The sequence below is a fragment of the Pandoraea sp. CB10b_02 genome (assembly GCF_002216225.1).
Taxonomy (GTDB): domain Bacteria; phylum Pseudomonadota; class Gammaproteobacteria; order Burkholderiales; family Burkholderiaceae; genus Pandoraea; species Pandoraea nosoerga.
Map to the genome: position 1 here is coordinate 168,437 of NZ_NJGW02000002.1, position 115,343 is coordinate 283,779.

Genomic DNA, 115,343 nt, shown 5'->3' on the forward strand with positions numbered 1-115,343 from the left:
ATCTCCTTGCCGAGCTTGCGCAGCTCGGCCGTATCGATCCGGCTCGCGCCCAGCGCCTCCAGGTGCGCACCAAGCTGGTTGAGCGCGGCGACCATCACGTCGATCTTGTGCGCCTGATCGGTCGCGTTCTCGATCAAGCCGTGAATGGCGAGCGAGACGGGATCGTCCGCGTTCGGCGTGATGCCGTATGCCGAGAATTCCGCCTTGCGTCCATTGCCGCCCGGCGCGCCCGCGGCTGGTGCGGCCTGTGCGTCGGTCCGCGGCGCCTCGGCGCTGCGCGGACGAATGATGCGCGCGGGATTGCCCACGGCCGTCCCGCCGGCCGGCACTTCCTTGACCACCACGGCGTTCGAACCGATCTTCGCCCCTTCGCCCACGGTGAAGCCGCCGAGCACCTTCGCGCCGGCGCCGACGATCACGCCGGCCTCGAGCGTCGGGTGGCGCTTCGCGCCGCGCGTGAGCGACGTGCCCCCGAGCGTGACGCCCTGATAGATCGTGCAATCGTCACCGACCACGGCCGTCTCGCCGATGACCACGCCCATGCCGTGATCGATGAAAACGCGGCGGCCGAGCGTTGCCCCCGGGTGAATCTCGATGCCGGTGAGAAAGCGCGCGTACTGCGAGATGTAGCGGCCGAGCCACTTGAAGCCCGCGCGCCAGCAACCGTTGGCCACGCGATGGAGCATGACGGCGTGCAAACCCGGATAGCAGGTCAGCACCTCCCAGTTGCTGCGGGCGGCGGGGTCCTTTTGCCGGATGGCGGCGATATCTTCGCGAAGACGGGTAAACATGAGCCTGAAGTCGATCCTGTGGTGCGCGTCCTGCCGCCTCGGGGCAGGATCGTCGCGGCGTAACCGGAGAGCCGCCGGCCGGCACGGCGCGCGGGCGGTGCGGCGGGGCATGACCTGGGGCGGTGGCACCTGGCGCAAACGGCAGGACCACGCGTGTCGGCACAGGGCTAACAGTGCACGTGATAAGGCAGCGAGGCGGCGCAACGCTGGCGCAAACGATTCATATCCGCGAGAGACCGATAAGCTTGTGACTGAAGATTGTATGGGGTTTTGCCAATGTGTGCAGACGCCCCCCTTTCGACGAAAATGGCCGCAGCGCGGCCATCGTCGCTCGTCACGTCGGCCGCGTGCTCAACGCCGGATCTTGCGCTCGAGGATGTGCTTGGCGATGCCGCGCAGGATGTTGACCTCCTCGCGCTCCAGATGGCTCTTCGCGAAAAGCCGGCGCAGGCGCGTCATGAGCTTCCTGGGATTGTCCGGATCGAGAAAATCGAGCTCGACGAGCGCGCGCTCCAGATGCGCGAGCATGCCCTCGACGTCGTCGCGCGTCGCGAGCGAATCGTGCGCGCCCGCGCCGGGCGCCACCGGCGCTGCCGTCGATGCTGCCGCGCTCGCCTGCCCGCTCCCGCCCGACGAGTCGCGCCGCTCGTGCGCGAGGCATGCCAGGCGCGCTTCATACGCGATTAGTTGTACCGCCTGGGAAAGATTGAGCGAGCTGTAGCGCGGATTGGCGGGAATGTGAACGAGTGCGTTGCAGCGCTCGACATCGGCGTTCGACAGCCCCGTGCGCTCACTGCCGAACACGAAGGCCACCGCCTCGCCCTGCGCCGCATGTTGCACGGCCAGCGCGGCGCTCTCGCGCGGCTCGGCGTTCGGCGGTCCGTACTCGCGCGAGCGCGCCGAGAGCGCGACGGCCCAGCTCACGCCGTGCAGCGCCGTGTCCAGGTCCGGCACGACGAGCGCGCTCGCCAGCACGTCGTCCGCGCCACTCGCGAGCGCCACGGCCTGCGTTTCGCGCAGGACTTCGGCGCCACCCCGCGGCGCGGCCAGCACGAGACGGCCAAAGCCCATCGTCTTGATTGCGCGCGCGGCGGAGCCGACATTGCCGGGATGGCTCGTCTCGTTGAGCACGAAGCGCACGCGATCGAACAACGGCGGCGCGGCGGTGGGATCGACGGCGCCGGAGGAATCGAAGGGACTGGCAGAAGCAATGGACTGAGACATAGAACGACGGTGACGGCAATGACGCCGGGGCAGCATGACGTGGGCGGGCGCTTGCGGAGCAGCCCCGTGCGGCAGCGCCTTGAACACGTTGACCGGGCGCTGACTGGCGTTAATTGACACTAAGCGACACTAATCGGCACCAAGCGGCACTAATCGGTATCAAGCGGCACTAATCGGCACCGAGCGGCGCCCATCGGCACGAACCGACGGCGGCCGGCGGCTGATCGGCGTCCGAGCGGCGCGGGCGGGTCCGTGCAAACGCCGCTATTTTGCCTGAATCGCTTCGCGTGCGGGGCACGACGTGCCGGGTCGGGGGGCCAGGATCGGGCGCATCGACCACGCGCCCCCCGGGCCTGGGGGCACCGCCGCACCTTCTCGAGATGCCCCGCCGACGGGCGCGGTGGAGCGCACGGGACCGACGGCTGCCGCAGTAAAAGGGTCAGAGCGCAAAAACGGCAAAGCGGACCGCACGCCTTTTTGCTAAAATACGCGTTTTCGTCCTCGCAAACGAGTCGCCACGCGCGCGGCGCTTGCCGGGACATCGCTCTTGCCCAATTCGTTCGCTTTGTCCGCCATGCCTGCCGTCCGGCCCACAGGGGTCGCCTGTTGCGCGGCGATGGCCTTAACAGGAATCTGTCATGCAGCATCCCATGCTCAATATCGCGGTGAAGGCCGCGCGCCGTGCCGGTGGCATCATCAGCCGGGCTTCCCTCGACGTTGACGTCATCAAGGTCAGCAAGAAGCAGCACAACGACTTCGTGACGGAAGTGGACAAGGCGGCAGAGCAAGCGATCATCGACACCCTTCTCCAGGCCTATCCCGACCACGCCGTCCTTGCCGAAGAATCGGGCGAGGCGCACGGCAACTCGGATTCGGAATATCAGTGGATCATCGATCCGCTCGACGGCACCACGAATTTCATTCACGGCCTGCCCTACTACTGCACCTCGATCGCGCTGGCGCACAAGGGCGTGGTCCAGCAAGCGGTGGTCTACGATCCCACCCGCAACGAACTCTTCACGGCCTCGCGCGGCCGCGGCGCCTACCTCGACGGCAAGCGCATCCGCGTCTCGCGCCGCGACCGTCTGGCCGACGGCCTGATCGGCACGGGCTTCCCGTTCCGAGACCTGCAAGGCGTGGAAAACTACCTCAAGATGTTCGGCACGATGACCGAACACTGCGCCGGCATCCGCCGTCCGGGCGCCGCCGCGCTCGATCTGGCGAACGTCGCCGCCGGCCGCATGGACGGTTTCTTCGAGCAGGGCCTCAATCCGTGGGACATGGCCGCGGGCAGCCTGCTGATCACGGAAGCGGGCGGTCTGGTGGGCAACTACACCGGCGACTCGAACTTCCTGTTCGAAGGCGAGATTCTCGCGGGCAACCCGAAGATCTATGCGCAGATGGTCAAGCTGCTCGAGGGCTATTCGTGCGCCGGACGTCCGGCCGCCAAGTCGAAGACCGGCGCGAGCGCGACGGAAGACAACGCGCAGTCGTAAGCCCGCGCCCCCCCCCCCGACAAGCACGAAAGCACGAAAAAGGGCTGCCCCTGGCAGCCCTTTTTTTCTTTTCCACGGCGCGTCCGGCAGGCGCCGCCTGCCCTTGCGTTCCTGCGTCAGCGTTTCAGGCGCCCAGGCGCGCGAGCACCGTCTCGCGACCGAGCAGCTCGAGCACCGCGTCGATCGACGGCGTGTGCGTGGTGCCCACCACGAGCAGGCGCACCGGCATCGCGAGTTGCGGCATCTTCATACCGTGCTGCGCGAGCGTGGCCTTGAACGCCGCCGAGATCGCCTCCTTCTTCCACTCGGGCAAGGCGGCGAGCGCCGCGGCCAGATCCTTCACGGCCGCGCGCGCGGCGTCCGTCATGTGCTGCGCCAGGTCCGCGTCCGACGGCGCCGGCTTGCGATAGAACATCTGCGCGCTTTGCGCAATGTCCTTGACCGTGTTCGCGCGATCCTTGAACAACGCGACCACGCCGGCGAGCGCGGGCCCGCCCTCGATCGACACGCCCGCCTTCTGCAGGAATGGCTCGGCCAGGCCGGCCAGACGATCGTTGTCTGCCTGCTTCAGGTACTGGCTGTTGAGCCACAGCAGCTTTTCCGGGTTGTGCTGCGCGGGCGACTTGCCCAGATGCTCCAGATCGAACCACGCGACGAACTGCTCGCGCGAGAACACTTCGGCGTCGCCGTGCGCCCAGCCCAGACGCGCCAGATAGTTGAGCACGGCCTCCGGCAGGAAACCTTCCTCGCGATACTGCACAACGCTCATCGCGCCGTTGCGCTTGGACATCTTCTCGCCCTGATCGTTGAGCACCGTGGGCAGGTGCGCGTAGACCGGCGGCTCCTTGCCCAGCGCGCGGAAGATGTTGATTTGGCGCGGCGTGTTGTTCACGTGATCGTCGCCGCGAATCACATGCGTGATATCCATGTCGATGTCGTCGACCACGACGCAGAAGTTGTACGTCGGCGTGCCGTCCGGGCGTGCGATCACGAGATCGTCGAGCTCTTCGTTCGAGATTTCGATGCGGCCCTTCACGGCGTCGTCCCACACGACGCTGCCCGTGAGCGGGTTCCTGAAGCGCAGCACCGGTTGCACGCCGGGCGGCGGCTCGGGCAGCACCTTGCCCGGCTCCGGGCGCCAGCGGCCGTCGTAGCGCGGCTTCTCGCCGCGCGCGCGCTGCTGCTCGCGCAGTTCGTCGAGCGCTTCCATGCTCATGTAGCACGGATACACATGGCCGGCGTCCTTCAACTGCTGCAGCACTTCGCGATAGCGATCCATGCGCTGCATCTGATAGAACGGCCCTTCATCGTAGTCGAGCCCGAGCCATTGCATGCCTTCGAGAATGACTTGCACCGCTTCCGGCGTGGAGCGCTCGAGATCGGTGTCCTCGATGCGCAACACGAACGCGCCGGCGTTGTGACGCGCGAAGGCCCACGGATAAAGAGCGGAACGGATGTTGCCCAGGTGGATGAATCCGGTCGGGCTAGGCGCAAAGCGGGTGCGGACAGTGGTCATGATTTGGCTTCGGTGCATCGCGTTGGCAACAAACAAAAACGCCCGCGGCGGAGGGTCTCGCGCAGGCGGGTCGCCAACATTCGGAAGCCGTCATTATATCAGCCGAGTGCGTGCATTCGCGGCACAGTCCGAGCCGGGCTCGGAATTTCCTGGGGAGCCATCGGGCGCCTTACCCGCATGCGCACGATGAATCCCGCTGGCGGCTCGCGTGGCCGCTCAGAGCTTGGCCAGCGAGACCTCGGTGGCCTTGACGAGCGCCACGACTTCGGAGCCCACGTCCAGACGCAACTCGTCGATCGAGCGCGTGGTGATGACCGACGTGACGATGCCGCTCGGCGTCTCGACGTCGACTTCGGAGAGCACCGGGCCGCGCAGGATTTCGCGGATTCGGCCCTTGAACTGGTTGCGAACGTTGATGGCGGTGATACCCATGGTGAACTCCAATGTACGTAAAGTGTGAACGAAAAAATCGGCAAGCGGCGTAGCGCGAGCGTGTCAGACCGCCCAGCGCACGGTGGCGGCGGGCCAGGTCGGCGCCGGCGCGGCGGCCTGCGGCGCGTTGGGCGGCTCGGCTTGCAGCACGCGTGCGAGCACCTGCGCCTCGAGCCCGGCGAATTCGGCGCTGCCGCGAGCGCGCGGACGCGCGAGCGACACCGCCTGGTCCAGCCCCAACCGGCCGTGTTCGATCAGCACCACGCGATCGGCAAGCGCCACGGCTTCCTGCACGTCGTGCGTGACGAGCAGCGCCGTGAAGCCGTGCGCACGCCAGAGACGCTCGATGAGCGCGTGCATCTCGATGCGAGTGAGCGCATCGAGCGCGCCGAGCGGCTCGTCGAGCAGGAGCAGGTCGGGCTGATGAACGAGCGCGCGCGCGAGCGCCACGCGCTGGCGCTGACCGCCCGAGAGCTGGCTCGGCCAGTCATGCGCACGTTCGGCCAGACCGACTTCGCGCAGCACGTCGAGCGCCCTTGCGTGCGCGGACTTCGGCAGACCGAGCGCCACGTTCTGCAGCACCGTGCGCCACGGCAGCAGCCGAGCGTCCTGAAACATGATGCGCGTGGCGACATTGGCTGCACTGGCCACGCCGGCGGCGCCCGTTACACCACCTGGGCCCGTCACTCCCGTCACGCCCGTCACGCCCGTTACGCTCGTTACGCCCGCCGCCCCCCCATCGGTCTCGCCCGCGAGCGTGTGGCCGTCGAGCGCGATGTGGCCGGCGTCTGGCGTCTCCAGCCCGGCGATGAGCCGCAGCAGCGTGGATTTGCCGCAACCGCTGCGCCCCACGATGGCAGCAAACCCTCCGCGCGGAATGGACAGCGAGAAGTCCGAGAGCACCGGGCGTGCGCCATAGCGCTTGCTGATCGCCTCGATCCGCAGGCCCGAAGCCGCCGGGCCTGCCGTCGAATGCACGACCTTCAGGTTGGTCGCACTCGCGTGCGCGTGGCCCGCCGCAGTGCGCGACGCGGCATGCGCGGCTCGCGCGCTTGCATTGACACCGAGCGGCAACTGCGTGCCGAACGGATCGGCATGGGGGTCGAGCGACACGCCGGCGGCGGCACGTTGCTCGGCGGTCCACTCGGCTTCGATGTCGACGCCCGCGACCGGGGCGAGTTGTTGTGCGCTCATGCGACAGCTCCTCGTTGAAAGGCCGGATGCCAGCGCAACCAGCGAAACTCCAGTTCCTTGGCCAGCACGTCGGCCAGCTTGCCCAGCAGGGCGTACAGCAAAATGCCCACGAGCACGATGTCGGTCTGCAGGAATTCACGCGCGTTCATCGTGAGATAACCGATGCCCGACTGCGCCGAGATCGTCTCCGCCACGATCAGCGTGACCCACATCAACCCGAGCGAGAAGCGCACGCCGACGAGGATCGACGGCAGCGCGCCGGGCAGGATCACGTCGCGATACAGCGCCCAGCCGCGCAGACCATAGCTGCGCGCCATCTCGACCAACGCCGGGTCGACGGCGCGAATGCCCGCGTAAGTATTCAGATACATGGGGAAGAACACGCCGATGGACACGAGGAACAGCTTGGCCTTCTCGTCGATGCCGAACCAGAGAATGACCAGCGGAATGAGCGCCAGATGCGGGATGTTGCGCAGCATCTGGAACGAAGAATCGAGCGCCGTCTCGGCTACGCGCGACAAGCCGGTGAGCATGCCGAGCAGCAGGCCCAGGCCGCCGCCGATCAGAAAGCCGATCACCGCACGCCCCGTCGAGACGCCGATGTCGCGCCAGATCTGGCCACTCACGGCAAGCTGCCACGCCGCGTCGACCACGGCCGAAGGCGCGGGAAGCACGCGCGTGGAAAGCCAGCCCGCCTGTGCGGCAGCCTGCCACGCCGCGACGAGCGCAACGGGCACGATCCACGGTGCGAGCCGCCGTGCGCCGGCGCGCCAGAGGCGTTGCAGCAGCGGCCCGGCGGCAGCCGCGCCCGCCGTTACGGGTCGCGCCGGCGAGCCGTTGCGGTCCTGCCGAAGGCCGCCGTCGGCGGCGTTGGCGACGTTGGCGACGTTGGCGGTGTCAGTGGCGTCGGAGTGAAGCGTTTGCGTCATGCTCGTTTGCGTCATGCTCATTTTTCCCCGGGCTCTCGCAGCCCGTATCCATGCGGGCGAGCGTCACACGACGGTGCCGCCCGCTTCCAGTCGGCGTTCGGTTCTGTCTCGCGAATTCAGCTTTGCGAAGCGCGCGGCACGAGGTTGTTGGCCATCAGCTCGCCGACGGGGCCGGCGAGCGGCGCGCTGCCGAGCCGCTCACGCACCTCGCGCGGCAGATGCGGGAACACCAGTTCGGCGAAGCGATACGCTTCTTCGAGATGCGGATAGCCCGAGAGGATGAACGTGTCGATGCCCAACTCGGCGTATTCGCGCAGGCGCTGCGCGACGGTCGGCCCGTCGCCCACGAGCGCCGTGCCCGCGCCGCCGCGCACCAGCCCCACACCGGCCCACAGGTTCGGCGCGATCACGAGCTTGTCGCGGCGTCCGCCGTGCAGCGCCGCCATGCGACGCTGCCCTTCCGAATCCATCTTCGCGAACTGCGCCTGCACGCGCGCGATGGTGTCGTCGTCGAGCTTGCTGATGAGCGCGTCGGCCGCGCGCCACGCTTGGTCTTCCGTCTCGCGCACGATCACGTGCAGCCGCAGCCCGAAACGCAGCGTGCGGCCGCGCCGGGCCGCACGTGCGCGCACGTCGGCGATCTTCTCGGCCACGTCGGCCAGCGGCTCGCCCCACGTCAGATAGACGTCGAGCTGCTCGGCGGCGATCTCGCGCGCAACGTCGGACGAACCGCCGAAGTACAGCGGCGGATGCGGCGCCTGCACCGGCGGGAAGAACAGCTTCGCGCCCTTCGCACGCAGATGCCTGCCTTCGAAATCCACCGTCTCGCCGGTATGCGACTTCTCGAACAGCGCGCGCCAGATGCGCAGGAACTCGTCGGTGACGGCATAGCGCTGGGCGTGGTCGGCGAAAAAGCCGTCGCCTTCGAGCTCGCCCGCATCGCCGCCGGTCACGACGTTGATCAGCAGCCTGCCCCCCGACAGGCGATCGAACGTCGCGGCCATGCGCGCGCTCAGGGCGGGCGATGCAATGCCCGGGCGCACCGCCACGAGGAACTTGAGACGCCGCGTGGCGCCGATGAGGCTCGACGCCGTCACCCAGGCGTCTTCGCACGAGCGGCCCGTAGGCAGTAGCACGCCTTCGTAGCCGAGCGCGTCGACAGCGCTCGCGATCTGGCGTGCGTAATCGAAGTCGAAGACGCGCCCTCCCTCGGACGTGCCCAGGTAGCGCGTGTCGCCGTGTGTGGGAATGAACCAGAAGACTTGCATGCTGGCTCCGGCGATCAGGCAGCCAGCGTGGCGCGCGCGAGCCCGGGGCGCGCGGCGGCGGCCGGCCATTGGCGGATCACCTCGCGCTCGTGCAGCCACCGCGAGAGCTGGTCGACGGTCGCGCCCAGGCGCTCGGCAATGGTGCTGTCGAGCAGCGCGCCGTCTTCCTTGGGCACCTGCTGGTCGACGGCAAAGACCCCGCGCAGGATGTGCTGTGCGCCCAGCGCCGAGAGCACCGGCTTGAGCGCGTAGTCGAGCGCGAGCAAATGGGCCGGGCTGCCGCCGGTGGCAAACGGCGCGACGAGCTTGTCGGCAAGGCCGTCCTGCGGCAGCACGTCGAGAAAGGCCTTGAGCAAGCCGCTGTACGCGGCCTTGTAGACGGGCGTGGCCACGACCACCGCCTGTGCGCCGGCCACCTGTGCGAGCGCGTGACGCAGATCGTCGTGGGACGTGTCGGCCGAGAGCAGCGCGGCCGGCGCGAGTGCGCGGATGTCGATGCGCCGCACGGCAATGCCGGCCGCGGCGAGTTCGTGTTCGACGAAGCGCAGCAGCCGGGCGCTGCGCGAGGCGCCCGACGGGCTGCCCGAGATCGTGACGGCGTATGTCATACTTCCCTGCCAAAGACGGGCCGTGTCACGCACGCGTCGCGCGCCGGCCCTGTGGATTCGAAGCACACCGCATACGTGCACACGACGCGACGCGCGCCCGGCACCCGGTGCGGGCCGGGGTCCGCCGGCCACTGATGAACCAGTTTAGCGAGGCGGTCCGCGCGTTCGAACCAATGAATCCGGGATTGCTTTGCGCGTTTTTTCATAACCTGTAGTCATGCACCGTTCGCGCCTTATTCCCCGGCGTGGTGCTTCGTCCGATTTTTCCCTGGCCATGTCCGCCCCGATCCTCGAACTGCGCGAGTACTGTCCGACCGAGAACAGCGACACCCACGACTTTCACCAAGTCGTGATCGGGCTGTCCGGACGCATGGCGATCTCGCTCGATGGCGACGCCGCGCGATACGGCCGCGTGGGCGCGCGCAACGGCGTGGTGATCCCGGCCGGCATGCGCCACGACTACCGCGGCGACGGGCCCAACCGTCAGGTGGTGCTCGATGTACCAGTGCGGCTCGCCGCGCTCACCGGCGCCGCACGCGCGTTTGCATGCGAGGCGTTCTTTTCGCTCGATGCGTCGCTGCTGGCGCTCGCGCGCCGTATCGCGGCCGGCGTGGACGCGGGCCGGCCGCTCAGCGAGACCGACCCCGTCGTGCGCGAATGGCTCGACGCCCTCATGGCCCGGCTCGCGCCCGCCCGCCACGCGCAGCGCACCGTGCGGCTCGATCTCGCACGCGTCGACGCCCGGCTGCGTGCCGATCTGGCTGCGCCCGCCGACACCGCCACGCTCGCGCGCGAAGCAGGCATGAGCGTGCGGCACTTCCACGAGTGCTTCGTCGCGATGACCGGCGAGACGCCGCATCGCCACCTGATGCGCCTGCGCCTGGCGCGCGCCGCGCAGCGGCTCGCAAGCACCGACGCTGCGCTGGCCGACATCGCGCTCGACGTCGGCTTCAACGATCAGAGCGCCCTTACCCACGCGTTTCGGCGGCATTTCGGCCAGACGCCCGCCGCGTGGCGGCGCGAGCAGCGCAGCGGGCAGCCGGCTGCCGAATTTCACAAGCCGCAGGCGGCGCCGGGACGCTAGTCTGTGCGCTTCATCATCCACCGATATCCATCGATTCAGGAACGGAACGGGGAACGGAACGGGAACGGAACGAGGAAGGGAGCGAAGAAGGGAGCGAGCATGGCCGAGACCATCGAATGGCAGGACTTCGAGAAAGTCGAATTGCGCGTGGGGACCATCGTCGCCGCGCGAGTCAACGAGAAAGCGAAAAAACCGGCCTACGTGCTGGAAGTCGATCTGGGCGAGCTGGGCATGAAGACGTCGAGCGCGCAAATCACCGTGCACTACACGCCCGATTCGCTCGTCGGTCGCCAGGTGCTGTGCGTGTGCAACTTCGCGCCGAAGCGCATTGCCGGCATCGCCTCGGAAGTGCTCGTGACCGGCTTTGCGGACGCGCAGGGCGCCATCGTGCTCGCGGGCGTGGAACGCCCGGTGCCCAACGGCGCGCGGCTGCACTAGGTCTGCCAAGTCCGCCACGTTCGCCAGGTTCGCTGAATCCGCCAGGCCCCGGGCGGTGGCATCGCGCAAAAGCGACTGCCGTTCGTCTCATGAATTTCCCCCCGCGGACACCAATCGCACGATCCATGGTCGAATGCGGCGACGCTGCACGGCGCCCCGGCAACCGCGCCAATGCATCGGCCAACGCGCGTGAGCGCAGCAACACGGCACTTGGGGGGAAACGATTTTGAAATCACTGTCTTACCGATTGTCTCTCGGCCTCGCCGGCCTGGCCACGTTCTGGGCGCTCGGCATGCTGAGCATCAACGAGTTCGGCAAGAGCGCAGCACTCATGATGACGGCGCTGCCTGGGCTTGCAGGCCTGTGCCTGTGGCTGCGCGCGCCCCGCGCGTGGCTGAGCGCGACGGCGCTTGGCGTGCTCGCCATCTTCTTTCTCGATGCGGCGACGAAGGGCTTTCTGCGCGATTATTTCGGCATGCGGCCGAATCACCTGCTAGTGCTCCAGGCGGTGTTCAACACCAATCCGTCGGAGGCGGGCGAGTTCTTTATGCATCACTGGCGCGACGTCTTCGAAGCGAGCGCCGCCTTCGCCGCGATCATGGCGAGCGTCGCCGCGCTCGAGCGCCGTCTATCGCGCGCGGAAGCCGCCCGGCGGCCGACGCCGATGCGGCGCGGCGGCAAGATTGCCGTCGCCACGCTGCTCGCCGGCTTCCTCGCGCTGCACCTCAATCCGACGATGGCCAAGGAAAACCCCCTGCTCTACTGGCCGATCCGCTATCTCGACTACAAGGCGCAGCTCGCGCACGCCGACAAGCTCCAACGCGAGCTGGAAGCCAACATGACCCGACGAGACGCCTGGCAGGTGCGCTATCGCGGGCCGGCCAACCACACCGTCGTCTGGGTGATCGGCGAGAGCCTGAATCGCAACAACATGTCGCTCTACGGCTATGCGCGCAACACCACCCCAATGCTCGATTCACTGCGCGAGCATCTGATCGTGTTTCGCGACGTAGTGTCGTCGGAGCCGGCCACGATGGCCTCGCTCATGAAGATGCTCACGCCGGCGAGCCTCGACGATCCCGAAGCGTGGACCCGTCAACCCGATCTCGTGATGCTTGCCAGGGAAGCGGGTTATCGCACTTACTGGATCTCGAATCAGGTGCCCAACGACGGCTGGCTCGGGCTCGTGGCCGGTCGCGCCGACAAGCGCGTATTCATCAACAAGGGCTTCGGGCGCGGCGAGAACAATGTCGACGGCAACCTGCTGCCCGAATTCGACGCGGCGCTCGCCGACGACGCGCCCCGCAAGCTGATCGTCGTGCATCTGCTCGGTGCGCACCCGACCTACAACATGCGCTACCCCGAGGAATACGCGCGCTTCGACAGCGGCGACGATGCCGTGATGACCGGCCTCAAGGCGCAGGGACGCTCGCTGTGGGTGCGACGTCTGCGCAACGAGTACGACAACGCCGTGGCTTACAATGACTTCGTCGTGGCGAGCCTCATCCGCAAGACGATGGCCGCGTCGGCGAAGGCCGGCGGCGCCTCTGGCGCCAGCCTGCTCTTCAGTTCCGATCATGCACAGGAAGTCGGGCACACGCGCAATCACACGGGCCAGTCAGTCGCGGACGCCTCCGGCTATGAGATTCCGATGATCGTATGGACGCGCACCGGCGTGGACGCCCGCACGCGCGCCGCGCTCGAAGCCCGCCCGTATCAGACGGATCGGCTCGAGCACACCATGCTGGGCCTGCTCGACATCGACACGACCTATTACAGTCCGGCCCACGACGTTCTGAGCGACGCCTTCGTGCCGACGGTTCGGCGCATCAACGGCCGAGCCTACGCACCGTCGCCCTCGCCGTCTTCCCTCGCACCCCGCACGCTTTTCGCGACCTCGCCGGCACGGTCGGCGCCATCGATTCCATCGCAAGAAACGGAGCGTTTTCGCTAAGCGCGCCGCCTAGACTGCTCCGCAGGCAACCCTGCCGCACGGAGCAGACTCGATGGCAAACGGTACTTCACGCAATGCGTTGGACGAGCGTCCGGCCACCTCACACACCGGCGCTGCCTCGCCGCCCGCCGGGCGCGACGCGCCTCCCACGGCGACCCTGGTGGCCGATCTTTCGCGCGCAAACCTCGCCGCGCAGTTGAGCGAGCAGATGACGCTCGCCGTCATCCCGATCGTCGCGGTGGTTGCCCTGGGCGCATCGGCCGGACAGACCGCCTCGCTCCAGGGCGCGGCCGCGCTGCCCTTTCTTGTGCTGTCGCTGCCCGCGGGGGTGCTCGCCGATCGCTATCGCCGCAAACCGCTGATGATGGCAACCGAACTGCTTCGCGCGCTGGCATTGCTGCTGCTTTTTGCATTGTTGCGCAGCGGCACGCTGACCCTCACCGCGCTGGCGGTGCTCGGCTTCGCGATGGCGACGGGCACGGTCGTCTTTGGCGCGGCAGCGCCCTCGCTGGTCGGCTCGCTGGTCGTCCCCGGCGATCTGCTCGCGGCGAACCGGAAGCTGGAAATCGCACGCAGCGTCGCATTTACCGCCGGCCCGGCGCTCGGCGGCCTGCTCGCCGGCTGGGCCGCCGGCACGCCGGCCTTTGCGGGCGCGCTCGTGCTCTCGCTCGCCAGCGCGTATTGGCTGTCGCGCCTGCCCCTCGAAGCGCCCCGCCCGGCCTCGCGCCGCCATTTCGGCCGGGAACTGATCGAAGGCGTGCGCTTCGTCGCGGCAAACGACTATCTGCGCCCGATCGTCATGACGGCCCTCGTCTTCAATACTTCGTGGTATCTGCTGCTCGCCGTGTTCGCCTACTACGCGATTCACTCGCTCGCGTTCACCGCACCGACGGTGGGCGCCGCGCTCGGCGTGTACGGTCTCGGGATGGTGTGCGGCGCATTCGGATACGCGCGAATCGCGGCGCGCCTCACGTTCGGCAGGCAGATTCTGCTCGGTCCCTTGTGTGCATGCCTGGCCGCGTTCATGGTGGCGAGCACGTGGTGGCTCCGGGGCGGTGCGAGCGCCCATGTGATCGTCTTCGGCACGTTCTTTCTGTTCGGCTTCGGGCCGATCGTCTGGACGATCTCGACGACGTCGCTGCGTCAGGTCGTGACGCCCGGCAGGCTGATCGCACGCGTGTCGGCCGCGACGATGACAGCGACGTTCGGGGCGCGGCCGCTGGGGGCGTTGGTCGGCGCCTCGCTGGCCGCGTCGCTCGGCGCCCGCGCGTGTCTGTTCGGTATGGCCGTGGGGTTCGCGGCGCAGTTGGCGATCATCGCCTCGTCGCGGGCGGCACGGCTCGCGTCGCTCGACAGCGCCATGGTGCCGGCGGGCGAAGGCGTCCCACGGGCGTGAAAAAACCGGTGCGACGGCTCACACCGGTTTTCCCGAACGCCCGGCCGCAGCGCTCAGGCGCCCAAGATTTCGCCAAGCGCCTGCGTCAGGGCCTGGCACTCCGGCTCGGTCCCCACCGTGATGCGAAGGAACTGCGCCACGCGCGCATGCCTGAAGTGGCGCACGATGATCGAGCGCTCGCGCAACGCGGCGGCAAGCGTGGCCGCGTCGTGCGACGCATGGCGCGCGAACACGAAGTTCGCCTTCGACGGCAACACTTCGAAGCCCAATGCGCTCAGGCGCCCGGTCAACGCCTCGCGGCTCGCGATCACGGCCTGGCGCGTCTCGTCGAAATATGTTTCGTCCTCGATGGCCGCCACCCCGGCCGCTTGCGCGAGACGATCGAGCGGATACGAGTTGAAACTGTTCTTCACGCGTTCGAGCGCTTCGATCAGATCGGGATGCCCGATGGCGAAGCCCAGGCGCAAGCCCGCCAACGAGCGCGACTTCGACAGCGTCTGCACCACGAGCAGATTCGGGTATTTCGCGATCAGCGCCGCCGCGCTCTCGCCGCCGAAGTCGATGTAGGCCTCGTCGATCACCACGACAGCGTCAGGACTGCCGGCCAGCAGGCGCTCGATCTCGCCCGAGGCCAGCGCACGCCCCGTCGGCGCATTCGGGTTCGGAAAGATGATGCCGCCGTTCGGCCTCAGATAATCGTCGATATCGATTTCGAACGACGCCGTGAGCGGCACGGTCTCGAACGCCACGCCGTACAGCCCACAATACACGGGATAAAAGCTATAGGTGATGTCGGGAAACAGGATCGGCTTGTCGTGCCTGAGCAGGCCCTGAAAGACGTTGGCGAGCACTTCGTCGGAACCGTTGCCCACATGCACGTTGGCCACGTCCAGTCCGAAACGCTGCGCGATCGCCTGCTTGAAGCGGCGCGCATCCGGATCGGGATACAACTTGAGCGCGTCGGCGCGCTCGCCGAGCGCTTCGCGAATCGCCGCGAGCACGCGCGGCGACGGACCGTATGGATTTTCGTTGGTGTTCAGCTTGATGAGCCGCTGCATCTGCGGCTGCTCACCGGGCACATAGGGCGTGAGTTCCGCCACGCCCGCACTCCAGAATCGACTCATGGTCCGCGCCCCGGTCACTTCGCGAAACCGCGCGCCAGATCGGCCTGGATGTCGGCCGGCGACTCCAGGCCCACGGCGAGACGGATCAGCCCTTCGGTGATGCCGGCGGCCGCACGCGCCTGCGGCGTAATGCGGCCATGCGTGGTGCTCGCCGGATGCGTGATGGTCGTGCGTGTGTCGCCGAGGTTGCCGGTGATCGAGCACACGCGGGTATTGTCGATCACGCGCCATGCATTCTCGCGCTGCTCGGCGGGGGTGGCGCCCTTGAGCTCGAACGCCACGATCGCGCCGCCCGCCGTCTGCTGGCGTTGTGCGAGTTCGTATTGCGGGTGCGACGGCAGGCCCGGGTAGAACACGCGTGCCACTTGCGGCTGCCGCTCGAGCCATTGCGCCACGGCCAGCGCGTTGGCCGACTGCTTCTCGACACGCAGCGACAGCGTCTCCAGCCCCTTGAGCAGCACCCATGCGTTGAACGCGGACAGGGTCGGCCCCGCGCTGCGCACGAACGTGAAGATCTTGCCCATGATGAAGTCCTTCTTGCCGACGATGGCGCCGCCAAGCACGCGGCCCTGGCCATCGAGATACTTCGTCGCCGAGTGCACCACGACGTCGGCGCCGTATTCGATCGGGCGCTGCAGCACCGGCGTACAGAAACAGTTGTCGACGACGAACAGCGCGCCGGCTTGCTTGGCGATCTTGCCGATCGCCGCAATGTCGGCGATTTCGGTGAGCGGGTTGGACGGCGTCTCGAGGAAGAACATCTTCGTGTTCGGGCGAATCGCGGCGCGCCACGCATCGAGGTCGGTCGGATCGACGAAGGTCGTCTCGATGCCGAAACGGTTGAAGATGGTGGAGAAAACGTTGAGCGTGGAGCCAAAGATGCTCTGCGAGCTCACGAGGTGGTCGCCCGCCGAGAGCGCGGTCATCACGACCGAGACGATGGCACTCATGCCCGAGGCCGTGGCCATGCACGCTTCGCCGCCTTCGAGCGCCGCGAGACGATCCTGGAACATCGACACCGTCGGATTGGTGAAGCGCGAGTAGGTAAAGCCCTCCTCCGAATGCGCGAACCGCTCGGCGGCCTCTGCAGCGCTCTTGAACACAAAGCTCGAGGTCAGGTACAGCGCCTCGGAGTGCTCGCCAAACTCGGAGCGCTGCGTGCCCGCGCGCACCGCCAGGGTATCGAAGTCGAAGGAGTCCATCGTGTGTCTCGTCGTGGTGTCAAGGCCGCTGCCCGTACCGCCGTCTGCCTTCCGCTGGCGCATTCCGGCGGTCGAATCCCGACCCAAAAAAAGAAAAGCCCGTTTCGCTGGTCAGCAAAACGGGCTCGAAATCCATCTGTCTAGGCCTCGCTTTAGCTGTTTCGGGGATATTCCCCCACGTCCGCAAGCTGAAATCAAATCGACGTTCGGTGCAGTGTAGCACGTTGCAGGCGAAGAAGGAAAATCCTCGCCGCCTGCCCCGCCCTGCCGGCCACTCCGGGGTTTCCCCGGTTTCCGAGGCCGCCGGCGATGCGGGAAATAGCCTCTCCGGCCTCACAGGCCAAGCTGTGCTCCGCGCGGCTCGGCCTCATCGGCCTCGGGGCTTTCCACGACCGGCGCCTTCGGCGCCTTGCGTTGCTGCTCCAGGCGATCCAGGTATTCCGGCGTGACGTCGCCCGTGATGTAATTGCCGTCGAAGCATGATGCATCGAAGTCGGTCAGATCCGGGTTGATGTCGCGCACGGCGGCCTTCATGTCCTCGACGTCCTGATAGATCAGTTCGTCCGCGCCGATGATGCGGGCCACTTCCTCGTCGCTGCGGTCATGCGCCACCAGCTCGCTGCGCGTGGGCATGTCGATGCCGTACACGTTCGGGAACTTCACGGGCGGCGCCGCGGAGGCGAAGATCACCTTGCGGGCGCCGGCATCGCGCGCCATCTGCACGATTTCCTGGCTGGTGGTGCCGCGCACGATCGAGTCGTCCACGATCAGCACGTTCTTGTCCTTGAACTCGACGCGCATGGCGTTGAGCTTCTGACGCACCGACTTCTTGCGCATCGCCTGGCCCGGCATGATGAACGTGCGGCCGACGTAGCGGTTCTTGAAGAAGCCTTCGCGATAGTTCAACCCCAGGCGCTTGGCGACCTGCATGGCCGCCGGACGGCTCGAGTCCGGAATCGGCATGACGACGTCGATGTCCTTGTAGTCGATCTCGCGGCGGATCTTCTCGGCGAGATAGTCGCCCATGCGCAGGCGCGCGTCGTAGACCGGCACGCCGTCGAGCACGGAATCGGGACGCGCCAGATACACGAGTTCGAAAATGCACGGATGCATCGACGCCGACGGCGAACACTGCTGCGAAGTGAGCTCGCCGTCGTTGCTGATGAAGATCGCCTCGCCCGGTTTGACGTCGCGCTCGAACGCGAAGCCCATGCCTTCTAGCGCCACCGACTCCGAGGCCACCATCCATTCGGTGCCGTTCGGGCCGTCGAAGCGGCCGATGCACAGCGGACGGATGCCGTTGGGGTCGCGGAACGCGAGCAGGCCGAAGCCCGAGATGATGGAGACGATCGCGTAGGAGCCGCGCAGGCGGCCATGCACCTTGCTCACCGCCTGGAACAGCGACGCGACGGACAAGCCTTCGCGCGAGCTTTCCTGCAGTTCGTGCGCGAGCACGTTGAGCAGCACTTCGGAGTCGGACGTGGTGTTGATGTGACGGCGGTCGACGCGGAACATCTCGTCCTTGAGCTGTTCCCAGTTCGTCAGGTTGCCGTTGTGCGCGAGCACGATGCCGTATGGGGCATTCACGTAGAACGGCTGGGCCTGTGCGGCGCTCGACGAGCCGGCCGTGGGGTAGCGCACCTGGCCAATGCCGACCGTGCCCGGCAGGTCGCGCATGTTGCGCGTGCGAAACACGTCGCGCACCATGCCGTTGCCCTTGTGCATATAGAACGAGTGGCCGTCCGTCGTGGCGATGCCGGCGGCATCCTGGCCGCGGTGCTGCAGCAGCAGCAGGCTATCGTAGATGAACTGATTGACCGGGGATTTGGAGACTACACCGACGATGCCACACATGGCATGAATCCTTCAAAAAACATCGAAATCTGCGTCAAACGGACTGTATTATCCGTCATTCGGAAACCTTCTGCAGGCCGGTCGACGGCGCGGCCGATCCGCCGCTGCGCATGCCCCATCCTTGCGATTGCGCCCCGGCGGCGCCCGAGCCGCCCTGGCTCGTCATCCCCCGGCCGCCGTGGATCATGTCTGCGCCCATCAGGGCCGAAATCCCCGACACGCGCGCGCCATCGCCCTGCGCGCCCCGCGCGTCCGGTGTGCGCTGCCCCGCCGGCCGGGCTTCGATAGTCGTCTCGACCCGGCTTCCCTGTCCGCCCTGGCCTTGCGGCGCCGCGCGCGGCGCTTCCGACGTGCCGGGCGCAGGAGACGGCGCGCCGCGATAAGGTTCCAACTGTGGCAGCGGCACCGGCGCGTTCAGCGAATTCACCCCCGGCATGCTCGGCACGGCCGCCTCGGGCTTGCGCAGATAGTGCTGAACCGGCTCGGGGAGGTACGGCATGAGTCGCTCCAGCCCCGCCTCCACCCACGGACGCGTCAGCGAATGCTGCCATGCCGGTTGCTGCGGCAATGCCGTCAATCTGGCGGCAACCATCAACAACATCAAGAGCAAAACGCCGCGAACGATCCCGAACAGCATGCCCAGGCCGCGATCGGCCGGACGCAGGCCGATCAGATCGGTCATGCGTCCCACGAGCGCGCTCACGATTCCCGCGCCGAACACCACCGCAACGAGCACCAGCAGGAAGCCCAGCGCGCCCTGCGTCATCTCGCCGCCAGGCAGGTCGGCCGGCAGCCAGTGCGCGAGCGTCGGACCGAAAGCGCGCGCCACGAAGAACGCCACGACCCAGCCGACCAGATTGAACAGCTCGCGCACCAGCCCGCGCAGCATGCCCAGCAACATCGACCCGAGCAGGATCGCGATGGCCGCGTAGTCGACCACGGTCAGCAGACCGCCGTGTACGGTATCGCCCAACTCAACCTGCCTCGGCGACCTGCGCGGTCAGGCCGGCGTCGCGAATCTTCTTGCCTGCCGCTTCCGCGCTCGCACGGTCGGAGAACGGCCCCGCTCGCAGCAGATAGAGCTCACGCCCGTCGACCGTGCTCTTGACCATGTAGCTCGGCACGTTCACGAGCTTGAGCTTGACGAGCCACGCCTGCGCGCGATCCTGCGTCGAGAACGCGCCGATGCGCACCAGGTACTTGCCGCCCGCGGCTGCCGGCTTCTGTGCATTGTCGTGCGTGTCGGCGGCCTTCGCCGGCTTGGGGTTGTTCTGCGCGAACTGTGCGATCGGGTCGGCCACATTGTTCTGCGGCCGGGCTTGCGTCTTGGCCGTGTCATGCGGCTCGGCGGGTTTGGCGGCGGGTTTGGCGTCCGCGTGCTGCTCGGGCTTGCGGGTCTCGGGCTTCGCTTCGGGCTTGTGCTCCGGCTTGGCCTGCGCCACCTGTGGCTCGGGCACGCTGCCCGGCGCCGACGGCACGGCAGCGACCGGCGCGGCAGACGAAGACGAGGAAGACGGCAGGCCCGTCGGGGCCGGCGCCGGCACGGACGGCCGGGTCGCGCTGTTCGCCAGCGCGTTGCCGTCGACGGCCTCCTCGCCCTTGTCGAGCGATGCATCGGTCGATGGCCGCGCCGCCTGCGGCTTCACGCGCACGGGCGGAGAATTGGCGTCCTTGCCGGGGATCTGGATCGCGATGTCATCGGCCGCCGGCTTCGGTTCGGGCGCGAGCACCATGGGCAAAATGATGACCGCGGCGAGCACCAGCGCCAACGCGCCGACCAGACGGCGGCGCGCGCGTTGCTTCTCGGGCAGCAGCGGGTCGAGTTGCTCGTGCTCGCTGTATTCGCCCCCTCCCGCCGCACGGGTGCCGGTGCGGCCGCTCCTGCGGCTACCGCGCTTCGGGGAAACGGCTTCGGCGTCTTTCTTGCGGAAGGAAAACAATCCCATAGGCCCTTGGCTCAGGTCGAAACTCGCGTCGTTGGACTGATCATCGCGCATCCGGTGCGCCATGCGCATGACATTTCTGGTAAGCAAATGTCACGGCAACGCACCGTTCGCGGTCAATGGCGCTGCAATTTGCGGTGCGACATCACACCGGCCACCGTGTAGAACGATCCAAAAACCGCAATTCTATCATTCTCGCCGCACTGCTCGAGCGCGGCGGCGTAAGCTTTCTCGGGGGATTCGAAGGTTTGCACCGAATGGTCGGCATCTTCGTGAAACCCTACGGCGCGCAGCTTCTCTTCGAGCAGCGCCGGACTCGCCGCGCGCTCGGTGGGCAGCCCGCACAAGCGCCAGTGATCGACCTTGTCGACAAGGTGGCGCAGCACGCCCTCGATGTCCTTGTCGGCCATCGCGCCGAACACGGCATAGGTGTAAGGAAAGAAACCCATCCCGTCGAGATTGTGTCCGAGCGCGGCGGCCGCGTGCGGGTTGTGGGCGACATCGAGCACGACGGCCGGGCGTCCCGGCAGCACCTGGAAGCGCCCCGGCAGCTCAACGGATGCGAGGCCCAGCCGGATGTCCTGCGCGGACACCGGCAGCGCCGCGCGCATCGCCTCGAGCGCGGCCAGCGCCGCCGACGCGTTGAGCAGCTGGTTCGCGCCGCGCAGCGCCGGATAGGCCAGCGCCGGACGCCGCATGTGGCGCCCGCCGTAGCTCCACTGCTGCTTGTCGCCCTGATAGTTGAAATCGCGCCCGAACAGCCACAGGTCCGCGCCGATGCGCTCGGCTTCGGCCAGCAGCGTGGCCGGCGGCATGGGATCGCCGCAGATCGCCGGCTTGCCCGCACGGAAGATGCCCGCCTTCTCTTTGGCGATGGCCTCGCGCGTGTCGCCCAGATACTGCGCGTGGTCGATGTCGATGCTCGTGACGACGGCGCAGTCGGCGTCGACGATGTTGACCGCATCGAGCCGCCCGCCCAGGCCGACTTCGAGAATCACGGCGTCGAGCCCGGCGCTCGCGAACAGATGCATGATCGCGAGCGTGGTGAATTCGAAGTACGTGAGCGAGACCGGTTCGTCGAAGCTCGTGCGGGCGCGCTCGACCGCCTCGAAGTGCGGCAGCAGCGTGGCGTCATCGACCATCTCGCCGTTCACGCGCGCGCGCTCGTTGAACTTGATGAGGTGCGGCGATGTGTGACAGCCCACGCGATAGCCCGCCGAGAGCAGGATCGCCTCGAGGATGGCGCAGGTCGAGCCCTTGCCGTTGGTGCCGCCCACCGTGAACACGGGGCACGGGAATTTCAGTCCGAGCGCCTCTTTGACGCGCCCGATACGCGCGAGGCCCATGTCGATGCCCACGGGGTGGGCGGTTTCCAGATGGGCGAGCCAGGCGTCGAGAGTGGAGTATGTCGGCATGAATGTGCGGGCAGAAATGCAAAGCGCGGACGTAACGAGGTAACGTCCGCGCTTCGGGTTCTGCGAAGTAATGCGTTCACGTGCCGCTTGCGCGACACTGCGTGGCGTTGTGACATTCTACGCCGTTGCCCGGCCCTTTGGGGCACCGCAACCGCGCGTGCCACGCGACGGGCGCGACGGCTGTCGCGCCCTCCGGACTCAGGCGACCGCGTCGGCCGGCTGGCACTGCATGAGGGCGATCAGACGCGCGATCTCTTCGCGCATCTTGCGCCGGTCGACGATCATGTCGATCGCGCCTTTCTGCAGCAGGAATTCCGAGCGCTGGAACCCTTCGGGCAGCTTCTCGCGCACGGTCTGCTCGATCACGCGCGGGCCGGCAAAGCCGATCAGCGCCTTGGGCTCGGCCATCACCACGTCGCCGAGGAAGGCGAAGCTCGCCGACACGCCGCCCATGGTCGGATCGGTCAGCACGGAGATGAACGGCAGCTTGGCGTCGGACAGCTTGGTCAGCATGGCCGTGGTCTTGGCCATCTGCATGAGCGAGAGCAGGCTTTCCTGCATGCGCGCACCGCCCGACGCGGTAATGCAGATGAACGGCACGCCCTGCTCGAGCGCATTCTGCGCGCCGCGCACGAAGCGCTCGCCGACGACCGAACCCATCGAGCCGGCCATGAACGAGAACTCGAAGCACGCCACCACGACCGGCAGCGTGTGGATCGCACCGCCCATGACGACCATGGCATCGGTCTCGCCGCTGTCGTCCATCGCTTCCTTGATGCGATCGGGATACTTGCGGCTGTCCTTGAATTTCAGCGCGTCGACCGGCACGATCTCCTGGCCGAGCTCGTAGCGGCCTTCGGGATCGAGCAGCGCGTCCAGACGCGCCCGCGCACCGATGCGCATGTGGTGATCGCACTTCGGGCAAACGTGCAGATTCGCTTCCACGTCGTTGCGGTACAACACCGCTTCGCACGACGGGCACTTGATCCACAGCCCTTCCGGGATGCTCTTGTTGCGCTGCGTCGGATCGGTTTGCTTGATCTTCGGGGGCAGCAGCTTGTCGAGCCAGCTCATAGTTTCTCCTTGGCAAACGCCCGCTCGACGAGGGCGGGCGTTTCTGGCGACCGCGCCACGCGGCCGTTTCGATTCAGCGTTTCACCGGGCGGATCATCGCGTTCGGACGCGAACGTTTGGACGCGAACGTTTGGACGCGAATTTACGCGGATTTGACGCCCTCGTCGAGCGCCTGGCGGATGCCGCCGATGAATTCAGCCAGCGATTTTACCGCGTTCTGGCCTTCGAGATCACGCGGCGTGTTCTCGAGCCGCTGCACGATGGCGCTGCCGATGACCACGGCGTCGGCCACCGACGCGATGGCGCGCGCCGTCTCGGCGTCCCGAATGCCGAAGCCCACGCCGACGGGCAGCGCCGCCGCGGCCTTGATTTCGGGGATTCTCGCGGCCACGCTGGCCAGGTCCAGGCTCGCCGCCCCGGTCACGCCCTTGAGCGAGACGTAATACAGGTAGCCGCTCGCCTGGCGGGCGACGGCCGCAATGCGCGCCTCGGTCGACGTGGGTGCGAGCAGGAAGATCGGATCCATGCCCTGCGCGCGCATGGCGCGGGCGTAGCCCTCCGCCTCCTCGGGCGGATAGTCGACGACCAGCACGCCGTCCACGCCGGCCCTGGCGGCGCGCTCGGCGAAGGCCTCGAGCCCCATCGCCTCGATCGGGTTGGCGTAGCCCATGAGCACGACCGGCGTGCGGTCGTTGGTCTGGCGAAACGCCGCCACGTAGCCGAGCACCTCGGCCAGGCTCACGCCGCGGGCCAGGGCGCGCTCGGAGGCACGCTGGATGACCGGGCCGTCGGCCATCGGATCGGAGAACGGCACGCCGAGCTCGATGACGTCGGCGCCGTTGTCGGCGAGCGCATGCATGAGCCTGACCGTCCAGCCCGGCTCGGGATCGCCCGCGGTGATGAACGGAATGAGGCCCTTCTTACCCTGCGCTTGCAAGGCTTGGAACGTCGCTTGAATGCGGGACATGATCGGAAAGTCTCTGAAGTCGTTGGTTGGCGAGCGCGTGGTAGTGCGCGTTGAGCTCGAAGCCGACGAAACGCCGGCCGTGCAGCGCGCAGGCCACGGCCGTCGTGCCGCTGCCCATGAACGGGTCGAGCACGAGCCCGCCGGGCGGGCAACTGGCGAGCACCATGCGCTCGATGATATGCAGCGGTTTCTGCGTCGGATGATCGACGCGTTCGGGGTCTTGCCGGTGCAATCGCGAGATCGACCACAGATCCTTGGGGTTGTACCCCAGCTCCAGCCACTTGCTGCCTTCGAAGATACGGCGCGAGCGCGCCTTCTTCGTGGCGGCGTCATACGGCACGCGCACGGCGTCGAGATCGAAGTAGTAGTCCTTCGAGACCGCGAAAAAGCCGATGTTGTCGTGCACCGACGAGAACCGCCGCGTGCTCCCGCCCATGCTGGGCACGCGGCGGTCCCAGATGATCTCGTTGATCATCAGCAGGCGCTGCTTGAGGAACACGAACAGCTCGGGCGCGTATTGCCACGTGCAGAACAGGTACAGCGAGCCGCGCGGCGCGAGTTTCGGGATCGCCGCTTCGAGCCAGCCATACGTCCAGCCGAGGAAGTCCTCGCCGGAGCGCTTGTCGGAGTCGTTGCCGTAGTCCTTGCCGAGCCCATACGGCGGGTCGGCAAGGATCAGGTCGACGCTGCCGTCTTCCAGTTCGTGCACGTGCTGCAGGAAGTCCGCATGACGCAACGTGATGTCGCCCGGCGCCCACCGCGCGCGCAACTCGCCGGCCGCTTCCATGGCCTCGAGTCGTGCGGCGGCGGCTTCGGTGGCGTCCACGGGACGCTCGGTCCCGAGGACGTCATTTTGTGCCTTGCGATCGCTCAGATCGGTCATGCTGGTTCTGGTTACCTTTGTCGGATCGATGGAGTCTCGCCTCGCCGGTCATGCGCGGCGTTGCGCCCTCATGCGCCCTCGGGCGCGGGGTTGGCCAGCGCCATCACGGTGTGCATGTCCTTGTCGCCGCGCCCCGAGAGGTTGACCAGCACGATCCGGTCGCTCGGCAGCGTCGGCGCAAGCTTGCACGCATAGGCAAGCGCATGGCTCGACTCCAGTGCGGGAATGATGCCCTCGATCCGGCAGCAATCGTGGAACGCCCTGAGGGCCTCGGTGTCGGTGATGCCAACGTACTCGGCGCGTTTGATGTCGTGCAGCCACGCGTGCTCCGGCCCCACACCCGGATAATCCAGCCCCGCCGAGATGGAGTGCGTCTCGGTGATCTGGCCGTTGGCGTCCTGCAGCAGATACGTGCGGTTGCCGTGCAGCACCCCCGGCGTGCCGCCGATGATCGACGCCGCATGGCGGCCGGTCTCGATGCCGTCGCCCGCGGCTTCCACGCCGATCAGCTTGACGTCCGGCACGTCGATGTACGGGTAGAAGATGCCCATCGCGTTCGAGCCGCCGCCCACGCAGGCGAGCACGTAGTCAGGCTGGCGGCCGGCGAGCTCGGGCATCTGCACCTTGCACTCCTCGCCGATCACGCTCTGGAAGTCGCGCACGAGCATCGGATACGGATGCGGGCCGGCCACCGTGCCGATGATGTAGAACGTGCTCTCCACGTTGGTCACCCAGTCGCGCATGGCTTCGTTGAGCGCGTCCTTGAGCGTCTTCGAACCGGATTCCACGGGAACGACGGTCGCGCCCAGCAACTGCATGCGATAGACGTTGGCGGCCTGCCGCTTGACGTCTTCCGCGCCCATGTAGACCACGCACTCCATGCCGAAGCGCGCAGCAATGGTGGCGCTCGCCACGCCGTGCTGCCCCGCGCCCGTCTCGGCGATCACACGGCGCTTGCCCATGCGACGCGCGAGCAGCGCCTGGCCGATCACGTTGTTCACCTTGTGCGCGCCCGTGTGGTTCAGGTCCTCGCGCTTGAGGTACACCTGCGCGCCGCCCAGCTCGCGGCTCCAGCGCTTGGCGTGATAGATCGGCGACGGACGGCCGACGTAGTGCTTCAGTTCGTAATGAAATTCTTCGAGGAAGGCCGGATCGTGCTGGTATTTGGCATACGCGTCGCGCAATTCGTCGAGCGCGTGAATCAGCGTCTCGGCCACAAAGACACCGCCATACGGGCCGAAATGGCCGCGGGCGTCAGGCAATTCGTACATGGTCGTCACTCTTCGCGGTACCGGTGGCGGGCCCTGGCGGCCGCCGCACCGGCGGGTTGCTCATTCGGCGTCCGCGGCACGCACTGCGTGCACGAACGCCGTCATGCGGGCGGGATCCTTCACGCCCCGCGACGCCTCCACGCCGCTCGACACGTCGACGGCGTATGGCGTCACCTGCCGGATGGCATCAGCAACGTTGTGTGCGTTCAAGCCACCACTCAAAACGGCCCGACGCGCGATGTCTTTTGGAATAAGTGACCAATCGAAAACCTTTCCTCCACCGCCGTAACCCTCGACCAGGGCATCGAGCAAGAGGCCTTGCGCGGCGGTGTATGCGTTGGCGAATTGTAGCAAATCGCCGCTGTCTTTCGTCTCGGGGCCGATACGCATGGCGCGCAGGTACGGACGGTGTCCGGCCGCCGCCGCGAGCGCCGCGCACTGCCCCGGCGTCTCGTCGCCGTGGAACTGCAAGCTCGTGAGGGGCACGGCCTCGACCGTGCGGGCGATCTCGCCGGCCGTCGCGTTGACGAACAGTCCGACCACGCTCACGTATGGCGGGACGCGGCGGGCGAGTTCGGCCGCGCGTGCGAGATCGACGAAACGGGGACTGGGCGGATAGAACACGAGGCCGATGGCGTCCACGCCGAGCGCGACGGCGTGATCGACGTCGGCCGGCTGCGACAGGCCGCAAATCTTGATTCGGGTACGAGTGTTGAGGGATTTCATGCACTGCCCCACGGCATCGGAAACGGCCACGCGGCCCAGTTGGGCTCGGGCACCGCGAAACGATCAGGATACCCCACGCGCGCAAGATACAGGCCGTCGGGCATGAACGTCGGCGCGGCGTGGCGGCGGTCGCGGCTCGCGAGCACGTCCGCCATCCAGCTCGCGGGCTGGCGTCCCCGGCCGATCGCCACGAGGCACCCCATGATGTTGCGCACCATATGGTGGAGGAAGGCGCTCGCGCGAAAGCGGAACACGAAGAAATGCCCCTGCTGCCCGATGTCGATCGCGTACAGGTGCTTCACGGGCGTCTTGGCCTGGCATTCGGACGAGCGGAACGCCGAGAAGTCATGCTCGCCGACGAGCGTCTGGCTCGCGGTGCGCATCGCGTCGAGATCGAGCGGCGTGTGCAGCCAGCCGCAACGGCCGTCGAGCAGCGGCGAGCGTACGGGGTGGACGTACAGCACGTAGAAATAGGTGCGCTCGAAGGCGGCAAAGCGGGCATGGAAATCCTCCGGCATCGCCTGCGCCCATTGCACGGCGACGGTCTTGGGCAGAAATGCGTTGACGCCGCGCACCCACGAAAACATGGCGCGATCGAGCTCGGTGTCGAAATGCACGACCTGGCCGATGCCATGCACGCCGGTGTCGGTGCGCCCGGCGACGGTCGTCGCCAACGCCACGCCGCCGAACTCGCGCAGCGCGGCCTCGAGCGCCTGCTGCACGGTGTTGCCGTGCGGCTGCGATTGCCAGCCGGAGAACGCCGTGCCGTCGTAGTGAATGCCCAGTGCGATTCGCATATGCGCCAAAACGTGATGCGCGCCCCGCGGCGCGCCTGCGGTAAAAGAAAAACGGGCGCCCAACCTACGGGCGCCCCAAACTACGGTCAATCTGTGCGGTCTTCGCCGTTGCGTCGCGCGGCCGTCACTTGCCCAGCTCGGCGAGCCGCGCCCGCGCGACCGACTGCTGCGCGGCGTCGCCGCCGGCGATCACTTCTTCGAGCAGCTCGCGGGCGCCGTCGTCGTCGCCGATGCTCTGGTACGCCATCGCCAGCTCCAGCTTCGTATGGAACTCGTCGGGCACCTGCGGCTCTCCCGACGCCGTCGCGACGGCATGCGGCACGATCGGATCGGCGCCAGTGGGCGGGGCAGACGCGGCAGCCGGCGCGAGCTCGGGCGCTTGCGGCGCGGCCGGCGTTCCGGCATACGGCGTGTCCGGCGCCGGCGCCGCGAGCGTCTCGTGCTCGACCCGCGCTTGCTCGCCCATTGCGGACGGCAAGGTCGACAAGACCGGCGCGTCGTCGCCCTTCAGATCGAGACTGAAGTCCGACAGATCGAACGACATCGGCTTGAGCGACGGCGCTTCGTGCGCTTCGTGCGCTTCGTGCATTCCGTGAACTTCGTGCGCCTGGTCCACATAGCTGCCGCGCGAGCCCTGCGAGGCGGCGCGCGCCTGCGCCATCGCCGCGTCGAAATCGGCATCGCTCAGTTCACCGTCGAACTCGGCAGCGTCGGCCTCGGCGGCGGCTTCCTCATGCGCCGGCGAACCCAGCGGCGCCATCTTGAACTGCACGGAACCGAGACCCTGCGTCAACGAGGGCAAGGCGTCGCTCGAAATCGTGCCGACGTGCGCCGGTTGGCCCGGAATCGACAGATCCAGATCGCCCAGCATGCCGGCCACGCCGCCTTCGGGGACTGCGTCGGCTGCGATCGCCCCCGGCATCGAGGCGGAGCGGGCAGATGGCGTGGATGGGATGGATTCGGGCGCCTCGTCCACTTCGTCCACTTCGTTCGCTTCGTTCGCTTCGTTCGCTTCGCCCACTTGGTTCGCTTCGTTCGCGCCCTCGGGGTGTGGCGCCGCGGCCGCCGCAGTACCGGCGACTGTCGCCGCGCCGCCTGCCGCCCCTGCGACACTCAAGGCTTCCAATGACGACAATGTTGCGTCGACCGGATCGTCATGCGGCGTGGGCGCTTCGCCGGCCTGCTCCGCAAAGGCGGCATCCCAGTCGATCTCCGGCTCGCCAGCGGCCTGCACAGCGCTTTCCGGCCCAACGGCCAGTGGCTCGCCGGCGACCGGCTCTGCGGCCGTTTGCAAGGCTTCGTGCACGCTTTCGCCAAGGGGCTCCCCCGACGTCTCGGCGCGAGCGGTGTCGGCCGGTTCGTCGCGCGAATGCTCCTGTTCGGCGCCCCACTCGCCCGGCGCGCCGGCGCCTGCCGCCACCGGGCCGGGCGGGGTCTCGTCGAGCGCCGCCACGCCATGCGCGTCAGCCGGCTCGGCCCACGTGTCGTCGGCGGGCGGATGCAGATGTTCGTCCGCCTCAGCCTGGTTTGCGGCATACAGCGCGGCGGCACCCGCAGCACCTGCTGCAGCTACCGCACCGGCTGGCGCGGCACCGCGCGAGGACGTGGCTTCCTGGGCCGCGTCGTGCGGTGCGCCGACGCGCTCGCGTTCGTCGTGGCTGTCGGGGCCGCCGTGGCCGCCCCGGTCATCGCGGCCGTCGTCATACGGTCCAGGCTGGCCGGCTGGCGTCGCAGCGCGCCCCCGGCGCATCAACCACCACAGGCCGAGCAGCACCGCCAGCGCGCCGGCGCCCGGCAAGAGGTACGGATTCTCGCGGACCGCGCGCCAGCTCATGCCGGCGTTCGCGGCGGGCTGGGCGTCGGCCGCCGGGGCGCTGGCGGCGGCCTCGGCCTTCGCTGCGGAAGCCGCTGCGCCGGGTTGCGACGCCCCTGCTTCGGCCACCGGCGACGAAGCCGTCGCGTCCGAAGCGGCGGACGCCGTCGCGGCGCTCGCGCCGACATCGGCAGCATTGGCGGCATTGGCAGCATTGGCGGCAGCGGCGGTATCACGCGCGCCGGCGCCCTGCCCCGCGTTCTTCGCACCGGCGGCGGCAGCGGCTGCTGTCGCCTTCCCATCGGCCGATTTCGCGGTCTTGTCCTGCGTGCTCGCTCCGGAAGCGGTGGCGGCCTGCTCCTCCAGACTGGCGACGGCCTGGTTCTTCATCGCCAACAGCTTCTGGAGATCTGCTACGTTCTTTTGCAACTCGTTCACCCTGCCCTGGGCTTCGGCCTGTGCCTTGCCCTGGGCGATCTGTTCTTCTTCGCTGCCGCTTGCGCGTCCGGACGCACCGGCCGCGCCGCCCTTGCCGGGTCGCGACAGCTTCAATTCATCGCGCGTGGCGGGGGCGGCGGCTTCCGGCGCCTTGCCCGCTTCGATCGCGCCCTGTGCACTGCGGCCACCGGCCGGCGCCGCCTGCTGCGCCGCCGAATCGGCCAGCCGCGCGCGATACGCGTCAAACTGCTCGCGTGCCGCGGCCACGAATTTGCGGGCCTGCGCGGGAGGAATGCTCTGCACCTGATCGTCGGCGGGACGGTTGAGCGTCGCCCCCTTGCGCAAACGATTCGGATCGTTCCCGATGAACGCGGAGCGGTTTGCCTCGAACAAGGCCGTCATCATCTGCGCGAGCGTCGTGCCGCCCTCGCCGCCCGTGAATTCGCGGGCGATCGACGACAGCGACTCGCCTGCGCCAACCGTGCGCGCGCCGTCGGGCGACGCCGCAACAGCGGCGGAAGACCCCGCCGGGGCGTGCGCGGACGCGGCGGCGCCGGCAGAGGCGGGGGCTGGCCGGGAGGCAGACGGGGAAGCAGACGACGAAGACGCCGCCGCCGGCGTCGCGGCAGCGACAGCGGCAGGCACGACGGCCTGCGGCTGCGCGGCACTCGCTTCGGGAATCGCCGAGAGCGTGACCGCGCTGGACTGACGGCCGGTGCGCCATTCGAGCACGAGCAACAGGTCGAGGAACGACGTACTCACCGGCTCGGCCGAGTCGACATGCACGAGGTACGTACCGCTATATCCGGGCTCGCGCCCGCCCGTGGGCGAGACGGACACGGAGAGCTTCTCGAGCGTGGGGTCGTAGCGCAGGCCGGCGTGCCGGAACGCCTCGCGCGGGGCGAGTTTGACGGACAGACCGTCGGCTTCCGCCTGCGACACGTTGCCCAGCACGATCACCGCGCGCAGTGGCTGGCCCGGCCCCGAACGCACCTGTTGCGGCCCGAATTCGGCGGCCCCTGCATTCAGAAGCCCGAGACTCCACAGAACAGCCGCCGCCGCACTCAGGCGAAACGAATTGCGGGACGAATTTGCGCGCTTGCCGATCGAGTATTTCCGCACTGTGTCTTGTCTAGCCTGTCAGTCGTTTGTCGTTGGCGCCCTCACCGGAAAGACGGCGAAAAGGACTGCCTCCCAAAGCGCGGACGGCGGCCTCGCGGGCCGCCGTTCTTCACGCCTTACCGATGCGCTGCGACGCTCAAGCGTCGAGCAGGATCCGCAGCATGCGACGCAGCGGTTCCGCCGCGCCCCACAACAGTTGATCACCCACCGTGAATGCCGACAGGTACTCCGGACCCATCGACATCTTGCGCAGGCGACCCACCGGGATCGTCATCGTGCCGGTCACGGCCGCAGGCGTCAAATCGGTCATCGACGCCTCGCGCGTGTTCGGCACCACCTTCACCCAGTCGTTGGCCTGGCCGATGATGTCGGTCAGTTCGTCTAACGGCACGTCCTTCGTCAGCTTGATGGTCAGCGCCTGGCTATGGCAGCGCATGGCGCCGATACGCACGCACAGACCGTCCACCGGAATCGCGCGCGTGCCCGGGAAGCCGTCGCCCAGCCCCAGAATCTTGTTGGTCTCGGCGCCACCCTTCCATTCTTCCTTCGACTGGCCGTTGCCCAGGTCCTTGTCGATCCACGGAATCAGGTTGCCGCCGAGCGGCACGCCGAACTGCTTCGTTTCTTCGGCGGTAAGGGCGTGCTGCTTGGCCAGCACCTTGCGGTCGATTTCGAGAATGGCCGAATGCGGATCGTCCAGCAGCGCCTTCACTTCGGCGTTGATGCTGCCGAATTGCGTGAGCAGCTCGCGCATGTGTTGCGCGCCGCCGCCCGAGGCCGCCTGATACGTCATCGACGTAAGCCAGTCCACCAGGCCATGCTGGAACAGGCCGCCCAGGCCCATCAGCATGCAGCTTACCGTGCAGTTGCCGCCGATGAAGTTCTTCGTGCCCTTCACGAGCGAATTCTTGATCACGTCGAGGTTGACCGGATCGAGCACGATGATGGCATCGTCCTTCATGCGCAGCGTGGAAGCCGCATCGATCCAGTAGCCGTTCCAGCCCGCGGCGCGCAGCTTCGGGAAGATCTCGGTTGTGTAGTCACCGCCCTGGCAGGTAATGATGATGTCGCATTTTTTCAGCTCGTTGACATCATTGGCGTCTTTCAGCGAAGTTTCGTTCTTCGCCATCGACGGGGCTTTGCCGCCCGCGTTGCTGGTGCTGAAAAACACCGGCTCGATCAAGGCGAAGTCGTTCTCCTGCTGCATGCGCTGCATCAGGACCGAACCGACCATGCCCCGCCAACCTACCAGACCTACGGTTTTCATTTATCCACTCTCTTATCGTTGCAATTGCGCCGGGGGCGTCTCACGACGCCCCGTCGGCTCTATAGCGCGGCAACCACCGCCGCGCCCATTTCGCGCGTACCGACCTTGGTCGCGCCTTCCTGCCAGATGTCGGGCGTGCGCAAGCCCTGCGCCAGCACCTTCTTCACCGCGTTCTCCACGCGCTCGGCCTGTTCGGCACGGCCCAGCGTGTAGCGCAGCATCATGGCCGCCGACAGAATCGTGGCCAACGGATTGGCCACGCCCTTGCCGGCGATGTCGGGGGCCGAACCATGCGACGGCTCGTACAGCCCCTTGTTGTTGGCGTCCAGCGACGCCGACGGCAGCATGCCGATCGAGCCCGTGAGCATCGCGGCTTCGTCCGACAGGATATCGCCGAACATGTTGCCAGTCACCACCACGTCGAAGTTCTTCGGCGCCTTGACCAACTGCATCGCGGCGTTGTCGACGTACATGTGCGAGAGTTCGACGTCCGGATACTGCTTCGCGACCTCGATCATCGTGTCGCGCCACAGTTGCGACGTCTCGAGCACATTAGCCTTGTCCACCGAGCACAGACGCTTGCCGCGCTTGGCCGCCGCCTGGAACGCCACGTGGGCGATGCGCTCCACTTCCGGCACGCTATAGCGCATGGTATCAAAACCTTCGCGCGCGCCTTCGAAAGCGCCGTCCGGCGACTGACGAAAGCCCTTGGGCTGGCCGAAGTAGATGTCGCCGTTGAGCTCGCGAATGATCAGGATGTCGAGCCCTGCCACGATCTCCGGCTTCAGGCTCGAAGCATCGGCCAGTTCCTTGTACAGGATGGCCGGGCGGAAGTTGGCGAAGAGCTGCAGGTGCTTGCGCAGCCCCAGGATGGCCTGCTCGGGGCGCAGCGCGCGCTCGAGCGAATCGTACTTCCAGTCGCCCACGGCGCCGAACAGGATGGCGTCGGCCTCCTTGGCGAGCTTGAGCGTGGCGTCCGGCAGCGGATGGCCCGCGGCCTCGTAGCCCGCGCCGCCCACGGGCGCCTCTTCCAGTTCGAATTTCTCGTCGAGCGCGTTGAGCACATTGACGGCTTGCGCCACGATTTCCGGACCAATGCCGTCACCCGGCAACACTGCGATTTTCATGCGATCTCCTTGGATGCTCGGGTTCAGCCCGGCAAGCGCGTTGCGAGCCACGGCTGCTTGGCGAGCCGCTCGGCCTCGTAGGCGCGAATCTTGTCGGCGTGACGCAGGGTCAGGCCGATGTCGTCGAAGCCGTTGAGCAGGCAGTACTTGCGGAACGGCGCGATGTCGAATTCGTAGGCGCGGCCGTCGGCGGCGATGACCGCCTGCTTGTCGAGGTCGATGGTCAGCTGATAGCCGTTGAACGCGGCCGTCTCGTTGAACAGATGATCAACCTGCATTTCGGACAGCGCGATTGGCAGCAGCCCGTTCTTGTAGCAGTTATTGAAGAAGATGTCGGCAAAGCTCGGCGCAATGACGGCACGGAAACCGTATTGCTGGAGCGCCCACGGGGCGTGCTCGCGCGAGCTGCCGCACCCGAAGTTCTTGCGCGCGAGCAGGATCGTCGCGCCCTGGTAGCGCGGCTGGTTGAGCACGAAGTTCGGGTTGAGCGGGCGCGTGCTGCAATCCTGGCCCGGCTGGCCCACGTCCAGATAACGCCACTCGTCGAACAGGTTCGGGCCGAAACCCGTGCGCTTGATCGACTTCAGGAATTGCTTCGGGATAATCGCATCGGTATCGACGTTCTCGCGGTCGAGCGGCGCCACCAACCCCGTATGGACGGTAAATTTTTCCATCACAAACCACCTGATCAAAACAGTTCGGCGGCAGGCCCGCCCCTTTTGGGGCACGGCCTTCGACGCCGGAAATTTCGTGGGTGCGCGGCGCGACGCGAATCGCCTCGCGCCGCGCACCGTCGCATCACTTCTTCGCCGCGTTCTCGAGCGCGGAGCCTGCCGCCTGCGTGTCCTTGCCCAGACCCGCCATCGTGTTGCAGCCCGCCACGCCCAGCACCAGCACCGCACCGATCAGCATCCACAGTTTCTTCATGGTGTTCTCTCTTTTATAGAAAGCGTCAAACGACGGATAAATCGATGCGTCGGCGTCAGACGAGGCGCCGCACGTCGACGAAGTGGCCTTCGATCGCGGCCGCCGCAGCCATCGCGGGGCTCACCAGATGCGTGCGCCCACCCGCGCCCTGACGGCCTTCGAAGTTGCGGTTCGACGTCGAGGCACAGCGCTCGCCCGGCTCCAGACGGTCGGCGTTCATCGCCAGGCACATCGAGCAGCCAGGCTCGCGCCACTCGAAACCGGCAGCCTTGAACACCTTGTCGAGCCCTTCTTCCTCGGCCTGCTGCTTGACCAGACCCGAGCCCGGCACGACCATCGCCAGACGCACGTTCGACGCCACGCGGCGGCCCAGCTTCTTCACTACGTAGGCAGCGGCGCGAATGTCCTCGATGCGCGAGTTCGTGCATGAACCGATGAACACCTTGTCGACGTTGATGCTCGACATCGGCGTGTCCGGGGCGAGCGCCATGTACTCGAGCGCGCGTTCCATGGCGCTGCGCTTGACCGGGTCCTTCTCCTTCTCGGGATCGGGCACGCGGTCCTCGATGCTCACCACCATTTCCGGCGACGTGCCCCAGCTGACCTGCGGGCGCAGCGTGCTCGCGTCGATTTCCACGACGTGATCGAAGTGCGCGCCGGCGTCCGAGTGGAACGTGCGCCAGTAGGCCTCGGCCTGCTGGAATTCCGCGCCCGTCGGCGCGAACGGGCGGCCCTTCACGTAGTTGATCGTGGTGTCGTCCACGGCCACCAGCCCCGCACGTGCGCCGGCCTCGATCGCCATGTTGCACACCGTCATGCGGCCTTCCATCGTGAGCGAGCGGATCGCCGAGCCGGCGAATTCGATCGTGTACCCCGTGCCGCCGGCCGTGCCGATCTTGCCGATGACGGCCAGCACGATGTCCTTGGCCGAACAGCCGCGCGGCAACGTGCCCTCGACCTTCACGAGCATGTTCTTGCTCTTCTTCATGAGCAGCGTCTGGGTGGCGAGCGTGTGCTCGACTTCGGACGTGCCGATGCCGAACGCGAGCGCGCCGAACGCGCCATGCGTGGACGTGTGCGAGTCGCCGCACACCACCGTCATGCCAGGCAGCGTGGCGCCCTGCTCCGGGCCGATCACGTGCACGATGCCCTGACGCACGTCGTTCATCTTGAATTGGGTAATGCCGTAGCTGTCGCAGTTGCTGTCCAGGGTGTCGACCTGCAGACGCGAAACCGGATCGGCAATGCCTTGCGTGCGGTCCGTTGTCGGCACGTTGTGGTCCGACACGGCCAGGTTGGCCGACAGACGCCAGACCGGACGCTGCGCGAGTTTTAGCCCCTCAAACGCCTGCGGACTGGTCACCTCGTGCAACAGGTGACGGTCGATGTAGAGCAACGTGGTGCCATCGTCCTCGGTATGCACGACATGTGCATCCCACAATTTGTCATACAGCGTCTTGGCCATGATAAAAACGCGGGGCTAAATATCGTTCTGGGAACCGAAATCGTTCCGGAACTTTTGATTATGCCATAGCGCTTTCGCGCCGGCGGAATACGAAATCCCCGGAAAACCGGGCGGTAGGCGCACGATCAACCGGGGATTTGTGCGAATCACGGCAGCTCGTGCCGTGGCTTCGAATATAGCGCAACGAGGGCTCGTTGCGGGTCGCACCGCCTTGCCGTTTCGGCAAGGTTGCGGTGCCGGCACGGCAAGCGGGGGCCGTGCCGGACGCGTCGGGAAGCTTAGCGCTTCTCGATCGGCGTGACGTCGCGCGGCGTGTGGCCGATGAAGAGCTGGCGCGGACGACCGATCTTCTGGTCCGGCTCGCCGATCATCTCGTTCCACTGCGCGATCCAGCCCACGGTGCGGGCCAGCGCGAAGATGCAGGTAAACATCGAGGTCGGGATGCCCAGTGCGCGCTGGACGATGCCCGAGTAGAAGTCGACGTTCGGGTACAGCTTGCGCGACACGAAGTACTCGTCTTCCAGGGCGATCTTCTCGAGCTGCATGGCCAGCTTGAACAGCGGGTCGTCGTGCAGGCCCAGTTCGTTGAGCACTTCGTAGCACGTCTCGCGCATGAGCTTGGCGCGCGGGTCGTAGTTCTTGTACACGCGGTGGCCGAAGCCCATGAGCTTCACGCCCGAATTCTTGTCCTTCACCTGCTTGATGAACTCGGGGATCTTCTCCGGCGAGCCGATCTGCTCGAGCATGTTCAGCGCGGCTTCGTTCGCACCGCCGTGCGCCGGGCCCCACAGACAGGCGATACCGGCAGCGATACACGCGAACGGGTTCGCGCCCGAGGAGCCGGCCAGACGCACGGTCGAGGTCGACGCGTTCTGCTCGTGGTCGGCGTGCAGGATCAGGATACGGTCGAGCGCGCGCACCAGCACGTCGTTGACCTTGTACTCTTCGCACGGGTTGGCGAACATCATGCGCATGAAGTTCGCGGTGTACGACAGGTCGTTGCGCGGATACACGAACGGCTGACCGATGCTGTACTTGTACGCCATGGCGACGAGCGTCGGCAGCTTGGCGATCAGGCGAATCGCCGAGACTTCGCGGTGATTCGGGTTATTGATGTCCAGCGAGTCGTGGTAGAACGCCGACAGGGCACCGACCGAGCCGGTCAGCACGGCCATCGGGTGCGCGTCGCGGCGGAAACCGCGGAAGAAGAAGTTCATCTGCTCGTGAACCATCGTGTGACGGGTCACGGTTTGCACGAACTCGTCCTTTTGCTGCGCGTTCGGCAGCTCGCCCTTGAGCAGCAGGTACGAGGCTTCGAGGAAGTCGCAGTGAGTCGCCAGTTGCTCGATCGGGTAGCCGCGATACAGCAGCTCGCCCTTGTCGCCATCGATGTAGGTGATGGCCGAGTTGCACGACGCCGTCGACATGAAGCCCGGGTCATACGTGAATTTGCCGGTCTGGCCGTACAGCTTGCGGATGTCAATTACATCCGGGCCCATCGTTCCCTTGTAAATCGGCAGTTCGACGCTCGGCGAACCGTCAGAGAAAGATAGGGTGGCTTTATCATCAGACGGAGTCATATCGCTTCCTCAAAAAAATACTTAAACCCCTACACGGCACGCAAAAGCGCCAGCAGGCGCCGCACGTCCGGCCCGTCCAGATCCGCCTCGGGCTCTTTACGCGCTAGCAGCAGATCCATCAAATCGTTGTCGCTCAAGTCGAGCAGTTTCGTGAGGGCGCCCACGTCCTCGTCGGTCAGCGAAGCTTCGTACCGGGCAAAGAACCGCTCGAGGATGAGGTCGTTTTCCAGCAAACCGCGACGTGCCCGCCAGCGCAGGCGGGCACGTTTGACCGGATCGGACTGGTGAGTGTTATCCGGCATGATCGTTCCGTCAGACGGCGCGACGCACCATCAACTCCTTGATCTTGCCGATGGCCTTCGTCGGGTTCAGCCCCTTCGGGCACACGTCCACGCAGTTCATGATCGTGTGGCAGCGGAACAGGCGATACGGGTCTTCCAGATTGTCCAGACGCTCGTTGGTCGCCGTGTCTCGGCTGTCCGCGATGAAGCGATAGGCCTGCAGCAGACCGGCCGGGCCGACGAACTTGTCCGGGTTCCACCAGAAGCTCGGGCACGAGGTCGAGCACGATGCGCACAGAATACACTCGTACAGACCGTCGAGCTCGTCACGCTGCTCGGGCGACTGCAGACGCTCCTTCTCAGGCGCCGGCTCGGGGTTGATCAGGTACGGCTTGATCGAGTGGTACTGGTTGAAGAAGTGCGTCATGTCGACGATCAGATCGCGAATGACGGGCAGCCCCGGCAGCGGACGCAGCACGATCTTGTTCGGCAGATCGTTCATGTTGGTCAGGCAGGCCAGACCGTTCTTGCCGTTGATGTTCATCGCGTCCGAGCCGCACACGCCTTCGCGGCACGAGCGGCGAAAAGCGATGCCTTCGTCGATCTTCTTGAGCTTGACCAGGGCGTCGAGCAGCATGCGCTCGTGACCGTCGAGCTCGACCTCGTAGGTCTGCATGTACGGCGCGGCGTCCTTGTCCGGATCGTAGCGATAAATTTCGAAAATGCGTTTCATGATCTTGCGAATCCCTTAGAAGGTCCGCGCCTTGGGCGGGACCGAGTCGACGGTCAGCGGCTTCATCTGCACCGGCTTGTATTCCAGACGGTTGCCTTCGCTGAAGAACAGCGAGTGGCGCATCCAGTTCGCGTCGTCGCGCTCCGGATAATCGCGATGAGCGTGAGCACCGCGGCTTTCCTTGCGGGCTTCGGCTGCGATCATGGTGGCCTTCGCCACTTCGATCAGGTTGTCGACTTCCAGCGCTTCCATGCGCGCCGTATTGAATACCTTCGACTTGTCCTTGAGGTGGACGTGCGACACGCGCTCGGCCACTTGCTTGATCTGCTCCACGCCTTCCTTGAGCAGCTCCGAGGTACGGAACACGCCGGCGTGCGACTGCATCGTCTTGCGGATGTCGTTGGCGATATCCTGAGCGTACTCGCCCGAGGTCGACGCTTCCAGGCGAGCCAGGCGCGCCAGTGCGTTTTCACCGGCGTCGGCCGGCAGCGGCTTGTGCTCGCCGTGGTTCTTCACGAAGTCGACGATGTGGTTGCCGGCCGCGCGGCCGAACACCACCAGGTCGAGCAGCGAGTTCGTGCCCAGACGGTTCGCGCCGTGGACCGACACGCACGAGCATTCGCCCACGGCATAGAAACCGTTGACCGGCGTCGACGCACCGTTCTTCTCGACGACGACCTGGCCGTGGTAGTTCGTTGGAATACCGCCCATCTGGTAATGGATGGTCGGCACGACCGGAATCGGCTCCTTGATCGCGTCGACGTTGGCGAATTTCAGTGCGATTTCGCGAATCGACGGCAGGCGCTTCATGATCGTCTCGGCACCGATGTGCGAGAGGTCGAGCAGCACGTAGTCGCCGTTCGGGCCGCAGCCCCGGCCTTCCTTGATTTCCTGGTCCATCGAGCGCGACACGAAGTCACGCGGCGCCAGATCCTTGAGCGTCGGGGCGTAGCGCTCCATGAAACGCTCGCCGTTCGAGTTGCGCAGAATGCCGCCCTCGCCGCGCACACCTTCGGTGATCAGCACGCCCGCGCCGGCCACGCCGGTCGGGTGGAATTGCCAGAATTCCATGTCCTCGAGCGGAATGCCCGCACGCGCGGCCATGCCCAGACCGTCACCGGTGTTGATGAACGCGTTGGTCGATGCGGCGTACACGCGGCCGGCGCCGCCAGTGGCGAACAGCGTGCACTTGCCTTCGAGCAGATAGACTTCGCCGGTCTCCAGTTCCAGCGCCGACACGCCGAGGACATCGCCCTCTTCGTTGCGGATCAGATCGAGCGCCATCCACTCCACGAAGAAGTGGGTCTTGGCCGCCACGTTCTGCTGATACAGCGTGTGCAGCAGCGCGTGACCGGTACGATCGGCCGCCGCGCAGGCGCGCTGGACCGGCTTCTCGCCGTAGTTGGCCGTATGGCCGCCGAACGGGCGCTGATAGATCGTGCCGTCCGGGTTACGGTCGAACGGCATGCCGAAGTGCTCCAGCTCGTAGACGGCGTTGGGCGCCTGGCGGCACATGAACTCGATCGCGTCCTGGTCGCCGAGCCAGTCGGAGCCCTTGATCGTGTCGTAGAAGTGGTAATGCCAGTTGTCCTCGCTCATGTTGCCGAGCGAAGCGCCAATGCCGCCCTGCGCGGCCACGGTATGCGAACGGGTGGGGAACACCTTGGACAGCACGGCCACCGACAGACCGGCCTTGGCCAGTTGCAGCGACGCGCGCATGCCCGAACCGCCTGCGCCCACGATGACAACGTCAAAGCGGCGGCGCGGCAGCGAATTTTTAATTGCAGCCATTCTTTACACTCTCCACAGAATCTGCGCGGCGTAGCCAGCACAACCCAGCAGCCAGACGATCGTCAGCGCGTACAGCGCCAGTCGCAGGCCGACCGGCTTGACGTAGTCCATCCAGACGTCACGCACGCCAACCCACGCGTGATAGAACAGCGCGAGCAGCGTGACGAACGTGGCCAGCTTCATCCACTGATGCGAGAAAATGCCGGCCCAGCCTTCGTAGGAGAAATCCTTGGCGGTGAAGAACCACACGAGAAGGATCACGGTGTACACGGCCATGATGACCGCGGTCATGCGTTGCGCAATCCAGTCGCGCAGGCCATAGTGGGCGCCGACGACGAGGCGCTTCGAACCGATGTTGTTCTGTGCCATTTAGAACGCTCCGAACAGCTTGAGGGCGACGGCCAGCGTCAGCACCAGCGACACGACCAGCACGAGCACCGCGGAGTTCTTGCCCGCTTCCTTGTTCACGGCGTCGTGGTTGAAGTCCATGCGCAGATGGCGCAGACCGGCGCAGAAGTGCTGCAGGAAGCCCCATGCGAGCGCCAGGATGACGAGCTTGACAAACCAGTTGGAGGCGATGCTTCGCAGAACGTCGAAGCTGAGTTCCGACGTGAGGCTCTGTTCGAACAGGTAAAGTGCGAACGGCAACAGAAGGAACAAGATCACACCGCTAATACGGTGCAGGATGGAAACGATACCAGCCGGTGGGAGACGGTACGTGACAATCTGTCCGATACCGATATTCCTGTAGACTGGCCGCTCTTTTTTTACCACTTCAGCCATGCTAGACCCCATGTAGTTACATCAGCCCCGGATTTTAGCGCCGATTCTAGTGCGATGCACCATGCCGGTTCCAAACCTCCGGAAAATCCTGCTGACGGCGCACGTCACGCCGCCGCCCCAACTGCCTCCGACTCGCAGGCGCTCGCCGGCCACGACACCGGCTCACCCCTGGCAAGTCGCCCTGCCCTCTCAACTCAGTTCGTTCTGGTAATGATGTTCCGTGGTGACGTACCAGCCCCGGCGCACTTCCACCGGCTTGTCTCCATAAGTGAAGGAGACGCGCTCCACGCTCAGCAGCGGGAAACCCTTCGGCACCTTGAGCAAATCCGCGGTCATGTCGTCCGCGGCCACGGCGCGGACTTTTTCCACGGCGCGGATCATGCGCGTGCCGAACTCATCTTCGAACAGGCCGTACATCGGCCCCTTGTATTCATTCAGCTTCTCCGCCGTCAGGCCGCGAAACAGCGCCCCGGGCAGCCAGATTTCGTCGAGCACCGTCGGACGGTCCGAGAAATCCATCATGCGGCGAATCAGAATCACGCCGTCGCCCGCGCGCAGCTCGAGCTGACGCGCGATTTCGGCCGGCGCTCGCATGCGGCGGCACTCGATCAGGCGGCTGGGCGGGTGATGGGGTTCGCCCGAATCGGGCGCAAGGCGCAGGAACCGGAACTGCACCCGGTCCTCGTGATGGGTCGCGACGAAGGTGCCGCGCCCCTGACGGCGCACGAGCAGATTCTCTGCGGCCAGCTCGTCGATGGCTTTGCGCACCGTTCCCTGGCTTACCTTGTAGCGCGAGGCCAGATCGACTTCACTGGGGATGATCTCGCCAGGCTTCCATTCGCCGGCTTGCAGGCTCTGCGTGATGAGCCCCTTGATCTGCTGGTACAGCGGGCTGAAGGTCGGCGACGCTCCCGCGGCGCCCGCACCCTGCGCGGCCGCGGCGGCCGGTGCGGTGTCGCGCGCGCTGTCCGGTCGCTGCTGGGCATCGACAGGCGGCGTAGGGTTGGATGTGTCGCGAACGTTCGCATTCATGGCGAGGATTTGACCACAAATCAAGACCTTCGTCCATCGAATAACAGCAATAATCCTATGTCTTATATAAGACATAAGATAGAGTTGACATTCGTTGTGGCGACTCCTACACTGACGCGGGCTAACAGGGGCCTGCCGCCGCAGCACGGCTATCTTATAAGAGAGTCCGGTGCTTCGCACTCGTCGATGGCGGCCTACCCGCAGCCCGCAAGCTTCCGTAGGTCAAGGAATTTTAGAAGCTTCATGTGACGCGGCGCTGTCAGCCTGGCAAAAATGCCACCCGGACGGCGAGCTTATCCTGAGCTTCGCAGGAATTTGTACACGTCTGGAGAGATTCTCATGGCAAAACCCGCAATGCGTGTCGCCGTCACCGGCGCCGCTGGCCAAATCGGCTACTCCCTGCTGTTTCGCATCGCCAATGGCGACATGCTCGGCAAGGATCAGCCCGTCATCCTGCAACTGCTCGACCTCCCGCAAGCTCAGGCCGCCGTCAAGGGCGTGGTGATGGAGCTGGAAGACTGCGCGTTCCCGCTGCTCGCCGGCGTGGTCGTGACCGACGACCCGAAGGTCGCCTTCAAGGACGCCGACGTCGCTCTGCTGGTCGGCGCCCGTCCGCGCTCGAAGGGCATGGAGCGCAAGGACCTGCTCGAAGCCAACGGCGCGATCTTCACGGTGCAGGGCAAGGCTCTGGACGAAGTCGCCAAGCGCGACGTGAAGGTGCTCGTGGTCGGCAACCCGGCCAACACGAACGCCTACATCGCCATGAAGTCGGCACCGAACCTGCCGAAGGAGAACTTCACCGCGATGCTGCGCCTGGACCACAACCGCGCCCTGTCGCAGATCGCCGCCAAGACCGGCAAGCCGGTTTCGAGCATCGAAAAGCTGGCCGTGTGGGGCAACCACTCGCCCACGATGTACGCCGACTACCGCTTCGCGACGATCGACGGCCAGAGCGTGAAGGCCATGATCAACGACGACGCCTGGAACAACGATGTGTTCCTGCCGACCGTCGGCAAGCGCGGCGCCGCGATCATCGAAGCCCGCGGCCTTTCGTCGGCCGCTTCGGCCGCCAACGCCGCCATCGACCACATCCACGACTGGGTGCTCGGCTCGAACGGCAAGTGGGTCACGATGGGCGTCCCGTCGGACGGCTCGTATGGCATTCCGGAAGACGTGATCTTCGGCGTGCCGGTGATCTGCGAGAACGGCAAGTACAAGCGCGTGGAAGGCCTCGAGATCGATGCCTACTCGCGTGAGAAGATGAACATCACGCTCAACGAGCTCGAAGAAGAGCGCGCCGGCGTGGCCCACCTGCTGGGCTGATCCCCGGGGATTTCGGCCCTGCGCGACGCCAAAAGCGTTGCAACGGGCCGGAACCGCGCCGGCGGCTTACCCCCGGTGCCGGCGCACCCCTGCCCCGCTCAGGCGTTTTTCCTGCAGAGTCGGAGCCACAGTGACGAAGAGAGTGACGAAATATTGCGCGGAACTCCGCGCCGTCGATCGCGCTATGACACTCGCACTTGCGCTTGCCATGCCCTACGTCGCGCCTGACGCATTCCTGGCCAAGCGAATGCCGCGCTGCCCCGCCGCCCGCCGCGCACCGCAGCGATCCCTGTCTGCCGGGATCGCGCCACGTTCGTTTCGCCAGGGGTCCGGTCAACCGTTTCACCGGTGCGGTCCATCCCGCTCCTCGCATTTCGCCTCTGTTGCCGGTTTCGCCTCTTCTGCCGGTTTCGCCTCTTCTGCGGGTTTCGCCGGTTTTGCCTCCAGTTCACCCGGTATCTTCCGCTTCGCACCAGCCCTGCTCGCCGGCATCGCGAACGCCCGCGGTCCCCTGCGGCGAGCCGCCACGTTCCACACCGCAAACCGTGATGCAGCGACGCCGGTCCCTACCGCCGCCGCCCGCCGCGCATGCCCGGCACGAATTGAAAAAATTTGTACGGTAACGCCGAAGGACGCAGACTTCGTAAGATAATCTGCGCTTTTATTCGCCTACCGTTTGGAGACTCACTATGAAGAAGCTTTGCCTGACCGCGCTGGTTGCCCTGTGTTCCGCCGCCCTCGTGCCGGCCGCGTTCGCCGCTGACGCGACCAGCAAGACGACCACGAAGAAGGCCGCCCCGAAGAAGAAGGCGCCGGCAAAGAAGAAGGCGGCCGCGGCCGCCGCCCCGCTGCAGCCGGACGAAGGCTCGGAGCTGTGGAGCTGCAAGGAAAACAACAAGCTGTACATCAAGGGCGACATGAAGCGCGACCAGGTGCTCACGATGTTCTGGGAAGGCCGCAACTACAAGCTGCCGCGCCAGCAGACGACCACCGGCGCCGACCGCTTCTATGACGCCGCAAGCGGCATGGACCTCGTCGTGATCCCGGCCAAGGCGATGCTGTTCACGCACCGCGACGGCGGCAGCCGTCTGGCAGACGAGTGCATGACGCAAGCGATGTCGGAGCAAAACAAGCTGGCGCCGACCCAGTCGAACGAACTGATCAAGGTGACCAACTGAGTGCATGCCCGGTGGGTGCCGACCCAGTTCGCGTGATGCGCCAGCCGCTTTCCTGCCGCAGCTTCAGCATGACTTGCCGTACCCGATACGTCGATACGCCGATACGCCGGACCTCTGACGGACCGGCAGCGCAGCGAGCGCCCACACAAGCGCCCGTGCGATGCCGGTCCCGCTAACCGCATCACCACCGCTTCGTTTTTCTGTATCACTCAAGGAAAGATCATGGCCCACAACCTCCACAAAACGCTTAAAGAGTTCAAGCTCGGCGACAAGAAAGGCAAGTTCTACTCGCTGCCCCAACTGGGTAAAGCCCTGGGTGTGAACGTCGAACGCTTGCCGGTGTCGATTCGCATCGTGCTCGAGTCCGTGCTGCGCAACTGCGACGGCCAGAAGGTCACCGAAGAGCACGTCAGGCAGTTGGCCAACTGGAAACCGAACGCCGAGCGCGTCGACGAAATCCCGTTCGTCGTGGCGCGCGTGGTGCTGCAGGACTTCACCGGCGTGCCGCTGCTGGCCGACCTGGCCGCCATGCGCAACGTTGCCGAGCGTCAGGGCAAGAACCCGAAGCGCATCGAGCCGCTCGTGCCGGTGGACCTGGTTGTCGACCACTCGGTGCAGATCGATCATTTCCGCGAGAAAAAGGCGCTCGACCTGAACATGCAGCTGGAATTCCAGCGCAACAACGAGCGCTATCAGTTCATGAAGTGGGGCATGCAGGCGTTCGACACGTTCGGCGTGGTGCAGCCGGGCTTCGGCATCGTGCACCAGGTGAACCTGGAGTACCTCGCACGCGGCGTGCACAGGAAAGACGACGTGTACTACCCCGACACCCTCGTGGGCACGGACAGCCACACCACGATGATCAACGGCATCGGCGTGGTCGGCTGGGGCGTGGGCGGCATCGAAGCCGAAGCCGGCATGCTCGGCCAGCCGGTCTACTTCCTCACGCCCGACGTCGTCGGCGTGGAGCTGACGGGTCGCCTGCGCGAAGGCGTGACGGCCACCGACCTGGTCCTCACCATCACGGAGATGCTCCGCAAGGAGAAGGTGGTCGGCAAGTTCGTCGAATTCTTCGGCGAAGGCACGGCGAGCCTGGCGCTGCCGGACCGCGCGACCATCGCGAACATGGCCCCGGAATACGGCGCCACGATGGGCTTCTTCCCCGTCGACGAGAAGACGATCGACTACTTCAAGGGCACGGGCCGCACCAAGGAGGAAATCAACGCGTTCGAGTCGTATTTCAAGGCCCAGAAGATGTTCGGCATTCCGGGGACCGACGAAATCGACTACACGAAGACGCTCAAGCTCGACCTGGGCACGGTCGCGCCGTCGCTGGCCGGTCCGAAGCGTCCGCAGGATCGCATCGAAATCGGCAACGTGAAGTCGACGTTCAGGGACCTGTTCACCAAGCCGGTCGCCGAGAACGGCTTCAACAAGACCGAGGCGCAGCTCGAGACGACGTACAAGACCGCCAGCGGCATCGACGTGAAGAACGGCGACGTGCTGATCGCCGCCATCACGTCGTGCACCAATACGTCGAACCCGAGCGTGCTGCTCGGTGCCGGCCTGCTCGCCAAGAAGGCCGTGGAAGCCGGCCTGACGGTCGCGCCGCACATCAAGACGTCGCTTGCCCCGGGCAGCCGTGTGGTGACCGAGTATCTCGAAGCGGCCGGCCTGCTGCCGTACCTGGAGAAGCTCGGCTTTGGCGTGACGGCCTACGGCTGCACGACCTGTATCGGTAACGCCGGCGATCTGACGGCCGAACTCAACGAGACGATCGTGAAGAACGACATGGTCGCCGCTGCCGTGCTCTCGGGCAACCGCAACTTCGAAGCGCGCATTCACCCGAACATCCGCGCCAACTTCCTCGCCTCGCCCCCGCTGGTGGTTGCCTACGCCATCGCCGGCAACGTCACGCGCGACCTGATGACCGAGCCCGTCGGCAAGGGTCACGGCGGCAAGGACATCTATCTGGGCGACATCTGGCCGAGCAGCGACGAAATCCACAAGCTGATGAAGTTCGCGATGAACGCGAAGGTCTTCAAGTCCAACTACGACTCGGTGAAGGCGCCGAGCCCGCTGTGGGCCAAGATCAAGGGTTCGAAGGGCGAAGTCTACAACTGGCCGGCATCGACCTACATCGCCGAGCCGCCGTTCTTCGAGGGCTTCACGATGGAGCCGAGCGCCGACATCAAGCCGATCCACGGCGCACGCGCGCTGGGTGTGTTCGGCGACTCGGTCACGACCGATCACATCAGCCCGGCCGGCTCCATCAAGGAAACGTCGCCGGCGGGCAAGTGGCTGCTGGAGAACGGTGTGCTCAAGGCCGACTTCAACAGTTACGGTTCGCGTCGCGGCAACCACGAGGTGATGATGCGCGGCACGTTCGCCAACGTGCGCATCAAGAACCTGATGATCCCGCCGAAGGCGGACGGCTCGCGCGTGGAAGGCGGCCTGACGATCCACCAGCCGAGCGGCGAACAGCTCTCGATCTACGACGCGGCCATGAAGTATGTGGCCGAGAACACCCCGACGGTGGTGTTCGGCGGCGAAGAGTATGGCACCGGCTCGTCGCGCGACTGGGCGGCCAAGGGCACGCAGTTGCTCGGCGTGAAGGCCGTGATCGCACGCTCGTTCGAGCGCATCCACCGCTCGAACCTCGTCGGCATGGGCGTTCTGCCGCTGCAGTTCAAGGGCTCGGACAGCGTGCAGTCGCTGGGCATTACCGGCGACGAGACGTTCGACATCGAAGGGCTGACGGCCGACATCAAGCCGCAACAGGACGTCACGCTGGTGATCCATCGCAAGAACGGCGAAACGCAGAAGGTGCAGGTGCTGCTGCGTATCGATACGCCGATCGAAGTGGATTACTACAAGCACGGCGGCATTCTGCCGTTCGTGCTGCGCCAGTTGCTCGCGGCTGCCTGAGCGGCAATTTCGCGCAATCGCAACGGTTGCCGGGCGGCGCGAATCCGCCGCCCGGCAACTACCGACAAGACCCGGCCGCGCGCCGGGTCTTGTCGTCTCCGGCCTCTGGCGGGGTTCGTTATCTCCCGATTCAATGGCGCCACGCCTGTCATGTCCGAAAATGACTAGCGTCTCGCGAAACGCACGCGTAGAGTGAGGCCATGTTTTCTTCGCCCGCCCCCGCACTGCCGGGCCCCCTTCCATGACCCTCGACCCCGAAGTCTGCTACAAGGCGGTCTGCGCCCGCGACCGGCGCTTCGACGGCTGGTTTTTCGTCGGCGTCTCCTCCACCGGCATTTACTGCCGGCCGGTGTGCAACGTGCGCACGCCGCGCTTTGAGAACTGCTCGTTCTACGGCAGCGCCGCCGGCGCGGAAAAGGCCGGCTTCCGGCCATGTCTGAAATGCCGTCCCGAACTCGCGCCAGGCGCCGCGCGCTTCGACGCCACGCGCGAACTCGCCGACGCGGCGGCCGCCATGATCGACGAGGGTTTTCTCAATCGCGCCGGGCTGCCCGCGCTTGCCGCGCGCATCGGCATCACGGAGCGTCACCTGCGCCGGATCTTCGCGGACGAATTCGGTGTCTCGCCGATCGAATACGCCCAGACGCAGCGCCTGTTGCTCGCCAAGCGCCTGCTCACCGACACGGCCCTGCCCGTGACGGAGGTCGCGCTCGCGGCGGGCTTCGGCAGCGTTCGCCGCTTCAACAGTCTGTTCAAGGACCGCTACGGCTTCGCGCCCGGACGCCTGCGTCTGAATGCGCGCCACGCCGCGCTGCCCGACGGCGACCTCGTCTTCCAGCTCGCCTATCGCCCGCCGTTCGCGTGGCACGCGCTGCTCGATTTCCTGGGGGACCGCGCTATCGACGGCGTCGAACTGCGTGACGGCGACGTCTACACGCGCACGCTCAACATCGACCGTCCGGACGGGCAGACGATCTCCGGCTGGTGCCGCGTCGCGCCGCTGCCCGAGCGGCACGCGCTGCAGGTGACGCTACCCCCGGCGCTGGCCAGCAGCGTGCCGCAAGTCCTGGGCAAGCTTCGTCACCTGTTCGACCTGGGCGCACGCCCCGACATCATCGACGCGCATCTCGGCTCGCTCGCGCGAAACACGCCGGGGCTTCGCGTGCCCGGCGCGGTGGACGGCTTCGAGATTGCCGTGCGCGCCATCGTCGGCCAGCAGATCACGCTCAAGGGCGCCCGGCGTCTGCTCGGCCGCCTTGCCCGGCAGTTCGGCACGCCGCTCCCCACGCCCGTGCACGGACTCACGCACGCCTTCCCGAGCGCGGCGCAACTGCTCGCCGTTCCCGCCGAAGCACTGGGTGAAGCCGGTATCATCCGCAGTCGTGTCGCGGCCATTCACGGCGTGGCGCAGGCGATCGTCGACGCACGGCTGCGTCTGGATCCGCTCGCGCCGCTGGAAGCGAGCGTCGCCACGCTGCTGTCGATCAAGGGCGTCGGACCCTGGACGGCCCAGTACATCGCCATGCGCGCCCTCGGTTCGCCCGACGCGATGCCCGCCGACGATCTGGTGCTGCGTCAGGCGCTGGGAGCGCCCGACGGCCGCGCGGTGGCCGCACGCACCGCGCGCTGGGCGCCGTGGCGCGCCTACGCGGCGCTGCACATCTGGCGTGCGGCGGCTCAGGGACCGGCGGGTCAGCCGGTCGGGACTTTGCAGGAGGCGTGTGCATGACGCGTTACGAAACGTATTACGGCAGTCCGCTCGGCGAGATGCTGCTCGTCGCCGACGGCGACGCTCTCACCGGCGTGTATTTCTCGCATCAAAAGTACTTCCCGCGCGAGAACGACGTGCGCCGTGACGGCGATGAGCTCGAGGTGCTCAAACGCACCCGCCAGCAGCTCGACGAATACTTCCACGAGGGGCGACGCGTCTTCGACCTGCCGCTGTCCCCGCAAGGCACGCCGTTCCAGAAGCTGGTGTGGGCCGAGCTGCTGCGCATTCCGTTCGGCGAGACGCGCAGCTACGGCGATCTCGCGCACGCGCTGGGCGACGTCAACAAGTCGCGTGCCGTGGGCGCCGCCAACGGGCGCAATCCGATAACGATCATCGTGCCGTGCCACCGCGTGATCGGCGCCGACGGCACGCTTACGGGCTATGCAAGCGGTGTGGAGCGCAAGCTCGCGCTGCTCTCGCTCGAAGGCGCCGCCCTGCCCTCGGCACATGCCGCGACAACCACCGCGACGCGCCGCACGCGACTCTCGGCGCCCGCCAACCTTGCGTTCGACTTCTGAGGCCGCCCGCCGCGTTTGCCTTCGCCGCGCCGCGCCTCGCCCGATCGGGCCCGATTGCCTCCGATTGCGCCCTCCCTTTCGCCCTCGCGCTGGGCCGCGCGCGGCGGCGCCGCGCGGGGTCCGACGTACACATCCCGTCCTTCGGGTTCACGCATGCCGTACAATCGTGAGTTCATGTGTTTCTGCTTCGCAAGACTATGCGCTCACGCACCGCCAAACGACTGACTCCCGACGCCGAAAAGCTGGTCGGCCACGCACTCGCGCTGGCCGCCTCGGGTAGCCGCATCGAAGACCGCTTCTGGGAAGCGCAGCTCGACACGCTGCTCACGCGCGTGCTGCGCACGGGCAACCAGCCCGCCATCGACGCCGCCCTCGATCATCTCCAGGCCAACCACAGCGAGGCCTATGGCGCGCTCGCCGACCTCATCGAATCGCAGAGCGAGTCTGCCGAGCCCGAAGCCGAAGACCAGGTCTGGGACGGCCTGCTCGTCGCCATCCCGATTCTTGCGTGGACGCGCTACGCCATTCCCTCGGGTCCGGTCAAGGCCGACGCGCTCATGCCCATTCGCGCCCATCTGCACGCTCACGTGCTGGCCGAGTCAGCCCGCGTCGCGATTTCGCCCTACCTCTACAGCATCGACCAGCTGCCGCGCACGCACTGCGAATCGTGGAAAGTCACGCAGCAGCTCGTGCGCGCCGCAGTCGACAACGCCGAAGTGAAGCAGCCCGGCAACGATCTGCCCGAAACGGCGCCGATCCTCGCCGATCCGCGTTTCCTGCTCACGGCCGTTGCCGTGCCCAGGGGCGCGCCGATGTTCCGCTGGCAAGAGGAAGGCGCGCGCCATGCCGAGCGCGGCCAGTGCCAGGAAGCGTGGTCCGCGCAAGGGGGCCCGAATCTCAACGCGCTGCTGCCCGGCTGCGAGATCGAATGCCTGCTGCCCGACGCGTATTACGCGAGCTGCCGTGAAGCGGACGAGCGCATCCGTCCGCACACGATCCGCACGGCGCTGCGTTATCTGGAAGACGTGCTCACGCTCACGCCGCAGGAACTGCGCGCCGTGGTCGCCGGCTTCGGGGAGCAGAACATCGACGAGTACCGCATCGGCTTCACGCAACGGGGCAGCAACGACGTCATCTACGGCGTGGTGTGGCCGCTCTACGGCCGCGAGAACGGCGAAGTGGAGGGCGGTGCGCTCGACGAAGTGACGGACCTGCTCAAGGCGTGCGGCGTCACGGAGATTCGCAAGCATCCGGGGCGCTTCGATCCCGAGTATTGCGACGACTGCGGCGTGCCGCTGTATCCGGATCCCGTGGGCGAAGTCGTTCACGCCGAAATGCCGGAAGACGCCGAGCCGAGCCGCCCGCACTTTCACTGAGCATGCGCGGCGCGCGCCGCGTCCGTCACGTCGCCGGCAGCGTCACCATGCACCGATACAGGCCGTGTCCCGACGCGAGGTACTTGCGCTCGAACGGCGTCATGGCGTCGGCCTCGTTCGCCGGCGCATACGCCTCGACGTCGGGCCGCACGCCGCTCAGCAACTCGACGGCCTGCGCGAACTCGTCGACGTAGACGCCCCAGTTGCTGCGGCATTCGAGCACGCCGCCCAGCGCCACCACCGTCGGGAACACGGCGTGCGCATGCCAGCGGCGGGCGAGCTGGCCGATCTTCGGCCACGGATTCGGATAGAGAATGTAGTGCCGCGCGGGACGAATGCCCGCGTCGTGCAACTGCCGCCAGAAATCCACCAGGTCGGCGCGCACCCAGACGAAGTTCTCCGGCCACGCACCCTCCCACCAGTCCTTGCCGCGCACGATGCGGCTCTCCGATTGATCGACGCCGATGACGAAGTGCTCGGGATACCGCGTGGCAAGACGCAGCGTGCTCTCACCCACGCCGCAGCCGGCGTCGATGATGAGCGGCGCCGCGCCCGCGTGGCGCCATGCCGCGATGGCCGCATCGAAGGCGCCCGCGCTGTAGGCGGCGAATGGCTTGCGGAACAGCGCGTCGCGATGACGGCTCACGAGCTGCGCGAGTTTCTCGTGCGGACCGGTTTGGGCGCTGTCGACGGTGCGTGAATTGGCGAACATGCGGCAAGGTGAGAACGTCGCACGGCGTACGCGCCTGGTGCGCGGGCGCCGCAAAGGTGTGCATTGTAGCGCGCCGTAACTTTCTTCACGCGCCGAGCGACGTCTACGGGCTTGTGTGGCGGGCGTCAGCGGCTTTTTTTCGGTTAAGATGAGAGCCGTTTTGCCGCTGTGTTCCAAGATGCGGCGAAGCTTCTTCGCGAGCGGCGCGTGCCAGAGACTCACTGAATGAGTCGCCGCATGCCCGCATTGCTCTGCAATGCTTAGGGTCTGACCCTTGCGCCCCCGAGAATACGTCAAGCAATGTCGAATCGATTTCTTCAACGCGCCGCAGGTGTCGTGCTGCGAGCCGTGCGTCGGATCGCCGGTTTCGCCGGTTTCGCCGGTTTCGCCAGTTTCGCCGCCGTCGCGACGCCCGTCTGCCTGTCGGCCTTCACGGCCCCGGCGCAGGCCTTCACGCTCGAGCAGCACCGTGCGCTGGTCGAGCAATTCATCAACACCCGTCATGCCGATCCGCTCGTCGCCGATTGCGCGGCGCATGCGAGTTTTGTCGTCGCGACGCTACCCGGCTACGAGAGCGTCGAATACGCCGACAACGCGCTCGACCCCGAGCATGCGAAAGTCGCGCCGTGGTCGGGTCCGTTCGACGATCGCAAGCAGCGCGTCGACGTGACGCAGATGGTCGAGCTCGACGGCATCGGCAAACGCACCACCGGACAAACGGACAAGATCCACATCCGCTGCGGCTACGCCGACGGCCGCATGATGGGTTTCGACTATACGTCGCCGCTGCCGCAGGTCGAGCAGCCGGTCAAGCGCTCCGCACGCGGCACGCGCGGCAAGGCGTCGCACGCCGCGGCCAGGTCGGGCAAGCGCGGCGCCACCGCGAAGTCCTCGGGGGGCAAGTCGACGACAAAAGCCGCACCGTCGAAATCGGGCACCGCCAAGAAGAGCACCGCGAAGAAGAAAACGAACTGAGCCATCGCAGACCGCCTTGCGTGAGCGAAGCATGGCGCATGACGCATGACGCATGACGCATCGCGACGCGTCGTGCGAATCGCGCCACGCCCGGCTGCACGGCCGCAGGAGCGGCAGGGATGGCAACGGCGGCGACGGCGGCGACGGCCGCTGCCGGGACTTACCGCTCAGCCTGCGCCTTGTCGGCCTGCAACTGCGACCCGATGGCGGCAAGCATCGACGCTCCCAGTGCGGCGCTGCGCGCGCCGCTCCAGCCCACGAGCGCGTCGGGCCGGTTGGCGTTGTCCTTGAATGGCATCTCCAGCGTGAGCGAGAGACAGCCGAAGCGGTGCGCGACCCATTTCGACGCGAGCTTGAGCGACTCCGCGCCGTGCTTGCCGGGCGGATAGCCGAACCTGTCCTGGAAGTCCAGGCTCGCCGCCTTGAAGCGTTCGCCAAAGGCCTTCTCGCGCGCGAGAATCGCCTCGCTCGCCCATTCAACGCCTTCGTTGCCCGCCAGGAAGACGTATGGCAGTGCTTCGTCGCCATGGATGTCGAAGAACATGTCGCAGCCGATCGACTCGATGGCGGCCCGCACGTGGTACACCTCGGGGCTGCGCAGCGGATCGGGTTCGAGCCACTCCCGATTGAGGTTCGCGCCGGCGGCGTTCGTGCGCAGGTTGCCGCGCGCAGCGCCGTCAGGGTTCATGTTCGGCACGACATGGAACACGGCCTCGTCGAGCACCGCGGCAGCCAGCGGATCGCCCGCCCAGTCGCCGGCGCCGAGCAAACGGCGCAACAGGCCTTCCACGAACCACTCGGCCATCGTCTCGCCGGGGTGCTGTCGCGCAATCACCCAGATATTGCGCTTGCCTTCACCGGGCTCGCCCACGGTGAGCAGCGTCATGTCGCGCGCGTCGATCGTCTGGCCCAGCGAGCGCGAACGCACGCGAGGCGAGTTCTGCGCCGTGCCGAGCAGCGCCAGATGGCGCTCTTCGGGGTAAGGCTCGAAATAGGCGAGATATACGCTGTCGTGCGCCGGAGTAAATGCCACGGTCATGACCTGCCCGTCGTAGGTCGTTGGCACCCGGAACCAGTCCACGCGGTCGTACGACGCGACGGCGCGGTAGTTTTCCCAGCCGCGCGGGTACGATGTCTGTCCCGCATTGTCGAACACGATACGACATGGCTTGCCGCCCACGCCCTGCACCCGGAAGTGGAACCACTGGGCGAACTCCGCGGCGCCGTCTTGCGGCACGCGAACGTGAATGTCGTCGGCGCGCTCGGCGCTCACCACGTGAATGGCGCCGCTATCGAATCTGCTGCTGATCTGAACGGTCATGACTCGTCTCGCTGACAAAAAATGAAAAACCCCGGGACAGGCCCCGGGGCTGGTGGTTGGCTGGCCTCAGGCCACGCGACGGCGAAACACCCACAGCGAGTCGTTCGAGACGCTGTCGTCGAAGGCGTAGCCCTCGCTGTCGAACGCCTTGAGCTGCTGCACGTCGGTCACGCCGCGCTCGATCGCGTAGCGTGCCATCAGGCCGCGCGCCCGCTTGGCGTAGAAGCTGATGATCTTGTACTTGCCGCTCTTCCAGTCCTCGAACACCGGCGTGATCACGGGCGCCTCGACCAGACGACGCTTGATCACCTTGAAGTACTCCTCCGAGGCGAGGTTCACGAGCACGCGGCGCGTCTGCGGATGCTCGGCGAGCGCCGCATTGATTGTCTGCGTCACCCGATCGCCCCAGAACGCATACAGGTCGCGGCCCCGCTTGTTCGCGAAGCGCGTGCCCATCTCGAGCCGGTAGGGCTGGAGCAGATCGAGCGGGCGCAGCACGCCGTACAGGCCGGACAGGATGCGCAGGTGACGCTGCGCGAAGTCGAGTTGCGAGGCGCTCAGGCTGCGGGCCGACAGGCCCTCGTAGACGTCGCCGTTGAAGGCGAGCACGGCCTGCTTGGCGTTGGAGGTATCGAAGCGGGTCGTCCACTCGGCGTAGCGCGTGACGTTGAGTGCGGCGAGCTGGTCCGAGATGCTCATGAGCGAGCCGACCTGCGCCGGGCTCAGTTCACGCAGGCCTTCGATCAGTTCGGCCGCATCGTCCACGAATTGCGGCACGGTGTGCGTGCTCACGTGCGGCGGCGTTTCATAGTCGAGCGATTTGGCCGGCGAGAGAACAATTATCATATGGGGTGCAGCGTTCCTGCAAAAACGTGAAACCGCCATTCTATCCAATGCTTCAAAACGCTGTTGCCACGCCCGCGGACCGGGCCTTCGCCGAACACCTCGCGAGCCTCGCCACGCCCGCGCGCGTGGTGCTCGACACGAACGTCTGGATCGACCTCCTCGTCTTCGACGATCCCGTCGCACGACCGGTGCGCGAGGCGCTCGTCGCCCGCCGTCTCACCGCGCTCATGGCGCCGCGCTGCCGCGACGAGCTCGCCATCGTGCTGACCTATCCGCAATTCGCCTCGCACGAGATCGACAACGACGCGGCCCTCGGCTGGGTCGACATGCACACACTGCCGATTGGGCCGATGCCCGCGTCCGGGGACATCGCGCCCGCCGCGCCCCTGCCGCTGTGCCGCGACCGGGACGATCAGAAATTTCTCGAGGCGGCGCGCGATGGCCAGGCCCATTGGCTCGTCAGCAAGGACAAGGCAGTGCTCAAGCTGCGTAGCCGGGTGGCACGCCAGTTCGGCTTTCGGATCGTGACGGCAAGCGCCTTCGCGTCGCTGCTGACGGCCGCCGCCTGACCCGGCGCGCCCGCAGATCCGCCGCACCAGCGGTAGAATGGCGGTCTGTTGATCGCTGCCGATGGCTTGCACCGTCCAAATGAACGCGCCCCACCTTACTCCCGCCGCTTCCTCCCCTGCACTGAGCGCTCCGCCGCTCGCCTCGCGCCTGCCGAACGTGGGCACCACCATCTTCACCGTGATGTCCGCGCTCGCCGCCGAGAAACAGGCGGTGAATCTCGGCCAGGGCTTCCCGGACTTCGCGTGCGATCCGAAGATCGTCGACGCCGTCTCGCGCGCCATGCGCGAAGACCACAACCAGTACCCGCCCATGGCCGGTGTGCCCGCGCTGCGCCAGGCAATCGCCGACAAGATCGGCAGGCTCTACGGACAGCGCTACGACTGGAACACCGAGATCACGGTCACGGCCGGCGCCACGCAGGCGCTGCTCACCGCGATTCTCGCCACGGTGCACCCGGGCGACGAAGTGATCGTGTTCGAGCCGACTTACGACAGCTACGTGCCTTCCATCGAGCTCGCCGGCGGCAAACCGGTGTATATCACGCTGGAGGCGCCCGAGTTTCGCATCCCGTTCGACAAACTCGCGGCGGCCATCACGCCACGCACCCGTCTGATCCTGTTCAACACGCCGCACAACCCGAGCGGCACCGTGTGGCACGAGCGCGATCTGGCCCAACTCGCGCAGATCGTGGCCGGCACCGACATTCTGCTGATCTCGGACGAGGTCTACGAGCACATGGTGTATGACGGCAAGCGCCACGAGAGCGTGGCGCGGCATCCGGAGCTGGCACGTCGCAGTTTCATCGTGTCGAGCTTCGGCAAGACCTATCACGTAACGGGCTGGAAGGTCGGTTTCGTCGCCGCACCGGCCGCGCTCACGGCGGAATTCCGCAAGGTGCATCAGTTCAACGTGTTCACGGTGAACACGCCGATGCAGGTCGGTCTGGCCGACTACATGCGCGATCCGGCGCCCTATCTCGAGCTCTCGGGTTTTTATCAGAAAAAGCGCGACCTGTTCCGCGCCGGTCTGGCCAACACGCGCTTCAGGCTGCTGCCATGCGAAGGCACATATTTCCAATGCGTGGACTACAGCGCGATCAGCGACATGAGCGAAGGCGACTTCGCGCTGTGGCTCACGGGCGAAATCGGTGTGGCGGCCATTCCCGTGTCGGCCTTCTATCACGAGCCGCATGAGTCGGGCGTGGTGCGTTTCTGCTTCGCGAAGCAGGACGACACGTTGCGCGAGGCGCTCGCGCGTCTGGCCAAACTCTGAGCCATGCCTTCGCGCGTGGCGTGATACGCACGGGCACGGCGTGCGGCATGCCGGCGTCCCGCGGAAAAAAGGGAGGGCCGCCATCGACCGATGGCGGCCCTCCCTTTTTTCCGGCGTTGCGAGCCTCGCGAACGCCGGTGTTTCAGCCGGCCTTGGCCTTCTGCGCCTGCTGATAGGCCTTCTGCTCGGCGCGCATGCGCTGGAACGACTCGCGCTCGGCGAGTTGCTTGCCATACGCCTTCCAGTCGATGCCGGCCGATTGCAGAAAGTCTTCGCCATACACCGCCTGCGTGGCCATGCCCAGGATCGGCAGATGGATGCCGGCGGCGATGTCCGCCATGGTGAACGTCTCACCCGCCACGTAAGGCGAGAATTTCGCGAGACGCTTGAACGCCGCGATGTTTCGGCGCAGCAACTTCTCCGTGCGGTTGCGCGTGCCCTCGGAGACCGTGCCGCCGAAGAACGCCTGCGTGTACAGTTCGCGCACGACCAGTTCCAGATGCAGTTCCAGCATCGTGAGCAGTTCCCGCTCCTTGGCCTGACGCCACGGATCCCGCGAGAACAGCGCCGGCGCCGGATGCGTCGCCTCCAGGTAGTCGCAGATCACCTGCGACTCGGCCAGATAGCCGTGTTCGGTCTGCAGATACGGCACCTTGCCGAGCGGCGAGCACTGCAGCACCGGCTCGTCCTGGCACGGAATCGACTCGACTTCTTCGAAGGGCACGCCCTTCTCGTACAGCACAACCTTGACCTTGTTGTAGTAGTTGCTGATGGGAAATCCGTACAGCTTCAACATGATGTCTCCCTTGCGTCACGGCGAGCGACAGCGCGTGCGCAACGTTCGTAATGCGTCCCGGGCACTGCGTCGATGACGGCAGCGGCGTCGATGGCCCTCGCCGCGCGGCTGCGGAGCTCCGTAATGTCTGCGATGTCCGTAATGTCCGTAATGACGAACGGCAGTCCGCGCACGATGGCTACCCGGAGTGTACCGGCATCGCGCTCGCAAACGTCAATCGCCGAGCGGTCGCGGCGTCCCGAATTCCAAGATGGCCATCGCCCCGCTTGCCCGCGCGCCGACCGCGCAGCGGAACAACGGCTGGCAGGCGGCACGAGATCGGCGACAATAGCCGCAATGCGCCAGGGGCACCGGTTTGCATCACAGGCGGTCTCGCCAGGAAATTCATTTCCCGACCGACCGGTCGGACGATAGAATGACGCCATGGCCGCGGCGCCGGAAGCCGGGCGTTGCGCCGGGGCCGGACGTCGTCTGCGCGCGCGGCCCGGGCCACACTACCGACACCACAACTTCGAGACACTCCGAATGACTGCATCTTCCCCGACCGCCACCTCCGCCAGGGCCATCGATGTGCTGGGCATCGTCGGCGCCGGCGCCATGGGCCGTGGTATCGCTCAGATCGCGGCGCAGGCCGGCTTGCGCGTGAAGCTCTACGACACCAACGCGAAGGCCGTCCAGAGCGCGCTGGACGCGTTGCGCGAGACGCTCGACAAACTCGCCGCCAAGGGCAAGATCGAGGCGTCCGGCGTCGAGGCGACGATGAGCCGCCTGCAAGCCTGCGCCACGCTCGAGGAGCTCGCGGATTGCCATCTGGTGGTCGAAGCCATCATCGAGAAGCTCGACGTCAAGCGAGACCTGTTCCGCTCGCTCGAGGCCATCGTGGCGCCCGACGCGATTCTCGCGTCCAACACGTCGTCGCTCTCGATCACCGCCATCGCCGCCGCGTGCGAGCGGCCGGAGCGCGTGGCCGGCTACCACTTCTTCAATCCGGTGCCGCTCATGAAGGTGGTCGAAGTCATCGATGGCCTGCGCACGGCGCCCGAAGTCGGCGACGCCCTGCTCGCCCTTGGCCGCCGCATGGGCCACACGGCGGTGCGCTGCAAGGACATGCCGGGCTTCATCGTCAACCATGCCGGGCGTGGCATGAACACCGAAGGTCTGCGCGTGGCGAGCGAGGGCGTGGCCAGCTTCGCCGACATCGATCGCATCCTTCGCGAGCAGGCCGGCTTCCGTCTGGGCACGTTCGAGTTGCTCGACCTGACGGCACTCGACGTCTCGCATCCGGTGATGGAGTCGATCTACCACCAGTTCTACGAGGAAGCGCGCTTTCGCCCGTCACCGATCACGGCAGTGCGTTTGGCTGGCGGCCTGCTCGGGCGCAAGGTCGGCGAAGGCTTCTATCGCTATGTCGACGGCAAGCAGCAAGTGCCGCCCGAGGCGCCCGCGCCCGACGCGCTGCCCGCCAGCGTGTGGGTAAGCCGCGCCGATACGCGCGGCTTTGCCGCCGTGGTCGAACTGCTCGGCCAGACGGGCGTGACCCTCGAGAGCGGCGAGCGCCCGTCCGCCGAGGCATTGATCATCGTCACGCCGCTGGGCCAGGATGCCACGACCTGCGCCGTCGAGCAGGGCCTCGACGCCACGCGCACGGTCGCTGTCGACACGCTGCTGCCCCTGGCGGGCGCCAGGCGCCACACGCTCATGACCACGCCCGTCACGGCGCCCGAGGCGCGCGACGCCGCGCACGCCCTCTTCGCGCACGGCGGCACGCCGGTGACCGTGATCCGCGACTGCGCCGGCTTCGTGGCGCAGCGCGTGATCGCCACCATCGTGAACATCGGCGCGGACATCGCGCAACAACGCATTGCCACGCCGGACGACATCGACCGCGCCGTCACGCTGGGCCTGGGCTACGCCAAGGGGCCGCTCGCGCTCGGCGACGCCGTGGGCGCCCGCCTGCTGCTCACCGTCCTGCGCAATCTGCAATCGTTCTACGGCGACCCGCGCTATCGTCCGTCGCCGTGGCTCACGCGCCGCGCACAGCTGGGCGTGTCGCTGCTCACCGAAGAACAGTGACCCGGAGATTCGCCCCATGAGCGCCGAACTGCTTGCCGAACGCGTCGACCACACCCTGGTGCTGACGCTCTCCAACCCCGGAGCACGCAACGCGCTGCATCCGGACATGTACGCCGCCGGGGTGGAAGCCCTCGCGACGGCCGAACGCGACCCGTCGGTGCGCGCCGTGGTGCTCACCGGCGCCGACAACTTCTTCTGCGCGGGCGGCAACCTCAATCGCCTGCTCGAGAACCGCAAGCAGGATCCGTCGGTACAGGCCGCGAGCATCGACGCGCTGGCCGAATGGATCGAAGCGCTGCGCGCCTGTCCGAAGCCGGTCATCGCGGCGGTCGAAGGCGCGGCGGCCGGTGCAGGCTTCTCGCTCGCGCTTGCCTGCGACCTGCTGGTGGCCGCCGAGAACGCCAAGTTCGTGATGGCTTACATCAAGGTCGGCCTCACGCCCGACGGCGGCGGTTCGTGGTTTCTCTCGCAGGCGCTGCCGCGTGCGCTCGCGACCGAGATCCTGCTCGAAGGCAAGCCGGTCGCGGCAACACGTCTGGCCGCCGCCGGCGTCGTGAATCGCGTGGTGGCCCCCGGGCAGGCTCGGGCCGAAGCGCTGAACTGGGCCACCGACCTCGCCCAGCTCTCGCCGAACGCCGTGGGCCGCATCAAGTCGCTCATCGAAAGCGGTGCGAGCGCCACGCTCGCCGAGCAGTTGGGCGCCGAGCGCGACAACTTCGTGGCGTCGCTCCACCACGCCGACGGGCTGGAGGGGATCAGCGCATTCCTGGAAAAACGTCCGGCAAAATACATCTGACGAATCCGGCGGGGCGGCCCGTCCACGTCGGCACGACGGGCCCGCCCCACGCGAAGCGACCGCACTCTCAGGAGAATTGCCGCATGAGCTCTCTCGGCCATCTCGGCCCCGACGCAGGCCCTCTGGCCTTCACCCCGCCCCAGCGCCGGCGCATCTATCTCATGCGCCACGGCGACGTCACCTACTTCGACGACAGCGGCAAACCGATCGACGCCGACGCCGTCGCACTCAACGAGCTTGGACGCGCGCAGGCAAGCGCCGCCGGACGCGCCTTCGCCGCCGAGAACATCCGCTTCGACCGCGTGATCGTGAGCGGCCTGCCGCGCACGCGCGAGACGGCCGAGCGCGTGCTCGCGCAGACCGGGCAGCGGGTGGAGATCGAGACGTGGCCCTGCTGGCAGGAAATCCGCGCGGGCAACATCGCCGATTTGCCGCCGGCCGATCTTGCGCAGGCGTTCCTCGCCGCCTTCGATGGGCTCGTGCCGGAAGACACCCGCTTCCTGAACGGCGAATCCGTGCGCGAGCTGCTCGATCGCGTGGTGCCGCCGCTGGCCGAACTGCGCGCCGACCGCTCGTGGGATACGGTGCTGCTGGTGTTGCACGGCGGCGTGAACCGCGCGATTCTCTCGCATGCGATGCATCCGCTCGGGCGCCTGTTCCTCGGCCAGCTCGCACAGACGCCGGCCTGCATCAACGCGCTCGACGTCGGCGACAAGCCGGAAGACTGGGTCGTGCGGCTCGTGAATTTCGCGCCGCCGCAGCCGCTGCATCGCGACAACCGGCTTACGGTGATGGAGAAGATTTTCGCGTCGTTCGTGCGTTCACGGCAGCGCGGCTAAACGGGCATGGCCCGGTGGGCGCGGCGGCGACGCCCGTCGCTGCGCAGGCGCGCCGCGCGAGCGCGCACGGCAAGACCCGAATTACCCGCAGCAGTCGAGACACTTCCGATCAACGCAGCACCGGAAATGCAGGAGACAGCATGGCCGAGGCGCTTCCCCAGGACTTTTCCGCGTTTGCGGGCGAGCGGCCGATCGAGGGCCGGGCGCCCTTCGACGCCGCCGCGCTCGAGCGCTGGCTCGCCGCCCACGTCGATGGCTTCGCCGGGCCGCTCACGGTCTCGCAATTCAACGGCGGGCAATCGAATCCCACGTACCGCCTGAGCACGCCAGGCGCCAGCTACGTGCTTCGCACCAAGCCGGCCCCGGCGGCAAAGCTGCTGCCTTCCGCGCACGCGATCGAACGCGAATACCGCGTAATGGACGCGCTCGCGCGCACGGACGTGCCCGTCGCGCGCATGCGCGGCCTTTGCGAAGACGAAGGGGTCATCGGCCTGGCGTTCTACGTGATGGACTTCGTGCCGGGACGCGTACTGTGGGACCCGTCGCTGCCCGGCATGTCGCCGGCCGAGCGCGGCGCGATCTACGACGAGATGAACCGCGTCATCGCCGCCCTGCACCGTGTGGACTACCACGCCATCGGCCTCGAAACGTATGGCAAGCCCGGCGACTACATCGCGCGTCAGATCGCCCGCTGGAGCAAGCAGTACCGTGCGTCCGAGACGGCGCGGATCGAGGCCATGGACCGGCTCATCGAATGGCTGCCCGCACACCTGCCGTCCGACGCCCCCGAGCGCACGACCATCGTGCATGGCGACTTCCGGCTCGACAACCTGATCTTCCACCCGAGCGAGCCGCGCGTGCTTGCCATGCTTGACTGGGAACTCTCGACGCTGGGCGACCCGCTCGCGGACTTCAGCTACCACTGCATGGCGTGGCACGTCAGCCCCGGCGTGTTTCGCGGCATTGCCGGGCTCGACTGGGCCGCGCTCGGCATTCCCGACGAGCGCGAGTACGTGGCCCGCTACAGTGCGCGCACCGGCAGCCAGCCGCCCGCACAATGGGACTTCTACCTCGCCTACAACATGTTCCGCATCGCCGCGATCCTGCAAGGCATCATGAAGCGCGTGAGCGACGGCACGGCCGCGAGCCAGCAAGCGCTCGACGCCGGCAAACGCGCGCGGCCGATGGCGGAGCTGGCATGGGAGTATGCGCGGCGCGGCGGCGCATCGCGCTAACCGATATCGGCCACCAATACCGCGGGCCAATATCGTTGACCGATATTACCAACGGTTCTCGAACGGAGACGTCATGGATTTCAGCTACAGCCCGAAGGTCGAAGCGCTGCGCGCCCGTCTGAATGCGTTCTTCGACGAGCATATCTTCCCCAACGAGCGCCGATACCTGGAGGAGATCGAGATCGCGCGCCGGCAGGGCGACGCGTGGCAGCCGTCGCAGGTCATCGAACGGCTCAAGCCGCTCGCCCGGCAGGCCGGACTCTGGAACCTGTTCCTGCCCGACTCCGGTCGTGGCGCCGGTCTCACGAACGTCGAATACGCGCCGCTGTGCGAGATCATGGGACAGGTGCCGTGGGCCCCCGAGGTGTTCAACTGCAACGCGCCGGACACCGGCAACATGGAGACGCTCGAGCGCTACGCCACCGAGGCGCAGAAGGCGCAGTGGCTCGAGCCGCTGCTGCGCGGCGAGATTCGTTCGGCGTTCCTGATGACCGAGCCCGATGTGGCGTCGTCGGACGCGACCAACGTGCAATGCCGGATCCGGCGTGACGGCGACGAGTACGTCATCAACGGTCGAAAATGGTGGTCGACGGGCGCCGGCGACCCACGTTGCGCCCTGTTCATCGTGATGGGCAAGACCGATCCCGATGCGCCCAGGCACGCCCAGCAGTCGATGATTCTGGTGCCGGCCGATGCCACGGGCGTATCGCGCGTGCGTCCCCTCACGGTCTTCGGCTACGACGACGCGCCGCACGGCCATATGGAGATCGTGCTCGACGACGTGCGTGTGCCCGCCTCGAACATTCTGCTCGGCGAGGGACGCGGCTTCGAGATCGCGCAGGGGCGGCTCGGGCCGGGGCGCATCCACCACTGCATGCGCCTCATCGGGCTGGCCGAGCGGGCGCTGGCGTTGATGTGCCGGCGCACGCTCTCTCGCGTGGCGTTCGGCAAACCGATCGCGGCGCAGGGTGTCACGCGCGAGCGCATTGCCGAGGCGCGGTGCCTCATTGAACAGGCGCGTCTGCTCACGCTCAAGGCGGCGTACATGATGGACACGGTCGGCAACAAGGCGGCGCGTGCGCAGATCGCCATGATCAAGGTCGTCGCGCCGAACATGGCCTGTCAGGTGCTCGACTGGGCGATGCAGGCGCATGGCGCGGCCGGGCTGTCCGGCGACTTCCCGCTCGCCTACGCCTATGCCAGCGCCCGAACGCTGCGCTTTGCCGACGGCCCCGACGAAGTGCATCGCAACGCGATCGCCAAGCTCGAACTGGCGCGCTACGCCGATGCGGGGGACGCCGGCCGCTGACGCCGACCCCGCGCCCGGCAGGGGTAAGCGTTCTGTGGTGTAATTTCCGGGCAGTTTTCCCGGGCACGCGAGCGTCGCGTGCCCGGCCCATTCCGTTATCCGTGGTCGTCACCGTGCCGCTTGCCCGACGCGATTGCCGCGCGGCGCAGGATTGCCGAGCGGCGTCCGTCGACGTCCCCATACGAGGAGCCGCAATTGATTCAGGTCTATTCCTGGGCCACGCCCAACGGCCACAAAGTCCACATCATGCTCGAAGAGTGCGGGTTGCCCTACCACGCCCACGCCGTCGACATCGGTGCGGGCGACCAGTTCAAGGAAGCATTTCTCGCCATCTCGCCGAACAACAAGATTCCGGCCATCGTCGACGAGGACGGCCCGGACGGCAAACCGATCTCGCTGTTCGAGTCCGGCGCGATTCTGCTCTATCTCGCCGGCAAGACCGGGCGCTTTCTGCCCGAAGACGTGCGCGGCAAGTACGAGACGCTCGAATGGCTGATGTTCCAGATGGGCGGCGTGGGCCCGATGCTCGGTCAGGCGCACCACTTCCGCATCTACGCGCCCGAGAAGATCGATTACGCGATCAAGCGCTACACCAATGAGGCGCGGCGCCTGTACGGCGTGCTGGACAAACGGCTGGGCAGCCACCCATACGTGGCCGGCGAGATGTACACCATTGCGGACATCGCGATCTGGCCGTGGCTGCGCTCGTGGAAGAATCAGGGCGTGGAGCTGTCCGACTTCCCCAACGTACAAAAGTGGTTCGAAGCCATCGAGGCCCGCCCCGCCGTGCAGCGCGGCATCAAGGTGCTCGCCGATGCGCGCAAGCCACTGCAGGACGACAAGGCGCGCGAGATCCTGTTCGGCGCCACGCAGTACGCGCGACGCTGAGGGGCTCCTCGGCGCTTTCCTCTTGCGCGGGCCGGCGGCGGGCCGGCGAGGGGAATTACCCGGCCGGCCCGCGCACATGGCGCGGCCGACCGCCGACCGGTTTACACTTCGAAACAAACTGCGGTTCCGTCGAAACGCCGGCGGTGCTAATCTAGGCGCAGTCCGCTCGGCACGCAGCCCCATGACGGCGACCGGGCGCCCCCTTCGACGCGCCGCGTGTCACGCCGCCGTCACCTTGCAGTTCGCAGTTCCTCGCCGCTGGCTTTTGGAAGATCCGGGAGATCCACATATGTCAGGCAAGTTCGAACTCAAGCGCAGCCCCAACGGTGAATTCCACTTTCAGTTGCTGGCCGACGACGGGCACGTCATTCTCTCCTCCGAGCCCTACAAGGCGCGCGCCTCGGCGCAGAACGGCATTGAGTCCGTGCGCAAGAATTCGGTCGAGGATCACCGTTTCGAGCGCAAGACATCCACATCGGGCCGTCCGTATTTCGTGCTCAAGGCACGCAACGGGGAAATCATCGGCCAAAGCCAGATGTTCTCGACGGCAGAGCAAATGGAGAACGGCATCACGCAGGTCAAGCGCGACGCGCCCTCGGCCTCGGTAAGCGATCTCTCTCACTGATCCGGCATCGATTTCGCGCGGCCTCGCGAACCGGTTGGGCGGCACTGCCCGACATTGCCCGACATTGCCCGACGGTGTGCCCGCGGCGGCGTGCAAGGCAAGCTCGCCGGCCGGACCGGCCGTCTTCCGATATTCGACGGGGAGGGAGCCCCGTGGCGGGCCGGATGGCCCCCGGGGGTATGACGAGGCTCAGCCCGAGCGCTTCAGATACAGGCCCGTGCCGCGAAAGCGGCAGACTTCCTCGCCGTGTTGATTGGTCGCCGTCCATAGCTGGCGGACAATGCCGCGATCGGGACGGCTCTTCGATTCCCGCACTTCCAGCGTGCTGCTCGTGACCGTGATGGTGTCGCCAGGGCGTACCGGCTTGAGCCACTCGATCTGCTCGACGCCGGGCGATCCCATGCTCGCCGCGCGCGAGAGCAGCTTGTCGACATTGAGCCGCATCATGATGCTGCACGTATGCCAGCCGCTCGCCACGAGTCCGCCGAAATGCGACTGGCGCCCGGCGCCCTCGTCGAGGTGAAACGGCTGAGGGTCGAACTGCCTGGCGAAATGCACGATCTCGTCGGCGCTGAACGTGTACTCGCCGAGATCGAACGTGTCTCCGACAGCGAAGTCCTCGAAGTAGTACTCCAGCGTGGCCATCTCCGCCTCCCGTATATCAGTCGAGTGGGCGACCCGGCGCCGCGGCCGGGCCTGCGTTCGTCAATCATGACGCATGCGCGTGCGCACGCCCAAAAGGCAGCGCGACCCTATTGCAAAGTCTCCTTGGCGCTGTCCGGCAGCGGCAGCATCATGACTTCGATGCCTTCTTCAGCCAGCGCGCGGGCCTCTTCGCGCGATGCCGTGCCCCGGATGTTGCGCTCCGGCGCTTCGTGGTAATGGATCTTGCGCGCTTCCTCGGCGAAATTCGCGCCGACGTCCTCCGTGTTCGCCATCACGTGCCGCACCGCCTTCATCCAGAGCGATTGCAGCTCGCGGCGCGCCTCGGCAAGCTCCGGCGACACCGGCGCGTGGCTGACGCCGGCGCCCGACGTTCCCTCCGTGCCCCCTCCGGCCCTTGCGCGAGCTTCGCCGACCGGTGGCGTGGCGCCCGACAGGTTCAGGCGCGGCGCCGACGGCATACGCACGATCTCCGTCTCCCCGCACACGGGGCAGCTCACCAGGCCTCGGGCCTGCTGCGACAGGTAATCGTCCTCCGAGCCGAACCAGCCCTCGAAGGTGTGCTCTTTCGCACAGCGCAAATCAAAAACCTTCATGACGCGATGAATGTATCCCGGCCCCGCCGCGGCGAGGCTTGCGATAGAAAACAGGTCGAAAATCAGGGATCAGCGCAGCGGCGAACGCTCGTTCGGCTGCCAGACTCCCGATAATATCTTTTCCAGCCAAAACGCGCCGATAATCGTTTTCACGTCCGTGACACGCCCGTCGCGCACCCATTGCAGCATCTCGGCCGCGGGCATCTTGAATACGTCCAGAAACTCGCCTTCGTCGAGCCGCCGCTCGCCGCGCGTCAGATCGCGGGCCAGCCAGATATCGATGAACTCGGTCGAGTACGAAATCACCGGATGGATGCGCGTGAGGTAATCCCAGCGCTCGGCGCGGTACCCCGTCTCTTCGAGCAGTTCGCGCTGCCCGCAAGCGAGGCCGCCCTCGGCCTCGTCGAGCTTGCCCGCGGGCAACTCCGTCATCACCCGCTTGAGCGGATAGCGGTACTGCCGCTCCATGAGCACCTGTCCGTCCTCGAATAGCGGGATTACCATGACGGCGCCCGGGTGCGTGGTGTACTCGCGCGTCGTCGTCTTGCCGTCGGGCAGGCGCACGCTGTCGCGCTTGATGGTCAGGAAGACACCGTCGTAGACGGTCTCGCTCGCCAGGGGTGTCTCGATCAGATGCTGATCGTCGAGTTGACGTTCGGTCATAAGCCCTCCGGGGCTGAAGATTGGCCAAGCCAAAACAAAACGCCGCCCGATGGGGCGGCGTCTCGTGAGGCGCGCATTTCAGACGGCAGCCGCCGGTCGATGACGCCACAAATACCGGTAGACGAAGCCCGGAAACGCGAACACCACGAACAGGCTCGCGGTGACCGCGTAAAACTCCCAGCCCTGCGCGAATACGTTGCCGATGCCCGACTCGACCAGATAACCGAGCGCACCGACCACGAAATACGCCGCCAGCATCTCGATCAGACGCAGCCACAAAGGCTTCGTCGCCCGCTTGAGCGGCACCACGCCGAAAAGACGCTGGTTCACGAACGGCAGATTCGCACCCAGCACCGCCAGCAGAATCACCAGCGTACCGCCCGCGGACATGCTCATCGTAACGCTCTCCTGCCGTTGCCCGGCGGTTCGTCGGCGGTGCGTCGGCCGCCGGTTGCCCTGCGCTGCGGACCGGCCTGAAGACGCCCGGCCGCCCGCCCTTTTCGTTTCCCTCGTTGGCCTTGTCGCTCAGCTCGCCAGCGTCAGCTTGATGGTGCGCAGGCACCAGTCCATCAGCGAGCCGGGCATCAGGCCCAGATACAGCAGCGCCAGACCGTTGAGCGAGAGCACGAAGCGCATCGTGCCGGTGCCCTCGAGCACGCTCGTGTCTTCCGGCTTGTCGAAGTACATCAGCTTCACGACACGCAGGTAGTAGAACGCACCGATCAGCGAAGCGACCACCGCCACCACGGCCAGCCACACCATACCGGCGTTGACCACCGCCTGCAACACGGCCAGCTTGGCGTAGAAGCCCGCCAACGGCGGAATGCCAGCCAGCGAGAACATCAGCATCAGCATGACGAACGCGAACCACGGGCTACGCTGGTTCAACCCCTTCAGATCGGAGAGGTTCTCGGCTTCGAAGCCCTTGCGCGAGAGCAGCAGCACGATACCGAAGGTGCCGAGCGTGGTGAGCAGGTAGATCACGCTGTAGAACAGCGACGAACCGTAGGCGTCGGCGATACCGTCGATCTTGCCGCCCACCACGCCCGAGAGCATGCCCAGCAGCACGAAGCCCATGTGCGAGATCGTCGAGTAGGCCAGCAGGCGCTTGACGTTGGTCTGCACGATGGCCGTCAGGTTGCCGACCACCAGCGAGAGCACGGCCAGGATGACCAGCATCTGCTGCCAGTCGATCGCCAGCGGCAGCATGCCTTCGACGAGCAGGCGCAGCAGCAGCGCAAACGCACCCAGCTTCGGCGCGCCGCCGATGAGCAGCGTGACCGGGGTCGGTGCGCCCTGGTAGACGTCGGGCACCCACATGTGGAACGGTGCGGCGCCGAGCTTGAACGCCAGGCCGGCAACCAGGAACACCACGCCGAACACGAGCACGATCTTGTTCACCGCACCCGAGGCGATCACCTCGAAGACCTTGGCCAGCTCCAGCGAACCGGTCGCGCCGTACATCATCGACATGCCGTACAGCAGGAAGCCCGAAGCCAGCGCGCCCAGCACGTAGTACTTCATGGCCGACTCGGTCGCATTGGTCGAATCGCGCCACACGGCGGCGAGCGCATACAGCGACAGCGACATCAGTTCCAGACCCAGGTACAGCGTCAGGAAGCTGTTGCCCGAGATCATCACCGACAGGCCGAGCAACGAGAACAGCGTGAGGATGTAGAAGTCGCCACGGGCAAGGCCGCGCGCTTCCAGGTACTTCTGGCCATAGACGAACGTGACGAACGTCGCGAGGCCGCCGAAGGCCTTGAGCAGGTTCGACATCGGGTCGGCGACGAACACGTTGCCGAACAGGTAGTGCGACGCCGGATCGCCGGCGTTGCAGGCCCACAGCACCGAGACGACGGCGCTGGTGAGAAGGGCCAGCACGTAGTTCAGCTTGCGCGTCTGGCCGATGAACGCGTCGCACATCATGATCACGAGGATCATGAGCAGCAGGATGGCCTCCGGCAACGCGGGCAGCAGATTAATGTTTTGCATGATCTAGATTTCCTCCCCGATTACGGCAGCTTGGTCTGCGCCACGTGGGCGAGGAGGTTAACCACGGAGGTGTGCATCAGGTCCGTGAAAGGCTTCGGATAGATACCCATGAACAGCGTGAGGGCCGCCAGCACGGCCAGCATGAAGAACTCGCGCTTGTTGATGTCGATCAGCTCGCGCACGTGGTCGTTGGCAATCGCGCCGAAGATCACGCGCTTGTACATCCACAGCGAGTAGGCCGCACCGGTGATCAGCGACGTGGCCGCCAGCAGACCGACCCAGAAGTTCAGCTTCACGGCACCCAGAATCACGAGGAACTCGCCCACGAACCCCGAGGTAGCCGGCAGGCCGCTGTTGGCCATTGCGAAGAGCATCAGGAATGCCGCGAACTTCGGCATCGTGTTCACCACGCCGCCGTAGTCGGCGATGTTGCGCGAGTGCATGCGGTCATACAGCACGCCGATACACAGGAACATGGCGCCCGAGACGAAACCGTGCGAGATCATCTGCACCATCGCGCCCTGCATGCCGATTTCGCTGAACATGAAGAAGCCGAGGATCGCGAAGCCCATGTGCGCGATCGACGAGTACGCCACCAGCTTCTTCATGTCGGTCTGCACCAGCGCCACGAGGCCGATGTAGACAATGGCGATCAGCGCGAGCGCGATCATGAAGCCCGCCAGATAGTGGCTGGCGTCCGGCGCGATCGGCAGCGAGAAACGCAGGAAACCGTAGGCGCCGAGCTTGAGCATGATCGCGGCCAGCACCACGGAGCCGCCCGTCGGCGCTTCCACGTGAGCGTCCGGCAGCCAGGTATGCACCGGCCACATCGGCACCTTCACGGCAAACGCCATGAAGAATGCCACGAACAGCAGGATCTGCACGTTCATCGGCAGCTTCGCCGCGTACCAGTCGGTCAGCGTGAACGAGCCCGTCACGTTGTACAGGTAGATCAGCGCGATGAGCATGAGCAGCGAGCCGAGCAGCGTGTACAGGAAGAACTTGAATGCCGCGTACACGCGATTCGGACCGCCCCACACACCGATGATCAGATACATCGGGATCAGCGTGGCTTCGAAGAACACGTAGAACAGCATGCCGTCCTGCGCCGCGAACACGCCGATCATCAGACCCGAGAGAATCAGGAACGCCGCCATGTACTGCGCGACGCGCTCGGTGATCACTTCCCAGCCGGCGATCACCACGATCACCGTGATGAGCGCGGTGAGCACGACCAGCCACAGCGAAATGCCGTCGATGCCCAGGAAGTAGTTGATGTGAAAGCGCTCGATCCAACTCGATTTCTCGACGAACTGGAACGCGGCCGTATTGGCGTCGAAGTTCGAGATCAGCGGCAGCGTGACCAGGAAGCTCGCCAGCGAACCGATGAGCGACAGCACGCGTGCGCCGCCCGGATTGCGGTCGTTACCCACCGCGAGGACGACGATCCCCGTGAGGATGGGCAGCCAGATGGCCAGACTCAGAAGCGGTAGCGATTGCATTGTTATTGGCTCCCCCTATTACTTGCCGTTCAACGTCACAAACAGCGTCAGGAGCCCGAGCATGCCGATGATCATGGCGAACGCGTAGTGGTAGATGTAACCGGATTGCACGAAGCGGATGACACCGGCGAACCAGCCCACCAGACGGGCGCTGCCGTTCACGACGGCGCCGTCGATCAGACCCTGGTCACCAGCCTTCCACAGGCCGCGGCCGATCTTGAGCGCGCCCTTGGCGAAGACCACCTCGTTGATCTTGTCCATGTAGTACTTGTTGTCGAGCAGCTTGTAGATGCCCGAGAACTGCCTGGCCAGCGACGCCGGAATGTCCGGTCGCTTCAGGTAGAAGAACGCCGCGAGCACGATGCCGAGGGCCGACAGTGCGATCGGCAGCGTGCCGAACGAGTGCAGCGCCATCGCCACCCAGCCGTGGAACTCGTGGCCGAGCTCTTCCATCGCCGGATGGTTCTCGCCGATGAAGATCACGTTCTTGAACGCCACGCCCTGCTTGAAGAACTCACCGAAGAGCATCGGCGCGATCGCGATGGCACCGATGATCACCGACGGGATCGCCAGCAGGATCAGCGGAATCGTTACGACGGCCGGCGATTCGTGCGGCTTCTGGCCCGGGGCCAGACCGTGATGATGGTCGTGCGTCTCCTCTTCTTCCTCGTGATGCGTCTCATGGTCATGGTGCGCATGCGCCTGACCGAAACGCTCCTTGCCGTGGAAAACGAGGAAATACATGCGGAACGAGTAGAACGCGGTCACGAACACGCTGGCGACCACGGCGAAGTACGCGAAGCCCGAACCCGGCAGATGCGAGGCGGCCACGGCTTCGATGATCGAATCCTTCGAGTAGAAACCCGAGAAGAACGGCGTGCCGATCAGCGCGAGCGAGCCGAGGAGCGATGTGATCCACGTGATCGGCATGTACTTCCACAGGCCGCCCATGTTGCGCATGTCCTGATCATGGTGCATGCCGATGATGACCGAGCCCGCGCCGAGGAACAGCAGCGCCTTGAAGAACGCGTGCGTCATCAGGTGGAAGATGGCGACCGGGTAAGCCGACACGCCGAGCGCCACCGTCATGTAGCCGAGCTGCGAGAGCGTCGAGTAGGCCACGACACGCTTGATGTCGTTCTGGATCATGCCCAGGAAGCCCATGAACAGCGCCGTGATCGCACCGATGATCGTGATGAACGACAGCGCGGTGTCCGACAGTTCGAACAGCGGCGACATGCGGCTCACCATGAAGATACCGGCGGTCACCATGGTGGCCGCGTGGATCAGTGCCGAGATCGGCGTCGGGCCTTCCATCGAGTCCGGCAGCCAGACATGCAGCGGGAACTGCGCCGACTTGCCCATCGCACCGATGAACAGGCAGATGCAGGCCACGGTGATCAGGCGCCAGTCGGTGCCCGGGAAGGACAGTGCCGCGATGTCGTTGGCCTTGCCGAACACCTCGCCGTAGTTGAGCGTGCCGGTGAAGGCCAGGATCAAACCGATGCCGAGCAGGAAGCCGAAGTCACCCACGCGGTTGACCAGAAACGCCTTCATGTTGGCGTAGATCGCGCTCGGGCGGGTGTACCAGAAGCCGATCAGCAGGTACGAGACCAGGCCCACCGCTTCCCAGCCGAAGAACAGTTGCAGGAAGTTGTTGCTCATCACGAGCATCAACATCGAGAACGTGAACAGCGAAATGTACGAGAAGAAGCGTTGATAGCCGGGATCGTCCGCCATGTAGCCGATGGTGTAGATGTGCACCATCAGCGAGACGGACGTCACCACGCACATCATCGTGACGGTGAGCGTGTCGACGAGGAAGCCGATCTCGAGCTTGAGCTCGCCGATGCGGGCCCATTCGTAGACGGTGGCGTTGAAGCTCGCCCCGTTCATCACGTCCATGAAGGTCATGACCGACAGGACAAACGCGACCAGCACGCCAAGGATCGTGACCGTGTGGGCGCCCGCGCGTCCGACTTGCTTGCCGAACAGGCCGGCGATCACGGAGCCGACGAGCGGCGCGAGCGGGATCGCGAGCAGCAGGTTGGGATTCAGTGTGGATGCCATAACAGCGTTCGCTTTTGTTAACCCTTGAGGCGGTCGAGATCTTCGACGTTGACCGTTTCGAGCTTACGGAACAGGGTGACCAGAATGGCCAGGCCGATCGCGGCTTCCGCGGCGGCCACCGTAAGAATGAAGAACACGAATACCTGGCCGGCGATGTCGCCCAGGTAGTGCGAGAACGCGACGAAGTTCAGATTGACCGCGAGCAACATCAGCTCGATGGCCATGAGCAGCACAATCACATTTCTGCGGTTGAGGAAGATACCGGTAATGCTGATCGCGAACAGAATCGCGCCCAACACCAGGTAATGCGCTAGCGACAACGACATCATGCTGTCTCCTTATTCCGCCGCCGGCGTGTCGCCGGTGGGCTGCTGCCGGGCTTCGGCGGGCATCGACACGAGACGCACGCGGTCGCGCTTCTTCACGCGCACCTGCTTGTTCGGGTCGGTCTGTTTGTGATCCTTGCGGCTGCGCATCGTGAGCGCAATGGCGGCCACGACGGCGACCAGCAGGATCAGACCTGCCACTTCGAAGGCAAAGATATAGTCGGTGTACAGCGCGACGCCGAGCGCCTTGGTGTTCGACACGTCGGGGGCCGCCACGGCCTTGACCGGCGAGCGCGTGGCACCGTAGCCGCGCATGAGCACCAGCGCCGCTTCGACGATCATGATCGCGCCGACGGCGCTCGCCAGCGGAATGAACTTGCCGAAACCGCGCCGCAGTTCGTCGAGGTTGATGTCGATCATCATCACCACGAACAGGAACAGCACCATCACCGCGCCGACGTACACGAGCACCAGCATGATGGCGAGGAACTCGGCCTCGAGCAGCATCCAGATCGCCGCGGCGTTGAAGAAGGCCAGCACCAGGAACAGTGCCGACTGTACGGGGTTGCGCGAGGTCACGACCTTCAGGCCGGAGACCACGAGGATCAGCGCAAACACGTAGAAAAGAAAGGTTGTGAATTCCATAATCACCGGGTGTCGCGAGAATTAGCCAACGTCAATTGCCGTACCGGGCGCAGTTCATCCGTGCGCTGCGCCCTGCCCTGCTTAACGGTACGGCGCATCGGCCGCCTTGGCCGCCGCGATTTCGTTTTCGTAACGATCGCCCACCGCGAGCAACATCTCCTTGGTGAAGTACAGGTCGCCGCGCTTCTCGCCGTGATACTCGAGAATGTGCGTCTCGACGATCGAGTCCACCGGGCAGCTTTCTTCACAGAAGCCGCAGAAAATGCACTTGGTCAGATCGATGTCGTAACGCGTGGTGCGGCGCGTATTGTCGTCGCGCACGTCCGATTCGATCGTGATGGCCATTGCCGGGCACACGGCTTCGCACAGCTTGCATGCGATGCAGCGCTCTTCACCGTTCGGATAACGGCGCAGTGCGTGCAGCCCGCGAAAACGCGGCGACAGCGGCGTCTTCTCTTCCGGGAATTGCACCGTCACCTTGCGCGCGAACGTGTAGCGCCCCGTGAGCGCCATGCCCTTGAGCAGTTCCAACAACAGGAAACTGCCGAAAAAGTCTTTGATTGCCCTTACCATGGGATTCCTCTACTCCGTTCGCCTCAGCCCCAGATGTTCCAGGGGGACATGATCCAGACACCCACCACGATCACCCAGACGATCGTCAGCGGCAGGAACACCTTCCAGCCCAGACGCATGATCTGGTCGTAGCGGTAGCGCGGGAACGTCGCACGCACCCAGATGAACACCGACAGCAGCAGGAACACCTTGAACGCGAGCCAGAACACTCCCGGGATGAACGACAGGAAGCCGAACGGCGCGCTCCAGCCGCCCAGGAACAGAATCGATGCCAGCGCCGAGATGATGATCATGTTGATGTACTCGGCCAGGAAGAAGAGCGCGAAGCCCATCCCCGAGTACTCGATCATGTGACCGGCCACGATTTCCGATTCGCCTTCCACCACGTCGAACGGGTGCCGGTTCGTTTCCGCAATGCCCGACACGAAATAGACGACGAACATCGGCAGCAACGGCAGCCAGTTCCACGACAGCAGGTTCAGCCCCATGCCCGCGAACATGCCGGCTTCCTGCGAGCGCACGATGTCCGACAGGTTCAGCGAGCCGGCCGTCATCAGCACGGTCACGAGTGCGAAGCCCATGGCGATTTCATACGAAATCATCTGGGCCGATGCGCGCATGGCGCCGAGGAAAGCGTACTTCGAGTTCGACGCCCAGCCGGCCAGAATCACACCGTACACGCCGATGGACGAAATCGCGATGGCATACAGCAGGCCGGCGTTCACGTCGGCAAGCACCGCGCCCGGCTGGAACGGGATCACCGCCCAGATCGCGAAGGCCGGCAGCACCGCCATCACCGGGGCAATGGCGTAAATGCCCTTGCTGACCTGCGTCGGCGTAATGACTTCCTTGAGCAGAAGCTTCAGCACGTCGGCGATCGGCTGGAGCAGGCCAGCCGGACCCACGCGGTTCGGACCGAGACGCACGTGCATCCAGCCGATGAGCTTGCGCTCCCACAGAATCAGATACGCCACGCACAGCAGCAGAATCACGGCCACGACGAGAATGCGCACGAGCGCCCACACCGTCGGCCAGGCCACGCCCAGCAGTTGCGTGCCGTATTGATTGATGACTTCGTTCAGGCTCATTTACGCCTTCTCCACCGAAATTTCACCGAACATCGCGCCAAGCGCGGCGGACGCCGGCGTGGCTGCCGGCACGCGCACCACATTGGCGGGCAGCGTTTCCGAGCGCACGGCCGGCAGCGTGACCACGGCGTCGCCCTGGCGAACGCGCACGGCGTCGCCGGCGGCCAGGCCCAGGCTGTCGAACAGTGCGGCCGGCAGCGTGGCGCGCAGCGCGGCCTTGGCATCGTTGGTCAGTTGCAGCGACGGCGCGCGGCGCACCAGCGAGTCGGCGGCATAGATCGGCACGTCGGCCAGACGCTCGAGCCCCTGGCCCGCGGCCTTCGGTGCGGCAAGCGCAGCCTTGGCGCGGTTGTCGAGCGACGCGGCCGAGAACCCGGCGAGCGCTTCGTCACGCACCTGTTCGGCGGTGTCCTGCTCGAAGCCTTGCAGCTTGAGCAGGTTGCCCAGCACGCGCAGCACCTTCCAGCCCGGGCGGGTTTCGCCCAGCGCACGCACCACGCCGTTGAAAGGCTGCGCCAGACCTTCGGCGTTGATGAACGTGCCGGCCGTTTCGGTAAACGGCGCGATCGGCAGCAGCACATCGGCATACTCGAGGCCGTGCTTGAACGGCGAGAGCGAGACGACCATCTTCGCGGCGTTCAGCGCGGTGAGCGCCTGCTTCGCGTCGGCCGAATCGTATTCCGGCTCGGTGTTGAGCAGCAGGTAGGCCTCGCGAGGTTGCGCAAACAGCGCGGCCGCGCCCTTGGCGTTGGTGGCCTTCGCCACGTAGCCGCCGACCGTGTTGGCCCCTTCGGTGAGGAAGCCAAGCTTGGCGCCCGTGAGATCAGCGATCACCTGCGCGATCGCGTGCAGTTGCGCAAACTGCGGATGCTGCACCACGGCGTTGCCCAGCAGGATCGCACGACGCTCGCCGCTGGCGAGCGACGCCGCGATGGCCTTGGCGGTGTCGCTGGCGCTCACGCCGGCGAGCTCCGCCGGCACGGCAACTCCCTTCGCGGCTGCCGCTGCCACGGCAATGCCAGCCAGCTCGCTCGCCCAGGCGCTCGGCGCCGCGACGATCTTGTTGGCAAGCTTTACGAGCAGATCGTCGTCCGCGCCGTGCAGCACGTTGAGCTGAGCGCCGGCCTTCACGGCTGCGCGCAGACGTGCGGCGAACAGCGGGTGGTCCTTGCGCAGGAACGAACCGACGACGAGCGCGCTTTGCAGCGTGTCGAGTTCCGCGATCGGCATACCGAGCCACGGCGCACCTTGCGTGCCGCCCGAGGCGTCCGTCTGGCGCAGACGGAAGTCGACGTTATCGCTGCCCAGGGCGCGCACGAACTTCTGCAGCAGATACAGTTCCTCGACGGTCGCGTGCGGCGAGGCCAGCGCGGCGACGGCGTCGGCGCCATGATCGCGGATGATGTCCGTCAGGCCATGGCCCACGTACTCGAGGGCCGTCTGCCAGTCGACTTCGTGCCACTCCCCGCCCTGCTTGAGCATCGGCTTGGTGAGGCGCTCGTCGCTGTTCAGGCCTTCGTATGAGAAGCGGTCCTTGTCCGAAATCCAGCACTCGTTGATCGCCTCGTTCTCGAGCGGCACAACGCGCATGACCTTGTTGTTCTTCACCTGCACCACGAGGTTCGCGCCCACGCCATCGTGAGGGCTCACCGACTTGCGGCGCGACAGCTCCCAAGTACGGGCGCTGTAGCGGAACGGCTTCGAGGTGAGCGCGCCCACCGGGCACAGATCGATCATGTTGCCCGACAGTTCGGAGTCGACCGTCTTGCCGACGAACGAGGTAATTTCCGAATGCTCGCCGCGGCCCAGCATGCCGAATTCCATGACGCCGGCCACTTCCTGACCGAAACGCACGCAGCGGGTGCAGTGAATGCAGCGCGACATCTCTTCCATCGAGATGAGCGGCCCCACGTTCTTGTGGAACACCACGCGCTTCTCTTCCTGATAGCGCGAGGCCGACTTGCCGTAACCGACGGCCAGGTCCTGCAGCTGGCACTCACCGCCCTGATCGCAGATCGGGCAGTCGAGCGGGTGGTTGATCAGCAGGAACTCCATGACCGACTGCTGCGCCTTCACGGCCTTCTCGGAGTTCGTGCGCACGACCATGCCGTTGGCCACCGGCGTGGCGCATGCCGGCACGGCCTTCGGGGCCTTCTCGACCTCGACCAGGCACATGCGGCAGTTCGCAGCGATGGACAGCTTCTTGTGGTAGCAGAAGTGGGGAATATAGGTGCCGTTCTTCTTGGCAGCCTGGATCACCATGCTGCCTTCGGGCACCTCGACCTTTTGGCCGTCAATTTCGATTTCAACCATAGCGGTTCAATGCCAAGCGTCAAAAGGGATTAGTGAGCGCCGACCAAGCAATGCTTGTGCTCGACGTGGTAGGCGAACTCGTCCCAGAAGTGTTTGAGCATGCCGCGCACCGGCATCGCCGCGGCATCGCCCAGCGCGCAAATGGTACGGCCCATGATGTTCTCGGCCACCGAGTTGAGCAGGTCCAGGTCTTCCTGGCGGCCCTGGCCGTGTTCGATACGGTTGACCACGCGCCACAGCCAGCCCGTGCCTTCGCGGCACGGCGTGCACTGACCGCACGATTCTTCGTAATAGAAATACGACAGGCGCAGCAGCGAGCGCACCATGCAGCGCGTCTCGTCCATCACGATCACGGCGCCCGAACCCAGCATCGAGCCGGCCTTGGCGATGCTGTCGTAGTCCATGGTCGTCTCCATCATCAGCCCGGCCGGCACGACCGGCGCCGACGAGCCGCCCGGAATCACGGCCTTGAGCTTCTTGCCGCCGCGCATGCCGCCGGCGAGCTCGAGCAGTTCCGGGAACGGCGTGCCCAGCGGCACTTCATAGTTGCCCGGCAGCTCGACGTCGCCCGACACCGAGAAGATCTTGGTGCCGCCGTTGTTCGGCTTGCCCATCTCGAGGTACTGCTGCGGACCGGCCGCGAGCAGGAACGGGACAGCGGCGAACGTCTCGGTGTTGTTGATGGTGGTCGGCTTGCCGTACAGACCGAAGCTCGCCGGGAACGGCGGCTTGAAGCGCGGCTGACCCTTCTTGCCTTCGAGCGATTCGAGCAGCGCCGTTTCCTCGCCGCAGATGTACGCGCCGTAACCATGGTGCGCGTGCAACTGGAACGAGAAGTCCGTGCCGAGAATGTTGTCGCCCAGATAGCCGGCAGCGCGCGCTTCTTCCAGGGCCTCTTCGAAGCGTTCGTACACTTCGTAGATTTCGCCGTGGATGTAGTTGTAGCCGACGGTGATGCCCATGGCGTAACCGCCGATGGCCATGCCTTCGATCAGTGCGTGCGGGTTGTAGCGCAGGATGTCGCGATCCTTGAACGTGCCCGGTTCACCTTCGTCCGAATTGCACACGAGGTACTTCTGGCCCGGAAACGCGCGCGGCATGAAGCTCCACTTCAGACCGGTCGGGAAGCCTGCACCGCCGCGGCCGCGCAAGCCCGATGCCTTGACGTCGGCAATGACCTGCTCGGGCGTGATGCCTTCCTTCAGAATGCGGGCGAGTTGCTGATAGCCACCGCGCTTGACGTAGTCTTCGAGGTGCCAGTTCTCGCCATTGAGGTCGGCGAGGATCAGCGGCTTGATGTGACGATTATGCAGCGACGTCATGCTTTCTCTCCGGCAGCGCCCTTGGCCTTCAGTTCTTCGATCAGGGCGTCGACCTTCTCTTCGTTCATGAAGCTGCACATGCGGTGGTTGTTCACCAGCATGACCGGTGCGTCGCCGCAGGCGCCCATGCACTCGCCTTCCTTCACGGTGAAGAGACCGTCGGGCGTGATGTCGCCATATTCGACACCGAGCTTCTCCTTCAGGTACTTCGCCATCTCTTCGCCACGCGTGAGCTGGCAAGGCAGGTTCGTGCACACGGTCAACTTGAACTTGCCCACGGGGCTCGTGTTGAACATGGTGTAGAAGGTTGCCACCTCTTGCACCGCGACTGCGGGCATCTCGAGGTAGTCCGCCACGAATTGCATGACCTCGGGCGACAACCAGCCTTTCTCGACCTGCGCAACGGCAAGCGCGTGCATCACCGCCGACTGCTTTTGGTCGGCAGGGTATTTGGCAACGGCACGGTCGATTTTCTTCAGGGCTTCGGGAGAAAGCATTTCCGATCCGACTGTTTTCTAAAACGTTATCCCCGCTCGTGCCAGCGCGGGCGAGCCGAGATTCTCGGCCGCCCGCGACTCACAGGCACGGCAACTGGAACGGCAATGGTATCGATCTGCGAAACCCTGCCGAATTAAAACCTGCGGGCGCCCGAGGCGCCCGCTGCGCGTTTAGCGATCGATTTCGCCGAACACGATGTCCTGGGTACCGATGATCGCCACAGCATCTGCGATCATGTGACCCTTGGCCATCTCATCGAGCGCCGCCAGGTGGGCAAAGCCCGGCGCACGAATCTTCAGGCGGTACGGCTTGTTCGCGCCGTCCGACACCAGGTAGATGCCGAACTCGCCCTTCGGATGCTCGACGGCGGCATACGTCTCGCCGGCGGGCACGTGGAAGCCTTCGGTGAAGAGCTTGAAGTGGTGAATCAGCTCTTCCATGTTCGACTTCATTTCGACGCGCGACGGCGGGGCCACCTTGTGGTTGTCGGTGATCACCGGACCCGGATTGGCGCGCAGCCACTTCACGCACTGGCGGATCAGGCTGGCCGACTGGCGCATTTCTTCCACGCGCACCAGATAGCGGTCATAGCAGTCGCCTTCCTTGCCCACCGGAATCTCGAACTCGAGGCGGTCGTACACTTCGTAAGGCTGCTTCTTGCGCAGATCCCACGCAATGCCCGAACCCCGCAGCATGGCGCCGGAGAAGCCGAGCTGCATCGCACGCTCGGGCGACACCACGCCGATGCCCACGAGGCGCTGCTTCCAGATGCGGTTGTCGGTGAGCAGCGTTTCGTACTCGTCGACGCACTTCGGGAAGCGGTTGGCGAAATCCTCGATGAAGTCGAGCAGCGAGCCTTCGCGTGCTTCGTTCATCTTCTTGATGGCGCGCTCGTTGTGGAACTTCGATGCACGATATTTCGGCATCGAGTCCGGCAGATCGCGATACACGCCGCCCGGACGGTAGTACGCCGCATGCATGCGCGCCCCCGACACGGCTTCGTACACGTCGAAGAGGTCTTCACGCTCACGGAAGGCGTACAGGAACACGGCCATCGCGCCCACGTCCAGTGCGTGCGAACCGATCCACATCAAGTGGTTGAGCACACGCGTGATTTCGTCGAACATCACACGGATGTATTGTGCGCGAATTGGCACCTCGACGCCGAGCAGCTTCTCGATCGCCATGACGTAAGCGTGCTCGTTGCACATCATCGACACATAATCGAGACGATCCATGTACGGCACGGACTGCAGGTACGTCTTCGATTCGGCGAGTTTCTCGGTCGCACGGTGCAACAGACCGATGTGCGGATCGGCACGCTGGATCACTTCGCCGTCCAGCTCGAGCACCAGGCGCAGCACGCCGTGCGCTGCCGGGTGCTGCGGACCGAAGTTCAGGGTGTAGTTCTTGATGTCTGCCACAAGGCCACCTTAATGTTTCAGACCGGCGTAATGTTCTTCGCGAATGACGCGCGGCGTGATTTCGCGCGGCTCGATCGTCACCGGCTGATAGATCACCCGCTTTTGCTCCGGGTCGTAACGCATCTCGACATAACCCGAAGTCGGGAAGTCCTTGCGGAACGGGTGACCGATGAAACCGTAGTCCGTCAGAATGCGGCGTAGATCCGGGTGACCTTCGAACACGATGCCGACGAGGTCGAACGCTTCGCGCTCGAACCAGTTGGCCGAGTTCCACACGTCGATCAGCGACGCCACGACCGGCAGATCGTCATTCGGTGCGAACACGCGCACGCGCAGACGCCAGTTGTGGGAGAGCGAGAGCAGATGCGAGACGGCGGCATAACGCGGACCGTCGTAGGCGCCGTCGCCATAGGTCGAGTAATCGAGGCCGGCGAGGTCCATCAGTTGTTCGAACTTCAGCTCGGGATGGTCGCGCAGCGTGCGCGCCACTTCGAGATAGTCGCTTGCCTTGACCGTGAGCGTAAGCTCGCCAAGGGCTTCCACCAACTGCCCGGCGCGGGCGCCGAGTACGTTTTGCAGGGTGGTCTTGAGTTGTTCTAGTTTCGACATGGGCGGTAGCGGTTATTTACGCGCGATCGTCGCAGTCCGCTTGATCTTCGACTGCAACTGGATGATGCCGTAGACGAGCGCTTCGGCCGTCGGCGGACAGCCCGGCACGTAGACGTCGACCGGCACGATGCGATCGCAACCGCGCACCACCGAGTAGGAGTAGTGATAGTAGCCGCCGCCGTTCGCGCACGACCCCATCGAGATCACCCAGCGCGGCTCGGCCATCTGGTCGTAGACCTTGCGCAGCGCGGGCGCCATCTTGTTGCACAGCGTGCCGGCCACGATCATCACGTCCGACTGACGCGGGCTCGGGCGAAACACCACGCCGAACCGATCCAGATCGTAACGCGCCGCGCCTGCGTGCATCATTTCAACGGCACAGCAGGCCAGACCGAACGTCATCGGCCAAAGCGACCCCGTGCGCGTCCAGTTGATGAGTTTGTCAGCCGTGGTGGTGACGAACCCTTCGCGCAAAACCCCTTCGATGCTCATATGCTTACCCTGAATCCTTCTGCAATGCTGCCGAATACGTTGCCGGCCTTATTCCCAGTCGAGCGCACCGCGCTTCCACAGGAACACGAAACCGACCAGCAGCTCAAGCAGGAAACCCATCATGGAGATAAAGCCCACCCAGCCGATGTCGCGCAGGGCGACGCCCCACGGAAACAGGAATGCCGTCTCGAGATCGAACAGGATGAAAAGGATGGCGACGAGATAGTAGCGCACATCGAACTTCATGCGCGCGTCTTCGAATGCCTCGAAGCCGCACTCGTACGGAGAGAGTTTTTCGCTGTCGGGTTTGTTGGGGCCGAGGAACTTGCCGACCCCAATCAGTACCGCCCCAAGACCGCCACCTACCAGAAGAAACAGCAGGACGGGATAATAGGTTCCGAGGTTCAACTCTACCCTCTTTCGGTTAGTTCAAGAACCGCTCTCGTCGATGGTGTGGGGACCGGAAAGCGGATGAACGGTGAGCACAAAATAAAATGCCAGCCAAAGCATAAACGCAAGGCTGGCATCGGAGAACTGTGGTGCCGACGGCGAGACTCGAACTCGCACAGCTTTCGCCACTACCCCCTCAAGATAGCGTGTCTACCAATTTCACCACGTCGGCATTCATATTCTGCAATCCGCTGTCACTTACGAATCGCTTCAAGACCGCTATATTAGCGCTCTTCGGCATTTTGTTCAACGCACAAATCGATTTTTTTTCGATTTTATTTACAGCTTATTACTTGCCACGACAACGTTGGCGCAACGCTCTCGCGAGACTGCCGATTACTTCGGCACGTCCTGCGGATTTGCCGCCGAAGCCGGCGCCGGCACACTCGACGCCCCTGCGGCCGAAGCCGTCGCCGGGGCCGTGGCGGCGGGCAAATTACCAAGGACACCGATGTTTGCCTTCGGCTTGTACGAACCGAGGTACGTCAGGCCCAGCGTGGTGACGAAGAACACGGCAGCCAACACCGCCGTGGTGCGCGAAAGGAAGTTGGCCGAGCCCGACGCTCCGAAGAGACTGCCCGACGAACCGCTGCCGAACGCGGCTCCCATGTCGGCACCCTTGCCATGCTGCAGCAACACCAGACCGATGATGCCCAGCGCGGAAAGCACCTGCACCACGATCAACAACGTTTTCAACAACCCCATCTCATCACCCGTATAGAAGAACCCGATTCGCAGCGCATTTTTGTGCGCTGCGCCATGACTGTTTCGCACGGCCGCCGCGGCGGCCCGGCGTCGGCGTCAGCGCGGCAGACCCGCTTCGCAAATCGCCAGAAAATCGACTGCCTTCAACGCCGCGCCGCCGATCAGGCCGCCATCGACGTCGGGCATCGAGAACAATTCGGCAGCGTTGTCCGGCTTCACGCTGCCGCCGTACAGCACCGCCACGTCCGCAACCGCTTCACCCTTCGCGCGCAATAGCGAACGCAGGTGCGCATGCACTTCCTGCGCTTGGGCCGACGTCGCCGTCTTGCCCGTGCCGATCGCCCAGACCGGCTCGTAGGCCACCACGATCTGCGCGGCCTGCGCGTCGCTCAGCGCAGCGAGCACCGCCTCGAGCTGACGCGAAACCACCGCCGCCGTGCGGCCCGCCTCGCGCTCGGCGAGCGTCTCGCCCACACAGACGATCGGCGTCATGCCGGCATCGAGCACGCGCACCGTCTTGGCGGCCACGCCCGCGTCCGTCTCGCCGTGATAGGTACGGCGCTCCGAATGGCCCACGATCACGAACCGCGCGCCGAACTCGGCGATCATCGGCGCCGCGACTTCCCCCGTGAAGGCGCCACTCACTTGCGCCGAGACATCCTGCGCGCCATAACCGAGTGCTTGCCCCGAGAGGCGCGCCTGGCATTGCGCAAGATAGGGGAACGGCACGCACACTGCTGCCGTGACGCCCGGCGCGCTCAGCACCGGCGAGGCCAGCAGATCGCCCAGCAACGCTTCGTTGCCGGCCAGGCTGCCATGCAGTTTCCAATTGCCCACGACGAGCTTGCCAGCCTTGCGGCTGAGGGTGCGAGCCGAAGCTGCGGTACCGGTTGTCACGCCTTATCCCCCAATGCGTATGGACGAAAAACCTCTCATTCTAGTGCGTCCGGGGCGTGGGGGTCAATTTCGCCGGCCGCGGCGCGTGAAAGTCCGCGCGAAAACCCGGTTTCGCGCGGATTGTCGTCACGAACTGAGGAGTACGTGCTTACCAGGTCAGCACGATCTTGCCCACGTGCGTGCTCGTTTCCATGAGCGCGTGGGCCTTGTCCGCCTGCTCGGCCGGGAACGTCCGATAAACGACGGGGCGGATCTTGCCTGCGGCGAACAGCGGCCAGACCTTCTCCACGAGCTGACGGGCAATTGCCGCCTTGAAGGCGACCGAGCGCGGGCGCAGCGTCGAGCCCGTGACGGTGAGCCGGCGGCGCAGCAGCGCGCCCATGTCGAGCGTGGCCTTGCTGCCGCCGAGCAGCGCGATGATGGCAATGCGGCCGTCGAACGCGAGCGCCTGCACTTCGCGCGGCAGATAGTCGCCTCCGACCATGTCAAGCACCACGTCCACGCCGCGATCGTTGGTGAGCGCCTTCGTCACGGCAACGAAGTCCTCGGTCTTGTAGTTGATGCCGCGCTCGGCCCCCAGCGCCTCGCACGCGCGCGCCTTCTCGTCGGAGCCCGCGGTCGCGAACACGCGGTGGCCGAGGGCCGCGCCGAGCTGGATCGCGCTCACGCCAATGCCGCTCGTGCCGCCCTGCACCAGCAGCGTCTCTTTCTCGCCGGTCTCCGTTAGCCCGAGGCGAGCGCGATCGAACACATTGCTCCAGACGGTGAAGAACGTCTCGGGCAACGAAGCGGCCTCCACGTCCGACAGCCCTTGCGGCACGGGCAGACATTGCGCGAGCGGCGCGGCACAGTACTCGGCGTAGCCGCCGCCCTGCACGAGCGCGCACACGCGCGAGCCGATCTTCAGCCCCCAGGGATTGTCGGCGCCGTCCAGCGCCCCTTCCACGATCTCGCCCGCCACTTCGAGGCCCGGCAGGTCCGAAGCGCCCGGCGGCACGGGGTACTGGCCGATGCGCTGGAGCACATCGGGCCGGTTCACGCCGGCCGCGGTGACCTTGATGAGCACTTCGCCCGGCTTGAGCTCGGGGCGCGGGCGTTCGGTGAGCTTGAGCACTTCCGGTGCGCCGTACTGGGTGATCTCGATGGCCTTCATCGTGTCTGTCCTCGTGTGCTGTCGAGCAGCGCCGGCGTGGCCGGCCGCCCGTGATGTCGTGTCGGAGGGCAAGCCTCGGCGGCGCACGGGTGAAACCGCACGCACCGCGCCATTCTCTCCATGAAAATGATGTCGAGCCGGTACGTTATCACCGATGGCGCAATCGCGTCGGAGATCGCGCCGGAATCGACGCACGCCGCGCGCGCAATGCCGTTTATTCGAGACGTTCGACGCCGGCCAGGACTGCCCCCGCTTCGCCGGGCGTGCGCCCACGGCGACGGCGACGGCGACGCAAAGCGAAAGGCCGGGAGGCTCGGCGGGCGGATCTGCCGCCGGATGGGACAGGCGCGCCGGATAGGTCGGACCGGCCGCGTGGGACAGGCGCGTCGCGTGGGACACTCGGATCTCACACGACGCGCCAGGTTGGCCCCGACTGGCGCAGGCCGCATCGTGTGGGCCTGCGCCGCAGTGCGCTCGGGCGGGCGCGTCGCTCAGGCGACGCCTTCCGCCCCTTCGTCGACCAGCCCGTGCCGCACGGCGTAGCCGATGAGTTCTGCACTATCGCCGAGCGCGAGCTTGTGCAGGATGCTTGCAACGTGTGATGCAATCGTGCGTTCGCTCAGATGCAGCGCGTGAGCGACTTCATTGACGGCCAGGCCGTCGACCAGCATGTGAAACACTTCGTTCTCGCGAACCGAGAGCGCGTGATGCCTCGGCTCGTCCTCACGTGCCTCGGTCTCCCGCGCCTTGCGCGGCGCCCGATGCGATGCCCGCGGCGGCTCACGGCGCGTACCTGCCTCGCGCCACCCTGCGTCGGAAGCCGCCCGCGATACTGCCCGGCTTCGTCCGCCTTCGAGTTTCATGCCCACCTCCTTTGAGAAGACCTTCCCGCGCCCTTCCCGCGCGCGACGCTCGATCGCGAACGGGCGGCGTCGCCCATTGTGCGACAGACAACGTGCGTTCGTAACTATCGTGAAGCTGATCGCAACGCGCCCTTCGATTGGTTGCATCTAACGCGCAGACGTCCCCGCATCGCGCACGACGGCCGACGCACGGCGCCATCGCAGCCGCCCGGTGAGCACCCGCTTACAGCGCGCGCTCCGGTGCGCCGTCGCTCACCACGAAAAGTCCGCGGCCGCCGTGCTTGGCATCGTAGAGGGCCCGGTCGGCCGCGTCGAACACGCTGTCGGGCGACTTGTCTTCCCCGCACGCCACGATCGCCACGCCGACACAGGCGCCGACCGAGACCTCGCCGACAGAAAGCGCCATCGGACGCGACGCCGCGTCGAGAATCGCCATCGCCGTGCGCTCGGCGTCGTGCGCCCCGCCGATGTCGCGCATGACCACGGCGAACTCGTCGCCGCCAAAGCGCGCGATCGCGCACCCTTGCGGCACGCTCGTCACCAGCCGCTTGGCCAGCCGCCGCAGTAGTTCGTCGCCCACCGCATGGCCCCATGTATCGTTGACGGCCTTGAAGCGGTCGAGATCGACGAAGAGCAGCGCCTGGGCGCCGGCCCCTTCGCGGGCGCGGCGCACCGCCCCGGCCAGCGCCTGATCGAAACCCTTGCGATTGAGCAGTCCGGTCAGGTGGTCGGTATGCGACTCGCGCCGCCAGCGCCGTTCGTTCGAGCGCTCCACGGTCATGTCGCGCACGAACACGTGCACGCCCGCGAGCACGTTGTGCGCCGCCCACTCCGGCTGGTAACTCACTTCGAAGCATCGATAGGCGGCGTCCTCGCCGAAGTCCCAGACGAACGTGGCGGCCTCGCCCGCCAGTGCGCGCGCCAGATGCGGTGCGAACTCGCGATAGAGCGACGGGCCGAGCAGCTCGCGCACGGTGGCGCCAATGATGCGGTCCCTGGGACGCCGGAACCGCACTTCGCACGCCCGGTTCACGAAGGCAAAGCGCTCGTCGCCATCGAGAAACGCCACGAGGTACGGCACACGGTCCGCGATCTCCTGCATGCGGCGCACATTGGCGCGGGCCGCCTCGCGCGACATCTCGAGCGCTTCGGTGCGATCGCCCAGTTGCTCCATCATCGTGCGAAACGCATTGGCCAGCGCGCCGATCTCGTCGGCTCGCTGCACCGGCAGCGACTGCACCGCGCGCAAGTCGCCGGCACTGCGCTCGACGAGATGACGCAGTGCGTCGAGCGGGCGCAGCATGAAGCGCGCCACCCACCACATGACGAACGCCGCGACACCGATGGCGACGATCGCGAGGCCCACCACGCGCCGCCGCACGCGCGCGAGCGGGTCGAACGCTTCCGCGCCCGGCAGCACGGCCACCACCGACCAGCCCGTCGTCGACATCGTGGCGCGCGCGACGAGCGGATGCATGTGCACGAGGTCGTTCGAGCCGCTATCGCGCACGCCGCATAGCGTGTGCTCGCTATCCACGGGCGTCAGGATCCTGGAGACGTCGGCCTGGATGACGTAACGCGGGGGCTTCTCGTTGGTGATCAGGCAGTAGCGGCCGGTCTCGCCCACGGCGTTGCTCGCGAGATCGACGATGAAGTTCTGGCGCAGCAGATTGATCGCGCCGCCGATCACGGCGATCACGCGCCCGCTCGCGTCGGTGACGGGCACCGCGAGGATCACCCCCGGCGATCGCGTGATCTTGCCCGCGATCAGGCCGGACGCCGCCTGTGGCGCGCCGGCGAGCAACTGGCGAAAATAATCGCGATCGGCGACGTTGAGCGGCGTCGTCGGAAACGTCGAGTCGTAGAGCACGCGTCCGTCGGGCGCAGCCACGAAGAGCGTGTTGAAGGTCTCGGGCATCGACACCGAGGCGTTGGCGAACGCGTCGAACTGTGCGGTCGTGAGGATGTCGGGCTTGCCGATATGGCGCGCCATGCGATGCAACGCGACAAACTTCGCGCGCAGCTTGTCGTCGAGCTGCTCGGCCACCAGCTTGACCTGATTGTCGAGCTGGGCCTGCATCGAATTGCGCAGCTCCCCGTAGACGAAAAACTCGATGCCCACGGCCACACCGACGATCAATATCATCGAGACGAGCGCCGTGGTGGCCGCGACCCGTCCCTTCAACGACTTCACCATACCGACCCGTGCGAGAGGAGCTTGTGATGCTTTTTGGTTATTTTTGCGAGAGCTTAACACCCGAAACGGCACATTTGCGGGAAACTTGAGGAGAATTCGCCGCCTTCGCGTCACACGTTCGCGCCCCGCCCCGATGACGAGGCAGTACGCCGAATCACGGCGCGCGTCGAACCCGTCGTAAAATTGCCCATCCAACGCGCCACAGGCGCTCCGGGGCACTCGAACGCACCTGAACGCGCCCAACGCACTGCAACGCATCACAACGCGCCCGACCCGATTCCTTTCATGACGAGCACACCAGTCCAAGCTTCTCCTCCGGCTGCGACCACGCCGCCGCCCACGCCGCCGATGACACCGATGATGCAGCAGTACACGCGCATCAAGGCCGAGCACCCGAACATGCTCGTGTTCTATCGCATGGGAGACTTCTACGAGCTGTTCCACGACGACGCGGTCAAGGCCGCCCGTCTGCTCGACCTCACCCTCACCGCGCGCGGCCAGTCCGGCGGCCAGCCGATCCGCATGGCCGGTGTGCCGCACCATGCCGTCGAGCAGTATCTCGGCAAGCTCGTCAAGCTCGGCGAGTCGGTGGCCATCTGCGAGCAGATCGGCGACCCCGCCACCGCCAAGGGCCCGGTCGAGCGCAAGGTCGTGCGTATCGTCACGCCCGGCACGCTCACCGACGCCGCCCTGCTCAGCGACAAGCTCGACCAATACCTGCTGGCCGTGCAGATTCACCCGGCGCGCCGCGCCAGCGAACGACTCGCCGGCCTCGCGTGGCTCTCGCTCGCCAGCGGCGAGCTGCGTCTCATGGAGGTGCCCGCCGAGAAGCTCTCGCGCGAACTGGAGCGCATCCGCCCGGCCGAGACGCTCCTTCCCGACAGCGCCGCCGAGGCGTTCGCGGGCCTCCCGCTAGGCACCGCGACACGCGTGCCCGACTGGCATTTCGACACCACCGCGGGCACGCAGCGCCTGCGCGATCAGCTCGGCGTGGCGAGTCTCACGGCATTCGGCTGTGACGGCCTGAACCCCGCGCTCGGTGCGGCCGGCGCGCTGCTGCAATACGCAGCGGCAACGCAGGGTCAGTCGCTGCGCCATGTGCAAAGTCTGAACGTGGAGCGAGAAGCGGCCTATATCGGCCTTGACGCCGCCACACGTCGCAATCTCGAGCTGACCGAGACGCTGCGCGGCACCGATTCGCCGACCCTGCTCTCGCTGCTCGACACCTGCGGCACCACGATGGGCAGCCGTCTGCTGCGGCACTGGCTGCATCATCCCATGCGCGATCAGCAGGTGCCGCAATCGCGCCAGCTCGCGATCGCCACGCTGCTCGAGGGCGCCGGCACCTGGCGTGCGCTCAACAGCGAGCTGCGTCATGTGGCCGACGTCGAGCGCATTACGGCGCGCCTGGCGCTGCTCACGGCGCGCCCGCGCGACCTGTCGAGCCTGCGCGACGCACTGCGCCGGCTGCCCGAGCTGCATGCGACCTTGCGCGCCGTGGAAGCGCGCTCGCCGCTGCTCGCCATGCTGCACGAGGATCTCGCGATACCGGAACAGGCGCTTGCGCTGCTGAGCAGCGCCATCGCCGAGGAGCCGGCGGCCATGCTGCGCGACGGCGGCGTCATCGCGCGCGGCCATGATGCCGAGCTCGACGAGTTGCGCGACATTTCGGAGAACTGCGGCCAATTCCTCGTCGATCTCGAGACGCGCGAGCGCGAACGCACCGGCATCAACAATCTGCGCGTGGAGTTCAACAAGGTTCATGGCTTCTACATCGAAGTCACGCGCGGCCAGACCGACAAGGTGCCCGACGACTATCGCCGCCGCCAGACCCTCAAGAACGCCGAGCGATACATTACGCCGGAGCTAAAGACGTTCGAGGACAAGGCGCTCTCCGCGCAGGAGCGCTCGCTCGCGCGCGAGAAGATGCTCTACGATGCGCTGCTGCAAGCCCTGCTGCCGCACATCGGCGAATTCAAGCGCATCGCGCAGGCGCTGGCACAGCTCGACGTGCTTGCCGCCCTCGCCGAGCGCGCGCAGACGCTGGGCTGGGTCAAGCCCGAGCTGGTGAGCGAGCGCGTGGTGGACATTCGCCAGGGCCGCCATCCGGTCGTCGAGCAGCAGGTGGAGCGCTTCATCGCCAACGATTGCTCGCTCGGCGACGCGCGCCGCCTGCTGCTCATCACCGGCCCGAACATGGGGGGTAAATCGACGTTCATGCGTCAGACCGCGCTCATTGCGCTGCTCGCCTATGTGGGCTGCTACGTACCGGCCGAGTCTGTGCGGCTCGGGCCGCTCGACGCGATCTTCACGCGCATCGGCGCCTCGGACGACCTGGCCGGCGGACGTTCGACGTTCATGGTCGAGATGACCGAGTCCGCCGCGATTCTGCACACGGCCACCGACCAAAGCCTCGTGCTGATGGACGAGATCGGACGCGGCACGTCGACCTTCGACGGGCTCGCGCTGGCCTGGGCCATTGCGCGCCACCTGCTCGGCCACAATCGCTGCTACACGCTGTTCGCCACGCACTATTTCGAACTGACGCAACTGCCCGACGAATTCCCGCAGTGCGCGAACGTCCACCTCTCGGCGGTCGAGCACGGCGAGGGCATCGTTTTCCTGCACGCCGTTCAGGACGGCCCGGCCAGCCAGAGTTACGGGTTGCAGGTCGCGCAGTTGGCCGGCGTGCCGATGCCGGTCATTCGCGCCGCGCGCAAGCATCTCGCCTTGCTCGAACAGCAAGCGCTCGACCCGGCCGCGCCGCAGCTCGATCTGTTCGCACCGCGGGCGCCGGTGGCGCTCGATGATCTGGATGGTCCGGAGGGTCCGGAGGGTCCGGATGATGCGGACAGCCCCGAGGGAACCGATGGAATCGACGGATACGGCGGCGCGTCCGGCGGTGCGGCGAATCCGCGCTCCGCGTCCGCCATCGATCCGGCGGCGCAGGCGGCATTGGCGCGTCTCGCACAGGTCGACCCCGACGATCTTCGCCCGCGCGAAGCGCTCGATCTGCTGTACGAGTTGCGCGGCCTGATCGACGGCCGGACCGCCAACTGACGCGGCGCCATGGCGAGCCTGCGCCGCGCACACGCCCTCACGCTTGCGCGCGCATGCTCGCGCCGGACGGGACGCGGGATACGCCGCGTCGGGCTCGCCGATGCGCCGGCCCTGCTTCCGGCCCTGGCGCTTACCATCGCGCTCTCGCTCGGTTCCTCGTCCGCGCTGGGCGCGACGCAAGGCGGCGCGCAAGGTGCGTCGCAATATGCGTCAGCCAACGGGCCGTCGAAGACGCTGACGCGAGTGTCGGCGACGGTGTCCGCGAACATGCCCTCGAGAGTGCCGTCAAGGGTGCCATCGGAAGCGCCATCCAAAGTGCTATCGAAGGCGTCCGCCAGATCGGCCGGCGGCGCGACCGCCAAGCTGCCGCCGTTCGAATTCGCGGTGCTCGGCGACGCGCCATTCAGCAATACCGAAGTGCCGGTCCTGCGCAGTGTGCTCGCGACCATTGGCGACAGTGCCGCGGCGTTCGTCGTGCATGCCGGCAACCTCAAGAGTGCGACCGAATCGTGCCGTGACGAAGTGATCACGCAGCGGCTCGGCCTGCTGGCCAGTTCACCCAAGCCGCTCATCTACGTGCCCGGCGCGAACGACTGGGCCAACTGCCAACGCGCCACCGACGGCAGCTTCAACCCCGTGGAGCGCCTCGACTTCCTGCGCGATCACGCATTCGACGACGACGCGCTGCTCGGCCCCGGCCCGGTCGGCTACGCGCAGTTCGATCTCACGCGCCAGAGCGACATGGCGCGCTTTCGGCAGTACCACGAGAACGTGCGGTGGTTCTATCGCGGGGTGGTTTTCGTCGGCGTGAACCTGCCCGGCAACAACAACAATTACCGCTCCGCAGGCGGGCGCAACGGGGAATACGAGGATCGGATCATCGCAACGCGCGTGTGGCTGCAACACGCGCTCGTCTACGCGCAGCAGAAGGACGCGATCGGCATGGTCATCGTCGCGCAGGCCGATCCCGAGTTCGAACCGGCGCGCGGCGGCGGCCTCGGCAGCCTCTTCTCCGATCGGGGCGGGCGGCGCGGCGTGGACGGCTACAAGGATTTCCGGGCGCAATTGCAGCGGCTCGCGAGCCGCTTCAAAGGTCAGATCCTGCTCATCGACAGCGGCAAGTCGATGCGACACGCGCAGCCGCTGCGCGATGCCCATGGCACGAACGTGAAGTCGTTCACGCAGTTGAGCACGTTCGGCTCACCGAACGTCAGTCGATGGGTGCGCGTGCGCGTCGACCCGCGCACCTCGCAACTGTTTCACTTCGAAGCGGTGACGCTGCCGGCGAATGGCGCCGCAGCGCCGGTGAGCCAGCGCAGCCCGGCGCCGGCCGGCGGCGTCGGCGCCAATCCGGAGTCTGCGCGCGGCGCGAGCGGACCGACGACGTCGGCGCCCGGCGGCACTCCCTACGCCGCGCTCTACCCGTCGTCCGCGCCCGCAGTCGGCACAATGAGCGCTGACCCGAATCAGGGGGTGGCGCCCATCGGTCCGTCCCTGATGGCGACGCCCACGCCGACCGTCGGGGCCAAACGTCACGCACACGGCGACTGAGCGCCGTCGCCGCTGGCGAATGACGCATCGCGCCGGCGCACGGGCTAACGGCGTGCGTACGTCCGCGCAGAAAAAGAAGCCACGGAAGAAGCCACAAAACGCAAACGCCGGGCCGGACGCATCGCGATTACGCAATGCGCCGACCCGGCGTCTGTCCTGAGCCGCTTCGCGCGGCGAGCGTCAAACCATCGTCATTGCCGCGCAAGACGATAGCGAGATGCTGTCGCGTCAGTGCAGCGTGGGGGCGTCGTCTTCGTCTTCGTCGACGATCTCGAGACCCGAGGCGCCATGCGCGTGCTGGTGCTCGATCTCCTCTTCCGTCGCCGGACGGACGTCGGCCACCTTCAGCTCGAAGCGCAGCGCCATGCCCGCGAGCGGGTGGTTGCCGTCGAGCACGACCTTGTCTTCGGCAACGTCCGTCACCGTGTAGATCAGCGTATCGGACTCTTCGTCACCATCTTCGGGCGTGCCCTCGAACTGCATGCCGACTTCGAGCGGGTCCGGGAAACGGCTGCGCTCTTCCATCTTCACCAGTTCGGGGTCGTAGTCGCCGAAGGCGTCCGACGGTTCCAACTGCAGGTGCGTCTCAAAGCCCACGTCCTGGCCATCGAGCGCTTCCTCGATCTTGGGGAACGTGCCATCATAGCCGCCGTGCAGATAAACCATCGGCTCGGCGCCGCTTTCCTCGATCAGGTTGCCCTGAGCGTCCGACAACTTGTAAGTCACCGAGACGACGGTATTCTTTTCGATCTTCATCAAACTCTCCGAAAAACAGCCCGCATTATACGCGTAGCCGTATGACAGCGATCCGGTCGCGGCGTTACACGCGATCGGCCGGCTACACGGCCAGAGGTTGTCCTTGGACGGCGCATTGCACGGCCATCGCCCCCTTTCAATCCATTGGAACGCTTCGCGCAGCGATTTAGCATGACGACATCCCGCTCCCTTTCGACCCTGCTCGGCGGCCTCGCACCCGAGGCCTTCATGAAGCGTTATTGGCACAAGCGTCCGCTGCTGATCCGACAAGCGCTTCCCGGCTTCACCGCCCCGCTCTCGCGCGAGGCGCTGTTCGCGCTCGCCGCGCAGGACGATGTCGAGTCGCGCCTCATCAGCCGCACCCGCAAGCGCTGGCAACTCGAGCACGGCCCGTTCGATGCCGAAGACCTGCCGCCGACAAGCCGCAAGCAATGGACGCTGCTCGTGCAGGGCGTGAATCTCCATGCGCCCGCGGTCGATGCCCTCATGCAACAGTTTCGCTTCATTCCCGACGCCCGTCTCGATGACGTGATGATCAGCTATGCCACCGACGGCGGCGGCGTGGGACCGCATCTCGACTCCTACGACGTGTTTCTGCTTCAGGCTCACGGCAAGCGGCGCTGGCGGATCGGGCCGCAGCGCGACACGACCTGGCTCGAGGGTGTGCCGCTGCGCATTCTCAAGCACTTCGAAGCCGAGCAGGAATGGGTGCTGGAGCCCGGCGACATGTTGTACCTGCCGCCGGGCTATGCGCACGACGGCGTGGCCGAAGGCGAGTGCATGACGTATTCGATCGGCTTTCGCGCGCCGCTCGAACAGGAAATGCTGCAGAACTTCCTGTACTACCTCGCGGAAAACGCTGCCGAACTGCCGTTCGCGCGCCATTTCGCTGGCCGATACGCGGATCCGGGACAAACGGCGGTCAAACACCCGGCGTTGCTGCCCGACGCGATGGTCGACACGCTCGTCTCGCAGTTGGCAAAGGTGCGCTGGGGCCAAAAGGAAGTGGAAGATTTTCTGGGCCGCTGGCTGAGCGAGCCGAAGTCGCACGTCTTTTTCGATGCGCCGGACCGGCCCGTCAGCCCCTCCAAATTCGTGCACCTGGCAATGCGCAACGGTCTCGCACTATCGCCGAAGACCCAGTTGTTGTATCGGCGCAACCGGTACTACATCAACGGGGAGCCGCTCGAAGTCCCCGTCAATGCGCGCTCGACGATGCGCGGCCTCGCGGACCAACGTCGGCTAAAGGGCTCGGAATGTGCGAATTTCGAGCAAAAAGGCCAAGAAATCGTTGAAATTCTGTACGATTGGTATGCTTCGGGATGGCTGCTGTTCGGGCCCGACCCGGCGCCGGTGCGAAAGTTGCGCACCGTAAGGAAAAAAGCGGGGTAATTGCGCGAGTTTGACGTGACGCGTTGGGGAAAACCCAATATAATTTCTCGCCAAGCAGCTTGCATGACCAAGGGTAATCCTTAATTGCCAATGTCTCGCAATCGGCTTTGCGCTGGCAAGAGCGTATTACCGTAACTAATATTCATTCGCTTGTCTTCTACCATAAAAGGACGTGATCATGAAGAAGTCTCTCCTCGTCGCTTCGTTGTTGGCTATCGCCCTGACCGCCTGCGGCAAGAAGGAAGAAGCCGCCGCTCCGGCTGCTGACGCTGCCGCTTCGGCTGCTACGGCTGCTTCGGACGCCGCTTCGGCTGCTGGCGCTGCTGCTAACTCGGCTGCTTCGGCTGCCAGCGCTGCTGCTGACACGGCCGCTTCGGCCGCTGGTGCTGCTGCCGACGCAGTTGCTTCGGCCGCTGACGCTGCTGCCAGCAAGTAAGCTCTCGCTGCCGCAAGGCAGTTGAGCAAAAAAAGCCGGTCTCTCGACCGGCTTTTTTGTTGTCCGCACGTCTGCGCCCACGCTCATCAGCACGTCAGCCAGTCGAATCCCCCGGCCTGCGTCGCCACGAGAATCTCCGTCGCCTCCGAGCCGATCACGGCGGCCATCGCGGCCATCGCCAGTTCGGGCGTATTGTTCTGCTCGCTGAGGTGCGCGCAGATCACTCGCTGGAGTTTTGCACGGTCAATCGCACCGAGAATTTCCGCCGCAGCATCGTTGGCCAGATGTCCATAGGTGCCGCCGATACGTGCCTTGAGCGACGGCGGATACTTGCTGTTGGCTAGCATCTCGCGATCGTGATTGCATTCGAGCACCAGCGCATCGCAGCCGCCGAGCGTTGCAATCAGGTGCGCGGTCGGGCACCCGGCGTCCGTGAGCACGCCGAGACGGCGCGCGCCGTCGGAGAACACGAATTGCAGGGGCTCGCGCGCGTCGTGCGGCACGGTGTAGGGATGAAGCTCGATATCGCCCACGGCAAGCGGCTCGTCGGAGCGGCACCAGCGCACCAGCGCGACATCGTCATCGCCCTTGAGCGCGGCATGGACCTTTACGGCCTGCCCCGTCCCCCAGCTCATGATGAGCGGAATCCGATACTTGCGAGTGAGGGAGAGTGCACTGCCGATGTGGTCGGCGTGCTCGTGCGTAATGACGAGGGCATCAAGCGAGGCCACGTCGATCGAGCGCGCCGCGAGACGCCGCTCGATCTCCCGCATCGAGAAGCCGCAATCGAGGAGAATGCGCGTCGTGGAGACGCCTTCCGACGCCTCCACCAGCAGGGCATTACCTTCGCTGCCGCTGCCCAGACTTGCGAACCTCACGCTCCGCCTTAACGGAGCTGGTTGCTGATCACGCTGATGATGGTCTGCGCGATCTGCGAGTTGTCGACGTTGCCCTTGTCGTCGAGCACCTGCACGCGGGTCTGGCTCTCGCCGCGGCCCTGCACGTTCACGCTGTACTTCTTCGCCTTCTTGCTGTCCTGCACTTCCTTCGCATGGAACAGGCTGTAGAAAAAGCCGTTGTCCTTCGCGAGCGACGACGGGTCGACATAGCTCACGAAATACAGGCCCTTCGCGCGGTCCCGATCGTCCACGGTGAAGTTGCCGCGATCGAGCGCCACCCCGACTCGGCGCCACGCCCGGTCGAACGGCTCGTTGATGTCCAGGTAGGCGGCGTCTGCCGTCTTGACCACCTGCGCGGTCGGGCCGCCGGACTTGGCGTTCTCGACCTGCGCCTTGGCCTGTTCGGCCTGAGCACCGAAGCGCTGCATCAGCTTCGTGAGCATGATCGCTTCGAGACCGGGGTCGTTCGGCGCCGGCTCCCACTTGGTCGTGTCCTTCTGCGAGTTCGTGAACACTTCGACCATGCGGCGGTGCGTGATGTAGATGTCCGTGCCGCCGTTCGGGTCGCGCTCCACGCGCGTGCGGAAGCGGTCGCGCTCGCCCGTGGAGTACAGGCCGTCGAGCACCTTGCCCAGCAGATCGCGGATGATGTCCTGGTTGAGCTTGGCGCGGTTTTCGGCCCAGTCGGTTTCCATCACGCCCGTGTCGGCCGAATCGATCGTCAGCACGAAGCCGTTTTCCTGCCAGAATTCACGCAGCGTCTGCCACAGATCGCCCGGCGCCTTCTGAATCACCAGCCAGCGCTCGTTGCCGTCGCGCACGACCTTCATCCCCGGCACGGACGGCAGCACATTGTCCGTCGGATTGGCAGCCACGACCTTCTGCTGGTTCTCGTAGGTCGACAGCGTCGCGGTGCCGCCCGGCGTCACGTACTTGCGGTCGGCGGCCTGAACGTTCGTCAGATCCGGCGGAACGTCGAGCGAAGGGCCGGACTTCGCGCTCTTGTAGTCGACCTTGTCCGACGACAAGGCGCTCGAGAGCGAACTGCATCCGGCAACGAGGGCCAACGAGGCAATAGCGGCCCATGCCAGCACGGGACGAGCTACGGAATTACTGACGATTCGTTTCATGAGTCGCAAAAAAAGGGTGGGTCGATCCCGGGTGCCTGAACGACGGCTTAGACGACGGCGATGTTCGCCGACTTGAGCGCTGCCAGCACCGTTTCCTGATAGGGCTGTGCCAGCGGCGTGAGCGGCAGGCGAATGCCCGACGCGATCATGCCCATCTTGTACAGCGCCCATTTGACAGGAATCGGATTGGCTTCGACGAACATGGCACGGTGCAATTCGAACAACTGGAACTGCAGCTCGCGCGCCCGGGTCACGTTGCCGGCCAGGGCAGCGGCGCACAGTTCGTGCATGGCGCGCGGCGCCACGTTGGCGGTGACCGAGATATTACCCTGACCGCCCATGAGCATGAGCGCAACGGCCGTCAGGTCGTCGCCGCTGTACACGGCGAAGCTCTTCGGGGCACGACGGATCAGGTCGATGCCGCGATCCAGATTGCCCGTGGCGTCCTTCACGCCGACGATGCCGGGCACCTGGGCCAGACGCAGCAGCGTGTCGTTGCTCGCGTCGGCCACGGTACGGCCGGGCACATTATAGAGGATGACCGGAAGCTCGACGGCCTCGGCGATGGCACGGAAGTGCTGGTACTGACCTTCCTGCGTGGGCTTGTTGTAGTACGGCACGACCTGCAGCGACGCATCGGCGCCGACCTTCTTGGCGTGCTTCGTGAGTTCGATGGCTTCGGCCGTCGAGTTGCCGCCCGTGCCGGCAATCACGGGCACCTTGCGACCGCGCGACTTGCCGGCTTCCGCGGCCTGCTGCACGGCGATCTCGATGAGTTCGCAATGCTCTTCGACGTTGACCGTCGGCGATTCGCCCGACGTGCCGACGATCACGATACCGTCCGTGCCTTCGTCGACATGCCAGTTGATCAGATTTCGCAGGGCTTCGCGGTCAAGGCTGCCGTCCTCTGCCATCGGCGTGACAATCGCGACGATACTGCCTTGAATCGGGGTTTGGGTAGTCATGGTTGATCGAACAATTCAGCGATAAGGGTGGATTGTAGCGGATTACGCCGTCGGCTCGTACAGCGCGGCGGTGCCGGGGTTTTCCCCGGGAACCGCGCGTGTCGCGCATAAACGCTGCACGCAGGCCGCGCGCGGCGTATGCAGCGTGACGTCCTCGTAACCCGCGACGCGCAGCCCGGCGCCGCGGGCCACGTCGAGCAGTTCACCCGGCGCCAGCAAGAACTGCGGATTGGACGGTTTTCCGTACCTTTCGTTTCCCTGGGCGAACGTTTCATAGATCAGCACGCCGCCGGGCGCCACGCTCGCGGCAACGCGCGCGAGCAGCGGGCGGTGCAGATAGTTCGTGACGACGACCGCATCGAACGCCGCGTCCTCGGCAAGCGGCCATGGCGCGCCTTCCAGGTCGGCAACGACCGGCGCGACGCCTTCCAGCGTTGACATCGTGGCAAGCGCCGCCGCATCGCGGTCGATCGCCGTGACGTGGGCGCCACGCGCGGCGAGCCATCGCGCATGACGGCCCTGCCCGCACGCGAGATCGAGCACGTGAGCGCCGGGCGGGATCAGATGCGCCCAGCGCAGTAGCCACGGCGACGGCGCGCCCCCACCGTGCGCCTGCATGCTCGCGCCCGACACGGTGGTCGTCATGAATACTGCAGCCCCATGGCTTCGCGCACGTCGCGCATGATCTCCTGCGCGGACTTGCGCGCCTTCTCGCAGCCGTCGGCCACGATGGCGCGCAGCAGCGACGGGTCGTCCATGTATTTCTGCGCGCGTTCGAGCATCGGCTGCTGCTCGCGAAGAATGCCCTCGATGACAGGCTGCTTGCATTCGATGCAACCGATGCCCGCGCTGCGGCATCCCTTCTGCACCCACTCGCGCGTGTCATCGTCGCTGTAGACCTGGTGCAGTTGCCACACCGGGCACTTGTCCGGATCGCCCGGGTCCGTGCGTCGCACGCGCGCCGGATCCGTCGGCATCGTGCGCACTTTCTTGGTAATCGATTCCGCGTCTTCGCGCAGCCCGATGGTGTTGTTGTAAGACTTGGACATCTTCTGACCGTCGAGCCCCGGCATGCGCGAGGCCGGCGTGAGCAGTGCCTGGGGCTCGACCAGGATCAGCTTGCGCGAGCCTTCGAGATAGCCGAACAGACGCTCGCGGTCGCCCATCGACAGCGACTGCGACTCGGAGAGCATGGCGCGGGCCTGCTCCAGCGCTTCGTCGTCGCCCTGCTCCTGATACGCCGTGCGCAACTCCAGATAGCGCTTCGCGCGCTTGCCGCCGAGCTTGCGCGCCGCGGCGAGCGCCTTCTCCTCGAAGCCCGCTTCGCGGCCGTACAGATAGTTGAAGCGGCGCGCGATCTCCCGCGTCATTTCGACGTGCGGCACCTGGTCCTCGCCGACCGGCACGTGCAGCGCGCGGTACAGCAGGATGTCCGCCGCCATGAGTACCGGGTAGCCAAGGAAGCCATACGTCGACAGGTCCTTCTCCTTGAGCTTCTCGATCTGCTCCTTGTACGTCGGCACGCGCTCGAGCCAGCCGAGCGGCGTACTCATGCCGATGAGCAACGCCAGTTCCGCATGCTCGGGCACCTTGCTCTGAATGAACAGCGTGGCCTGATTCGGATCGATCCCTGCGGCCAGCCAGTCGATCAGCACATCCCATACGTTCTGCTCGATGACGTCCGGCGTTTCGTAGTGCGTGGTGAGCGCGTGCCAGTCGACCACGCAGAAGTAGCACGGGTACTCGGACTGGAGCTGAATCCAGTTCTTGAGCACACCGTGATAGTGGCCGAGGTGCAGGCGGCCGGTCGGTCGCATGCCGGAGAAAACGCGTTCGGGGTACATGGTCTCGTTATCGTGTGCAAAAACTTCAGGAAATCAGCGACAGCAGCGGTGTGAGCATCCAGAGGATGACGTCGCGCCCCCACTGGATGAGCGGCCAGAGCCACAGGCGGCCCAGCACGCCGCTCACCACCAGGGCCATCACGATGAAAAAACCATACGGCTCCAGGCGCGAGAGTGTGTAGGCCGCACGCGCGGGCAACAGCGACACGAGCACGCGGCCGCCATCGAGCGGCGGGACGGGAAACAGGTTGAACATGCACATCACGAGGTTCACCACGAGTCCGGCCTGCGCCATCATCATGAAGAACGGCTCGTGCACCCCGGCAAACTGCAGCCCGATCGCGAGCACCGCCCAAAGGACGGCCTGCACGAAATTGCACAGCGGTCCGGCCAGTGCCACCCAGATCGTATCGACGCGCGGATTGCGCAAGCTGCCGAACGCCACCGGCACCGGCTTGGCGTATCCGAACAGGAACGCCCCGCTCGTCATGAAGTAGAGCGCAAGCGGCACCAGAATCGTGCCGATCGGATCGATGTGCTTGAGCGGATTGAGTGTCACGCGCCCCATGAGGAACGCCGTGGGATCGCCGAAATGTTTGGCGACGTAACCGTGCGCCGCCTCGTGCAGCGTAATCGCAAAGAGGACGGGAAGCGCGTAGACCGCGATGGTCTGGATGAGGTCTGCATTCATAGCCGGCTATTGTAACAAGCCGACCCGCGCGCCAGTATTACGGCGCATTGCCAAGCGGCCGGCACGCCGCGTCAGGTCAAGCCGAACGGCGCCAGCGAGCCGCGCCCCCGACGCAGCACCTCCGGCGGCGTGACCGTCAGGTCCACCACCGTGGACGGCTCCTTGGGACAGGCCCCGCCGTCGACGACGAGATCCAGTTGCTTCTCGAGCCGCGCGCGGATCTCCTCCGGGTCATTCAGCGGCTCGGTCTCGCCGGGCAGGATCAGCGTCGTGGCCAGCAGCGGCTGACCGAGTTCCTCGAGCAACGCCAGCGTGATCGCGTGCTGAGGCACGCGCAGCCCGATCGTTTTTCGCGACGGGTGCGAGAGCCGGCGCGGCACCTCCTTCGTCGCCTCGAGAATGAACACGTAGGGGCCCGGCGTGGTCGTCTTGATCAGCCGGTACTGCCGGTTGTCGACGATGGCGAATTCGGCCAGTTCCGACAGGTCGCGCACGAGCAGTGACAGCAACTGCTTCTCGTCGAGGCCGCGGATCCGGCGCAGACGGTCGACGGCGCCCTTGTCGTCGATGTGGCACGCGATCGCGTAACTCGAGTCGGTCGGCAACGCCACGATGCCGCCCCGATCGATGATCTGGGCGGCCTGCTTGATCAGGCGGGGCTGCGGGTTTTCCGGATGAATCTGGAAGAATTGCGACATAGCGTCGGAAGGTTACTGCCAGCGGCTCCAGACCGGGGTGAGATCGTCGGGCAGCGGCGGCAGTTTGCCGAGCAGCGCGCGGCTCTCGGTCGGTCCATGGAAATCCGAGCCGCGCGAGGCCAGAAAGCCGTACTGGCGCGCCACGTCGGCGTACTCGCGATACTGCTCGGGCGTATGGCTGCCGGTGATCACTTCGATGGCTTCGCCGCCCAGTTCCCGGAACCGGTCGAACAGGGCGCCGAACTCGACCGGCGAAAACTTGTACCGGCCCGGGTGCGCCACGACGGCGACACCGCCCGCGCCGCGGATCCACCCGACCGACTCCTCGAGCGTGGCCCACCGGTGCGGCACGTAGCCCGGGCGCCCCTCGGAGAGGTATTTCGCGAACACGTCGGAGACCGACGCGCATTTGCCGATCTCCACGAGATACCGGGCGAAGTGCGTGCGCGAGATCAGATCGGGATTGCCGACAAAGCGCAACGCGCCTTCGTAGGCGCCCGGAATGCCGGCAGCGGCCAGTTGCTCGCTCATCTGCATGGCGCGTGCCGCCCGGCCGCCGCGCGTCGCGCTCAGTCCTTCGACGAGCGTGCGGTTCTCGGCGTCGATATTCAGGCCGACGATGTGCACCGTGCGGTTCGCCCAGGTGATCGAAATTTCGACGCCGCTCACGTAACGCATGCCCAGCGCCTCGGCCGCCGCACGGGCTTCGCGTTGTCCACCCACTTCGTCGTGGTCGGTAAGCGCCCACAGGTCGACACCGGCCTCGAACGCGACCTGCGCCACTTCGGAGGGCGTGAGCGTGCCGTCCGACACCTTGGAATGACAGTGAAGATCCGCGTTGAGCATGATGGGCCGCCGGGCAACGCCGCGTCGCGCGAGAACTCGGGCGGGCGCGTCGCCGGCAAATGACGCTGTGATGACGAGTTCATTCTACCGCTCAAGTGCACGCGACGCGAGTTGCCAGGCAGGCGCCCGCCCGCACGCGGCCGCATCAGTCCCGGCAGAACTCGTCGATCAGGCGCGCCACGGCCGCCGGCTGGTCGTGATGGAGCATGTGGCCGGCGTCGTCCACGAAAGCTTCGGTTAAATTCGGAAACGCCTTGAATCGCTCGCGGAACGCATCCGTGCCCTGCGCCCCGACGAAGTGCCGCAGCACTTCCGAGTCGCTCGCTTGCACGTGCAGCACCGGCGCGCTGACGTTGCGCCACACGGCCATGGCTTCGTCGAGCCGGTACGGATAGGGGTTCGCGATCTTGTGCGCGGCATCGGCAAGCAGATGCCATTGCCCGTCGCGCTCCTGCCGCGCCCAGCGTTGCGCGAGCCACGCGGCGCGCGCGGGGGCGAGACGCGGATTGGTCTTGCGCAGGCGGGCCGCCACGTCCTCGAGCGTGGCATACGGGCGCAGTGTGGGCGCGTCTCGCAGGTCGTCGAGCCAGCGCCCGAGTTGGCGAACCGCCGCGCTCGGCTGCGACGGCGGCAGGCCGAAGCCCTCCAGATTCACCAGGCGCCGCACCCGCGCCGGCCGCACGCCGGCATAGAGGCACGCCACGTTGCCGCCCATGCTGTGTCCGATCAGATGGATCGCTTCGCCGGGCTCGGTGTAGACGTCGAGCAGCGCCTCGAGGTCGGCGAGATAGTCGGGAAACCAGTAGCTGCCGCAGCGGCCGTCGGCCACGGGCCAGTCGCTCAGGCCGAAGCCGCGCCAGTCGGGCGCGAGCAGGTGCCAGCGCTGCGCGAGCGTTTCGGCCACGAACTGGAACGAGGCCGAAACGTCCATCCAGCCATGCAGCAGGAACAGCTTCGGCGCGCCCGGCGTGCCCCATTGCCGCACGTGATGGCGCAGGCCGCGCACCGTCAGGAATTCAGATCGCGAATCGGTCATGGCGCAAGCGGATAGTGAGGATCGAAACAACGAGGAACGACGAGTATATCGGCGTCAAAAAGGACGCACCGCGCGGTGCGCTCACTCACCTGCCGGCTCGCCCGCCTGGAGCGCGGCGAGTTCGTCCTCGTCGAAGCCGGCCGCGCGGCGCGCCGCCAGATTGAACGGGCCGCGCAGGCGCGGCGCATGATACTGCACGGCCAGCCGGTCGTAGGTCTCGAGCGGGTCGAGGCCCGCGCGCTCGCATCCCCAGCGATACCACCGGTTGCCGATGGCGACGTGGCCGATCTCGTCGCGCAGGATGATGTCGAGAATGGCCGCGCCCGCGGCGTCGCCCGCGCTCGCGAGCTTGGCGCGAATCGGCGGGCTCGCGTCCAGACCGCGTGCTTCCAGCGTGCGCGGCACCAACGCGAGGCGCGCGAGCCAGTCGCCCGAGGTGCGCCGGGCCATCTCCCACAGGCCGTCGTGAGCCGGGAAGCAGCCGTAGCGGTATTGATCGCCAAGCGTTTGCAGATGCGCGGCGAGCAACGAGAAGTGATGGGCCTCCTCGGCCGCGACCTGGAGCCAGTCGTCGTAATAGGCGGCGGGCAGGCCGTCGAAGCGCCACAGGGCATCGAGCGCCAGATTGATCGCATTGAATTCGATGTGCGCCAGCGCGTGCAGCAGCGCCGCGCGCCCGGGCACCGACGTGACCGCGCGATGCTTGAGTTCGCGCGGCGACACCAGACGCGGCTGCGCGGGCCGGCCGGGAATACCCGGTTCGTCGCCCTCCGGCGCGTTCCCCGCCCCCTTTGCGCACGCCTCGAAGCGCCGCGCCGGGTTCCATCGCGCCTCGCCCCGGCTCACCGCGTCGCGAAGCGCCGTCACGCCGTCGGCCTTGGCGCGCGGGTCGCACAGACGCAGCAGCGCGAGCGCGAGCGCTCTGGCGCACGCGGCGGGAACGGGAGGCGCCGCGGGCGACGCAGGTCCCGCGGGGCCCACGGTCGATGAAGGCGATGCAGGCGATGAAGTCAGTGGGGTCGGTGAAGCCGGGGAATGCGCGCCGGCTGCATCGGCTGCATCGGCTGCGGCGCACCCGACGGGCGCAGGAGTGAAATCGGCCATGACGTTACAATAGCAATTTCGTCGATTTTAACCGCGAACAGACGCCGCCATGCCGATCTATAAACTTGGAGACAAGACCCCGCAGATCCACGAGAGTGCTTTCGTGGCCGACACCGCAACCATCATCGGCGAGGTGGTCGTTGCGCAAGACAGCAGCGTGTGGCCGGGCGTGGCAATTCGTGGCGACAACGAGCCGATCACGATCGGCGCGGGCACGAACGTCCAGGAAGGCGCCGTGCTGCATGCCGACCCCGGCTACCCGCTCACGCTGGCCGCCGGGGTCAGCGTCGGCCATCAGGCCATGCTCCACGGCTGCACGGTGGGCGAAAATTCGCTCATCGGCATTCAGGCCGTGCTGCTCAATGGCGCCGTGATCGGGCGCGACAGTCTCGTCGGCGCCGGCGCGCTGGTCACCGAGCGCAAGACGTTCCCGGACCGTTCGCTGATCCTCGGCGTGCCCGCCAAGGTCGTGCGCGAGCTGACCGACGAGGAAGTCGCCAACCTCAAGCGCAACGCCGACACCTATGCCACGCGCCGTCAGGTGTTCAAGGAGCAACTGGTGCGCATCGGCTGAAGCCCGGCTGGCGGCGGCGCGTGCCGGGTGCCCGGTGCGCGGGGCCGGCCGCCACGGGTTGAAAACTGCGGCGCGCGCCCCCAGTTAACGCAACATTCGAGCGCCAGATATCGGCCATCGCGCAAGATCGGGGCCGCTTGGCGGCAGTTGTACCGCTGTTACGGTATTTGCCGCCCGACGCCCGACGCGCAACGACTGCCGTTGCCGCATTTTTCAGGAATTCGACCGTGTCCGATCAACTTCAGAAATTCATGTTCGACGCCGCCCCGGTGCGCGGCGAGTACGTCAGCCTGGACGCCACCTGGCGCGCCGTACTGGAGCGCCACGACTACCCGCCGGCCGTTCGCCATCTGCTTGGCGAAATGATGGCCGCTGCCGCCCTGCTCACCGCGAACGTGAAGTTCGACGGCGCCCTCATCCTGCAGCTGCATGGCGACGGGCCGGTCAGCATGATCGTCGTCGAATGCAACGCCGATCTCACGATGCGCGCCACCGCCAAGTACGCCGGCGATATTCCCGACGACGCCACGCTCAAGGCGCTCGTCAACGTGAACGGCCGTGCGCACTTCGCCATCACGCTCGATCCGCGCGAGAAGCAGCCTGGCCAGCAGCCATACCAGGGCGTGGTGCCGCTCTCGGACGAGCACGGTCCACTGCCGGACATCGCCTCGGTGCTCGAGCACTACATGCATCATTCGGAGCAGCTCGACACGCGCCTCTGGCTCGCCTCGGACGACACGCACGCCGTCGGCATGCTGCTGCAGAAGCTGCCCGGCCACGGCGGCACGGCCGGCGCCGGCGCCGAACGCGCGCCCGAGCATGACGAGGACACGTGGAATCGCGTGTGCCAGTTGGGCAACACGCTCAGGCGCGACGAAATGCTCGGCGTCGATCGCGAGACGTTGCTGCACCGCCTGTTCTGGGAAGAGACGGTGCGCGTCTTCGATCCGTCGGTCACGGCATTTCGCTGCACGTGCTCGCGCGAGCGCGTCGCCAACATGCTGCGCACGCTGGGTGAAGCGGAAGTGATGAGCATCTTCGACGAGCGTCCGAACGTGGAAGTCGCCTGCGAGTTCTGCCGCCAGGCCTATCATTTCGACAAAGTCGACGCCGCGCAGCTCTTCACGAACCAGTCGCACGCCGCGCCGGCCCGTCAGCATTGAATCGGCACAGGGACATCCGGCTTGCCTGCGGGTCGGATGTCGAGTCCGCCGCACTTGCCGTCAATGCTGCCGCGGGCACCGTCCACCGTCCATCCACGAGGGAAGTTCATGTTGTCATTCGCTGCTCTCGCTCGTTTGCCGCGCGTTCGGCGGCCTGCCACGGTGGCAGGCGCGCTCGCCTTGACACTGGCCGGCGGCTGCGCACAGTTGCAGTTGCCACCGCCCGGTGCGCCGGCGGCCCGGCTTGCGGATGGCGCCGAGACGCCGTCCGCCATGACCGACGCGCAAAAGCAGGACCTCACCCGCCTGAACAAGCGCATTTACGACGAGCAGGAAAGCACCATCGAGCGTGAACGCGCACAGCGCGCCATCGACGCCGCCCTGCGCAGTTACGCCGACAGCGCCTACTATGGCGGCTGGGGCCCTGGCTGGTACGGTCCGGGGTGGTATGGACCCGGCTGGTATGGACCCGGCTGGTATGGCCCGCGCTCGTCGGTCGGCGTGAGTGTCGGTTTCTGACGCTGCCGGCGCAGCTGTCGGCACGGCTGCCGGTGCGAAATCGGCCCTGGCAGGCCATCGCCCGGCCATCCCCATGAAAAAGGCGTTCCCTCGGGAACGCCTTTTCGTTTGACGACCTATGCTTCATGCCAGGCCCGCCGGGCTGCCCGGGCTGGTCCGACGGACCGGCCAACCGCGATCAGTGACGCTGTGCCCGCCCCTTCGTCTGGGACGGAGGATTCGTGGGCGGTGCAGCCGCCACCGACTTGTGGGCCGGCTCCGCCGGCGAGACGAGCGGCGCCCCTGCCCCGGACGCCGACGGCGGAGCACCACTGCCGTCCGGCGCGACAAACTGCACGAACACTTCGCCGTCCTTGACCATCCCCAGCTCGAAACGAGCGCGCTCTTCGATCGCCGCCGTGCCCTCCTGCAGATCCTGCACTTCACCGGCAAGGCGGTCGTTACGCTCCTTCAACTGCTCGTTCTTCTGCTGTTCGGCGCTCAGCTCGTCGCGCAGCTCGTGCACGTAGAGCCAGCCACCGTGGCCGAACCAGAGCGGATACTGGATTGCTGCCAGCAGCAACACCAGCACCAAGGTCACCATTCGCATGCTTTCGCCTGGCAAGAATTCCGGGAAGCGTCGACCGACGGATGCCGGCCCGGCCTCCCGGGGAAACGGAATTAGCGCAGATTGTAGAACGTTTCCTTGCCCGGGTAGGACGCGATGTCGCCGAGGTCTTCCTCGATGCGCAGCAGCTGGTTGTACTTGGCGATACGGTCACTGCGAGAGAGCGAACCGGTCTTGATCTGACCGGCGTTCGTGCCCACGGCAATGTCGGCGATCGTCGAGTCTTCCGTCTCGCCCGAGCGGTGCGACACCACGGCGGTGTAGCCGGCGCGCTTGGCCATCTCGATCGCGGCAAACGTCTCGGTGAGCGTGCCGATCTGGTTGATCTTGATGAGAATCGAATTGGCCACGCCTTGCTCGATGCCCTGCTTGAGGATCTTCGTGTTGGTCACGAACAGGTCGTCGCCGACGAGCTGCACCTTCTTGCCGAGCTTCTCGGTGAGGATTTTCCAACCTTCCCAGTCGTCTTCCGACATACCGTCCTCGATCGAGACGATCGGGAACTTGTCGCACAGATTGGCGAGGTAGTCGGCGAATTCGGCCGAGGTGAGCGACAGGCCTTCGCCGGCCAGCTCGTACTTGCCGTTCTTGTAGAACTCGGTCGAGGCGCAGTCCAGCGCCAGCAGCACGTCGTCGCCCAGACGGTAGCCGGCGTTCTCGACAGCCTGCTGGATCGTCGTGAGGCATTCTTCGTTCGACGCGAAGTTCGGTGCGAAACCGCCTTCGTCGCCCACGGCCGTGCTCATGCCCTTGTCCGCGATGAGTTTCTTGAGCGCATGGAAAATTTCCGCGCCGCAGCGCAGCGCTTCACGGAAGCTCGATTGGCCAACCGGCATCACCATGAATTCCTGGATGTCCAGGCTGTTGTTGGCGTGCGCACCGCCGTTGACGATGTTCATCATCGGCACCGGCATCTGCATGGCACCCGAGCCGCCGAAGTAGCGATACAGCGGCAGGCCGGCCTCTTCGGCCGCTGCCTTGGCCACGGCCATCGACACCGCGAGCATGGCGTTCGCACCGAGGCGCGACTTGTTGTCCGTGCCGTCGAGCTCGATCAGCGTCTTGTCCAGGAAGGCTTGCTCGGCGGCGTCCAGACCCATGATCGCTTCCGAAATCTCGGTGTTGATGTGCTCGACAGCCTTTTGCACACCCTTGCCAAGATAGCGGGCCTTGTCGCCGTCGCGCAGCTCGATCGCTTCGCGCGAGCCGGTCGACGCGCCCGACGGCACTGCCGCGCGGCCCATCACGCCCGACTCCAGCAGCACGTCGCACTCGACCGTCGGGTTGCCGCGCGAGTCCAGCACTTCGCGCCCGATGATATCTACGATTGCACTCATGTATTCCTCGGTATCTGAATGACAAAAACGCTTAAAGGGATCCTGCTTTGCGCCGCTGTTCACTACGCGCCGCACGCCTGACGAGATCGGGCGCAGCCGCGCGCACCGAACCCTGGCGTGAAATCCGTTGCGGCACATGGGCGCGCACCGGCGGGGCAATACGTAGACGGGGGAACAACGGCGCCTCGAAATGAGGCACGGCGGCCTGTCGGACGGCTTCGGTACGCGCCATCCTCTTGAAGGCTTGCCAGCGCGACGGCCATGTCAGGCCGCAGCGCTCCCAAGCTTAGCGACTCGACGTCAGGCTGCCAAGGCGTCGGGCCGCTATACCCGTCCTGTGGGCGTGCTGATAGTGGCCCCAGGACGGCGTGTCTCATTTCAGTTGAAATTGTTTTCCAGAAATTCGCCCTGCTTCACCGCCGCGTCGATGGTCTTGAGCGTGGTGAGCAACTCGCGCATGCGGCCGAGCGGCACGGCGTTGGGACCATCCGAGAGGGCGCACGCCGGGTCCGGATGCGTTTCCATGAACAATCCCGAGACGCCCACGGCGACAGCCGCGCGCGAGAGCACCGGCACGAATTCGCGCTGACCGCCCGAACTGGTACCCTGCCCGCCCGGCAACTGCACCGAGTGCGTGGCGTCGAACACCACCGGCGCGCCCGTCTCGCGCATGATCGCCAGCGAGCGCATGTCAGAGACCAGGTTGTTGTAGCCGAACGAGACGCCGCGCTCGCAGGCCATGAATACGTCGTCGGGCAGGCCGGCTTCGCGCGCGGCGTCGCGGGCCTTGTCGATGACGTTGATCATGTCGTGCGGCGCGAGAAACTGCCCCTTCTTGATGTTCACCGGCTTGCCCGACTGAGCGCAGGCGCGGATGAAATCGGTCTGGCGGCACAGGAACGCCGGCGTTTGCAGCACGTCGACGATCGGCGCGGCCACGGCCACGTCCTCTTCGGTGTGCACGTCGGTGAGCACCGGCACGCCGATCTGGCGACGCACCGCCTCGAGAATCTTCAGACCGGCTTCGCGCCCCGGGCCGCGATACGACTTGCCCGAGCTGCGATTCGCCTTGTCGAACGACGACTTGTAGATGAACGGAATGCCGAGCGAGCTCGTGATTTCCTTGAGCTGGCCAGCGACGTCGATCGTCATCTGCTCCGACTCGACGACGCAGGTACCTGCGATGAGGAAAAACGGCTTGTCCAGGCCAACCTCGAAACCGCACAGTTTCATGGGAACTCCTTGTTTCTCGCCCTGGCGCTTCGGTTTTAAGCGGCTTTCTTGCGCGCTTGCTGCCCCGCCAGCGCGGCTTCGACGTATGCCTTGAACAGCGGATGGCCGTCACGCGGCGTCGAAGTGAACTCGGGGTGGAACTGAACGCCCACGAACCACGGGTGAACCTGCTGCGGCAACTCCATCATTTCCGGCAGATTCTCGGTCGGCGTGCGCGCCGAAATCACCAGACCGGCGGCTTCGAGCTGCGGCACGTAGTGGTTGTTGACTTCGTAGCGATGACGGTGCCGCTCGTTGACCGTGTCGCCGTAGATGCGCGAAGCAAGCGTGTCGCTCTTGACCGGCACGCGTTGCGAGCCGAGGCGCATGGTGCCGCCCAGGTCCGAGTCCTCCGAGCGCTGCTCGATCTTGCCGTCGCGGTCCTGCCACTCGGTGATGAGCGCCACGACCGGGTGCGGCGTCGACGGCTCGAATTCCGTGCTGTTGGCGTCGGCCAGCTTGGCAACGTCGCGCGCGAATTCGATCACGGCGAGCTGCATGCCGAGGCAGATGCCGAGATACGGCACGCGGTTTTCACGAGCGTAGCGGATCGCCTTGATCTTGCCTTCGGTACCGCGGCGGCCGAAGCCGCCCGGCACGAGAATGGCGTCCAGATGCTTGAGCGCATCGGTGCCGTCCTTCTCGATCTGCTCGGAATCGATGTACTCGATGTTCACGCGCGTCTCGGTGTGGATCGCGGCGTGGCGCAGGGCTTCGATGAGCGACTTGTACGACTCGGTCAGATCGACGTACTTGCCGACCATGCCGATGGTCACGTCATGCTTGGGATTCTCGACGGCGTGCACCAGACGCGTCCACATGGACAGATCAGCCGGCTTGGCTTCGATCTTCAGCTCCTCGCAGATGATCTTGTCCATGCCCTGGTCGTGGAGCATTTGCGGAATCTTGTAGATCGTGTCGACGTCCCACACCGAAATCACGGCGTCTTGCGGGATGTTCGCGAACAGCGAGATCTTGGCGCACTCGTCTTCCGGGATCTGGCGATCGGCGCGGCACAGCAGCACGTTGGGCGAGATACCGATTTCGCGCAGCTTCTGCACGCTGTGTTGCGTCGGCTTGGTCTTGAGTTCGCCGGCCGTGGCGATGTACGGCACGAGCGTGAGGTGCACGAAGGCCACGCTGTTGCGGCCCAGGCGCAGGTTCATCTGACGCGCGGCTTCGAGGAACGGCAGCGACTCGATGTCGCCGACCGTACCGCCGATTTCGACGATGGCCACGTCGGGATGGCCGTCCCACGTCGAACGCGCACCGCGCTCGACGAAGGCCTGAATTTCATTGGTGATGTGCGGGATGACCTGGACGGTCTTGCCGAGATATTCGCCACGGCGCTCCTTGCGGATCACCGATTCGTAGATCTGGCCGGTCGTGAAGTTGTTCGCACGACGCATTTTCGCGCTGATGAAGCGCTCGTAATGGCCCAGATCCAGGTCGGTTTCCGCCCCGTCCTCGGTCACGAACACCTCGCCGTGCTGGAACGGGCTCATCGTGCCCGGGTCGACGTTGATGTAGGGATCAAGCTTGAGGAGGGTGACTTTGAGGCCACGCGATTCGAGAATCGCGGCCAGAGACGCGGCAGCAATTCCCTTACCAAGAGAGGAAACCACGCCGCCCGTGACAAAAACGAATTTGGTCATCGCAGTAATTGCTCGCGGGAAAGCCGGATTATACCCGAAAGCCGCCCTCCCCTCGACGTGCAGCGCGGCAAATTTTGGCCTTGACACCGGTCGTGCACGCCGCCGCGCGGCCGCTGGCGTGCCCCCGCGGGAAATCCCGTCTGAGGCCAGCCGCCCCCAGGTGTCGGTCGGGCGCCGGCCAGACGCTGTATCGCGGCGAAGCCCCGCGCGCAGCCAGACGAGGACCGGCCGCCGTATGGCCGCGGCGGCCAGCGGGGGCGGCCGATGACGGTGGACGGCGAGGAACGCGACGCCGCGCGCGACGTCGGGCGCTGTCGAACGATATCAGGCCGCGAGGGAATGACGATGCGAGCCGCGCAGTTCGGCGAGCATGTCGCGAACGGCTTGCGCTGTCTCCAGCGGACGCTCCATTGGGAAGAGGTGGGTGCCCTGCACGTAGCGCAAATGCGTGCCGACGATGCGCCGCGTGGCGCCCATCCCCGCCTGCCGCAGCTCACGCGAGCGCGTGCCGGCGAGAAAGCCCACCGGCACGGCCACGCCGCGCATGGCTCGCGCCGCGAGGTGCGGCGGCAGCGTCAGGTAGATGCGGTATTCGATCTCGCGCGCGAAAGCCAGACGACGCGCTTCCCCCTGCCCGGTCGGCAACGTGCCACAGTCGATGTAGTCGCGCAGCACGTCAGGATCCCAGCTCGCGAACGCGGGCTTGCTGGCAAAGTGCTGCCACGCGGCCTCCCAGCCCGGCCAGTGATCGCGCCGCTTTTTTGTCACCCCGGCGGGCGACATCCGCTCGTACAGTCCGGTCAACAGGCCCAGTCGGAGCATCTTCGTGCGCCAGCCGGGCGTCACGATGGGCGAGTCGATCATCACCACGCCGCGCACGTGCTGCGGCGCCTTGATCGCCGCCATGAGGCTGAGGAACCCGCCGAGCGAATGCCCGACGAGCCAGACCGGTTCGCCGCGATATTCGCGCTCGAGCGTGTCGATGAGCTCATTGCGAAGGTAGCGCCAGCCCGGCGTGACCGGATAGCGGGGGTCATGGCCGATGCGATCGATCGCGCGCACGTCGTATTCGTCGGCCAGCGCCCCCAGCATCTTGCGATAGACGCCCGCCGGGAAGCCGTTGCCGTGCGAGAAGTGAATGATGTCTCTTGTCATGGATTTCGCTGTCGTGGCGATCGTGGCGAGCAAGACGCTCGCCGGGCCCCACCGGCCTTGCCTGTCCGCCCGGACGCCGGCGAATCGCACTACGCGGGGCTCGCCGAACCCATTCTAGCGAACGGCTACGCGACTACCGGTAGAGGTTTCCATCGAATCGCCGTGACTGGAAGGCGCCGGCCTCACCTTGGTTTCACACATGCGCGCCGGCGCGCCGCCTCCTTTCACATCGTTGCTATCTCGGCGTGCCAGTATCGGCGTCGCACCTGGCGATAGGCCTCCACGTCGATCCCGTTGGCGTTCATCGAAAAGCGGACAGCCCCGTGCGTCACGCTTTGCCAGACGCGGCTGCCCGCTTCGCGGTAGCGCGCCACGACCTGTGGCCTGGGGTGCGCGAAGCGATTGCGGTAGCCCGTTTGAAACACAACGTGCTGCGGTGCGACCGCCGCCACGAAGGCCGGTGTGGACGACGTGAGGCTGCCGTGATGCGGCGCGAGCAGCACCTCCGAGCGCAACCGAGGACCGAAGCGCGCCAGCATGGCGCCCTCCTGCGGCGCCTCGGCGTCGGCCGCCAGCAACGCACTGCGTTGCCCGTTGGAGACTCGCAGCACGCAACTCACACTATTCGGTCCCGTGCTTCCGGTCCGCCCCTCGCGCAACGTCGCAGGATCGGGATGCAGAAACTCGAACGCTACGCCGTCCCACGTCCAACGCTGCCCGGCAAGGCAGGTCCGGTGCGCCGCGGCAGCCCCTCGTACACGGTGCCCCTGCGGCAGCGACGACATCATGTGCGCTGCCGGATAAGCGTGCAGCACGCTGCGCGCCCCACCGAAGTGATCGTCATGCGCGTGGCTGACGACGAGGCGATCGAGCCGCGCAATCCCGTGGGCCCGCAGATACGGGACGATGACGCGACGTCCCGCATCGCTGTGGCGCCCGAACGGGGGCCCGGTGTCGAAGAGCAACGTGCGCGTGGTGGTCTCCACGAGAACGGCGTTGCCCTGTCCGATGTCGAGCATCGTGAGGCGAAAGGCGCCTGGCGCCGGCCGCGGGTGCGACGCGAACAGCACCGGTCCCATCATCGCCAGTCCGGCAGCGCGAATGGCGACACGAATGGCGACGCGCGTGCCGAGGCGAGTGGCGAGGCGCTCCCCGCGCGGCCATCCCGTCGGCCACGGCAGCGGCGCAAGGCACGCGACGACACCCGCCACAGCGAGCCCTTGCGCCCATGACGGCGCCATCGCGGCGCGCCACACCGCCCACGGCATTGCGGCCAGTGCGCCAAGCCACTCCGCGAGCCATGCCACGACGGCGTGCGCCAACGTCAACGCCCAGTGTGCCGGCGTGGCAGGCAATAACAAGCTCGCGAGCGCGAGCGGCGTGACGATCAACGTCATGACCGGGATGGCCACGGCATTCGCGAGCGGTCCGAGCAACGGCACCGCGCCGAACCACGCCAGCGACAGCGGCACCATGCCGATCGTGACGATGTACTGCGCCCGTGCGGCCTGCCGGATTTTCGGGAACAGCGCTCGCGCGACGCGCACCGGCATCCGGGCAACGCGCCTGAGCCATCCGTGAAGCGCGTCACGGGTGGGGCGCGGACAAGTCTCGACGGCCCGTCCAGGCGCGCGCGTCGCGCCGGACTCCAGGACATCGCACTCGCTTGCCATTCGACGCGGGCGCAACACCTCGCTTCGCCGAGCACCGAGAAGCAGCGCCGCCACCGCACCGAACGACAGCCACAACCCGGGCGTAACGACGGCCCACGGCTCGAGCGCCACCACGGCCGCCAGCGCCCATGCGAGTACGTAGGACGGCGCGGCCATGCGGCCGTGGACGAGTGCAAATACGACGAGGGCCACCATCATGACTGCGCGGCGCACCGGGACGCCCCATCCCGCTACCGCGCCGTATGCAATCGCCGCGAGCAGCCCCGCAACGGCCGCCGCCTTCGGCGCAGGCCACCAAAGCGGCAGACTGAAGCGTGGGCCGCACACCCGTCGCCACAGCCCGCCAGCCAACGCGCCGAACGCGCCGGCGACGAGCGATACATGCAACCCCGAAATCGCCAGCAAGTGGCTCACGCCGGTGTCGGCGAAAACCTGCCAGTCGTCGGCGGCGATGTCGCCTCGTTCGCCCAGCGCCAGGGCCATCAGCACCCCGCCATAGCGCGCGGCGGGCCCCAGCGCGGCGCGAAAGTCGTCCCGCAATTGCGCTCGCCATGCCGCGAACCGATAGCCCGGCACGGGCCCCGCATCCAGACGACGCGAAGCACTTGCGTGCCGCGCGCGAGATGTGTGCGTCGCACGT

General features: G+C 66.1%; 105 protein-coding genes and 1 tRNA gene (1 of these 106 cut by a window edge). 28 read left to right on the plus strand and 78 right to left on the minus strand.

Translation table 11 applies throughout. The features are described 5' to 3' along the window. Positions 1-791 carry the 5' portion of a serine O-acetyltransferase gene (gene cysE, locus CDN36_RS02545; RefSeq protein WP_287495920.1) on the minus strand. The gene continues 13 nt to the left of window position 1, outside the view, so only the first 791 of its 804 coding nucleotides appear in the window; its start codon is at positions 789-791; the stop codon falls past the left edge of the window. 351 nt (positions 792-1,142) lie between these two features. Then, positions 1,143-2,015: an RNA methyltransferase gene (locus CDN36_RS02550; RefSeq protein ID WP_287495921.1), complete on the minus strand. Its 873-nt coding sequence runs from the start codon at positions 2,013-2,015 to the stop codon at positions 1,143-1,145. A 638-nt stretch (positions 2,016-2,653) separates the two neighbouring features. Between CDN36_RS02550 and CDN36_RS02555 the strand changes: the two genes are divergently transcribed. Continuing rightward, positions 2,654-3,511: an inositol monophosphatase family protein gene (locus CDN36_RS02555; RefSeq protein WP_150555107.1), complete on the plus strand. Its 858-nt coding sequence runs from the start codon at positions 2,654-2,656 to the stop codon at positions 3,509-3,511. A 124-nt stretch (positions 3,512-3,635) separates the two neighbouring features. On the opposite strand, the gene gltX is transcribed toward CDN36_RS02555, so the two are convergent. From gltX to ssuE, 6 genes are all read right to left on the minus strand, one after another. Further along, positions 3,636-5,030 (minus strand): glutamate--tRNA ligase, encoded by a 1,395-nt coding sequence (gene gltX, locus CDN36_RS02560; RefSeq protein WP_150555157.1) that lies wholly within the window; start codon positions 5,028-5,030, stop codon positions 3,636-3,638. A 213-nt stretch (positions 5,031-5,243) separates the two neighbouring features. After that, positions 5,244-5,459, minus strand: a complete 216-nt coding sequence (locus CDN36_RS02565; protein ID WP_010807342.1) for a TOBE domain-containing protein — start codon at positions 5,457-5,459, stop codon at positions 5,244-5,246. 63 nt (positions 5,460-5,522) lie between these two features. Continuing rightward, positions 5,523-6,653, minus strand: coding sequence for an ATP-binding cassette domain-containing protein (locus tag CDN36_RS02570; protein WP_287495922.1), 1,131 nt, complete (start codon positions 6,651-6,653; stop codon positions 5,523-5,525). Then, positions 6,650-7,597, minus strand: a complete 948-nt coding sequence (gene ssuC, locus CDN36_RS02575; protein WP_287495923.1) for an aliphatic sulfonate ABC transporter permease SsuC — start codon at positions 7,595-7,597, stop codon at positions 6,650-6,652. The genes CDN36_RS02570 and ssuC overlap by 4 nt, the downstream gene beginning before the upstream one ends. Positions 7,598-7,698: 101 nt before the next feature. Next, positions 7,699-8,850, minus strand: a complete 1,152-nt coding sequence (gene ssuD, locus CDN36_RS02580; RefSeq protein ID WP_150555105.1) for an FMNH2-dependent alkanesulfonate monooxygenase — start codon at positions 8,848-8,850, stop codon at positions 7,699-7,701. Positions 8,851-8,864: 14 nt separating this feature from the next. Next, entirely contained in the window at positions 8,865-9,458 is a 594-nt protein-coding gene (gene ssuE, locus CDN36_RS02585) for an NADPH-dependent FMN reductase (protein ID WP_150555104.1), read from the minus strand. A 274-nt stretch (positions 9,459-9,732) separates the two neighbouring features. On the opposite strand from ssuE, the gene CDN36_RS02590 reads away from it, so the two are divergent. The 4 genes from CDN36_RS02590 (at position 9,733) to CDN36_RS02605 (ending at position 14,330) form a co-directional block, all read left to right on the plus strand. Further along, a complete protein-coding gene (locus CDN36_RS02590; protein WP_174966327.1) occupies positions 9,733-10,542 on the plus strand; it encodes a helix-turn-helix domain-containing protein in 810 nt (269 codons plus the stop codon). A 99-nt stretch (positions 10,543-10,641) separates the two neighbouring features. Beyond that, positions 10,642-10,980 carry a tRNA-binding protein gene (locus CDN36_RS02595; protein ID WP_287495924.1) on the plus strand — a complete coding sequence of 113 codons (339 nt, stop codon included), beginning with the start codon at positions 10,642-10,644 and terminating at the stop codon, positions 10,978-10,980. Between the two features lie 226 nt (positions 10,981-11,206). Beyond that, on the plus strand, positions 11,207-12,934 hold the full coding sequence (locus CDN36_RS02600) for a phosphoethanolamine transferase (protein WP_287495925.1): 1,728 nt from the start codon (positions 11,207-11,209) through the stop codon (positions 12,932-12,934). Between the two features lie 52 nt (positions 12,935-12,986). Next, on the plus strand, positions 12,987-14,330 hold the full coding sequence (locus tag CDN36_RS02605; RefSeq protein WP_287495926.1) for an MFS transporter: 1,344 nt from the start codon (positions 12,987-12,989) through the stop codon (positions 14,328-14,330). A gap of 53 nt (positions 14,331-14,383) precedes the next feature. Here the strand turns inward: CDN36_RS02605 and hisC are convergent, their stop codons facing one another. From hisC to CDN36_RS02730, 25 genes are all read right to left on the minus strand, one after another. Beyond that, on the minus strand, positions 14,384-15,454 hold the full coding sequence (hisC, locus tag CDN36_RS02610) for a histidinol-phosphate transaminase (protein WP_150555100.1): 1,071 nt from the start codon (positions 15,452-15,454) through the stop codon (positions 14,384-14,386). Positions 15,455-15,468: 14 nt separating this feature from the next. Continuing rightward, on the minus strand, positions 15,469-16,656 hold the full coding sequence (locus CDN36_RS02615; RefSeq protein WP_150555099.1) for an O-succinylhomoserine sulfhydrylase: 1,188 nt from the start codon (positions 16,654-16,656) through the stop codon (positions 15,469-15,471). A 333-nt stretch (positions 16,657-16,989) separates the two neighbouring features. Continuing rightward, the gene (gene purF, locus CDN36_RS02620) at positions 16,990-18,510 is read right to left on the minus strand and encodes an amidophosphoribosyltransferase (protein WP_150555098.1); all 1,521 of its coding nucleotides are present in this window, start codon (positions 18,508-18,510) and stop codon (positions 16,990-16,992) included. 55 nt (positions 18,511-18,565) lie between these two features. Further along, entirely contained in the window at positions 18,566-19,483 is a 918-nt protein-coding gene (locus CDN36_RS02625) for a CvpA family protein (protein WP_150555097.1), read from the minus strand. A 1-nt stretch (position 19,484) separates the two neighbouring features. Continuing rightward, a complete protein-coding gene (locus CDN36_RS02630; protein ID WP_150555096.1) occupies positions 19,485-20,456 on the minus strand; it encodes an SPOR domain-containing protein in 972 nt (323 codons plus the stop codon). A gap of 113 nt (positions 20,457-20,569) precedes the next feature. Then, on the minus strand, positions 20,570-21,868 hold the full coding sequence (gene folC, locus CDN36_RS02635) for a bifunctional tetrahydrofolate synthase/dihydrofolate synthase (RefSeq protein ID WP_287495927.1): 1,299 nt from the start codon (positions 21,866-21,868) through the stop codon (positions 20,570-20,572). 198 nt (positions 21,869-22,066) lie between these two features. Beyond that, on the minus strand, positions 22,067-22,942 hold the full coding sequence (gene accD, locus CDN36_RS02640) for an acetyl-CoA carboxylase, carboxyltransferase subunit beta (protein ID WP_150555094.1): 876 nt from the start codon (positions 22,940-22,942) through the stop codon (positions 22,067-22,069). A gap of 142 nt (positions 22,943-23,084) precedes the next feature. Next, entirely contained in the window at positions 23,085-23,909 is an 825-nt protein-coding gene (trpA, locus tag CDN36_RS02645; RefSeq protein ID WP_150555093.1) for a tryptophan synthase subunit alpha, read from the minus strand. Beyond that, a complete protein-coding gene (locus tag CDN36_RS02650; protein WP_150555154.1) occupies positions 23,863-24,696 on the minus strand; it encodes a DNA-methyltransferase in 834 nt (277 codons plus the stop codon). The genes trpA and CDN36_RS02650 overlap by 47 nt, the downstream gene beginning before the upstream one ends. Before the next feature lie 164 nt (positions 24,697-24,860). Beyond that, positions 24,861-26,063: a tryptophan synthase subunit beta gene (trpB, locus tag CDN36_RS02655; protein ID WP_150555092.1), complete on the minus strand. Its 1,203-nt coding sequence runs from the start codon at positions 26,061-26,063 to the stop codon at positions 24,861-24,863. Positions 26,064-26,123: 60 nt separating this feature from the next. Continuing rightward, on the minus strand, positions 26,124-26,789 hold the full coding sequence (locus CDN36_RS02660) for a phosphoribosylanthranilate isomerase (protein WP_206117213.1): 666 nt from the start codon (positions 26,787-26,789) through the stop codon (positions 26,124-26,126). Continuing rightward, on the minus strand, positions 26,786-27,586 hold the full coding sequence (gene truA / locus CDN36_RS02665) for a tRNA pseudouridine(38-40) synthase TruA (protein ID WP_287495928.1): 801 nt from the start codon (positions 27,584-27,586) through the stop codon (positions 26,786-26,788). The genes CDN36_RS02660 and truA overlap by 4 nt, the downstream gene beginning before the upstream one ends. Positions 27,587-27,710: 124 nt before the next feature. Next, a complete protein-coding gene (locus tag CDN36_RS02670) occupies positions 27,711-30,959 on the minus strand; it encodes a motility hub landmark protein FimV (RefSeq protein WP_287495929.1) in 3,249 nt (1,082 codons plus the stop codon). A 136-nt stretch (positions 30,960-31,095) separates the two neighbouring features. Further along, positions 31,096-32,226, minus strand: a complete 1,131-nt coding sequence (gene asd / locus CDN36_RS02675) for an aspartate-semialdehyde dehydrogenase (protein ID WP_150555088.1) — start codon at positions 32,224-32,226, stop codon at positions 31,096-31,098. A 59-nt stretch (positions 32,227-32,285) separates the two neighbouring features. Continuing rightward, a complete protein-coding gene (gene leuB / locus CDN36_RS02680) occupies positions 32,286-33,353 on the minus strand; it encodes a 3-isopropylmalate dehydrogenase (protein ID WP_150555087.1) in 1,068 nt (355 codons plus the stop codon). 23 nt (positions 33,354-33,376) lie between these two features. After that, the gene (gene leuD / locus CDN36_RS02685) at positions 33,377-34,027 is read right to left on the minus strand and encodes a 3-isopropylmalate dehydratase small subunit (protein ID WP_150555086.1); all 651 of its coding nucleotides are present in this window, start codon (positions 34,025-34,027) and stop codon (positions 33,377-33,379) included. A gap of 124 nt (positions 34,028-34,151) precedes the next feature. Beyond that, the gene (locus CDN36_RS02690) at positions 34,152-34,280 is read right to left on the minus strand and encodes an entericidin A/B family lipoprotein (RefSeq protein WP_010807368.1); all 129 of its coding nucleotides are present in this window, start codon (positions 34,278-34,280) and stop codon (positions 34,152-34,154) included. A gap of 55 nt (positions 34,281-34,335) precedes the next feature. Beyond that, on the minus strand, positions 34,336-35,745 hold the full coding sequence (leuC, locus tag CDN36_RS02695; RefSeq protein ID WP_287495930.1) for a 3-isopropylmalate dehydratase large subunit: 1,410 nt from the start codon (positions 35,743-35,745) through the stop codon (positions 34,336-34,338). Positions 35,746-36,023: 278 nt separating this feature from the next. After that, positions 36,024-37,325: a citrate synthase gene (gltA, locus tag CDN36_RS02700; protein WP_150555084.1), complete on the minus strand. Its 1,302-nt coding sequence runs from the start codon at positions 37,323-37,325 to the stop codon at positions 36,024-36,026. Between the two features lie 29 nt (positions 37,326-37,354). Further along, positions 37,355-37,627 carry an FAD assembly factor SdhE gene (locus tag CDN36_RS02705; protein ID WP_150555083.1) on the minus strand — a complete coding sequence of 91 codons (273 nt, stop codon included), beginning with the start codon at positions 37,625-37,627 and terminating at the stop codon, positions 37,355-37,357. A gap of 10 nt (positions 37,628-37,637) precedes the next feature. Continuing rightward, the gene (locus CDN36_RS02710; protein ID WP_039410294.1) at positions 37,638-38,342 is read right to left on the minus strand and encodes a succinate dehydrogenase iron-sulfur subunit; all 705 of its coding nucleotides are present in this window, start codon (positions 38,340-38,342) and stop codon (positions 37,638-37,640) included. A 12-nt stretch (positions 38,343-38,354) separates the two neighbouring features. Continuing rightward, positions 38,355-40,130 carry a succinate dehydrogenase flavoprotein subunit gene (gene sdhA / locus CDN36_RS02715; RefSeq protein WP_150555082.1) on the minus strand — a complete coding sequence of 592 codons (1,776 nt, stop codon included), beginning with the start codon at positions 40,128-40,130 and terminating at the stop codon, positions 38,355-38,357. 3 nt (positions 40,131-40,133) lie between these two features. Then, a complete protein-coding gene (gene sdhD, locus CDN36_RS02720) occupies positions 40,134-40,499 on the minus strand; it encodes a succinate dehydrogenase, hydrophobic membrane anchor protein (protein ID WP_039410290.1) in 366 nt (121 codons plus the stop codon). Further along, positions 40,500-40,913 (minus strand): succinate dehydrogenase, cytochrome b556 subunit, encoded by a 414-nt coding sequence (sdhC, locus tag CDN36_RS02725; protein ID WP_150555081.1) that lies wholly within the window; start codon positions 40,911-40,913, stop codon positions 40,500-40,502. A 189-nt stretch (positions 40,914-41,102) separates the two neighbouring features. Next, positions 41,103-41,945, minus strand: coding sequence for a GntR family transcriptional regulator (locus CDN36_RS02730; protein ID WP_150555080.1), 843 nt, complete (start codon positions 41,943-41,945; stop codon positions 41,103-41,105). 339 nt (positions 41,946-42,284) lie between these two features. Here CDN36_RS02730 and CDN36_RS02735 point away from each other — a divergent pair, with 339 nt between their 5' ends. The 6 genes from CDN36_RS02735 (at position 42,285) to CDN36_RS02760 (ending at position 51,039) form a co-directional block, all read left to right on the plus strand. Beyond that, complete coding sequence (locus tag CDN36_RS02735) at positions 42,285-43,268, plus strand: malate dehydrogenase (RefSeq protein ID WP_150555079.1); 984 nt, start codon at positions 42,285-42,287, stop codon at positions 43,266-43,268. A 689-nt stretch (positions 43,269-43,957) separates the two neighbouring features. Then, positions 43,958-44,446: a hypothetical protein gene (locus tag CDN36_RS02740; protein ID WP_150555078.1), complete on the plus strand. Its 489-nt coding sequence runs from the start codon at positions 43,958-43,960 to the stop codon at positions 44,444-44,446. A 222-nt stretch (positions 44,447-44,668) separates the two neighbouring features. Next, positions 44,669-47,374, plus strand: a complete 2,706-nt coding sequence (gene acnA, locus CDN36_RS02745) for an aconitate hydratase AcnA (protein ID WP_150555077.1) — start codon at positions 44,669-44,671, stop codon at positions 47,372-47,374. A gap of 241 nt (positions 47,375-47,615) precedes the next feature. Further along, complete coding sequence (locus CDN36_RS02750; RefSeq protein WP_287495931.1) at positions 47,616-49,103, plus strand: DNA-3-methyladenine glycosylase 2; 1,488 nt, start codon at positions 47,616-47,618, stop codon at positions 49,101-49,103. Beyond that, entirely contained in the window at positions 49,100-49,663 is a 564-nt protein-coding gene (locus tag CDN36_RS02755) for a methylated-DNA--[protein]-cysteine S-methyltransferase (RefSeq protein WP_150555075.1), read from the plus strand. Before CDN36_RS02750 ends, CDN36_RS02755 begins: the two co-directional genes overlap by 4 nt. A 197-nt stretch (positions 49,664-49,860) precedes the next feature. Then, positions 49,861-51,039, plus strand: coding sequence for a DUF2863 family protein (locus CDN36_RS02760; RefSeq protein WP_287495932.1), 1,179 nt, complete (start codon positions 49,861-49,863; stop codon positions 51,037-51,039). A gap of 25 nt (positions 51,040-51,064) precedes the next feature. Here CDN36_RS02760 and trmB read toward each other — a convergent pair whose 3' ends face one another. After that, positions 51,065-51,751, minus strand: a complete 687-nt coding sequence (trmB, locus tag CDN36_RS02765; RefSeq protein ID WP_150555073.1) for a tRNA (guanine(46)-N(7))-methyltransferase TrmB — start codon at positions 51,749-51,751, stop codon at positions 51,065-51,067. A 300-nt stretch (positions 51,752-52,051) separates the two neighbouring features. On the opposite strand from trmB, the gene CDN36_RS02770 reads away from it, so the two are divergent. Continuing rightward, positions 52,052-52,726 carry a BspC domain-containing protein gene (locus CDN36_RS02770; RefSeq protein WP_287495933.1) on the plus strand — a complete coding sequence of 225 codons (675 nt, stop codon included), beginning with the start codon at positions 52,052-52,054 and terminating at the stop codon, positions 52,724-52,726. Positions 52,727-52,886: 160 nt separating this feature from the next. Here the strand turns inward: CDN36_RS02770 and CDN36_RS02775 are convergent, their stop codons facing one another. Both CDN36_RS02775 and yaaA read right to left on the minus strand, forming a co-directional pair. Then, positions 52,887-54,047, minus strand: coding sequence for a M14 family metallopeptidase (locus tag CDN36_RS02775; protein ID WP_287495934.1), 1,161 nt, complete (start codon positions 54,045-54,047; stop codon positions 52,887-52,889). A 66-nt stretch (positions 54,048-54,113) separates the two neighbouring features. Then, positions 54,114-54,893 carry a peroxide stress protein YaaA gene (gene yaaA, locus CDN36_RS02780; protein WP_150555070.1) on the minus strand — a complete coding sequence of 260 codons (780 nt, stop codon included), beginning with the start codon at positions 54,891-54,893 and terminating at the stop codon, positions 54,114-54,116. Positions 54,894-54,940: 47 nt separating this feature from the next. Here yaaA and CDN36_RS02785 point away from each other — a divergent pair, with 47 nt between their 5' ends. Further along, positions 54,941-55,462, plus strand: coding sequence for a putative toxin-antitoxin system toxin component, PIN family (locus tag CDN36_RS02785; RefSeq protein ID WP_150555069.1), 522 nt, complete (start codon positions 54,941-54,943; stop codon positions 55,460-55,462). A 79-nt stretch (positions 55,463-55,541) separates the two neighbouring features. Continuing rightward, positions 55,542-56,735, plus strand: a complete 1,194-nt coding sequence (locus CDN36_RS02790) for a pyridoxal phosphate-dependent aminotransferase (protein ID WP_287495935.1) — start codon at positions 55,542-55,544, stop codon at positions 56,733-56,735. Positions 56,736-56,877: 142 nt separating this feature from the next. Here the strand turns inward: CDN36_RS02790 and CDN36_RS02795 are convergent, their stop codons facing one another. Next, complete coding sequence (locus CDN36_RS02795; protein WP_287495936.1) at positions 56,878-57,531, minus strand: glutathione S-transferase family protein; 654 nt, start codon at positions 57,529-57,531, stop codon at positions 56,878-56,880. A gap of 525 nt (positions 57,532-58,056) precedes the next feature. On the opposite strand from CDN36_RS02795, the gene CDN36_RS02800 reads away from it, so the two are divergent. The 7 genes from CDN36_RS02800 (at position 58,057) to CDN36_RS02830 (ending at position 65,296) form a co-directional block, all read left to right on the plus strand. After that, complete coding sequence (locus CDN36_RS02800) at positions 58,057-59,604, plus strand: 3-hydroxyacyl-CoA dehydrogenase (protein WP_287495937.1); 1,548 nt, start codon at positions 58,057-58,059, stop codon at positions 59,602-59,604. 16 nt (positions 59,605-59,620) lie between these two features. After that, positions 59,621-60,400, plus strand: a complete 780-nt coding sequence (locus tag CDN36_RS02805; protein WP_287495938.1) for an oxepin-CoA hydrolase, alternative type — start codon at positions 59,621-59,623, stop codon at positions 60,398-60,400. Positions 60,401-60,522: 122 nt separating this feature from the next. Then, complete coding sequence (locus CDN36_RS02810) at positions 60,523-61,239, plus strand: histidine phosphatase family protein (RefSeq protein ID WP_287496000.1); 717 nt, start codon at positions 60,523-60,525, stop codon at positions 61,237-61,239. A 140-nt stretch (positions 61,240-61,379) separates the two neighbouring features. Continuing rightward, on the plus strand, positions 61,380-62,474 hold the full coding sequence (locus CDN36_RS02815) for a phosphotransferase (protein ID WP_287495939.1): 1,095 nt from the start codon (positions 61,380-61,382) through the stop codon (positions 62,472-62,474). Between the two features lie 73 nt (positions 62,475-62,547). Then, positions 62,548-63,783 carry an acyl-CoA dehydrogenase family protein gene (locus tag CDN36_RS02820; RefSeq protein WP_287495940.1) on the plus strand — a complete coding sequence of 412 codons (1,236 nt, stop codon included), beginning with the start codon at positions 62,548-62,550 and terminating at the stop codon, positions 63,781-63,783. 195 nt (positions 63,784-63,978) lie between these two features. Continuing rightward, entirely contained in the window at positions 63,979-64,671 is a 693-nt protein-coding gene (locus tag CDN36_RS02825; protein ID WP_287496001.1) for a glutathione binding-like protein, read from the plus strand. 289 nt (positions 64,672-64,960) lie between these two features. Continuing rightward, positions 64,961-65,296: a YegP family protein gene (locus CDN36_RS02830; RefSeq protein WP_150555061.1), complete on the plus strand. Its 336-nt coding sequence runs from the start codon at positions 64,961-64,963 to the stop codon at positions 65,294-65,296. Between the two features lie 189 nt (positions 65,297-65,485). Here the strand turns inward: CDN36_RS02830 and CDN36_RS02835 are convergent, their stop codons facing one another. From CDN36_RS02835 to CDN36_RS02950, 24 genes are all read right to left on the minus strand, one after another. Beyond that, entirely contained in the window at positions 65,486-65,941 is a 456-nt protein-coding gene (locus tag CDN36_RS02835) for a MaoC family dehydratase (protein ID WP_206111196.1), read from the minus strand. Positions 65,942-66,048: 107 nt separating this feature from the next. Further along, complete coding sequence (locus CDN36_RS02840) at positions 66,049-66,555, minus strand: DUF1178 family protein (protein ID WP_287495941.1); 507 nt, start codon at positions 66,553-66,555, stop codon at positions 66,049-66,051. Positions 66,556-66,624: 69 nt separating this feature from the next. Beyond that, positions 66,625-67,218, minus strand: a complete 594-nt coding sequence (locus CDN36_RS02845; RefSeq protein WP_287495942.1) for an NUDIX domain-containing protein — start codon at positions 67,216-67,218, stop codon at positions 66,625-66,627. A 78-nt stretch (positions 67,219-67,296) separates the two neighbouring features. Next, the gene (locus tag CDN36_RS02850; protein ID WP_150555152.1) at positions 67,297-67,608 is read right to left on the minus strand and encodes a DUF2818 family protein; all 312 of its coding nucleotides are present in this window, start codon (positions 67,606-67,608) and stop codon (positions 67,297-67,299) included. A 135-nt stretch (positions 67,609-67,743) separates the two neighbouring features. Next, a complete protein-coding gene (gene nuoN, locus CDN36_RS02855) occupies positions 67,744-69,213 on the minus strand; it encodes an NADH-quinone oxidoreductase subunit NuoN (protein ID WP_206111197.1) in 1,470 nt (489 codons plus the stop codon). Between the two features lie 20 nt (positions 69,214-69,233). Further along, positions 69,234-70,715, minus strand: a complete 1,482-nt coding sequence (locus CDN36_RS02860) for an NADH-quinone oxidoreductase subunit M (RefSeq protein ID WP_150555056.1) — start codon at positions 70,713-70,715, stop codon at positions 69,234-69,236. Between the two features lie 18 nt (positions 70,716-70,733). After that, the gene (gene nuoL / locus CDN36_RS02865; RefSeq protein WP_287495943.1) at positions 70,734-72,785 is read right to left on the minus strand and encodes an NADH-quinone oxidoreductase subunit L; all 2,052 of its coding nucleotides are present in this window, start codon (positions 72,783-72,785) and stop codon (positions 70,734-70,736) included. A gap of 17 nt (positions 72,786-72,802) precedes the next feature. Further along, positions 72,803-73,114 carry an NADH-quinone oxidoreductase subunit NuoK gene (gene nuoK / locus CDN36_RS02870; protein WP_023596640.1) on the minus strand — a complete coding sequence of 104 codons (312 nt, stop codon included), beginning with the start codon at positions 73,112-73,114 and terminating at the stop codon, positions 72,803-72,805. Positions 73,115-73,123: 9 nt separating this feature from the next. Next, positions 73,124-73,756 (minus strand): NADH-quinone oxidoreductase subunit J, encoded by a 633-nt coding sequence (locus tag CDN36_RS02875; protein WP_150555054.1) that lies wholly within the window; start codon positions 73,754-73,756, stop codon positions 73,124-73,126. Positions 73,757-73,837: 81 nt separating this feature from the next. Further along, positions 73,838-74,329, minus strand: a complete 492-nt coding sequence (gene nuoI, locus CDN36_RS02880) for an NADH-quinone oxidoreductase subunit NuoI (protein WP_046291526.1) — start codon at positions 74,327-74,329, stop codon at positions 73,838-73,840. A 23-nt stretch (positions 74,330-74,352) separates the two neighbouring features. After that, complete coding sequence (gene nuoH / locus CDN36_RS02885) at positions 74,353-75,417, minus strand: NADH-quinone oxidoreductase subunit NuoH (RefSeq protein ID WP_150555053.1); 1,065 nt, start codon at positions 75,415-75,417, stop codon at positions 74,353-74,355. After that, positions 75,418-77,730, minus strand: a complete 2,313-nt coding sequence (gene nuoG, locus CDN36_RS02890) for an NADH-quinone oxidoreductase subunit NuoG (RefSeq protein ID WP_287495944.1) — start codon at positions 77,728-77,730, stop codon at positions 75,418-75,420. Between the two features lie 29 nt (positions 77,731-77,759). Further along, positions 77,760-79,052, minus strand: a complete 1,293-nt coding sequence (gene nuoF, locus CDN36_RS02895; RefSeq protein WP_150555051.1) for an NADH-quinone oxidoreductase subunit NuoF — start codon at positions 79,050-79,052, stop codon at positions 77,760-77,762. Continuing rightward, on the minus strand, positions 79,049-79,549 hold the full coding sequence (gene nuoE, locus CDN36_RS02900) for an NADH-quinone oxidoreductase subunit NuoE (RefSeq protein ID WP_150555050.1): 501 nt from the start codon (positions 79,547-79,549) through the stop codon (positions 79,049-79,051). Before nuoE ends, nuoF begins: the two co-directional genes overlap by 4 nt. Before the next feature lie 171 nt (positions 79,550-79,720). Beyond that, positions 79,721-80,974 carry an NADH-quinone oxidoreductase subunit D gene (locus CDN36_RS02905; protein ID WP_287495945.1) on the minus strand — a complete coding sequence of 418 codons (1,254 nt, stop codon included), beginning with the start codon at positions 80,972-80,974 and terminating at the stop codon, positions 79,721-79,723. A gap of 9 nt (positions 80,975-80,983) precedes the next feature. Then, a complete protein-coding gene (locus CDN36_RS02910) occupies positions 80,984-81,583 on the minus strand; it encodes an NADH-quinone oxidoreductase subunit C (protein WP_150555048.1) in 600 nt (199 codons plus the stop codon). 12 nt (positions 81,584-81,595) lie between these two features. Then, entirely contained in the window at positions 81,596-82,075 is a 480-nt protein-coding gene (locus CDN36_RS02915; protein WP_010807413.1) for a NuoB/complex I 20 kDa subunit family protein, read from the minus strand. A gap of 48 nt (positions 82,076-82,123) precedes the next feature. Continuing rightward, positions 82,124-82,483: an NADH-quinone oxidoreductase subunit A gene (locus tag CDN36_RS02920; RefSeq protein ID WP_010807414.1), complete on the minus strand. Its 360-nt coding sequence runs from the start codon at positions 82,481-82,483 to the stop codon at positions 82,124-82,126. Between the two features lie 129 nt (positions 82,484-82,612). Beyond that, positions 82,613-82,697 (minus strand) — tRNA-Leu (locus CDN36_RS02925). 164 nt (positions 82,698-82,861) lie between these two features. Continuing rightward, positions 82,862-83,230: a preprotein translocase subunit SecG gene (gene secG, locus CDN36_RS02930; RefSeq protein ID WP_150555047.1), complete on the minus strand. Its 369-nt coding sequence runs from the start codon at positions 83,228-83,230 to the stop codon at positions 82,862-82,864. Between the two features lie 96 nt (positions 83,231-83,326). Then, positions 83,327-84,127 carry a triose-phosphate isomerase gene (tpiA, locus tag CDN36_RS02935; RefSeq protein ID WP_150555046.1) on the minus strand — a complete coding sequence of 267 codons (801 nt, stop codon included), beginning with the start codon at positions 84,125-84,127 and terminating at the stop codon, positions 83,327-83,329. A gap of 148 nt (positions 84,128-84,275) precedes the next feature. Further along, positions 84,276-85,280, minus strand: a complete 1,005-nt coding sequence (locus CDN36_RS02940; RefSeq protein WP_150555045.1) for an NAD(P)H-quinone oxidoreductase — start codon at positions 85,278-85,280, stop codon at positions 84,276-84,278. 491 nt (positions 85,281-85,771) lie between these two features. After that, positions 85,772-86,143, minus strand: coding sequence for a response regulator transcription factor (locus CDN36_RS02945; RefSeq protein WP_287495946.1), 372 nt, complete (start codon positions 86,141-86,143; stop codon positions 85,772-85,774). A 223-nt stretch (positions 86,144-86,366) separates the two neighbouring features. Beyond that, on the minus strand, positions 86,367-88,340 hold the full coding sequence (locus CDN36_RS02950; protein ID WP_287495947.1) for a diguanylate cyclase domain-containing protein: 1,974 nt from the start codon (positions 88,338-88,340) through the stop codon (positions 86,367-86,369). A 285-nt stretch (positions 88,341-88,625) separates the two neighbouring features. Between CDN36_RS02950 and mutS the strand changes: the two genes are divergently transcribed. Both mutS and CDN36_RS02960 read left to right on the plus strand, forming a co-directional pair. Beyond that, a complete protein-coding gene (gene mutS, locus CDN36_RS02955; RefSeq protein ID WP_502920327.1) occupies positions 88,626-91,400 on the plus strand; it encodes a DNA mismatch repair protein MutS in 2,775 nt (924 codons plus the stop codon). Positions 91,401-91,409: 9 nt separating this feature from the next. After that, positions 91,410-92,951, plus strand: coding sequence for a hypothetical protein (locus tag CDN36_RS02960; protein ID WP_287495948.1), 1,542 nt, complete (start codon positions 91,410-91,412; stop codon positions 92,949-92,951). Between the two features lie 228 nt (positions 92,952-93,179). On the opposite strand, the gene CDN36_RS02965 is transcribed toward CDN36_RS02960, so the two are convergent. Next, entirely contained in the window at positions 93,180-93,707 is a 528-nt protein-coding gene (locus tag CDN36_RS02965) for an FKBP-type peptidyl-prolyl cis-trans isomerase (protein WP_150555041.1), read from the minus strand. Positions 93,708-93,878: 171 nt separating this feature from the next. Between CDN36_RS02965 and CDN36_RS02970 the strand changes: the two genes are divergently transcribed. Together CDN36_RS02970 and CDN36_RS02975 are read left to right on the plus strand one after the other, a co-directional pair. Then, a complete protein-coding gene (locus CDN36_RS02970) occupies positions 93,879-95,099 on the plus strand; it encodes a JmjC domain-containing protein (RefSeq protein WP_287495949.1) in 1,221 nt (406 codons plus the stop codon). A gap of 178 nt (positions 95,100-95,277) precedes the next feature. Continuing rightward, positions 95,278-95,535 (plus strand): hypothetical protein, encoded by a 258-nt coding sequence (locus tag CDN36_RS02975; protein ID WP_287495950.1) that lies wholly within the window; start codon positions 95,278-95,280, stop codon positions 95,533-95,535. 86 nt (positions 95,536-95,621) lie between these two features. Here CDN36_RS02975 and CDN36_RS02980 read toward each other — a convergent pair whose 3' ends face one another. The 10 genes from CDN36_RS02980 to CDN36_RS03025 all read right to left on the minus strand — a co-directional run bounded on the left by CDN36_RS02980 (position 95,622) and on the right by CDN36_RS03025 (position 104,625). Then, positions 95,622-96,413, minus strand: coding sequence for an MBL fold metallo-hydrolase (locus tag CDN36_RS02980; protein WP_150555039.1), 792 nt, complete (start codon positions 96,411-96,413; stop codon positions 95,622-95,624). 8 nt (positions 96,414-96,421) lie between these two features. Next, on the minus strand, positions 96,422-97,564 hold the full coding sequence (gene bamC, locus CDN36_RS02985) for an NlpB/DapX family lipoprotein (protein ID WP_287495951.1): 1,143 nt from the start codon (positions 97,562-97,564) through the stop codon (positions 96,422-96,424). Between the two features lie 47 nt (positions 97,565-97,611). After that, positions 97,612-98,529, minus strand: a complete 918-nt coding sequence (gene dapA, locus CDN36_RS02990) for a 4-hydroxy-tetrahydrodipicolinate synthase (protein WP_150555037.1) — start codon at positions 98,527-98,529, stop codon at positions 97,612-97,614. 42 nt (positions 98,530-98,571) lie between these two features. Further along, positions 98,572-99,174 (minus strand): class I SAM-dependent methyltransferase, encoded by a 603-nt coding sequence (locus CDN36_RS02995; protein WP_287495952.1) that lies wholly within the window; start codon positions 99,172-99,174, stop codon positions 98,572-98,574. Further along, positions 99,171-100,373, minus strand: coding sequence for a tryptophan--tRNA ligase (locus tag CDN36_RS03000; RefSeq protein WP_150555036.1), 1,203 nt, complete (start codon positions 100,371-100,373; stop codon positions 99,171-99,173). The genes CDN36_RS02995 and CDN36_RS03000 overlap by 4 nt, the downstream gene beginning before the upstream one ends. A 25-nt stretch (positions 100,374-100,398) precedes the next feature. Then, positions 100,399-101,064: a site-2 protease family protein gene (locus CDN36_RS03005; protein ID WP_150555035.1), complete on the minus strand. Its 666-nt coding sequence runs from the start codon at positions 101,062-101,064 to the stop codon at positions 100,399-100,401. A gap of 71 nt (positions 101,065-101,135) precedes the next feature. Further along, the gene (locus CDN36_RS03010; RefSeq protein WP_150555034.1) at positions 101,136-101,762 is read right to left on the minus strand and encodes an L-threonylcarbamoyladenylate synthase; all 627 of its coding nucleotides are present in this window, start codon (positions 101,760-101,762) and stop codon (positions 101,136-101,138) included. Between the two features lie 12 nt (positions 101,763-101,774). Next, positions 101,775-102,608 carry a 3',5'-nucleoside bisphosphate phosphatase gene (locus CDN36_RS03015; protein WP_287495953.1) on the minus strand — a complete coding sequence of 278 codons (834 nt, stop codon included), beginning with the start codon at positions 102,606-102,608 and terminating at the stop codon, positions 101,775-101,777. A gap of 145 nt (positions 102,609-102,753) precedes the next feature. Further along, complete coding sequence (locus tag CDN36_RS03020) at positions 102,754-103,644, minus strand: alpha/beta fold hydrolase (RefSeq protein WP_150555032.1); 891 nt, start codon at positions 103,642-103,644, stop codon at positions 102,754-102,756. A gap of 81 nt (positions 103,645-103,725) precedes the next feature. After that, on the minus strand, positions 103,726-104,625 hold the full coding sequence (locus CDN36_RS03025; RefSeq protein WP_287495954.1) for a ferritin-like domain-containing protein: 900 nt from the start codon (positions 104,623-104,625) through the stop codon (positions 103,726-103,728). 172 nt (positions 104,626-104,797) lie between these two features. Between CDN36_RS03025 and CDN36_RS03030 the strand changes: the two genes are divergently transcribed. The 3 genes from CDN36_RS03030 to CDN36_RS03040 all read left to right on the plus strand — a co-directional run bounded on the left by CDN36_RS03030 (position 104,798) and on the right by CDN36_RS03040 (position 107,004). Beyond that, positions 104,798-105,322 (plus strand): gamma carbonic anhydrase family protein, encoded by a 525-nt coding sequence (locus tag CDN36_RS03030; RefSeq protein ID WP_150555030.1) that lies wholly within the window; start codon positions 104,798-104,800, stop codon positions 105,320-105,322. Positions 105,323-105,549: 227 nt separating this feature from the next. Continuing rightward, entirely contained in the window at positions 105,550-106,485 is a 936-nt protein-coding gene (gene hslO / locus CDN36_RS03035) for an Hsp33 family molecular chaperone HslO (RefSeq protein ID WP_287495955.1), read from the plus strand. A 108-nt stretch (positions 106,486-106,593) separates the two neighbouring features. Next, positions 106,594-107,004: a hypothetical protein gene (locus CDN36_RS03040; protein ID WP_287495956.1), complete on the plus strand. Its 411-nt coding sequence runs from the start codon at positions 106,594-106,596 to the stop codon at positions 107,002-107,004. A gap of 178 nt (positions 107,005-107,182) precedes the next feature. On the opposite strand, the gene ftsB is transcribed toward CDN36_RS03040, so the two are convergent. From ftsB to CDN36_RS03070, 6 genes are all read right to left on the minus strand, one after another. Further along, positions 107,183-107,593 carry a cell division protein FtsB gene (gene ftsB / locus CDN36_RS03045; RefSeq protein WP_150555027.1) on the minus strand — a complete coding sequence of 137 codons (411 nt, stop codon included), beginning with the start codon at positions 107,591-107,593 and terminating at the stop codon, positions 107,183-107,185. A gap of 71 nt (positions 107,594-107,664) precedes the next feature. Beyond that, positions 107,665-108,948, minus strand: coding sequence for a phosphopyruvate hydratase (gene eno, locus CDN36_RS03050; protein ID WP_150555026.1), 1,284 nt, complete (start codon positions 108,946-108,948; stop codon positions 107,665-107,667). A gap of 378 nt (positions 108,949-109,326) precedes the next feature. Continuing rightward, complete coding sequence (gene kdsA, locus CDN36_RS03055; protein WP_150555025.1) at positions 109,327-110,181, minus strand: 3-deoxy-8-phosphooctulonate synthase; 855 nt, start codon at positions 110,179-110,181, stop codon at positions 109,327-109,329. Positions 110,182-110,216: 35 nt separating this feature from the next. After that, the gene (gene pyrG / locus CDN36_RS03060) at positions 110,217-111,875 is read right to left on the minus strand and encodes a CTP synthase (protein ID WP_150555024.1); all 1,659 of its coding nucleotides are present in this window, start codon (positions 111,873-111,875) and stop codon (positions 110,217-110,219) included. 324 nt (positions 111,876-112,199) lie between these two features. After that, positions 112,200-113,030, minus strand: a complete 831-nt coding sequence (locus CDN36_RS03065; protein ID WP_287495957.1) for an alpha/beta fold hydrolase — start codon at positions 113,028-113,030, stop codon at positions 112,200-112,202. A gap of 224 nt (positions 113,031-113,254) precedes the next feature. Beyond that, entirely contained in the window at positions 113,255-115,279 is a 2,025-nt protein-coding gene (locus tag CDN36_RS03070; RefSeq protein WP_287495958.1) for a DNA internalization-related competence protein ComEC/Rec2, read from the minus strand. Positions 115,280-115,343: the final 64 nt, after the last annotated feature.

Coding starts and splice junctions, on each gene's coding strand:
- purF (WP_150555098.1), bottom strand. CDS start 18,510: ATGTGTGGCATCGTCGGTGTAGTCTCCAAATCCCCGGTCAATCAGTTC.
- CDN36_RS02950 (WP_287495947.1), bottom strand. CDS start 88,340: ATGGTGAAGTCGTTGAAGGGACGGGTCGCGGCCACCACGGCGCTCGTC.
- CDN36_RS02875 (WP_150555054.1), bottom strand. CDS start 73,756: ATGGAATTCACAACCTTTCTTTTCTACGTGTTTGCGCTGATCCTCGTG.
- acnA (WP_150555077.1), top strand. CDS start 44,669: ATGGCCCACAACCTCCACAAAACGCTTAAAGAGTTCAAGCTCGGCGAC.
- kdsA (WP_150555025.1), bottom strand. CDS start 110,181: ATGAAACTGTGCGGTTTCGAGGTTGGCCTGGACAAGCCGTTTTTCCTC.
- CDN36_RS03005 (WP_150555035.1), bottom strand. CDS start 101,064: ATGAATGCAGACCTCATCCAGACCATCGCGGTCTACGCGCTTCCCGTC.
- trpB (WP_150555092.1), bottom strand. CDS start 26,063: ATGTACGAATTGCCTGACGCCCGCGGCCATTTCGGCCCGTATGGCGGT.
- CDN36_RS03000 (WP_150555036.1), bottom strand. CDS start 100,373: ATGTACCCCGAACGCGTTTTCTCCGGCATGCGACCGACCGGCCGCCTG.
- yaaA (WP_150555070.1), bottom strand. CDS start 54,893: ATGATAATTGTTCTCTCGCCGGCCAAATCGCTCGACTATGAAACGCCG.
- truA (WP_287495928.1), bottom strand. CDS start 27,586: ATGCGAATCGCACTGGGCATTCACTACGACGGCACGGCGTTCTCCGGC.
- nuoN (WP_206111197.1), bottom strand. CDS start 69,213: ATGCAAAACATTAATCTGCTGCCCGCGTTGCCGGAGGCCATCCTGCTG.
- ftsB (WP_150555027.1), bottom strand. CDS start 107,593: ATGCGAATGGTGACCTTGGTGCTGGTGTTGCTGCTGGCAGCAATCCAG.
- CDN36_RS02755 (WP_150555075.1), top strand. CDS start 49,100: ATGACGCGTTACGAAACGTATTACGGCAGTCCGCTCGGCGAGATGCTG.
- CDN36_RS02740 (WP_150555078.1), top strand. CDS start 43,958: ATGAAGAAGCTTTGCCTGACCGCGCTGGTTGCCCTGTGTTCCGCCGCC.
- nuoG (WP_287495944.1), bottom strand. CDS start 77,730: ATGGTTGAAATCGAAATTGACGGCCAAAAGGTCGAGGTGCCCGAAGGC.
- CDN36_RS02965 (WP_150555041.1), bottom strand. CDS start 93,707: ATGAAGATCGAAAAGAATACCGTCGTCTCGGTGACTTACAAGTTGTCG.
- CDN36_RS03065 (WP_287495957.1), bottom strand. CDS start 113,030: ATGACAAGAGACATCATTCACTTCTCGCACGGCAACGGCTTCCCGGCG.
- pyrG (WP_150555024.1), bottom strand. CDS start 111,875: ATGACCAAATTCGTTTTTGTCACGGGCGGCGTGGTTTCCTCTCTTGGT.
- CDN36_RS02785 (WP_150555069.1), top strand. CDS start 54,941: ATGCTTCAAAACGCTGTTGCCACGCCCGCGGACCGGGCCTTCGCCGAA.
- nuoK (WP_023596640.1), bottom strand. CDS start 73,114: ATGATGTCGTTGTCGCTAGCGCATTACCTGGTGTTGGGCGCGATTCTG.
- CDN36_RS02770 (WP_287495933.1), top strand. CDS start 52,052: ATGTCGAATCGATTTCTTCAACGCGCCGCAGGTGTCGTGCTGCGAGCC.
- CDN36_RS02995 (WP_287495952.1), bottom strand. CDS start 99,174: ATGACGACCACCGTGTCGGGCGCGAGCATGCAGGCGCACGGTGGGGGC.
- CDN36_RS03040 (WP_287495956.1), top strand. CDS start 106,594: ATGTTGTCATTCGCTGCTCTCGCTCGTTTGCCGCGCGTTCGGCGGCCT.
- CDN36_RS02555 (WP_150555107.1), top strand. CDS start 2,654: ATGCAGCATCCCATGCTCAATATCGCGGTGAAGGCCGCGCGCCGTGCC.
- CDN36_RS03010 (WP_150555034.1), bottom strand. CDS start 101,762: ATGTCGCAATTCTTCCAGATTCATCCGGAAAACCCGCAGCCCCGCCTG.
- CDN36_RS02760 (WP_287495932.1), top strand. CDS start 49,861: ATGCGCTCACGCACCGCCAAACGACTGACTCCCGACGCCGAAAAGCTG.
- CDN36_RS02730 (WP_150555080.1), bottom strand. CDS start 41,945: ATGAATGCGAACGTTCGCGACACATCCAACCCTACGCCGCCTGTCGAT.
- folC (WP_287495927.1), bottom strand. CDS start 21,868: ATGCCGACATACTCCACTCTCGACGCCTGGCTCGCCCATCTGGAAACC.
- CDN36_RS02605 (WP_287495926.1), top strand. CDS start 12,987: ATGGCAAACGGTACTTCACGCAATGCGTTGGACGAGCGTCCGGCCACC.
- gltA (WP_150555084.1), bottom strand. CDS start 37,325: ATGACTCCGTCTGATGATAAAGCCACCCTATCTTTCTCTGACGGTTCG.
- CDN36_RS02650 (WP_150555154.1), bottom strand. CDS start 24,696: ATGGAAGCGGCCGGCGAGTTGCGCGCGCGGTGGGCGCCGGGCGACATC.
- CDN36_RS02705 (WP_150555083.1), bottom strand. CDS start 37,627: ATGCCGGATAACACTCACCAGTCCGATCCGGTCAAACGTGCCCGCCTG.
- CDN36_RS02570 (WP_287495922.1), bottom strand. CDS start 6,653: ATGAGCGCACAACAACTCGCCCCGGTCGCGGGCGTCGACATCGAAGCC.
- CDN36_RS02970 (WP_287495949.1), top strand. CDS start 93,879: ATGACGACATCCCGCTCCCTTTCGACCCTGCTCGGCGGCCTCGCACCC.
- sdhC (WP_150555081.1), bottom strand. CDS start 40,913: ATGGCTGAAGTGGTAAAAAAAGAGCGGCCAGTCTACAGGAATATCGGT.
- leuD (WP_150555086.1), bottom strand. CDS start 34,027: ATGGAAAAATTTACCGTCCATACGGGGTTGGTGGCGCCGCTCGACCGC.
- CDN36_RS02690 (WP_010807368.1), bottom strand. CDS start 34,280: ATGAAGAAACTGTGGATGCTGATCGGTGCGGTGCTGGTGCTGGGCGTG.
- secG (WP_150555047.1), bottom strand. CDS start 83,230: ATGGGGTTGTTGAAAACGTTGTTGATCGTGGTGCAGGTGCTTTCCGCG.
- CDN36_RS02565 (WP_010807342.1), bottom strand. CDS start 5,459: ATGGGTATCACCGCCATCAACGTTCGCAACCAGTTCAAGGGCCGAATC.
- accD (WP_150555094.1), bottom strand. CDS start 22,942: ATGAGCTGGCTCGACAAGCTGCTGCCCCCGAAGATCAAGCAAACCGAT.
- sdhD (WP_039410290.1), bottom strand. CDS start 40,499: ATGGCACAGAACAACATCGGTTCGAAGCGCCTCGTCGTCGGCGCCCAC.
- CDN36_RS02960 (WP_287495948.1), top strand. CDS start 91,410: ATGGCGAGCCTGCGCCGCGCACACGCCCTCACGCTTGCGCGCGCATGC.
- CDN36_RS02945 (WP_287495946.1), bottom strand. CDS start 86,143: ATGAAACTCGAAGGCGGACGAAGCCGGGCAGTATCGCGGGCGGCTTCC.
- ssuD (WP_150555105.1), bottom strand. CDS start 8,850: ATGCAAGTCTTCTGGTTCATTCCCACACACGGCGACACGCGCTACCTG.
- CDN36_RS02840 (WP_287495941.1), bottom strand. CDS start 66,555: ATGAAGGTTTTTGATTTGCGCTGTGCGAAAGAGCACACCTTCGAGGGC.
- ssuE (WP_150555104.1), bottom strand. CDS start 9,458: ATGACATACGCCGTCACGATCTCGGGCAGCCCGTCGGGCGCCTCGCGC.
- CDN36_RS02735 (WP_150555079.1), top strand. CDS start 42,285: ATGGCAAAACCCGCAATGCGTGTCGCCGTCACCGGCGCCGCTGGCCAA.
- CDN36_RS02795 (WP_287495936.1), bottom strand. CDS start 57,531: ATGTTGAAGCTGTACGGATTTCCCATCAGCAACTACTACAACAAGGTC.
- CDN36_RS02940 (WP_150555045.1), bottom strand. CDS start 85,280: ATGAAGGCCATCGAGATCACCCAGTACGGCGCACCGGAAGTGCTCAAG.
- CDN36_RS02790 (WP_287495935.1), top strand. CDS start 55,542: ATGAACGCGCCCCACCTTACTCCCGCCGCTTCCTCCCCTGCACTGAGC.
- leuB (WP_150555087.1), bottom strand. CDS start 33,353: ATGAAAATCGCAGTGTTGCCGGGTGACGGCATTGGTCCGGAAATCGTG.
- CDN36_RS02975 (WP_287495950.1), top strand. CDS start 95,278: ATGAAGAAGTCTCTCCTCGTCGCTTCGTTGTTGGCTATCGCCCTGACC.
- CDN36_RS02915 (WP_010807413.1), bottom strand. CDS start 82,075: ATGAGCATCGAAGGGGTTTTGCGCGAAGGGTTCGTCACCACCACGGCT.
- asd (WP_150555088.1), bottom strand. CDS start 32,226: ATGAAAACCGTAGGTCTGGTAGGTTGGCGGGGCATGGTCGGTTCGGTC.
- nuoF (WP_150555051.1), bottom strand. CDS start 79,052: ATGACGTCGCTGCATAATCGTCACATCAAGCCGCTGATCCTCGCCGAC.
- CDN36_RS02615 (WP_150555099.1), bottom strand. CDS start 16,656: ATGGACTCCTTCGACTTCGATACCCTGGCGGTGCGCGCGGGCACGCAG.
- CDN36_RS02830 (WP_150555061.1), top strand. CDS start 64,961: ATGTCAGGCAAGTTCGAACTCAAGCGCAGCCCCAACGGTGAATTCCAC.
- trpA (WP_150555093.1), bottom strand. CDS start 23,909: ATGTCCCGCATTCAAGCGACGTTCCAAGCCTTGCAAGCGCAGGGTAAG.
- CDN36_RS03030 (WP_150555030.1), top strand. CDS start 104,798: ATGCCGATCTATAAACTTGGAGACAAGACCCCGCAGATCCACGAGAGT.
- nuoH (WP_150555053.1), bottom strand. CDS start 75,417: ATGAGCCTGAACGAAGTCATCAATCAATACGGCACGCAACTGCTGGGC.
- CDN36_RS03020 (WP_150555032.1), bottom strand. CDS start 103,644: ATGACCGATTCGCGATCTGAATTCCTGACGGTGCGCGGCCTGCGCCAT.
- CDN36_RS02845 (WP_287495942.1), bottom strand. CDS start 67,218: ATGACCGAACGTCAACTCGACGATCAGCATCTGATCGAGACACCCCTG.
- leuC (WP_287495930.1), bottom strand. CDS start 35,745: ATGGCCAAGACGCTGTATGACAAATTGTGGGATGCACATGTCGTGCAT.
- sdhA (WP_150555082.1), bottom strand. CDS start 40,130: ATGGCTGCAATTAAAAATTCGCTGCCGCGCCGCCGCTTTGACGTTGTC.
- mutS (WP_502920327.1), top strand. CDS start 88,626: ATGACGAGCACACCAGTCCAAGCTTCTCCTCCGGCTGCGACCACGCCG.
- CDN36_RS02910 (WP_150555048.1), bottom strand. CDS start 81,583: ATGTCGAAACTAGAACAACTCAAGACCACCCTGCAAAACGTACTCGGC.
- CDN36_RS02805 (WP_287495938.1), top strand. CDS start 59,621: ATGAGCGCCGAACTGCTTGCCGAACGCGTCGACCACACCCTGGTGCTG.
- nuoI (WP_046291526.1), bottom strand. CDS start 74,329: ATGGTAAGGGCAATCAAAGACTTTTTCGGCAGTTTCCTGTTGTTGGAA.
- nuoE (WP_150555050.1), bottom strand. CDS start 79,549: ATGCTTTCTCCCGAAGCCCTGAAGAAAATCGACCGTGCCGTTGCCAAA.
- CDN36_RS02835 (WP_206111196.1), bottom strand. CDS start 65,941: ATGGCCACGCTGGAGTACTACTTCGAGGACTTCGCTGTCGGAGACACG.
- bamC (WP_287495951.1), bottom strand. CDS start 97,564: ATGAAACGAATCGTCAGTAATTCCGTAGCTCGTCCCGTGCTGGCATGG.
- CDN36_RS02595 (WP_287495924.1), top strand. CDS start 10,642: ATGGCCGAGACCATCGAATGGCAGGACTTCGAGAAAGTCGAATTGCGC.
- CDN36_RS02775 (WP_287495934.1), bottom strand. CDS start 54,047: ATGACCGTTCAGATCAGCAGCAGATTCGATAGCGGCGCCATTCACGTG.
- CDN36_RS02850 (WP_150555152.1), bottom strand. CDS start 67,608: ATGTCCGCGGGCGGTACGCTGGTGATTCTGCTGGCGGTGCTGGGTGCG.
- nuoL (WP_287495943.1), bottom strand. CDS start 72,785: ATGGCATCCACACTGAATCCCAACCTGCTGCTCGCGATCCCGCTCGCG.
- CDN36_RS03015 (WP_287495953.1), bottom strand. CDS start 102,608: ATGCTCAACGCGGATCTTCACTGTCATTCCAAGGTGTCGGACGGCACG.
- dapA (WP_150555037.1), bottom strand. CDS start 98,529: ATGACTACCCAAACCCCGATTCAAGGCAGTATCGTCGCGATTGTCACG.
- eno (WP_150555026.1), bottom strand. CDS start 108,948: ATGAGTGCAATCGTAGATATCATCGGGCGCGAAGTGCTGGACTCGCGC.
- CDN36_RS02820 (WP_287495940.1), top strand. CDS start 62,548: ATGGATTTCAGCTACAGCCCGAAGGTCGAAGCGCTGCGCGCCCGTCTG.
- CDN36_RS02660 (WP_206117213.1), bottom strand. CDS start 26,789: ATGAAATCCCTCAACACTCGTACCCGAATCAAGATTTGCGGCCTGTCG.
- CDN36_RS02800 (WP_287495937.1), top strand. CDS start 58,057: ATGACTGCATCTTCCCCGACCGCCACCTCCGCCAGGGCCATCGATGTG.
- ssuC (WP_287495923.1), bottom strand. CDS start 7,597: ATGACGCAAACGAGCATGACGCAAACGCTTCACTCCGACGCCACTGAC.
- hisC (WP_150555100.1), bottom strand. CDS start 15,454: ATGAGTCGATTCTGGAGTGCGGGCGTGGCGGAACTCACGCCCTATGTG.
- CDN36_RS02860 (WP_150555056.1), bottom strand. CDS start 70,715: ATGCAATCGCTACCGCTTCTGAGTCTGGCCATCTGGCTGCCCATCCTC.
- trmB (WP_150555073.1), bottom strand. CDS start 51,751: ATGTTCGCCAATTCACGCACCGTCGACAGCGCCCAAACCGGTCCGCAC.
- CDN36_RS02750 (WP_287495931.1), top strand. CDS start 47,616: ATGACCCTCGACCCCGAAGTCTGCTACAAGGCGGTCTGCGCCCGCGAC.
- CDN36_RS02815 (WP_287495939.1), top strand. CDS start 61,380: ATGGCCGAGGCGCTTCCCCAGGACTTTTCCGCGTTTGCGGGCGAGCGG.
- CDN36_RS02630 (WP_150555096.1), bottom strand. CDS start 20,456: ATGGGATTGTTTTCCTTCCGCAAGAAAGACGCCGAAGCCGTTTCCCCG.
- CDN36_RS02590 (WP_174966327.1), top strand. CDS start 9,733: ATGTCCGCCCCGATCCTCGAACTGCGCGAGTACTGTCCGACCGAGAAC.
- CDN36_RS02550 (WP_287495921.1), bottom strand. CDS start 2,015: ATGTCTCAGTCCATTGCTTCTGCCAGTCCCTTCGATTCCTCCGGCGCC.